Below are 115,343 nucleotides of genomic sequence, written 5' to 3' on the forward strand. Positions count from 1 at the left end.
TTTTTATCCATATACAGGAAAAATAAAAGAAGTTGTCTCCAAAAGTTCGTTTTTAACGACCTTTTGGGACAACCTCTCTTGTATTTATCCTTAATTAAATCCTCCACTGAACATTTTAAATCATTCTGAACCTAACGTAATTCCCATATATAATAAAGAAAGAGGTTGACGTAAAGCCGTCAGCCTCTTTCTTTATTATATATTACGCCTTATGACACTCTGGACAAACGCCATAAATTTCTAAGCGATGACTATTAATAACGAAACCTGTCGTTTTCGCAGCTTCCTCTTCAAGCTGTTCCAAACCTCCATAAGGAAAATCAACAATCTTACCACATTTTTCACAAATCACATGATAATGTTGACTTGTAACATAATCAAATCTACTTGAAGCGTCTCCATAAGTTAATTCCTTTACAAGTCCAACCTCTTTAAATACACGCAAGTTATTATAGACAGTTGCAACACTCATATTTGGAAACTTACCTTCTAATGCTTTATAAATTTCATCCGCTGTTGGGTGCGTCATAGATTCCACAAGGTACTCTAAAATAGCATGACGCTGTGGAGTAATGCGTACACCCGTATTTTTCAGCATTTCTAGCGCTTCTTTTAATTCTTCTTTGACCACCGTCATGCACCCCGATTCTATACGGATTATTATTTTATAATTCTTATAAAGAGTGTACTCCTTTTCTTATAAATCGTCAATATTTCTACTATAAGTATGTGGTTTATTTTTGTATATAGCCTTATTCTTATGTATCTTTCCCTATTTTTTATGCATTTACAATAGAAAAAAAGTGCGACATAATCGCACTTGGAATACTATCATCTGAGGAGGTATGCCCTACACTTCACTTTATGTAAGACAATAAAATATGTATAGACACTCGCCTTACTTCTATATATTTTATCTCCACAATGGATTTACTTTATATAAGAAAGAACATCTTCAATATGTCCCTTCACTTTCACTTTACGCCACTCTTTTACAAGCTCACCGTCTTTATTAATAAGGAATGTAGAGCGCTCAATTCCCATGTACTCTTTCCCAAAGTTCTTTTTCAACTTCCAAACATCGTACAATTCCGCCACCTTATGATCTTCATCTACTAAAAGTACAAATGGAAGTTCATGCTTCTCAATGAACTTCAGATGTCTGTTCGCTGAATCAGGGCTTACACCAAGAATAACTGTGTCCTTCTCTTGAAATAATCCATATGCATCTCGAAAATCACATGCTTCAGTTGTACACCCTGGAGTCATATCTTTCGGATAAAAATATAGAACTACATTTTTACCACGAAAATCAGCTAAGCGAACTTGTTCCCCGTTACTTCCCTCTAATGTAAATTCTGGAGCCATTTCTCCTACTGTGATCATTGTTATCACTCCTACTCTTTTCTTTTACTATAACAAATGCTTCCTTATTTTTCATTGTCTATTACAGACCTCATTACAAAAGCAAACGGTAATGTATATCCAATTAGCGCTTCTCCAATCGCAATCCATCGCCCAATTCCAATCGGAGATATGTCACCATATCCAACAGACAATAAAGTAACTGCGCTAAAATATAAACAAATTTCAACCAGTTGAAAAGAGTGAGCGTTTAAGCTTTCTCCATCCTCTTTCAAAACTGCAAAACCCATTTCCTCTAATACAACGTAACTTAATCCAAATGCAATCAATACTGTTGTATAAATCAAAAATAATGTAGCTAAATTATACAGCGAAAAAAAACGCGTTGAATCCGAATAGGAACTCCATAACAATTGGACACTCCTCAAAATAGCAATTGCTGCAATTAATAGAATAAATCCCCATAACATGTCCTCCACCTCATTTTATATGTATGAGACAGCCATTAGATTTATCCCTTAGAAACAAACAAGCTTTTATAATTAATTCCCTGCACCACGGTACCTTTTTACCCCTTGATTCCAAAGAGTAATTGCAATCGTAAAACAGATAACACCAACAAATGGTGTTGCAAATGCATAGCTATTCCACTCTGTCTTTCTTAAGAAGTATGCTGCTGGATACACTCCAACAAACGCAAATGGTAGGACAAACGTTAAAATGAAGCGAATCACACGGTTATAAATATTAACAGGATAGCGGCCATAATTCCCTATGTTATACATTAGCGGCATAATCGAACTTTTCGCGTCCGACCAAAAACCAAGACTTGCAAGCGTAACAAATATCCCTCCGTATACAAGTGCGCCCCCTCCTACCATCAATAAGAATAAGAAGATATCGTACCAGTAAAAAGATAATTGCAACTCCACTGCTGCGTAGCCCATTACAATCATTCCCGTAATCGCTCCAATTAAAGATTCAAGCTCCATTCTTTCTAAAATAATTTGAAATAAACTATGAATCGGTCTCGTTAATATGCGATCCATTTCTCCTTTAATAATGTAACGATCATTAAAGTCCCATATGTTAAAGAAAGCTGAGAAAATGGCAAACGGCACTAAAAAGAAACCATAAATAAAGATGACTTCTTCTCTACTCCAACCTTTTAATGCTTGCGTATGTCCAAACACAACAAGAATAAAGATTAAATTAACAGCCTGTAGTGATAAATCAGAAAGTAACCCAACGATAAAATCGCCCCGATACTCCAATTTTGTTTTTATATATTGACTTGCATATTGCAAAAATAGTTTTATATATATCATCTCATCATCCCCCTTGTACAATTAGACGTTTTCTCGCCGTTCTCCACATAAGTACAATCGGAATAATAAGTACAATGGCCCAAATTACTTGGAATAATAATGCCTCATACAATTTACTTCCTTGTATACCTTCTGAGAAAATCATACTCGGAATATAACTAATAGCCTGAAACGGTAAAAACATCATTGTCTTTTGGGCCCATAACGGATAAAAACTAATTGGTAATAATAGACCTGAAAACAAATCAATAACAACACGTTTTGCATACATAATTCCGCTATTATTAAATAAGAAGAATGTGAGCATTCCCGTCATTAAATTAATTTGTGTATTAATAATAAAACTAAATATTAAAGATAAGAAGAAATATAACCACGTTTGAAAGTTCGTTGTAATTTGCAATGAAAATAATAAGGTAACGATGACCATACCCGGAATTGAAAAGAAGGCAAAGCGAAATATTCCTTCACCAAGACCTTGCATCACTTTCATCCCTAAATAGTTATATGGACGTATCAGTTCTACCGCTACACGTCCCTCTTGAATCTCCATCGCAATTTCCCTGTCTATATTATTAAAATAAAAAGCACGTGCCATCCACGCAATTGCGATATACGTAGTCATTTGCGAAATAGATAAACTTTCAATATTCTCTTTTCCGCTATAAATTGCTTGCCACAAAAAATAATATGCGCCGATATTAATTGTATAAATTAAAATCCCGCTATAGTAGTTTGTACGATACGCAAGCATCATTAAAAAGCGAATTCGAATCATTTCAATGTACTTACCCATGTTTAATACCTTCCTCATAAATGTTACGAATAATTTCCTCTGTAGACACTTCGTTAATTTTTAAATCTTTAATTTGAAAGGCTTGTACCACTTTAGAAATAAGCATTGAAATAATAACTTCTTCATTCGGTATTTTGGCAATCCACGCGTTTTCCTCTTTCGCTTTCGACCAAACGACATGACTATCTGGCATAACCATTGATAAATCCTGATAAGAAACTGGTGCGACAAACTGAAAATGTATTTCTTTCTCTGCTCCCCACTGCGTACGAAGATTATGTAAAGAACCGTCATACATAATATTGCCTTCATCCAGCATGATAACGCGCTCACATAAAGCTTCAATATCAGTAATATCATGAGTTGTTAATAAAATCGTTGTTTTATAACGTTCATTCATTTCTTTTAAAAATTCACGTATTTTCAATTTCACAAGTACATCTAACCCAATTGTTGGTTCATCTAAAAATAATAACGGCGGATTATGAATTAATGCTGCCGCTAATTCACAACGCATTCTTTGACCTAAAGATAGCTTTCGAACTGGCTTATCTAATAAAGGACCAATATCTAACGTTTCGATCACGTGCTCCATATGTTCTTTATACTGAGCGTCTGATACACCGTACACTTTTTTTAATAAACGAAACGATTCTTGTACCGCAATATCCCACCAAAGCTGTGAGCGTTGTCCGAAAACAACACCAATCGTTCTTACAAATTCTTCCCTCTGCTTATGCGGGTTCATCCCGTTTACTAAAATGTCTCCTGATGTCGGAGTCAAAATCCCCGTAAGTATTTTAATTGTCGTTGATTTACCAGCACCATTCTCACCGATATATCCAACCATTTCACCTTGTTTCACAGTAAAAGATACATCATTTACTGCTGGTACTATTTTATAATTACGATTTAATAAATCGCGAAATGCACCCTTTAAACCTGGACGACTTGAATAGGCTGTAAATTCTTTACGTAACCCTTGTACCTCAATTACCGATTTCATAACCGGACCCCCTTCCTAAATGTCACAACGAATAGTTTACCCAACTGCCTTCTCTATCACAAACAATACGTCTTTTCGAAAAACATGTTAGAATAATACATAGATTTTTGTAAGGAGATGAATGGTAGTGAAATTCACAAAATCAGAAGCATTACATAAAGAAGCTTTAGAACATATCGTTGGCGGTGTTAATAGTCCTTCTCGTTCTTTTAAAGCAGTTGGTGGCGGCGCTCCTGTTGCTATGGAACGTGGAAAAGGTGCTTATTTCTGGGATGTAGACGGAAATAAATATATCGATTATTTAGCAGCATACGGTCCTATTATTACTGGACATGCTCACCCGCACATTACAAAAGCAATTACAACAGCTGCTGAAAATGGTGTACTTTACGGAACTCCAACAGCGCTAGAAGTAAAATTTGCAAAAATGTTAAAAGAAGCAATGCCTGCATTAGATAAAGTCCGCTTCGTAAACTCTGGTACTGAAGCTGTAATGACAACAATTCGTGTCGCTCGCGCTTACACAGGCCGCACAAAAATTATGAAATTCGCTGGTTGTTACCACGGTCATTCTGATTTAGTACTTGTAGCAGCTGGATCTGGCCCTTCTACACTAGGAACTCCTGACTCAGCGGGTGTACCACAAAGTATCGCTCAAGAAGTTATTACCGTTCCATTTAATAATGTAGAAACTTTAAAAGAAGCATTAGATAAATGGGGACATGAAGTAGCAGCTATTCTTGTAGAACCAATCGTTGGAAACTTCGGTATTGTAGAGCCAAAACCTGGCTTCCTTGAGAAAGTGAATGAACTTGTTCACGAAGCTGGTGCACTAGTAATTTACGATGAAGTTATTACTGCTTTCCGCTTCATGTACGGTGGTGCTCAAGACTTACTTGGCGTAACACCAGACTTAACAGCGCTTGGTAAAGTTATTGGCGGCGGACTTCCAATCGGTGCTTACGGTGGTAAGAAAGAAATTATGGAACAAGTTGCCCCTCTTGGACCTGCATATCAAGCTGGTACAATGGCAGGAAATCCTGCTTCTATGGCATCTGGTATTGCTTGTCTAGAAGTTCTTCAACAAGAAGGGCTTTATGAAAAATTAGATGAACTTGGTGCAATGCTTGAAAAAGGAATTTTAGAGCAGGCTGAAAAACATAATATCGATATTACATTAAACCGCCTAAAAGGTGCTTTAACTGTATACTTCACAACAAATACAATTGAAGATTACGATGCAGCACAAGATACAGATGGGGAAATGTTCGGCAAATTCTTCAAGCTAATGCTTCAAGAAGGCGTTAACTTAGCACCTTCTAAATACGAAGCATGGTTCTTAACAACAGAACATACAAAAGAAGATATTGAATATACAATCGAAGCTGTAGGCAGAGCATTTGCTGCTTTAGCAGACAATAAATAATCGCATCATGAAAAGGAAAAAAGAAAGCACCTCTTTCTTTTTTCCTTTTTTCTATTTCATAAATTCCTTATTAATAGTATAATTATTCATAATTATCTGTTTAATTTTTCTTTTATATCCTTACTATCTTTGTATACAAGGCTGCTCACACCTTAAATAGTAAGATTATTCAAACTTCAATAAGAGGGGGGATTGACGGATGCTCAATAAAACAAATACATGGACACCGTCTTTATTTCGAGATTACAAAAATGCAGAACATGATGCGTGTGGAATCGTTTCCGTTATGGAGAAACGAAAAATTCCTACAAAAGAAAATATTGACCTTTGCATACAATCGCTCGTCAAAATGAATCATAGAGCTGGTTTCATTAATGGCGAAGGCGATGGAATCGGCATTCACATTGATGTACCAAAAGCTCTTTGGAATGAAAAATTAAAAAGTAGCGGATATAATCCAACGATTGTGGATCATCCCCACTTTATCGTTGGACATTTTTTTCTAAACAAAAACGAGAATATAGTTGATTTAAAAAATCATATTCGTACACAACTAAACAACGAAAACTTTACAATTCTTTTCGAAAGTGACAATGTAATCAACTCCGATGCACTCGGTCCACTTGGTAAACAAGAAGAACCTTTATTTTGGCAAGTTGCTCTTATCGCAGAAAATGAAGTTGTAAATATTGAGCAAACATTATTTTCAGTAACGATAAAAATAGAGGAAAACGAAGCGATTCATGTTGCTTCCTTAAGTCGTGATCATGTTGTATATAAAGTTCTCGGTGCTGGTGATACGCTTGTGGCCTATTACAATGATTTACAACACCCGCTGATCGCTTCAACTATGACACTTGGACATAATCGCTATTCTACAAATACATTATCTAATTTTTTTCGTGTACAACCATTTAGCATTCTCGGACATAATGGTGAAATTAACACAATTGCCAAGTTACGCGATCAAGCTGACATGATTCATGTTCCACTTACTGCTGGGGGTAGCGACTCCCAAGATTTAAACCGCACCTTAGAAACTCTACTTGTTCAATACGACTACAGTTTATTTGAAGCAATGGATATACTATTCCCACCAATCATTAATGAAATTAAACTTTATGAACCGCATTTACAAGATTTATATACGTATATACGTGAAGCATGGGGCCATTTTGCACAAGGTCCAGCTGGCATTATTTCACGCTATAAAGATGAAGCTGTTTTCAGCGTCGATTCCCTCGGACTACGACCAGTTTGGAAAGTAGAGACAGAGAGTTCTTATATTTTCTCTTCTGAACCTGGGGTTGTATCTCCAACTGAATATGTAGCAGAACCGAAACCACTCGCTCCTGGAGAAAAAGTCGGACTAAAGTGGAATGAACAAGATGAGCTTGTTCTTTATGAATATGACAAATACCAAGCTCAAGTATATGACCGTTTTAAAAAACGAGTGGATACTAAAGATTATCATTTAAACTTATCTACCCCTGAAACGAAAGAAATCCAAGGATTATGTGATTCTATGCAAGTTGAAACGAAGCAATACGTTGCTTTCGGATGGGATCGTGAACATATTCAACTTCTTGAACAGATGGCAACAAAAGGCGTTGAGCCAATTCGCTCACTTGGGCATGACTCACCACTCGCTGCACTCGATACTGATAGACGAAATATCGCTGACTTCATTAAGGAGAGTGTAGCTGTTGTTACAAATCCAGCAATCGATCGCGATCGAGAAGTTGAACACTTCTCCACACGAACGATACTTGGCAAACGTCCAAGTTTATTGGCTGATGCTAAACAGCCATTTGTAGTTGAGATGCTTTCCCCAATCATTTTAGAAGGAAGTGTAGCACAATCTATTGTAGAAGAATTACACACAATTACGTACGAGCAACTTATACAACTATTCAATACTCATAGCTCTATCGCTACAATCTCTGCTACATTCAGTCAGGCAGAAACTTTACAATGTGCCTTAAGTCGAATTAGTTCTGAAGCGATAACAGCCGTGAACGATGGAGCTTCCCTATTATTAATAGACGATGCTGATGCTCACCTAAATGGACGATTATGGATTGATCCGCATTTAGTTACCGCGAAAGTACATCAAGTATTAAGCGAAAATAAATTACGCCGAAACTGCTCTCTCGTTATACGTTCTGGTGCCCTTCGCTCCTTACACGATATCGTCACACTGTATGGATTAGGAGCAGATAGTATCAATCCATATTTACTATTTGCAACCGTAAATGATGGAACAAAAACACCAATTACGAATTTATATCATGCACTTAATAAAGGACTGGAAAAAGTCATTTCAACAATTGGAATTCATGAATTGCGTGGTTACGGTCGCCTCTATTCTTCTATCGGGTTACATGAAGAAATCGCAAATATATTGCAAATTACAAATTTCTTAGGTTCAAATGATTTAGCTTTTTCTCTTGAATCACTTGCTGAAGATGCACAAATGCGAGCGAACGATTATAACAATCCTAAAGTTAGAATGCGAAAATCTTTTCATATATTCCCGCGAATTTGGAAAGCAATCGGCGATGTTGCAAAGGGAAACTCTTATGATGATTACCGTGAAAAATTAAGTGAATTAGAAGAAAATAACCCAATCGCAATTAGACATCTTGTTCAAACGAAAGAAACAAAACATGTCGTTCCGGCTGAAGAAGTGTCCATCAGTATTCGAAATCATGATTTACCATTTATTATTAGTTCTATGTCATTCGGTTCTCAAAATGAAATTGCCTTTCGTGCATATGCAGAAGCAGCCGATCAGCTAAATATGATTAGTTTGAACGGTGAAGGCGGCGAAATTAAAGATATGATTGGAAAATATCCACATACACGTGGACAACAAATCGCGTCCGGACGATTTGGCGTAAACGCCGAACTACTCAATTCATCAAACTTAATTGAAATAAAAATTGGGCAAGGTGCCAAGCCTGGTGAAGGTGGACATTTGCCAGGTTCAAAAGTAACAGCCAAAATCGCCGAAGCGCGTAATGCTACAATTGGCTCTGATTTAATTTCACCTTCTAACAACCATGATATTTATTCCATTGAAGATTTGGCTCAAATGATTACAGAAATTAAAACGGCTAATCAGCTTGCAAAAGTAGCTGTAAAAGTTCCTGTCGTCCCTAACATTGGAACAATTGCTGTCGGTATCGCAAAAGCTGGTGCTGATTTTATTAACATTAGCGGATTTGATGGTGGTACAGGTGCCGCACGTATTCACGCATTGCAACATGTAGGGCTTCCTGTAGAAATTGGTGTGAAAGCCGCTCACAATGCTTTATTAGAAGCAAATATGAGACATAAAGTAGAAATTTGGGCTGATGGTGGTATTCGAAGTGTGAATGATGCCTTGAAAATTATGCTCCTTGGAGCAAACCGCATTGGATTTGGTACATTATCCATGATTGCAATTGGCTGTACAACTTGCCGCGGATGTCATCTAGATACTTGCCACGTTGGAATCGCAACACAGATTGAATCTGAAGCTCAAGCGAAAGAACACGGATTACGCCGCTTCGTCCCGCGTGAATTAGAAAGCGCCGTGGCTGGATTATTGCATTTATTCACTACTTTTGGCGAAGAACTAAAACGATTAACAGGAAATCTCGGCTATACAAATTTACAAGAAATTGTCGGACGTTCCGATTTATTAGAACAAGTTCGAGGCAAAAATTTATTAAACTTATGTAATTTACTACAAACGATAGAACATCCATCTAGTACAAAAACAGAACACGTACTAGAAAAACAATTTGAAACAATTCATTCTCCTCATTCAAAAGAATTAGTAGGCGTTGGCGTAGAGCAACGCGTTATGGGTGGTCTAGAATCTTGTTATCGCGTTCGTAGTAAATTATATGAAGACACGAAGCTTGAACCACTTACATTAAAGTATACGAATGGCTCGATTCCTGGAAATGGATTAGGTGCTTACAATAGTGAGAACTTATTTATACACGTAAACGGCGGCGCACAAGATGGTATTGGTAAAACTTCCTTTGGTGGTGGTATTTATATAACGAAAGCAAAAGGAAAAGACGGTCTATATTATAACGGTTCTGTCGGAAAAGGTTTTGGATACGGTGCACAAAAAGGGGCGCTATACGTTCAAGGTAACGCTGATGCTCGCGCTGGCATTCGCCTCTCTGGAGCAGACATGATAATTGGCGGACGCATGATAAAGCCACTCCGCGAAAAAGAACAAGGGAATATAGGAGCATACTCTAATATTAAAGGTTTCGCTTTTGAATATATGACAAATGGGCGCGCGCTTGTTTTAGGAGATCCTGGTCCATGGATTTGCGCTGGTATGACTGGCGGTGTTGTTTATTTACGCCATGATTCAAGCTTAGGTTTAACAGAACAGGCCTTAAAAAGAAGAATCGCAAAAGGAGCAAATGTTACATTACAACCACTTAGTAAAAATGGTGTGCAAGATGTGACCGAGTTATTACTAGATTATATCCGTGTATTAAATGAACATGAGCAATACGAGGAAGTTGCTTTATTGACACCGTTATTCGATGATATGCAGCAACAGTTTTTTGAAATCATCCCGAAAAAAGAGCAGGCTGATCCATCTATCTCAACAGAGTGATATACCTAATTTTCATCTTCAAGAAAAAAATTGACGAAGTACACTTCTCATAGTAATCTATAGTAACAATTTGAAACCTGCTGAAATTCAGCAGGTTTTTTTACTAAAAATTGATGTTTAAAAAGAATTAGGAAAAAGTATAAAATGAATCTTAATTTCTTATTAACGTCACTAAAATATCACTTGCTAACATATTGTAATGAATGTATAGTATCATGTTGTACATTCATTATGACAAGAGAAAGGATCTTATTAAGGGTATGAAACTTGGTGCTCGCATTTTAAAAACGGGTATTGCCATCACATTAGCTTTATTTGCTTGTATTTTACTTAATTTACCGAGTCCAGTATTTGCGGGAATCTCAGCTATCTTCGCTGTTCAACCGTCTGTATACCGTTCGTATTTAACTGCACTTGAACAAATTCAAGCAAACGTCATTGGTGCGGTATTCGCTATCGCATTCGCTACTGCTTTTGGACATAATCCTTTTATTATTGGATTAACATGTATATTAGTAATTGCTCTTACATTGCAATTACGATTAGAAAACACAATATCAATTGCTTTAGTAACAGTTATCGCTATTATGGAGTATCAAGGTGAAGATTTCTTTAGTTTTGCCTTACTTCGATTTGCGACGATTATGGTTGGAATTATTGCGGCTTCACTTGTAAATTTAGTGTTTATGCCGCCAAAATACGAAACAAAGTTATATCATCGCATCGTTGATAATACAGAAGAAATTGTAAAATGGATTCGAATGAATAGCAGGCAAGCTTCTGATTTTACAACATTAAAAACTGATATTGATCGTATGAAAGAAAAAATGATCAAACTAAACCATTACTATTTGCTGTATAAAGAAGAAAGAAGCTATACGAAAAAAGTAAAGTTCGCAAAAATTCGTAAGCTTGTTTTATTCAGACAAATGTTAGCGACGACAAGTCGTGCTTTAAGTACGTTAAAATCATTACATCGTACTGAAAACGAACTGCGCTATATGCCAGAAGAATTCCAGGAATCTATTCAGAACGAACTTGATTCATTAACACATTATCATGAACAAGTTTTATTAAAATTTATTGGTAAAGCAAAAAAACAACAATCTGTTGAAATGCTTGATGAAGTTGAAACAGGTAAACAGGAATTAATTGATATCTTTATGGAATATCAAAACAAGGATGATGAAGAGGCATATAAAACATGGCTACATCTCTTCCCTCTTATTTCTGCTATTATTAACTATAGTGAAGAAGTAGAGCATTTAGATTTACTTGTGGATAGCTTCTACACATACCATAAACCAGAAGCAGAACTTAAAATCGATGATAAAAAAGAAGACGAATAAAAAACAGCTCCTTTTACGCTAAAGGAGCTGTTTCTGTTATATGTTGAAGTTGATATAAATTGTGGTAATATCCTCTTTTTTTCATTAATTCTTCATGAGATCCTGTTTCTTTAATTTCACCATCTTCAATGTAAATAATCGTATCCACATGCGTAATCGTCGCCAATCGATGTGCAATTATGATCGTCGTTCGATCAGCAGCTAACGTTTGAAGCGCCTCTTGAATATATCGTTCATTTTCTAAATCCAAAGCGGAAGTCGCTTCATCTAATATAAGTAACGATGGATTCTTTAAAAACACGCGTGCAATCGCTACACGTTGCCTTTGCCCACCAGATAACTTTACACCGCGTTCCCCGACGACAGTATCATAACCATCAGGTAACTCAATAATAAAATCATGAATTTGCGCAGCTTTGGCAGCTGCAATTACTTCTTCCTCTGTAGCTTTCGGATTCCCATATAAAATATTTGCCCCGATTGTATTGCTAAATAACAAATTATCTTGCAGTACAATTCCAATATGACTACGTAAATTTCTCATATCATACTTTCTAACATCTATCCCATCTACATAAACTGCGCCTGAAGAGACATCATAGAAACGCGGGATTAAACTAGCAAGAGATGACTTCCCTCCCCCACTCGCTCCTACAAGTGCTACCTTCTCTCCTGGCAATATAGTTAACGAAAGGTTATGTAATACCTCTTTTTCATCCGAGTTGTAACGAAAAGATACATTATCAAATATCACTTCACCATTTAATTTTTTCGTTTGTACCGCACCTTGTACATTCACAATATCGTATTTTTCGTCTAACAGTTCAAACACCCGATCCATCGATGCGAAAGACTGTGTTAATGTCGTAGAGGAATTAACAAGGCGGCGAAGTGGACTATACAAACTATCCATATATCCAACAAAGGCAACCATAGTTCCTAAGGTTAACTGCCCCTGAATCACTTCATACGCCGCAAAACCGATCACGAGTAACGGCCCTAAATCTGTTAACGTATTTACTGCCGAAAATGTTCTCGCCGTCCAACTCGTATGTGTTAACGCTTTCGTCAAAAATTCATTATTTCTTTTTTCAAATTGCTTCCCTTCATACTCTTCTAATGCAAAGCTACGTGTCACTTGCATCCCTTGAATACGTTCATGTAAATACCCTTGCATCGTTGCTAACGCTTGTGAACGCTCTTTCGTCAATTTTCGAAGACGCCCGAAAAAATATTTCACTGCCACTACATAAATAGGTAAAATTAATAGCGCAACAAATGTCAATTTTATATTCATAGAAAACATAACAATAATAGCGATAGCAATTGTTGCCGTGTCTAACCAAACATTCATCAAACCAGTAATTACAAAATCCTTCGTTTGTTCTACATCATGAATGACACGCGAAATAATCTCCCCTGTTTTTGTATTCGAATAATAACGTAAACTCAACTTTTGTAAATGACCAAAAATATGTTTTCGCAAATCATATAGTATTGTATTTGCGATACGCTGCGCAAAATATTGACGATAATATTCAATCGGTGGTCTTAACACTGCAAAAATAAAAAAAGCAATCCCAATCGCTGTTACTAGTTGGGACGTCTTATCTTGAAGTGACTCTCCGCCCTGAATGACATCATCAATAATATACTTTAATAACCACGGCATAATGAGCGGGATGCCGAATTTAACTAGACCAATCATAATCGTAATAGCAATAAGCCATCGATATGGTTTAACAAATTGCAAATATCTTTTTATACCTTGCACATAATCCCCCCTCTAATAGGACAAACCTGCGGGGAAATCCCCTGCAGGTTTGTTTTAATTTCTGTACATTAAATATCTCTCATACCACATATCTACAAAGTCTGGTGCGAATGGCCCTTTTCTTTGATGAATCCATTGTGTTAGTTGTGCTACATTTCGTTTTAAAATCGTATCAATTACAGGTGGATATTGCATAATTTGACTATGTTTTTCATATTCATCTTCATCTAAAAGTGTATATGTCATATCTGGATACACTTTAATATCTAAATCATAATCAATATACTTTAACGCTTCAGAATCATATGCAAAAGGTGAGCTTAAATTACAATAATAATATACGCCCTCTTCCCTTAACATTCCAATCACATTAAACCAGTAGTTTGCATGAAAATAACAAATTGCTGGTTCACGAGTAATCCATGTTCGGCCATCTGATTCTGTCACTACTGTACGATCATTTGCTCCGATCACAAGACTTTGTGTCCCTTTTAAAATCGTTGTCTCTTCCCACATTCTATGAATGGAGCCATTATGTTTATAACTATGTATTTGTACTTTTTCTCCTTCTTTGGGAAATCCCATATATGCTCCCTTCCTTCAACTGCAAATGCCCTTTGAACTGCATTCACTTTTTTTCTATTATAACTTTTTTGTCGAAATTTTAAAACTAAAGCGATAAGACTCTATATTTCACACTGAATACCATATCTATAGTCTTTCTTAGGGAACGGGGCCAAACGAGGAAAGGAGAATAAAGTGAAACTTTAATCAGCCCTCACCAATCGGACTTTTATGGTCAGCCTGCCCCCACCTAACGCCTTTGCTTTCGCTGAATTTTGAGATGGGGGTCTTACTGCCCATTAAAGTGGGATAAAAAAAGTCCTTCCTCATTTCCATGTAAAGAAGGACCTTTCACCTAAAGGTAACGATATATCTTATCCTAAATTTGAAATCATTTTTTCAGTTTCAAAAGATTGAATCACACTATTTGTTTGCTCTTCAAATTTCTCATGTAATAGCTTGAGCGCTAATTCTGTTCTATATATTTCTTGGCGGATAAAATGTAATTCCTTTTTATCGCACGTATCCTTTTCGCTCATTTCAATTTGCTGATACTTCTCTAGGTGAGCTTGTAACTTCAACAACTCATCCATCGTTTCCAATTGCTCTCCTACCAACTTATCAAAATCGTTCATTACTTACCCCCTTTTGGACTTATTTATCATTTATTATTCCTCATTACATATTTCTAATCTTTAACTTCCTTCTCCTTTGACTACATTTGTTGACTTATTAGAAGTTATGTCGTTCGTTTTATTTTCATTCCCATGACCAAAGCACAAAGAAAACACTTCTCTCGAATTAGAGAAGTGTTTTTCTTTCATTACTGATTTGAACTAGAAGGTTGTGATTGTTTTGCAGCTGATTGTGCATTTTGTTTTTTCACAGCATGCACGTCTGTTTCAGTTGCAAATTCAGTACCATAACTAGCGTTTGCACTTTGTGCACCAGAAGCTTGTGCTTTCTTTGCTTCTGATTGCGCGTTTGCTTGTTTTACTGCTTGCACATCTGTTTCAGTTGAAAACTCTGTACCATAACTAGCATTTGTACTTTGAATGCTAGCACCAGAAGTTGCCTTGTTATAACCTTGTTGTTTTTTACTCATCTTTCTCACCTCCACAACCAATAATGTAACCAATTCACTTAGAAGCTATCCGTGATTTTCTTTTTTTAATCTCCGTATATATCTCTTGTCACTCATTCAAACTATAGAAAATGGAGGTGGAAATATGTATATAGGACGCGATATGACTGAACTAACGATGGTTTCAAAAAATGAATGGAAAGAAGATGAATTAGCTTATTTTCATCATTCATTACAACAGATTCTGCCGTATTTAAATGCAGAAGGTCAAAGTATTTACAAAGAAATTGTAATAGAAATTGAATCAAGAGGCGGCTTACAAGAAGGTGATGCTAGTTGGACTCATGGGACAAAAATTTCTTACGATTAAAAAAGTGTTCCCAACCTGGGAACACTTTTTTTGTTTATTGCATTGTAATTTTCTCAACACAACTCTCATAAATCGTACGATGCGATTTAGAGAAAGGTAACTGCTCAAATGCTTCTTTCGATACAAATTTCAATGTATCTGTTTCAACAATATCACCAGTTACTTTTCCGTAAAATACGAATATATCCCAAGTACGATGTGTAAACGTATGTTGTACATTCATTGCGTATTCTTCAATAGAAATCGAAAGCTCAAATTTTTCTTTCATATAATCTATAAGCTGTTCCTTCTGATTACGAATCCCTTCGCCAAGTTCAATATTCGGAAACTCCCACATATTAGCTAATAAACCGGTACTTGGACGTTTATTAATGACGTAACGACCATCTTCCGTTTGAAGTACTCCCGCAACAATCGGTACCATCGTAGGGGCTTTCGCTTTACTTTTTACTGGTAATTCCTTTTGAACACCTTCAGCATATCCCCTGCAATGCTCACGTACAGGGCAAAGTAAGCATGCTGGATTTTTAGGAATACAAATCAGTGCTCCTAATTCCATCAAACCTTGATTAAAATAAGATGGATTTTCTGCCGAAATAATTTCACGCACAATCTCTTCAAACACTTTTCTCGTTTTTGGTTTTGCAATGTCATCCCATACTGATAAAATGCGAGACAATACACGCATTACATTTCCATCAACTGCCGGCTCTGGTATACCATAGGCGATACTTAAAATAGCACCTTTTGTATAGGGGCCGACTCCTTTTAATTTTTCAATTTTCTTTACATCACTTGGTACTATCCCGCCATATACTTCTTTTACTTCTTTTACGGCCGCATGTAAATTTCTTGCTCTAGAATAATACCCTAAACCTTCCCATGCTTTTAACACTTCTTCATCATCAGCATTTGCCAAAGCTTCTAGAGTAGGAAACTTCCCCATAAAATTCGCGTAATATGGTTTTACAGCTTCTACCCTAGTTTGCTGCAACATAATTTCCGAAACCCAAACACGGTATGGATCTTTATTTTTACGCCACGGTAAGTCGCGTTGCTCTTTTTCAAACCAACCAATTAAATCATTTTGAAACTGCTCTATGTTAAAATTATTTAATATTTCAAGTGTCAAACTTGATCCCCCTCGTTTTTTTGCATATAAGTACTATTATAAAGATTTTAGGAAAAAATTTAAGTAAGATGACATAGAAAATAGAAGGCAAAGGACTTGAGGTATCGAATAAAAAGAGTTACATTAATAAAAAACGGAGGTGGATTTCTATGGACACAGCCACTCACCTTGTTATGGGCGTTACTCTAGGCAGCTTGGCCACGTTAGATCCAGCCATAGCACAAAGTGATATTGGGCCACAAGCAGTTATGCTCGCTACAATTGCTGGTTCCAATATTCCTGATATCGATACAGTTTTAAAATTGCGTAATAACGCTAAATATATAAGAAATCATCGCGGGATTACTCATTCCATTCCTGCAGTGATTCTTTGGTCATTCCTTATAAGCGGCATCTCTTTCGCCTTCTTTTCAGACGCTCCATATTTGCATCTACTACTTTGGTCATTTATTGCCGTCTTTCTTCATGTCTTTGTAGATATTTTCAATGCCTACGGTACACAGGCATTACGACCCTTCACAAAAAAATGGGTAGCGCTAGGTATCATTAATACATTCGATACCGTCATTTTCTTCATCCATATACTCGCAATTGCTTGTATGCTCGTAGGTTCCCATAAAGGGTATACTGCCTTAGCAGCGTATATATTGATGATTGTTTACTATATCGGACGGATTATGATGCATAGAAATATAAGAAGCGTTGTACAAAAACGTTTCAAACATGTTGAGAAGATAATTATTTCTCCTTCTTATCGATTTTATCATTATCATTTAGCAATCGTTACAACCAATTATTACTACGTTGCTAGATGGCATCGTGGTAACATCATGGTATATGATAAGTTCAATCGGGTACCGTTCCCAGATAATGCTATTATGCGCGCAGCTAAACAAGATGAAAACATCTCAGCATTTTTATCTTTCTCCCCTGTATATCGCTGGGACATTTTCGATTATGATCATTATTATGAAGTTCGATTCATTGATTTGCGATATCGCAGTAAAGACTATTATCCATTCGTTGCAATCGTTCAACTCGATCATAATTTAAATATTATTAGTTCCTATACAGGATGGATTTTTAGTGAAGAAAAACTTCGAAAAAAACTGGAGTTACTTCCACATTAAAAAAAGCGACTTCAGTCGCTTTTTTTAATGTTTCAAATGATCTTCTTGATTGATTAAATGGCTATATTTCGGATTATTTGTACGCATTTCATGAAGGCGTACTCCATGATTATTAATCCATGATCGCACCACTTGTTCAGTCATTTCTTCTCCTTGATAACGACCTGATTTCGCATAAGTTGTTTGAAAATCTTCCCACAGTAATTCAACCCACGCACGAGCTTGCGCGTAAGAAAGTTTGTCATTTTTGTCTAATAGTTCTTTCGTTAATGCTTCATAAATATCATTCATGTTCTAATCTCCTTTACCTAATTATCCCTTCATTTCTAAAGGATAGTTTCTTCTATTTTGCACATTCTATAATTGATACTTCTTCAAGAGGTATCAACTGATGATGAGGAGGGCGTTCGCAATGGGTAAACAAGCCGAATTTTGGTCTGAGTCAAAAAACAACAGCAAAATCGACGGTCAACCGAAAGCGAAATCACGCTTCGCTTCGAAGCGACCTAACGGCACAATTAACACGCACCCACAAGAACGTATGCGTGCTGCAAATCAGCAGGAAGAATAGTAACAAAGTAACTTAACTTCCTACACGAGGTGATAAAGATGAGCTACCGTGATCGCTTAGATAGTCGTTCTGAATTATTTAACCATACGTGGACTCGTCCGAAACATGCAAAAGCGCAAGTTAACGGACAGACGCAACAAACCCAGTCTCTCATTATATTGGCGAATGAATGTAAAAAACGCCAATTTTAGAATCTCCTATCTCCTGTAACGCCTACCAAAGATGAAAACCAGAGAGATATTCGCTCTCTGGTTTTTATTTTTCTTGTAATAAAGAAATCGGGATTCCGATCTCTTCATTATCATTTTGCTTATGTCCCCAAGCAAATACCCCATTGAAATACGTAATTTCAAATAATATACCAGGTTCTTCTACTAATTCATATGTCTCACCGATATGGAATTTGTTTATGTCAGTCATATAAGCGCGAGCCATTGCTATCTTTCGCATTAATACATCGAACTCATTTACAATTCCAAGTTGCTCAGCTTTTATCGCTTGCTCTTTCAAAAGCCCAATTTCTTCCCTTAGCTCATATGGTGTCATTTCACTGTAGCGCTTTGGCATATTCATCTTATTCTCCTCATCCCTCTTCGCGTTTCATTTGCAAAAATACCTCTATTTCATCGATAGAGAATCCTTTGCGATATAACGCTTGTTTCATCTTATTTTCGAATGTCCATCCATCATGCTTCTTATATTTCTCATAATATTTATTCCCATGATAGTGTAACGCTTCTTGTTGCTTTTCGTCATCTTTTTCGTCTTTCAATTCTTCTAAACAAATTTGAATCACATCTCTAGAATATCCTTTCCGAACAAGCATTTCGTCTAACTTTAGCTTCATTTGTAAAAAGGAATGCTTTTGATAAGATTTCTTCTTCTTTTCTATAAGAATTAAAGCATTCTCAATTTGCTTTTCCTTCGGATATTCTTGTAAACTATGCGTAATAATTAAATCCTGAACACCTTTATTTAACAACTCTCTTTTAATAACAGTAGGACCTTTTCGATTCACATTGCTTTGCGTTCTCGTATATAAAATAGCATACTCTTTATCATTAATATATCGGTCATGTAATAATTTCGAAACGACTTCAGAGATGATGGCCTGTCCCACTTCTTTTTTTCGTAAAAAATCTTCTATTTCTAGTTTCGTTCTCATTTGATAGGATAAATAGGAGATTGCTTGTAAATATGCTTTTTGTACCTCTTCATTGTACAAAATATTTCCTAACGCTATTTCATCAATTTCTAAGCCCTTTTGTAATCCGTGTTTTATTAAGATTACTTCATTGACACTAAATCCGTACTCTTCACCTTGACCTTTATCAATATAAATATTAAATCGTTCTTTCGATCGTTTTTGGACTTCTATTTTTGTAATGACAGCCATACTCTCACCTCTCTATTATTTTAACATAGTCGAGGAACGTTTTTGCTTTTCAAGAATATATATAATGAGGAGGAAATAATTGTGAGAATCGCAATTTCTGGTGGTACCGGCTTTATCGGTACATACCTTTCTACTTTTTTCATTCAAAAAGGATATACGGTTTACATTCTGACTCGAAACAAAACGACTGAAACTTCCGATCCTAACCTTCAATACGTACAATGGACACCAGATTTACAAACCTTCCCTCTCTCTTCTATTGATGTAGTTATTAATCTAGCTGGAGAGTCTATTAATAGTAGATGGACAAAGAAACAAAAAAAAGCCATTGTAAACAGTAGAATTCAAACGACAAAAGGACTCATTAAACAATTGCAGACACTCACCATAAAACCGCACACATTTATTAACGCAAGCGCTATTGGATACTATGGAACGTCTGAAACCGAGTCTTTTACAGAACAGCATGAGCCTCCTGGAGATGACTTTTTAGCACATACAGTATATTCATGGGAACAAGAAGCATCCAAAGCACGCGCTCTCGGAATACGAACAATCTACGCAAGATTTGGAGTCGTATTAAGTGCAGATGGAGGAGCTCTTCCAAAAATGCTACTCCCCTATCAATTCTATATCGGCGGTACAATTGGCTCTGGAAATCAATGGTTATCATGGATTCATATAGACGATGTCGTTCGCCTGATTGATTTCATCATACACAAAAAAGAAATTGATGGACCGCTTAACATTACAGCTCCCCGCCCTATAAGAATGAAGGAATTCGGAGAAACCATTGCAGCTATAATGAAAAAACCTCATTGGTTACCTGTCCCTTCATTTATGCTTCGCATTTTACTTGGTGAGATGAGCATACTTGTACTAGAAGGGCAACATGTATTACCTAGTAAAGCAATTGAGCATGGGTATGAATATACATTTCCGGCAATAGACCATGCATTACAAAATATACTTTCGCATACAATGTAGTACTTCTAAAACACAGTTTTACAGAGGGCCCTTTCAAAACTTTTATTTTCTAGCATCCGGAGCATTATTACACAAATAATCTTTCAGTTACTTTCCCTTACATTCCATTAACATTATAAAGTAACAGAAATGAGGTACCTATGAAAATATTGCTCAAACAAGCCATTGTCTATCCTATTACATCCCAAAAATTTCAAGGGGATGTACTCGTTATAGGAGAAAAAATTGCTGAGGTCAAGCCTTCCATTCAACCTACTCAAGAGATGACAGTTATAGACGCACGTGCTCTTCATCTCTTACCTGGATTTATTGATGTCCATACCCATCTTGGTCTCTATGATGAAGGTACTGGTTGGGCTGGCAATGATGCAAATGAAACGTCTGAAGTTTCAACACCACATATCCGTTCTTTAGATGGAATCCACCCTTTGGATATTGCATTTCAAGATGCGGTACAAAATGGAATTACAACTGTTCACGTTATGCCAGGAAGTCAAAACATTATCGGTGGTACGACTTGTGTAATAAAAACAGCTGGAACTTGTATTGATCATATGATTATCCAAGAACCTGCTGGTTTAAAGATTGCCTTTGGAGAAAATCCTAAAAAGGTCCATAGTAATGGCACAAAAGAGTCCATTACGCGTATGGGAATTATGGGATTACTTCGGGAATCATTCTATGAAGCACAGCACTACGGGCATGAAGCTGATTTTCGAATGCTTCCTATCTTAAAAGCATTACGCCGTGAAATACCCGTACGTATCCACGCTCACAGAGCAGATGATATTAGTTCTGCTCTACGCTTTGCAACAGAGTTCAATCTTGATTTACGTATTGAACATTGTACAGAAGGACACTTTATTGTTGAAGAACTTTCAAAACACAATTTGAAGGTTTCAGTTGGCCCCACGCTTACACGCCGTTCTAAAATCGAACTAAAAAATAAAACATGGGATACTTACCATATATTATCAAAAAATGGAGTGGAAGTTTCCATCACAACAGATCACCCCTATACACCCATTCAATATTTAAATATTTGTGCTGCTGTCGCAGTAAGGGAAGGATTAGACGAAAAAACTGCACTAGAAGGAATCACTATATTTCCAGCGCGAAATTTACGTTTAGAGGATAGAATTGGAAGTATTGAGGCTGGAAAAGACGCTGATCTTGTGCTCTGGACCCATCATCCTTTCCATTATTTAGCCAAGCCTGTACTAACTATGATTGATGGAAAAATAATTTACAAAAAAAATAAAAAAAACTAGTTTATTTTTTTGACTAGATAAAGTATTATACGATTATAAACTGAATGAAACCATAATCAATTTGTGTCGTGATTATCATTTTCAAATTGATGAATGGGGAAGGCAAATGGTGCGCCACCAGCGTTAGAAACTGGTTCTAGTGGGTTCGATTCCCACCCCGAAATTTTTTAAAGATTGATATAAAAATTTCGAGGGTGGGGTGTTTTTTCGTCATGCTACCCTCGTGTGAGGAGGAGTTAGTATGTTGAAAAAACGCGACTTACACGACAGCCACGTTCTATACGAGTTAATGGTGGATCCAGCTGTCTTCCCTTTTGTGCGTCAAAAGGCTTATTCTTATGAGGAATATTTATTTTTAACGAAACAAACGATTGAAGCTGAAGAGCGTGGGGAATTAATTTCACGTACAATTTTAGATGAATGGGGTAACCCTATCGGAACAATTACTTTATTTGATGTGCAAGAAAAAGCCGGATTCCTTGGAACATGGCTTGGCAAACCTTATCACGGAAAAGGCTACAATAAATTGGCAAAAGATTCATTTTTTAGCGAACTTTTCTACGAGTTAGATATTGAAACGATTTTTATGCGTATTCGCAAAATAAATATTCGTTCTATTAAAGCTGCAGAAAAATTACAATATGTAAATCTAGCAAACGAAACAAGAAAAGCCGTTTATGATGAAATTAACGCAAATGAAGAAGTATATAACTTATATGAAATTCCAAAAGATCAATATACACTTGCTACAATGCGAGATACAACGTTCCAAGATTCTCATCACTTAAAAGAAGCATAATCTAAATTTTCAGAAATAATAATTAACCATTAACATTTTGACCTATACGTATATCACCCCATGTCTTTGGAAACGATAAATAGTGACTTTAGGACACGAGGTGATTTGTAATGGATAAAAAGAAACGTGACAAAACAAAAAACGCATTATCTAGTACACAAGAAGTTCTCTACCAACGAGAATTTCGTAAAGCAGATCGCGCAGCGGGTTATCGTTCGAAAAGTATTTAAAGTGAGAATGAATAATTAGAAGTTCTCCCCCCTAATTATTCATTCTCATTACATATTTTTTCTACGTGATAGAGTAAAAAAGGTTCCTTATAAATAAGGAACCTTTTTTATGTGGATAACGTTATCCACATAATTTATAGAATTGTGAATAAATTGAATAAATCTTTCAAAAGTTTATATATTGTAACGTACATCAAATGTTAGAATTGTGGATATTTTTCTAAAAATTGTGGATAATGTGGATATAGTTGTTAATATTCCGACTTTACTGTTTAATGAAAGCGCACTCTTCATGTGGATAAGTCTTTATCTTCGAAAATAATAAAGAACCCTCTTTAAACATACAAAAGAGGGTTTCATATTAAGTAAATGATTGTGCAAGAGCAGGTGATTTAATAGGTATATGATTCGGTTCTACATGGTTTTCTGCCAAAATTGTATCCACAATATGATCAGCTGGCTCTGGACGATAAATACTTTTCATCGCTTCTTTCATTTGAAGAAGCCTCATATCATCTTGTAATAACGCCTCTGTTTTTGCAAAAACCTCACTATCATCACGAATGACAACTGCAGCCCCTTTTCTTTCAAAGTACATCGCATTTTCATTTTCTTGTCCTGGAACAGGCTTATATAAAATGACAGGTACTTGCAATGCTGCCGCTTCACTTAACGTAATACCGCCTGGCTTTGTAATCATACAAGAAGTAACACGGAATAGTTCATCAATATTTTCTACATAACCAAATACTTTTAATGCATCAGGATTTTTTTCCTGTAATCCTACCAAATCCTGTTTTAACGCTTCATTTTTCCCACAAACGACAACTACTTGTAAATCAGGTACTGACATAAATGATTGGCATAGTTCTTTTACACTTCCTAATACTCCATGAGCACCTGCTACAATTAGTAAAATCTTTTTATTCTTACATAACTGATATTTATGATATATAATATCTGAATTGATCTTTAACTCAAAACTACTACGAATCGGAATTCCAGTTTCAACAATTTGCTCCGCAGGCACACCAATATCAACCATAACTTTTTTTACGTGATCAGTTGCTACAAAATAACGATCTACTTCCCGATGAATCCATATTTTGTGCACACAAAAATCCGTTAATACGTTATACACAGGAATTGAAATACCTGTTTGCTTTTTTAATTCTGGTACAGCTATAATCGGAAAAGTATTAATAACAATATCCGGTTTCTCCGCTTGTAAAAGTAATTTCAAACGTTTCCTTCCAAAATTTGCATACCAAGATGCTATTTTTTTATCATAAATTTTTTCTACGCCATAATAAAACAAGCGGTACAATTCTTTTCCTATTGTATAACTTTTTAAATATAAATATTTTGTAATATCGGTTATAACCGGATGTGATTCTCCGAACAAATCGCATACAATTACATCTTTAATTCCTTTTTGGCGAAATGTTTGCTCTAATGTTTTCGCTACTTGCACATGACCGTTACCGTAATGTGCAGTTAATATTAAAACCTTGGGGTTTTTTATCAAACAAATCCACTCCTAGCTTATTGTTTCTCCATATTGCATATACGACAATAGGAAAAACATTTTCCTTAAAAATTACATAAACAGACTCTAATATTTCTCTTTCAGCTATGTACCTGTCGTGGATATGCAAAGCATATAAGATTGACCCCTTAATCCTATCTGTGCTCATATCTTTACATTATACTTTCCTATAAGAGCTTTCGCAATAACTTACAAATGTTCTCTATTCCATGATACTCACTCTTTTACTTCTTAATTCTTTTTACTATTTTGATTTCCCTTTACAATTATGTAAATTTCTCTACTTATTCCTTACAAAAATATGGATATTCTATTTTTAGTATACTCTTTTCTCTATATATACTCTAGGTTTTATTGTAAAGAAAGCAAAAAGCCTAATCCAATATTTGGATTAGACTGCTTGTAAAATATGTCTTGCTTCTTCTACATTTTTTTCAGTAGGTGGTTCTACATTCGCAAGTGGATACTTATGTCCAAGTGCCTCCCATTTATATACACCAAGCTTATGATATGGTAACACTTCAACTTTTTGAACATTAGACAGACTTTGAATAAAGCTAGATAACTTTTGTAGATCCTCTTCATTATCAGTAACACCAGGAACTAATACGTGTCGTACCCAAATCGGTTTATTTTTATCCGATAAATAACGAGCAAATTGTAAAATATGTTCATTTGGTTTTCCTGTTAATTTACGATGTTTCTTTGAATCAATATGTTTTAAATCCAATAAAACTAAATCTGTGTACTCCATTAAAATATCTAGCTTATTTTGGAATTCTGGTTCTTCAGAATAACAACCACCCGAAGAGTCAATTGTTGTATGAATTCCAATTTCCTTACATTTCTTAAATAATTCAATTAAGAAATCTAGTTGTAATAATGGTTCCCCACCACTAACTGTTATACCGCCTCCGGAAGCTTCAATAAAAGGAAGGTAACATGTCACATCCTGCATTACTTCTTCGACTGTTATTTCTTTTCCTTTACCGATCTCCCACGTATCAGCATTATGACAATATTGACAACGTAATAAACACCCTTGTGTAAATATGACATAACGAATTCCTGGGCCATCAACAGTACCACAAGACTCTACAGAATGAATTCTTCCTTTTACCATGTTACTTCCTCCTTTATTGAAACAGCCTCCCTCTGCTATTTATAAAATGCAGAGGGACACTTTTTTCATTTACATGCTTTCATGCATTGTACGGTTAATTACATCGATTTGTTGTTCACGAGTTAATTTAATAAAGTTTACAGCGTAACCAGATACGCGAATTGTTAATTGTGGATATTTCTCAGGATGTTCCATTGCATCCATTAATGTTTCACGGTTAAATACGTTAATATTTAAGTGATGTCCTTCTTTTACTGCATAACCATCAAGCATTGATACTAAGTTACGTACTTGTACTTCATCCTCTTTACCAAGTGCTTTTGGAATAATAGAGAATGTATTAGAAATGCCATCTTGTGCATCTTCATATGGTAATTTAGCTACAGATAATAATGAAGCTAACGCACCTTTTGTATCACGTCCATGCATCGGGTTCGCACCTGGTGCAAATGGTTCTCCAGTACGGCGACCATCTGGAGTGTTACCAGTTTTCTTACCGTATACAACGTTAGATGTGATTGTTAAGATTGACATTGTATGAACGGAATTTCTATATGTTTTGTGTTTACGAAGTTTATTCATAAATGTTTTCACAAGATTTACAGCAATTTCATCTACACGGTCATCATTGTTACCGTATTTAGGGAAATCTCCTTCAATTTCAAAGTCAACTGCAATTCCGTTTTCATCGCGAATTGGTTTTACTTTTGCGTATTTAATTGCACTTAAAGAGTCTGCTACTACAGATAGACCCGCGATACCTGTTGCCATTGTACGAAGAACATTTGTATCGTGAAGTGCCATTTCAATACGTTCATAGCTATATTTATCGTGCATGTAGTGAATAACATTTAATGTGTTTAAATATAGACCCGCTAACCATTCCATTGTCATATCAAACTTATGCATAACTTCTTCATAATCTAATACTTCAGAAGTAATCGGTGCGTACTCAGGACCAACTTGTGCTTTAGATTTTTCATCTTTACCACCGTTAATCGCATATAGCAATGCTTTTGCTAAGTTTGCACGTGCACCGAAGAACTGCATTTGTTTACCAATTCTCATTGCAGATACACAACAAGCAATTCCGTAGTCATCGCCATAGTCAGCACGCATAATGTCATCATTTTCATATTGAATTGCTGATGTTTTAATAGACATTTTCGCACAGTAGTTTTTAAAGTTCTGTGGTAATTGTTTAGACCAAAGAACTGTTAAGTTTGGTTCTGGAGCTGGTCCTAAATTATCTAATGTATGCAAGAAACGGAATGAGTTCTTTGTTACTAATGGACGACCATCCAATGCCATACCACCGATAGACTCAGTTACCCAAGTTGGGTCACCAGAGAATAACTCATTATAATCAGGTGTTCTTGCAAATTTCACAAGACGTAATTTCATAATGAAGTGATCCACAATTTCTTGTACGTCTTCTTCTGTTAAAGTACCATTTGCTAAATCTCTTTCAATATAAATATCTAAGAATGTAGAAGTACGTCCAAGACTCATTGCAGCTCCGTTTTGCTCTTTAATTGCTGCAAGATATGCAAAGTATAACCATTGGAATGCTTCTTGAGCAGTTGTTGCTGGCTTAGAAATATCAAAGCCATGAGAAGCAGCCATTTGTTTTAACTCTTGAAGTGCACGTATTTGCTCAGATAACTCTTCGCGTAAACGCATTGTATCTTCACTCATTACACCACCAGTTAAATTTAAATCTGTTTTCTTCGCTTCAATTAAATGATCTACTCCATATAATGCTACGCGGCGGTAGTCACCGATAATACGTCCACGTCCGTATGCATCTGGAAGACCCGTAATAACACCTGATTTACGAGCAGCTCTCATTTCTGGTGTATAAGCATCAAATACACCTTGGTTATGAGTTTTTCTCCAATCTCTGAAAATACGACTAAGCTCTTTATCCATTTCGTATCCATAAGATTCACAAGCTTGTTCCGCCATACGAATACCACCATATGGTTGTAAAGAACGTTTAAATGGTTTATCAGTTTGGAAACCGACTACTTTTTCAGTCTCTTTATTTAAATATCCTGGTTCATGTGATGTAATAGAAGAAACAATTTTTGTATCCATATCAAGAACGCCACCGTTTTCACGTTCTTTCGTTGTTAAATCCATTACTTGATCCCAAAGTTGTTTCGTTGCTTCAGTTGCTCCCGCTAAGAAAGATTCGTCTCCCTCGTAAACGTTTACATTATTTAAAATGAAATCGCGAACATCAATCTCTGCTTTCCATTTTTCACCTTTAAAGTTTTCCCATGCGTTTTTAACATTTTCTAATACTTGAGTCATCCTAATCTCCTCCATTTTTGATTAGTACAGGACTAAGATTTTTTATATAACAGCTTACACACTTAGAATACTACTTTTTTACGAAAGTGAACGAAATAGTTGTGACATGTTTGTGAAATATTGAGCAAACTACTATATACATAGTGTTAACTTCATTTGAAAGTCTTTAAAATTAACCCTTTCCTTAATTGTATTTTTTTGGTATTCTTATATACGAGTCCTATTTTGTAATATAAAAACAATACCCATTGTAGAGCTGTAATACTCTTATCTCCTAATCTGTTATAGTTTTTTATAACAGAACAAAAAAGTGTACATATGTTGTACACTTTTTTGTTACTTATAAAATATCTCTTTTTCTATTTCCATCATGGAATCCACCACGACTGCCTGTTAATACAATTAATTGCTCTAACCCTTCTATATGATCACCTATAATTCGAAGTACAGCTGGTGGATGACCTATTTTAGCAAAATGTTCACTGGGACGAATACGGTTCATCTTATCGACCTCAACACGACTTACACATGCAACTTCAAATCCTGAAAGAATAGCTTTCACTTGGGCTACACACGGTGCCAGTAAAGATCTATATCCAATTTCTTTCAAACACTTACGACTAAACGCATTCGGTACAGCGATAAGAGAGCCTACGCCTAGATCTTTTCTATCACAAGCTAAATTTAATGCATATTTAAATGCAGTTACAAGATGAAGCGGTACTCTTAAATCTAAATAATGATTTAGATCATTTAATGCAACATCTGTTCCATCTGCAATAGCTTTCGCAAAAGGATATAACTCACTCGCTGGAATAACAAAATCGCCGTCTATAAATAACACAATTTCTCCTTTTGCAAAATACGTTCCAAGTGAGCGCCCCACATCATTTCCGAGTGCTTCTTTATATACGATTGTCGTTGCTCCCTTTTCTTTTGCAATCGTTGCTGTTTGATCAGACGAACCATTTACAACAACGATAATTTCAAAAGGTTCAATTTTGCGAAGTTCTTCTATAACGTTTCCAATTGTTTTCTCTTCATCTTGTACAGGAATAATGACCGATAATTGCTTTCCCTTATACAAATTAGATGTAACGCCCCATCCTTGATAAAAATCTTCAAAATCTAAAGTATGATAGACACTATCTCTTTTCCTATTTCCATCACAATACCCTCCGCGCTCATCGCTACCTACTATTCGCTCGGCTACAGCTTCTATATGGTCACCTATCATCCGTTTTTCAGAATGAGAAAGACCTGCGCCATACGCAGCATGCTCGGTCGGCCGAAATTTATTTGGCGTAATAACGTCAATTGCACAATGTCGACTAATTCTCCATTTGCTTTGAACTAGACGTAAATGAGCGAGAATAGGATTAACAAAACATTCATATCCAATACTTTGAACAACTTCTTTCGTCAACGCATGAGGTACAGCTAATAAAGAATCAATTTTTAACTCTTCACGCTCTAATATTGCATTTAATATTTGGCGCCATACTGTAATAGAATTAGGTTTTTGCCTTTTTAAAAATAATGCGTCCAAATTATTTAAAACTACATCTGCCTGATTGTATAAAATCGGATTAAGAAATAACTGTAATTTTGAAGTTTGAATAGCAAAATCGCCATCTATAAATAGTAGTACATCACCTATAGCTTCTTTGGCACCAGCTGCACGTCCAACATCATTTCCAAGCTTTTCTGTATACCGCAGTACTTTACATCCTAAATGCTCAGCAACTGTTTCTGTACCATCAGTACAACCATTTGCTACTACAATAATCTCTAATGGATTTAATCCTTTTACCGATTGAATAACGTCTGAAATCGTATCGATTTCATTACATGCAGGAATAATAACAGATAATGACTTAGCCATTGTCTTCTTCACGAAACCACTTAATTGTTTCCTTCAATCCGTCTTCCCACGTTACTTTCGCCTGAAATTGAACAAGCTCTTTTAATTTTGTTACGTCCGGTCTTCTATTTGGAATTTCCTCAAAGCCATGTGGGTATACCTCTTCGAAAGGAACTTGAACAATTTTCGAAGAAGATTTCGTTAGTTTTTTAATTACTTCTGCTACTTCTTTTATACTCTTTTCATTCTCAGAACCTATGTTAATAATTTCACCATTTACCTTTTCATCCATCGCTCGAATCGTTGCCTCTACCGCATCACTTACATACGTAAAACAACGTGTCTGCTCTCCATCTCCATATACGAGAATGTCTTCTCCTTGCAAAGCCGCACTAATAAATCGCGGGATTACCCCTGCATACGGACCATCTTTCGCTCTTGGACCATAAATATTAAAATAACGAACAATCGTTACCGGTAAACCTTCTAATGCGTATCCTAAACATAATGTTTCTTCTAATGTTTTACACACTGCATAACTCCAACGTATTTTAGAAGTTGCCCCGTATAATCGATCTCCCTCTTCAGAGAAGGGTGGCTTTGCCTTACCATATACTTCTGAAGTAGACGCAAAAACTACTTTCTTCTTTCCTTTTAGCGCTGCTTGTAAAATGTTTCTCGTTCCATCAAAATTCGTTTCAATAAGCTCTATACTCTTTTCCATTGTCGTTTTCACACCTAAAATTGCTGCTAAATGAAACACTACATCATGTTGATTTACTAATTCATAAATAGAATTTTTATCTAAAACACTTATTGGAATAACCCGAATTTCTTTCATTAACTCATCATGATATTTATTTCTCCCTTTATAGAAGTTATCAACGATAGTGACATCATAACCTCTTTTCACCAGCTCTTCAGCTAAATGCGATCCAATAAATCCTGCTCCACCTGTAATTAAACATTTCTTACTCATACACTCACCTTCTTTATAATTCCACGTGTATCTACGACTTGCTTTATCCCTTTAAAAACCTTCCAATCGATATTAGAGTGGTCTGTTAAAATTAAAATACAATTCGCTTGTTTAACGACTTGTTCATCCAAAGAAACAGATTGATACACCTTATCTCCAAACTTTGCAGAAGAAATATATGGATCGTGATATTCGATTTCATATCCTTCTTTTATTAACAATTCAATAATTGGTAAAGCAGGTGATTCTCTCAAATCATTTACATCTTTCTTATACGCAACTCCTACAATTAAAACTGATGCAGGTGATTGCACCATACCTTTTACTTTCCTGACTATTTTCTCTGGCATTTCTTCATTAATCACATGTGCAGCCTCAATTAATTGACTAATTTCCCCATTTCTTTTTATTCTCCATTGGAAATATAAAGGATCTACTGGAATACAATGTCCTCCTATTCCTGGTCCTGGCCAATATGGAGTAAATCCAAACGGTTTTGTAGATGCCGCTTCAAGCGCCTCATAAAAATCAATTCCTAAACTTTCACATAGTGTGTTTAACTCATTTACTAAGGAAATATTGACTAGGCGCTGAATATTTTCAAATAACTTACACATTTCCGCTACTTTCGGAGAACTAACTGGAACAACTACATCAAATGTAGTGCTATACAACTCCTGAACTTTTTGTTTACACTTTTCTGTTTGTCCACTAATAACTTTTGGAATCGTTTGAACAGAATAGTGACTATTAGCCGGATCAATTCTCTCAGGGGAATATCCGATATAGAAATCTTCTCCTACCTTTTTCCCTGTTTGAGAAATAATAGGAATGATAACTTCCTCGAGTGTACCTGGATATGTGGAGCTTTCAAAAATGAAGGTTTGTCCTTTTTGAAGGTTTTGTTGTATATAATGTGAGGCTGAAATGAGGGCACTTAAGTCTGGTTCTCTTTGTTCATTAATTGGAGTCGGGACAGTAACAATAACATAATCACTATTTTGAAAATCAGCAATACCTTGATCCGGTGTATTTACTATTAATTTTTTTTTCGTCAATAAACTTTGTAACTCTTTAGAAGAAACATCCGGAATATAACTTTCTCCTTTTATAATTGATTCTATTTTTCTAATATCTTTATCTAACCCAAGTACTGTATGCCCTCTCTCTGCAAAATGGACTGCTAAAGGAAGGCCAACATACCCTAAGCCAATAATAGCTACTTTACTACTATTCATTTGTATTCTCTTCTTCCCTTCTCAATTGTTGAATGATATCTCTATCTCTATCTCCATCCGTAAAGCCACCGCGTTCGTCCGTACACTGTAATAAATACGCAATCGCCTCAATTTGATCACCGAAAATACGATCAAATGCTGAAATACGCCCATTTACAAATTCGTGTTGCTCTGGACGTACTCGATTTGTTTTTATAACATCTACTAACTCTACTGCTGTAATAGAGAATCCTTCTAAAATAGCTTTTATCTGAGCTAATGGAGGAATCACAAGAGAATCATAACCAATTTTCTCTATTACTTTTTTATGCATAGCGTGTGGTACTGCTGTTAATGAGTTATTCCATAAATCTGGTCGCTTCGCTATCAAATTCACAAAATATTTTCCCATGCTAATTGGATCTGCTGGATGAAACATATCTAATAAACACTGTAAATCATTTAATGCCACATCACTTCCATCTTCAATAGCGCGCAAAAATAGAATTAAATTTGTTGCTGGAATAATAAAATCACTATCAACAAATAAACAAATATCTGCCGTAGCATACATGGCCCCTATCGCCCGTGCTACATTATGCCCAAGCGTTTCCTCCAACTCAACAACAATAACATTCTCTAGCTTTACTTGTTTAATGGTCTTTACGGCAGCTCCATTCGCAACAACTATAATTTCATCTACACCCGCTTTTTTCACTTCCTGTATAACAGACCTTATAGTTGTTTTCTCTTCTGATACTGGGATAATGGCACTATATTTCGCTTTTTTCTTTTGCAATAAAACTGGTTTATACTTTCCTACAAACTCCCTATCTTTATTGCCCTTAGAAAAACCACCGCGATTACCGTATGTTTCGATTACGTATTGTAAAGCTCGCAAATGATCACCCATAATACGACTAGTCGCTTTCGGATAAGGAGAGCCAGGTGATGTGCCCGTATGGACAGGACGAACTTTATTTGTGTAAATGACATCAACTGAAGCCATATCAGAAATATCTACTCCTCTAGACATCGCCATCGCTTGAAATAGTGCTGGGTCCGCTAAATTCCACCACCCTAGTTTTTCAATCACTTCACGACTGATTGCATGTGGTATCGCAATTAAAGACCCTACAACAAATTCTTTCTTGTTCAAATAACGATTTAACATATATTTTCCAACCGTCGTATAATGCGGTCGTACTTTTAAATAAACAGACCATGTTAAGTTATTCAAAACAATTTGATGTCCTTGTTGTATTCCTTTAATAAAAGGATATAATTCTTCACTTTTCATGACGATATCACCGTCTAAAAATAAGACAATTTCACCTTTTGCTTCTCTAGCGCCAATTGCCCGTCCCACATCATTACCAAGAGAATATCTATAATAAATCACACGACAATTATGCTGTAGCGCTATTTCTTTCGTACCATCTGTCGATCCATTATCTACTATGATAATTTCATATGGTTCCAACTTCCTTACTTCTACTAAAACTTTTGATAAAGTACTTGCTTCATTATGCACTGGAATCACAACTGACACTCTCATACTTGTATCACTCTTACCCTTCCAAGCGAACATAAGCAATAATAGGAATACGTACAGCTACATCTTCTGGTGGTCCATAAGAAGGAGAAGTACGAATAATTACTGCCCCATCCGTCACAGATAAAAGAACGCCCGCAATGATTTCTACAGCTGTCACAACTTGCACTAGTTCACCAACATGGTTACGTAATTCATCAGTAAATAACATATATAACTCTCCTTTCTTACGCTTCTTTAATTGATATAATACTTGTAAATGGTAATAAAACTTCTGTTCCTATTCCTTCTTGCAGTGTTAAGAAATCATCACCAACTGCTACAATTACACCCGTTAACTGTCCAACTGTCACAGTAATTTCAACATTTTTACCCAAATACTGCTCTGCAATTTCTTTAAAAGGTGATGTATTACATTCTTTTAAAATGTTACAAATAATAGATTGAAATTTACTTGATTCAATAAATTCTTCCGTAGCTTGCTTAGAGTTTCTTTGAATAAATCTCGCGAAGTTTTGTGAAAATAAAAGTCTTTCCACAGCAGGCAATAACTTATTATCTAAAAAATAATCTAATTGTCTATTAAACAATCTCGATAACTTTTTCCAATAATTACTGAACAGACACATACACTTCTCCTCCTATTATTTTTAAAGTATAAAAACATATCCATACATCTTAATGTATACAAAGCAGACTCTTTTTGTGATAGGTAAGACATACATTTTTCAACGAAACAATATGTTCTAATCACATAAAAAAAAGACTACCTAAAAAGATAGTCTCTTACACTTCAATATTTCGTAACATCGTATAAATGTCATTATTCACTTTACCAAAAGATTTAATGTTGTTTTGAATGTTAGATAATAAAACAACATACACACTACCATTTTTACTAAATCCATTTAAACAGTTCCAGCCTGGCATTACACCGTGATTCGAATAACTTCCCGGGTCTACGTACCATCCAAACCCGTAATCTTTTTTTCCGCCTGTAAACATTTGATTGTAGCTTTCTTTTGAAATTAGCTTTCCAGAGAAGAGTGCTTCATTAAATAAATATAAATCGTGTGCACTTGTATATATATCACCACAACCATATAGTTGTGACATACTTGGAATATTAGGTGTTGTCATATTGTTATTTACTATTTTATAACCTGTCGATGGAAATCTTGTTTGTTCTAGCTCTCTACCAAAACCAGAATGTTTCATACCAGCAGGTGCAAAAATATGTTGTTTAATATACTCTTCTAACGGTTGTCCGCTTACCTTCTCAGCAATATAGGCGAGTATCGAATAGTTAGAATCGGAATACTTCCATTTCTCTCCTGGACCCCCAACACGCTTTTGGTTTCCTATTCGTTTTATCAGTTCTTCATGCGAAATATCCTCTGTTCCCTGTTCATACTCTGGAATTCCTGATGTATGTGTTAGTAAATGTTTTAACTGAATCCCATTACCTTGAGGGAAATCTGGAATATACTTTGCAATCGTATCCTCTACGTTTAATTTATTTTGATCTTTTAATTGCATAATAGCAGTCGCTACAAATGCCTTTGAAATAGAACCAATATAAAAAGTTGTCTCTGAATTATTCGGTACTTGTTTCTCTTTATTCGCCATACCGTATCCTTTATTCAAAAGAACTTTTCCGTTCTTCACAATAACCGCTGTCCCGCTAAATCCTGTATTTTGTAAATATTGATCTAATTGAGCGTTTTCATTAACTTCTTGAGGTGGTCCCTCAGCAGGCTGTTCTGCAGCTTGTGCTTGCTTCACTTGTTCTTCCTGCTCTTTTTGTTTTTGTGCTTCTTGCTTCTTTTTTTCTTCTTTCTTTTTTAGCTCTTCTTGTTTCTTCATTTCTGCTGCTGCTTTTAAAGTTTCTTCTTTCTTATTATGCGCAACAATTTTTGTATACATGAAATATACAACTGAAAATAGTAAGACGATAATGATTGTTCTTTTTATGTATACAATCGGCCGACGTGCTTTCCCATTCGCATTATTTTTTTCCTGATCCATGATTGCTTTTTTCCCCTTACTCAACAATAATTTACTCCCTCTACTAAAGATTTTTTTTAGTAGATTATGGATACGCCATTCTATGTCATCCCTACTTTATCACGCACTGCACATATTACCAACCTATATGTATAAAAAAGAAAAAGAAAATTTACAAAAGTAAGATTGCTGTTAAATTGTTAACAAAAAAAGAGGATATCCTCTAAAAAAATTGATGTCATCAATCTTTTCGGATATCCTCTTATCTCATTATTTATACGTGTTTTTTCATATCATCGGCAACAGATTCAACATTTGTACCTACAATAACTTGGACACTCGTGTTACTTAATTTCATAACACCTTTTGCACCAGCACGTTTTAATGCTGCTTCGTTTACTTGACCAGCATCTTTCACTTGTAAGCGTAGACGTGTTGCACAGTTATCAATAACTGTTAAGTTTTCTTTTCCACCTAAAGCTGCTACGTAAGTTTCACCAATTGAACCTGCAACTGGAGCTTCTTCGCCTTCAGCTACTTCCTCTTCATCTTCACGACCAGGAGTTTTTAGGTCGAACTTCTTAATTAAGAAGTAGAATACTACAAAGTAAATTGCTGCGTAAATTAAACCAATTCCTGCTAGTAACAATGGTTTTGTTGCAATACCGAAGTTTAAGAAGTAATCGATTGCCCCAGCACTAAATGAGAAACCATCGTGAATGCCAAGTGTTGTTGTAATGAATAGAGACAGACCTGTTAATACAGCATGAATACCATATAATACTGGTGATAAGAACATGAATGAGAATTCAATTGGCTCTGTAATACCAGTTAAGAATGAAGTTAATGCTAGACCACCTAACATACCTGTAACCATTTTACGTTTTTCTGGTTTAGCAGCTGCAATCATTGCGAAACATGCTGCTGGTAAACCGAACATCATAATTGGGAAGAAACCAGTCATGAACATACCTGCTGATGGATCTTTTGCAAAGAAGCGTGCAATATCACCATGAACGATATCGCCAGCTGCATTTGTAAAGTCACCAAGTACGAACCAGAAGTATGTGTTCATTACGTGGTGTAAACCGATTGGAATTAATAAACGGTTTAATAATCCGAATAAACCAGCACCAATTGAACCTAAGTTCACGATACCGTGTGCTACTGCATCAATACCACTTTGAATCGTTGGCCAAATTTGACCGAATACTAATCCTAAAAGAAGCATCACGATTGAAGTAATGATTGGTACAAAACGTTTTCCTGCAAAGAATCCTAACCATTCTGGTAGCTTAATCTTATGGAATTTGTTGTATAGTAACCCAGCAACAACCCCTGCAATAATACCACCGAGTATGGCCATATTAATTTTCGGCGTTAACGCCGCTGCTTTTGAAACCTTTGTCATTGTATCTGCTAATTTAGTTGGATCTACTGAACCGACTAAATCTTGAACACTTTTTAATTTATCATTTAACTCTGCTGCTGAATACGTCTTACTTAGAGCATTCGTTGTATTTTGTAAAACAAGATATCCGATTGCTCCGGCAAGTCCAGCTGCTCCACTACCGTCAACAGACAAACCGATTGCAACACCAATTGCAAAAATAAGTGCTAAATTATCAAAAATTGCTGCACCGGCCTGTGCCATAACAGGAATGTTAAATACGTCTTCTTGTCCTAAACGAAGCAATAATCCTGCTGCTGGTAGTACGGCAATTGGAAGCATTAACGCTTTACCAATACGTTGTAAAAACTGCAACATTTTAATTCCCCCTATCAAATTTATGAAATCGTTATCATTATAAGTACGCCTTAGAAAACGCTTTCTATTTACATAACCATAATAACATATAGTTGTATAGATGTGTAGTTTTTATTTTTGAATTTTTTATGGATAAATCTCCTATTTCCAAACTGTTATATAAAAGGAAATTTCTCCTTTTTCACTACAAAATACGCGAAACGAAAGACCCACTATAGAACATGCAACTTTCGTTTTATCATTCCACTTTTTCATGTTATTATTTATTTCCGAGCATATCGGGAAAAGTAAACTTAGTTAATTCAAAATAGGAGCGTTGGTACTATGCAGTGCATTGAGACAAACAACTTACAACAGTTGTTAGAACAAGTAAAACCATATACGAAAAAAGGAAAGCTTGCTACTTATATCCCCGAACTAGGAAATGCCAATCCAGATGATTTAGGGATTGCCATTTTTCATAAAGAAACAGAATACATCCATGCTGGCAACTCACAAACACTATTCACTCTTCAAAGTATTTCAAAAGTAATTACACTTGCACTTGCCCTTTTAGATCGTGGTGAAGAATATGTATTTTCTAAAGTTGGAATGGAACCAACCGGTGATCCATTTAATTCTATTATTAAATTAGAAACGACAAGTCCTTCTAAACCACTTAATCCAATGATTAATGCAGGGGCACTAGCCATTACAAGCATGTTAGCAGGTAAAGATAATGAAGAAAAAATGGAGCGCATTCTTCATTTCGTACGTGAAATAACAGATAATCCTACTATTAATTATTCTTCTAAAGTTGCGAATTCAGAATTAGAGACAGCTTACTTAAATCGTTCACTTTGTTACTATATGAAACAAAACGGAATTATTGATTGTGATATCGAAGAACTGATGGATTTATACACTCGTCAATGTGCAGTTGAGGTAAACTGTATCGATTTAGCACGTATCGGTTTAATTTTTGCAATGGATGGATATGATCCATATAAGGAAAAACAAATTATCCCTAAGCATATTACAAAGATTTGTAAAACATTTATGGTTACATGCGGTATGTATAACGAGTCTGGTGAATTTGCGATTCGTGTTGGTATCCCCGCAAAAAGTGGTGTAGCTGGTGGCATTTTCGGCTGTGTAAAAGGCGAAATGGGAATTGGTATTTTCGGACCAGCTTTAGATGCAAACGGAAATAGTATCGCTGGTTTTAAAATTCTTGAACTTCTTTCTGCTCAAGAAGGTTGGAGCATTTTTTAATTCAGAACTATCCTGCTATACTAGCAGGATTTTTTCATTTCATAAAAATCTTAACTTTATCAGCTATCCATGACCGTACAGAAACCGTACTGAAAGTTTCTCTATATCATGCATATTTGCTCCCCCCTCCTGAATAATATAGTACAACCTAGCGCTATATGTGGAGGTGTGAAAGATGAAACTAATATTTCAAATGGGAAAACAGCCTGTTCTTGAAAAAACAATTCTTCTTTTTATATTGAGTATTGTAGAAAGCTTAAAGCTAAAAGTTGTTTCACTCGATGAAGCTCACCGATACATATTCAATTTAGAAGTACTTGAACTATTAATGGATCGGAACATCGATGATCAAGTACTTGAACTTATTCATTTCGGAATGGGACTTGAAGACATTCATCATGTGCTTCCTGAAGAACTTGAACATACGATTGAAGAATTAAAGTGGCTTTGTATCCAAGTATTAAGTGAGTACAGTATGCATGAAGAATCAGAACAATTAATTGAAGATATACGTTAAAAAAAGCACCTATGTAGGTGCTTTTAATGTTTTTTCAAACTATTTTTATACGCTTCAATATTTACTGGTAGCTCTTCCTCTTCCAAAGTATGTTCATTTACATCTTTATGAATGAACGCACCTTTAGGTGGTTGGTGATCATGCCCTTTTTTCTTATGATCAAATGCTTTCCCGCGTCCCATACAAATCCCCCTTTCTTAAAAGAAATCCGTATTAGTATGGAGAAAAGTACGTCGATATATGCAATCCCTTGCTGTATTTCCAAGGAAATACTCGAACCTTGTTTTCTACTCTCCTTACAACAACTGATCTATCCCGATAAGAATTAATAACACACCCGCAATAACCGTAGCCCATTTCCCTAAGTATTCTGCTAAATATCGTTTTCCTACATACGCAAAGCCACTTATGCAAATAAAACTAAACACCCCAGAAATAGTTGCTGTAAGCCAAAGGTTCAAGTTTGTTACTCCAGCATCAAATCCACCTGCAATATTATTAATAGACAACGCAACCCCTAAAACAATTGCTTCTGAAAAACTAATTGTTTTTGAACCATCAAAATCTGCTTTTTCTGGATCACGTAAAATTCCCATTAGTACATTACCATCTTTAGAGCCTACGGTATTTCTTTGCCCCAAGAAAGGCTGGCACAAAATAAACACACCGATTATCCCTAAAACGATTGCTCCAATCAAGTTTGCTGTAAACTCTGAAATAAATAACGCAATCCAGTTCCCAAAAAATCCAGCTAATAAAGTAAATAAAAAACCAAAAAATGCGATGATAAAATTGTTGAACCACGAAATTCTAATTTTACGAATGCCATATGCAATCCCAACACCTGCATTATCTAAATTAGAAGCAATCCCAATTAAAAAAATTGAAAATAGACCTGCCGTACTCATAAATAGCCACCCCTTTTTCTCACTTTTCAATGCATCTTATGAAAATGTTGAGCAACTGTGCCTGTCTGTTTCATATACATGTAATAAATACTCAACATTTTTTCAACAATAAAAAGGAGTGCCTTCGCTATGCCTAAAGAAAATCCAAATGAGCGGCTTAGTAGATTAATAAAAAAACTTTTAAAAGAACGTGCCTTATCTATGCGTCAACTCGGAATGCTTACAAATATTGATCCCGCAACAATCTCAAGAATTATGAATGGTAAACAACCGCCAAAACAAAAACACCTACAAAAATTCGCAGAATGTCTGCAAGTTCCACCCCAATTGTTATTTGATGAAATGTATCCGGATTCTCCTCACATTAATAAAGAAAAGACGGATATGTACACATCTCTTGATACAATTCAGCAAACGCTGCAATCCTCTAACTTATTCGATTTCGACTACACAACAACCCGCGTAAAACAAGAACTTGAAAACTATGAACGATATGCGCAAACAACAGAGGGTGAAAAACGTATTCATGAAAGTTTTGCAAGCAAGTTAGAACAAATTGATAGCGCTGGTCCTTTCATTGAACAATTAACGGATATGTATCAACAATTTTGCAATGAAACGATTTCAAAAGAAGAGCGTGCAGTTCTTGGCGGCGCATTACTGTATTTCATTTTATCGACAGATATTATTCCCGACTATCTCTTTCCAATTGGTTATTTAGATGATGCAATTGCTGTTGAATTAGCGAAAGAGAAATTAATTGAGCTAAAACGAAAGACATAGAAAAATAAAGAACTATTTCAGTTGTTTCTATCCAACTCTGAAATAGTTCACTAAAAAATCGTACAAGTATACATACCTGTACGATTTCAACATACTAATCTATTTTTTTCGTATGACACCATTCGTATATAAATGCTGTTATTACTTTTGTAAATTCAATTAACTGTTCTATTTCTACTTTCTCATTTATTGAATGAGCTTCCTCTAATGTACCTGGTCCGTAAATAACGGCCGGAATATGAAATTCACTAAACCAACCACCATCCGTTACCGTTGCAGACATATCTAAAATTGCATTTTTAGAAAGAATTGATTCGTGTACTGAGCTAAGCGTTTTTACAGCTGCATGTTCACTATCTATTTCTAAAGAAGGAAAAATTTCGCCACGATCCACAATCATTGATTCTCCGCCCCACTTAAATTGTGGTGGATTTTCACTTAGCCATGGATCAGCAGCTGCCACTTTCCCAATATACTCTTCAATTTCTTTTATTATTTGTTCATGTGTTTCATTCGGATAAAAGTGTACTGTTATCCATAACCGGCACTCATCCGCAATAAATGCTGCATGTCTTCCGCCTTCAATAACAGCTGGATTAATTGTTGTTGTTCCAGATGGATAGCCTTCATATGTTTTCATGACTGCCCAATGACGCTCTAATTCTTGTAAACTTTGCACAATTTTCATCATTTTTTCAATCGCGCTCGCTCCGAATAAACGACCCCCTGCATGGATCATTTGCCTACGTGTTGCATCATGAAACGTTTGGGGGCTTTTCACAGTAATCCATCCAGTAATTACGCCCCCCTGTCCTTGCATATGTAAATCACTCGTATCCACTACGACTGCAAAATCAGCTTCATATCCCCTTTTACAGCATTGAAGTGTTCCCGCCTCTCCAACTTCTTCCCCAATTACGGATTGAAAGATTAAATCTCCAGGTAATTCAATGCCAGCTTCTTGTAAAAGCTGAATAGCAAATAGTGCCCCAGCCAGTCCCCCTTTCATATCTGCTGCACCACGTCCAACTAACCAACCATCTTTTATAAATGGCTCAAACGGATTCGTTTCCCACGCCTCATCTGCTGATACTTCAGCTACATCCATATGTCCATTAATAATAAGACTTTTATGTGTGTCACTTTCTGTCCCTTTTTTCACCCCAACAACGTTCGGGTCATTCGGATATACATCCCATTTATCAACACTAAAATTTCGTTTTCTTAAAAACCGTGCAACAAATTCTTGCGCCTCATTTGTATTTCTCGCCGGCGGTGCTGGTGTTTCAAAACGAATTAATGTTTTTGTAAGCTCTAGTAACTCATTTTTTCGTAGATCAATCTGTTCTAATAGCTGTGCAACTTCTTCATTCATCGCTAATTCCCCTTTGCATACGTAGTATGTTTCCAGCTTTATTTTCACAAAAAAAGAGACTGTTTACAATTTTACAGTCTCCGAATTACTCAATATTATAAACTTTCTACTTCTGTTGTATTTGTCTTTTCAATATGCTCCAAGTTACTCCCCTTATTTCTTGTCGCACGGTAAAACAGTAAACAAACAATCATAAAGGGAATACCACAATACAATGCCATTCTTTGTTCTGGAATAAAGGCCATACCAACAATTACCGTTACATTTAATACTAACGCAAGCAGTGGTACGAACGGATACAGCGGTGTTTTAAATTTCAAGTCCTTCACATCCCCGCCCTGCTTAACATATGACCTTCTAGCTAATAAGTTAGATAGAGCAATAGATGCCCAAACTAATATCGCTCCGAACCCAGCAATAGAAAGTAGCCATAAATAAACTGTATCTTCCGCATAAATACCTGATAGTAATGAAAGGCAACCTACAATTGTACTTACAATCAATGCATAAATAGGAACACCATTTTTAGATAACTTACCGAAAATCGGACTAATCATTCCTTGATTAGACATAGACCATAGCATACGAGAAGTTGCATATAATCCTGAATTCGCAACGGATAGAACCGCTGTAATAATAACGAAATTGATAATATCGGCTGCATAAGGAATACCAATTTTATCAAATACAACTACGAATGGACTTTCTATCACTCCTGCTTGTTGCCATGGGAATAATCCTGCAAGAATGAAAATAGATAATACAAAGAACACAAGTATACGCCAAACTGTATTATTAATTGCCTTCGGGATCGTTTTCTCTGGATTTTCACTCTCTCCAGCTGCAATACCAACTAGCTCTGTTCCTTGGAAGGAAAAATTAACAGCAATCATCGTAATTAAAATAGCGGATAATCCATTTGGAAACAACCCACCATAATCAGTAAAGCTAGAAAACATTGGTGCTGGTTCATTTCCTTTCATATCTAGAAAACCAAACATTGCTGCCCCGCCCAAAATAATAAATGCAATGATTGTAATGACTTTAATACTTGCAAACCAAAATTCAACTTCTGCAAAACTTCTTGAAGATAACGCGTTAATAGCAAAAAGTAATGCCGCAAACACTACGCACCAAATCCAAGACGGTACATCAGGAAACCATCGTTTCATTAAAATACTAACTGCAATTAATTCAATACCTATTGTAGCCGACCAGTTTAGCCACGACATCCATCCGACTACATAACCCGCTGCAGGGGAAATATGCTTCGTCGCATACGTTTGATAAGATCCTGCGTCAGGCATCGCAACAGCTAATTCTCCGAGACAGAGCATCGTTAAATACATAACAAATCCTCCAACAAGATAAGCTACAATCGCTCCTCCAGGCCCAGCTTCATGAATTGTATACCCCGATCCTAAAAAAAGTCCGGTACCAATAACTCCTCCAAGTGCAATCATAAATATGTGTCTGCTTTTCAATTCCCTTTTTAATCCTTGGTTTTGATCCATCATAAAAATCCCCCCTTTTCCCTTTGGAAACCCATTTCATGTAAGCGTTTTTAAAATTTTTTATACGAAAAATAATTATTGAAAAGAGCAAAATACATAGTATTAATCACTACCTGTTATTAAAAGATCATCCCTCACTGTTATTAATAACTTTTTATCAGCGATAGCTTGTCCTTCTACTACTTCTAATGACTCGATATATCCACTGATTCCTACCTTAATTTCTACTTTCTGTTTATCTATTGTTTCAATTAACGCTAATTTCTCCCATTCGTATACGTAAGAACTTTCCGTAACAAATAACTTCTCAACTTTCCCGTAACAAGGACTATACACGCCTTCTATAACCGTCTTCACTTTATACACTCCTCCTTCTTATTAATTGGTACTGAAACGTTGCATATCCCTCCTTTAAAAATTTCAACTATTCTTTATGCAAAATGCGTACCAATCTTAAATTCCTATTTAAAATGAGGGTTCCTCACAAAAAAATCTTCATAACCGCAAATTTTTTCTACCGTGTAAGAAGTTTTAAAAGGAAAATCGCAAAAAAATTTTGCGATTTTATAAGAATTTTAATAAAATTATAAAAAGTCAGTCTTCATAGGGTGAAATGAGGAGAAGATAATCTATGCGTACAGAAGAAATTAATTTGAAACAGATCATTGAAATGAATATGCTATATGAAACTTTGCTCAATGAACTCGATATCGGGATTCATATTATTAATGAGGAAGGTAAAACGATTATCTATAACCGTAAAATGATGGAAATTGAATCAATGGAGCGCTCAGATGTGCTATATAAAAGTCCTTTAGAAGTATTCGCATTTGAAGAAAATAAAAATAGTACTCTTATAGAAGCATTAAAATTAGGAAAAACAAACAAAAATATAAAACAAACGTACTTTAACAATAAAGGGCAAGAAATTACGACGATTAACGATACTTTCCCTATAATAGAAAATGGAAAAATTAAAGGCGCTATTGAAATTTCAAAAGAGATGAATCACTTAAAGCAAACAATAAAAATGGACTCTTCCCGAAAACAAAACACTAAATTTACCTTTGATCACATAATTGGTGATTCTGAAGCCATTCAATCAACCATTGCGGAAGGAAAAAGGGTAATTCGTACATCCTCCTCCATACTTCTCGTAGGAGAAACAGGAACTGGAAAAGAACTATTTGCACAAAGTATCCATAATGAAAGTCAGCGTTCAGGCAAACCATTTATTTCACAAAACTGTGCCGCTATACCTGATACGTTAATGGAAAGTTTATTATTTGGTACGAACCGGGGGGCATTTACAGGAGCAATCGATAAAGCTGGTTTATTTGAAGAAGCAAACGGAGGAACTTTGTTATTAGATGAGATCAACTCATTAAGTCCAGCACTTCAAGCGAAGTTACTGCGAGCTATACAAGAAAAAACAATACGAAGAATCGGGGGCACACAAGAAAAAGAAATTGATGTTCGTATTATAGCAACTATTAATGAAGACCCCCTTGAAGCTATTACACATAATCGATTACGGGAAGACTTATATTACCGATTAAGCGTCGTTACTTTATGCCTCCCGCCTTTACGTGAACGAAAAGAAGATATTTCCGCTCTTGTTCAGCACTTTATCGAAAAGTACAACATTCAATTTGGACTCGCTGTAACGGATGTAGATATACATGTAAGAGAATTCTTGTATGCATATGATTGGCCTGGAAACGTCCGAGAATTGGAACATATCATTGAAGGTTCAATGAACTTGGTTGAAGATGAAAATATTATTACGGCGTTTCATCTTCCTACTCGCTTTCGTGAACAAATAAAAAAAGAATCCAATACGCAACCTTTCCTAACTAATAACGATACTGATAGACCTAAAACGTTAAAACACACAATAGAAGCAATGGAAAAGAACTACATCACTCAAATTCTGAAAGAGTATCACGGTAATATTTCACAAGCTGCAAAGTTTTTAGGATTAAGTAGGCAAAACTTACAATATCGAATTAAAAAACTGCATTTACACATATGAAATGAAACTTGAATGAGTCGATTACTAACTCTCACCTATTCGACTTTTATTGCTTATTCATATAGCAGAAATCTGCTTTAAAGTACAAATAAACATTTGGTAAAATATGCTATAATAAAAATATAACATACTAGAAAGGAACGATATATATGAGTAATGATAACAAATTAAAGTTATTACAATACTTAGCCTTCTTCCCTACCATTGTATGTATGATGTTACTAGTTGATATAAACGCCTATCCTTATGCAAAACTATTAGCAACAATTAGCGGCTCTTTTGCAGCTATTATGCTTGCTGTTTTTTGGAATTTGAAGATACGTATGAAGAAAGAGAAATCTTCTTAACGCCAAAACATAAAAAAATCGAGCCTACACAGCTCGATTTTTTTACTGACTATTAAAACTCAACATTCTCCAAATACAAACCACTTGCCTCAGCAAGGCAATTAATTTGATTGCGTTGTTTCGACTCTAAAATGTGTGGAATTGCTTCTGCATCTAATTGTCCTAATCCAACTTCAATTAATGCTCCAACAATTTTTCGTACCATGTTATGAAGGAATCCGTTACCACTTACTCTAATTTGTACAAATCCTGCTTCTTCCATCACTTCAAGTGTATATACTTCTCGAACCATAGACTTTTTCTTTGATTTCGCATTTGAAAAAGCAGTAAAGTCATGTGAACCAACTAAATGTTTCGCAGCTTCTTTCATGCTTTTCACATTTAATTTTTTATTCACATGCATGCTGTATTTACGCATAAATGGATTTGTATGCTCTTCATTCCAAATCTTATAAAGATATGTTTTTGCTTTAGAATTGTAACGAGCATGGAAGCGGTCTTGTACTTCTTCCACGTTCGTAATGCTAATATCATTTGGTAAATATTGATTCAAATATTTTTTCACTTTATGTTCCACTAACTTTTCATCACTTTGAAAGTTAGCAACTTGATTCAAAGCATGCACACCAGCGTCAGTTCTACTGCAACCGATAATTTCAATTTCTTTTCCGACCATTTCAGATATAACACTTTCGATTTTTCCTTGAATCGTATTATCGTTATTACCGAGACGTTGCCATCCTTTAAAACGTGCACCATCGTACTGAATCGTTAATTTATAATTATTCATTTTACTCTCCTTCATAGAAAATATTCCCTCATATCGTGAGGGAATATGAATAAACTCTACTTTCTAACAAGCTTCACTACATTTTCTACATGAGCTGTATGCGGGAACATATCAACTGGTTGCACATACTCCACTTCATAACTCTTCATTAATGCTTGTACATCACGAGCTAATGAAGAAGGATTACAAGATACATAAACAACTTGTTTCGGCTTCACCTTTAAAATTGTTTCCAATAATTTATCATCGCAACCTGTACGAGGTGGATCGACAACAATTACATCTGGACGCCATCCTTCTTTTACCCATTTCGGTAACCATTGTTCAGCTTTACCTGCTTCATATTTCGTATTTGTAAATCCGTGACGCTTCGCATTTTTTCTTGCATCTGCAATCGCTTCTGGAATTACATCCATACCACGTACTTCCGCCGCATCATTTGCAAGCCAAAGTCCGATTGTACCAACACCACAATACGCATCTACAATTTTCTCATTTCCTGTTAAAGCAGCCGCTTTTTTCGCTTCATTGTATAAAACAACCGTTTGTTCTGGATTCAACTGGAAGAATGCACGTGCTGATAGTTCAAATGATAAATCACCAAGTGTTTCTTGAATTACTTCTTTTCCAGCTAATTTAAATGTTTTATCACCGAAAATAACAGATGTTTTACGCCAGTTTACATTTTGCATAATCGATTTAACAGCTGGCATCTGTTTTTGTACTTCTGCAATAAATTGTTCTTTATTTGGCAACTCTTCTTTTGTTGTAATCAGTGTAACTTGTACTTCCCCTGTTTGAACTGCAGTACGTGTCACAATTGTACGTACTAAACCTTTTTGTTTTTTCTCATTGTAAATAGAAACATTTAATTTTTCTAAAATACGTCTTACAACTTTTGTCGCTTCATTCGTTGCTTTATGTTGAATCATACAATGAGCAATATCAATTAACTGATGTGAGTTTTGTTTATACAGCCCTGTAATAACCTTTTCGTCTTTACGCCCCACTTGTAATTGACTCTTATTACGATAATGCCATGGATTTTCCATGCCAAGCGTCGGACGAATTTTCTCTTCCATACTGTTTTTCATATACTTCTCAAATGCTTGTACAACGATATCACGCTTTTGATTTAATTGTTCTTTATAATCTAAATGTTGCAATTGGCAACCGCCGCACTCTTCGTATACCGGACATGGTGCTTTCACACGATGTGGTGAAGCTTTACGAACTTTTTTCACTTTCGCTTCAGCGAAGCCACGCTGAATTTTCGTCGTTTCAGCAACAACTTCTTCTCCTGGTAATGCCCCGGGAATGAAAACAACTTGTCTCTTAAAATAACCAACGCCTTCTCCGTTAATCCCAAGACGTTTAATTGTCACAGGAAACGTTTGACCAACTTCCAACTTACTCTCATGTTGCTTTTGTATCATTATTACACCTCTACTCTATACTTTTCCATAAATATAACGCTGCATAACTGCAGTATGGTTCACACTCTTGTTTCACGTTTTCTAAAAATGCATCATCAGGTTTCTCATCTAATTGAAATACACCTTGTACTGCACGCTGAATTCCAATGTCTGCTTTCGGAAACATATTTTTCCGTCCAAGCCCAAACATTAAAAAGTTTTGCACTGTCCATGCACCAATCCCCCTAATTGGTAACAATTGTGCTGTAACCTCTTCTTCCGCCTTGGTTTCTATACTCGCTAAATTTAATGTACCGCTGACAATACTTCGCCCTAATCCTACTATATATTCAGCCTTTCGCTGACTAAACTTCTGCTCTCTCAATTCCTCTATTGAAATATTTGCTACTACTTCTGGCGTTGGGAAAAAGAATACACCGTTCTTCTCTGTTCCATATCGTTTCACAAACTGTTCTGTTAACACAGTAGCAAATTTCAAATTTATTTGTTGATGAATGATACAGCGAAGAAGACAAGCAAAATAATCAAATTCTAAAATAATTGGAGTATAAGCATATGTTTCAAATAGTGGACGTAATGATGTGTTTAAAAAATGATTTTGTATATCTTGAAACGGTTCATTCCAATGAAAAATGGCCCTCATTCGTTTCATAACTTTCTCTGGATCTCCTGTCTGACTAGAAATCCAAAACTGTGGATTTTGAACAGTACCAATCCCTTGCAGGCGAACAACAATCTGTTCCTCGTCTATACAAATCGGGACATAAATAACTTTCTCATCTAATTGAATGACGTTAAGAGGATCAAAAGATAAACGTTTTAATACTTCTTCAAAATGATACGGATACTCTAACGTAACATGTTCGCTCCACATACGTTTCCCCATCCTTTTTACACATCATTATAGCATGAGAAAACCGCAAGCATACATGCTTACGGTTGATTGCTTTTTACTAAGTCATCTAGACTTTTAAAATGATACCCTTTCTCGCGCAAATCATCAATGATTTTTGCAAGTGCTTCTGCATTATCTTTTGATATTGCATGAAGTAATAAAATAGATCCTGGATGAATCATCGTCATAACATTATTATGCGCATATTGCCATCCTCTTTGCTGATCTACTTTCCAATCCAAAAATGCAAGTGACCAAAATACATTATAGTAGCCCATTTCTTTCGTAAGAGCTAACGTTCTTTCACTAAATACGCCGCGCGGGGGACGTACATATTTCACTTCTTTTTGCCCAGTTACTTTTTTAATTTCTTCCGTTACACTCGTTAATTCTTCACGAAGTTTCTCATCATTTACCGCTGTGAAATCAGGATGACTCCAAGAATGGTTTCCAATAATGTGTCCTTCATTCTTCATTCTTAACAATAAATCTTTTTGTGTTTTAATGTAATGCCCCGTTACAAAGAAAGTTGCTGGTACTTTTTTCTCTTTTAATACGTCTAAGATTTTCCCTGTGTATCCATTCTCATAACCATTATCAAATGTTAAATAAATATCTTTTTTCTTCGTATCCCCTAAATAAAACCCGCCATTTTTTTGTAGTAAATCTGTATATAACTTTCCTGCATCTGGTACTGTTTCATTTTTAGGACGCGGGATTCCCCAGTTATGTGGAGTATTTGTATAAGCTAATGCCGAAACTGGAACAAGTGCCATCATAATTGAAAAAATGAGACCGATATATAACCATTTATGTTTCATAAATAGTCTCCTTTCCATATATAATCGTACTCGTAGTTTCTGTTGCTACGCATTCTTTCATGCTGAACATGTTTTTCTATATATACCAAAAAAATGCATCTCGAATCGTTCGAGATGCATTTTTGTTTACTTAAATACTGGCTCTTTAAAGCTAGCTAATTTTTCAAGTGATGTTTTATCAACATCTGCATGTAAGCTATTACCGTGAGAATCCATTGTTACAACTGCTTTAAATCCATCGATACGTAAATGCCACATTGCCTCTGGAATACCAAATTGTAAGAAATCAACATCTTTCACTTCTTTAATACATTCAGCATAATATTGCGCTGCACCACCAATTGCGTTTAAATATACACCGCCGTGTTCTTCTAAAGCTGCTAATGTTTTCGCACCCATGCCGCCTTTTCCAATGACAGCTCTAATACCGAATTTCTTCATAATATCACCTTGGTACGGTTCTTCCCGAATACTTGTCGTTGGACCTGCCGCTTTAATTTGCCAATTGTCATTGTCATCTTTCACAACAACTGGACCACAGTGGTAAATAATTTGTCCATTTAAATCTACTGGACAATCGTTATCCATTAAATGCTTATGAATTGCGTCACGACCTGTATACATCATGCCATTAATTGTTACAACATCACCAACGCGAAGTTCACGAATTTGCTCTTCTGTAATTGGCGCTTGTAATACAATTTCACGCTGCTCCGTTTTTTCTTGTACTTCTTGCTCCAGTGTATCTTCACCTTCTTGATATAACCAATCCATAATTTCACCTGTTTCAGGATGGATTGTTACACCAAGGCGACGGTATGCCCAGCAATTATACGCCACAGATACGTAGAAACTAGCTGGCAGACGGTTATACACGCCAATTTTACAGCCAAGTAAAGTTGTTTCTCCGCCAAATCCCATCGTACCAATGCCAAGCTTATTCGCATTTTCTAATACATATTCTTCAAGTTGTTGTAATTCTGGGATTGGATTGACATCATCTAATGTACGGAATAATTGATTTTTTGCTAATTCGTAACCTGATGTGCGGTCTCCCCCGATACCAACACCAATTACACCTGCACTACATCCTTGACCTTGTGCTTGATATACCGCATGAAGAAGGCATTTACGAATCCCTTCTAAATCACGGCCAGCTCGTCCAAGTCCTTCTAGTTCACACGGTAAGCTATACTGAATATTTTTATTCTCACAGCCACCCCCCTTTAGGATTAAACGTGCATCAATATAATCTTTTTCCCATTGTTCAAACTTAATAACCGGTGTACCTGGTCCTAAATTATTTCCACTATTGTCTCCAAAAAGAGAATCAACAGAATTTGGACGAAGTTTACCATCTTTTGTCGCCCGCTCAAGCGCATTATAGATAGCTTCCTTCAACTTTAATTGATTCACACCAACTGGTGTATAAATTTTAAACGTTGGCATCCCTGTATCTTGGCAAATTGGTGAGATGTTATCATCAGCCATTTTAATATTATTTGTAATTGTGCCAAGTGCCATCGCAGAACGAGTCCCTGCATTTTCTCGCTCTTTCGCTTGTTGAATCGCACGACGAACATCTTTCGGTAAGTTCGTTGACGTTTCAACAATTAGTTGATACATGCTTTCTTGAAGCTTTTCCATTGTTACTTCCCCCTCAATTGTGAACGCTACCAAAACGTTATGAGCTGAAAATTCCACTATTATGCTCTGCAGCTTTTTATTTCTTTCACGCTATTCAAGCATACATGAAATTTTTCACAACTTGATTATACCTCTTTTTCTATCGTCCTTCTATTATCCGCACAGAAAAAGGCTACCAAATTGGAATTGGCAGCCTTTTTAATATATTATTCGTCTTTTTTAAATTGCTCACATTTTAATTCTAATTCATCTAGCATTGCAAGAAGACGATCTACATCTTCTAATTCTACTTCTTCAGGTTCAATTGTATCAATTACTTCAATGAACATATTTAAACGTTCTTTTAAATATACTAATTGTGTATCTTTATCTTGAATTGCTTTTCCCATGAAGGCACTCTCCTTTTAATTCGAGTTGCTTTTATTATACCGCAAAAATGATTACAATGGGTATGTAATTTCATCAATTTTGTCACGGTTATTCACTATAATGTAAGCCCTCTCTCTTTTTCCTCTAAAAAGTTTCGCTTTATAAAAAGCACATATTCTTCTATTATAGAGGATGGACAAATTGTTATTTCAATAGTCAAAGGAGTATTTCATATGACGATATCACAAAAAATGAAGCCGATTACTCCTTCTTACGATCCATGGGAAGCGTATATGGACCTTGAAGAGTACGGCAAACTACTATTAACAAATGTTGAGTTTACAACAACGACGTTATGCAATATGCGCTGTGAGCATTGCGCTGTTGGTTACACGTTACAGCCGAAAGACCCGAATCCGCTTCCGATGGATCTTTTATTAAAACGATTAGATGAGATTCCTCATTTACGTTCTTTAAGTATTACTGGCGGAGAACCTATGCTTTCAAAAAAATCCGTCGACAACTATGTAACACCACTCTTAAAATACGCCCACGAACGAGGTGTTCGCACTCAAATCAACTCAAACTTAACTATAGATTTAGCACGTTACGAACAAATTATTCCCTATTTAGACGTATTGCATATATCTCATAACTGGGGAACAATTGACGACTTCGTTGAAGGCGGATTTGCAATGATGGAGCGTAAACCTACGTATGAACAGCGTGCAAAATTATTTGAACGTATGATCACAAATAGTAAAGCTCTATCAGATGCAGGTGTACTCGTATCAGCCGAAACGATGTTGAATAAACGAACTCTACCACACATTGAGCATATTCATCGTCAAATCGTTGATGAAATGGGATGTAAACGTCATGAGGTTCACCCAATGTATCCAAGTGACTTCGCGAGTAATCTAGAGATTTTAACAAAAGCTGAAATTCGTGATGCAATTGAGCATTTACTAGAAATTCGCGATAAAAATGTATGGATGTTATTTGGAACTTTACCTTTCTATGCTTGTAGCGATGATGAGCGAGACATTGCCACATTTAAAAAATTACAAAAGAGCAAAAATGTAACTGTTCGTAACGATCCCGATGGCCGTTCTCGTTTAAATGTAAATATTTTTGATGGAAATATTATTGTAACGGACTTTGGTGATGTTCCACTTCTAGGTAACATTCAAACAAATACGTTACAAGAAGCGTATGAAAAATGGAGCGCTTCAAAAACAGCAAAATCATTAAGCTGTCACTGTCCAGCAGTAAAATGTCTTGGACCGAATGTTCTTGTAAAAAACAGCTACTATCCAACCGAAGATTTCTTATCAAAAACAGCAAATATTACATTATAAAAAAACGTCAGCTTATAAGCTGACGTTTTTTATCTTATTGCGAATGAGAAGAAGAAATGAATTTAAAATATAAATGATCATGAATTGGGATAGCGGCTCCAATTCCTTGAGAAGTAATATTTTTTACAACAAGCCTTTTTTGATTTCCTTTTAATACGAGATATACTTCTCCAAATGTTACTTTCCCTTTTTCATTTACTGCTGGTGTATAAGCATATAAATATCCAAGTTGACTCGGACTAATATTATACACACGCTCATGCCCTGTACCATAACCAATAGTCGTTTTAAATGAAAGTGGCAATTGTACTTTTTCAAGTGCTTTGAGAAGCATCATTTTTTTCACATCTGCAGCATCTTTCATATCTGCTGTTAAATCACCTTCAACCGTCTTTTGTGTTTCTTGCTTATAGCGTAGTGGATATAGGCGATCTCCTCCGCGATTATCGTACACATTGCGATTTACTTGTTTATATTCCCAATTAACCGATGTATCAATCGATTCATAATGTAAAGCCCATTGCCCTAAATAAATCTTTGCTCGGTACCCTACCGCAAGCGGCGCATTCGAAATTGTTGTTTCATTAAACATTCGAATTAAGTCCGGATTTTCAATTTTAATATTTGCTGTTTTTAATAATTCTTGAGCAAACTTACTCGGCTGTAAACGCGGTAAATCTTGCGCATCATTTGGAAACGTATTGTCTTTAGAAATATTTAAAACAGATGAAGGCATTTTTGTTTCTACTGTTGTCTTTGCAAAGCCACTGTTAGGAAATAATAAAATAAACGAGACCATAGTTGAAAGACATATGCTGTATACTCGTTTCACCTGTCTGGCTCCTTCCTACATAAAGGTATATATACTACTTCGTTTATTGTTTTCTCTGAGCACAATTGTTATGCCTATTTTTCATAATAAATAAAAACCAATTCCCATAATGACATACGCAGCTAATAAAGTACCGCCTTCAAACCAGTTCGTATCTCCATCATTTGAAATCGCAATCGTTAAGAAAACAGCTGTAATCATAGAAACAAGTTCTGGTATTGTAAATACTAAAGGCATCCTTTGCGTGAAAAACATAGAAAGCAGTACTAATACAGGAGCAACAAACATGGCAATTTGTAATGTAGAACCTATCGCAATCTCAACTGCAATATTTACTTTATTTTTATACGCCATAATAATTGCAGATGCATGTTCTGCTGCATTTCCAACAATCGCAACGATAATAACACCTATAAACAATTCTGACCAACCAAATGATTTTGCAACTGTCTCAAATGTATGCACGAGCGCCTCTGACACATAAGCTACCGCAATTGTTGCTATCGCTAAAATGAGTAATGCTTTCCCTTTCGACCACTCTGGTTCTTCCTCATGAGCGACTTCATCACTTTTATGCTGATATACACCACGGTGCGTAACTAACTTAAATAGCAATGCAGCAAGGTACATAATAATCATAATAATCGAGACACCAATACTTAATTGATACGTCTTTCCAGCGTCCATTTTCATTGAAAAAATCTCTGGAATAACAAATGCTACTACTACAGCAAAGATTAATAAAGCCGAATTATGCCTTGCATCATATACATTAAAACTTTGTCTTTTGTATTTAAGCCCTCCTACAAAAAAGGATAGCCCTCCTACTAATAATAAATTTCCAAGTACAGAACCTGTTAAAGAAGCTAACACAACTTCAATTAATCCTGCCTGTAGTGCAAAAATCGAAATGATTAGTTCAACAGCGTTACCGAAAGTAGCATTTAATAATCCACCTATTCTAGGACCAGATACAATTGCCAAACTTTCTGTCGCTCTCCCCATAAAACCCGCTAATGCGATAATCGTAATACAATACACAGCAAACATAATTGTTTGAGGCCAATGAAGTGTTTTCCCAAGTACAGACAATGGTACACCTATAAGCGCCACTATAAGAAATATTTTATTAAACATGCTTTTCATCCTTCCATCGTATGTATTTCTCCTCGATATTATTATTATTCTTCTCCTAACTTGTCCGATTTCATCACAATTACGTTTAAAAAATCGGATTGAAGAAAACAGTATGAAAGATATTTAAATTACCTTGTTGAAGCAGACAGAATTATAAATTATGAAAAGGGGTTAAAATTATGCACTTAAAAGAAAAAATCGCAACTATTATTCAAGGTCAACGTACCGGTGTATTATCTACAGTACGAAATGAGAAACCACATAGCGCCTTTATGATGTTTTTCCACGAAGATTTTGTACTGTATGTTGCAACAGATCGACAATCAAAAAAGATAACAGATATCGAAAACAATCCAAATGTACATGTACTACTTGGTCGTGAAGGAAAAAAATTAGATGAAGATTATATTGAAGTGGAAGGCTTAGCCTCCATCGAGGAAGACTCAACATTAAAAAACAAGTTTTGGAATAATAGCTTAAAACGTTGGTTACTCGGTCCTGAAGACCCTAATTATGTACTAATTAAAATCAATCCCGATACAATTTATTACATCGATGGTGCCGGTACGACGGAACCCGAGTTTTTACGACTATAAGATAAAACAAGCCCCCTTTAGGTGGGCTTGTTTTGTCGAAAAGTTCTTCTGAAAAAAACAATAAAATAGGTGGAACTTTCTAAAGATTCTGTTATATAATAGCAGTAACTTAAATAAACTGTATTAAAACAGATTGAGAGGAGAAATAAAATTGATGAAAAGAGAAGAACGTAAAAACATGATTGAGTTTATCGAAAAGAAAAAAGGGATTGAGCGTGACGAATTATTGTTTATGACAGACGATGAAGTAGAACATATTTATAATGTAACGTACTTTTTATATGAAGAAATTGCAGAGTAGTATAATAATCCCCACCTTATGAAAAATATAAGGTGGGGATTATTTCGTTATCTATCCAGCTCTTTGCGAGGCGGTAAAACCCCATTCACTTTATACATGAGAATGATTTTCATGTATAATAATGTAAGATTGGAGGAATTTTACTATGAGTTCATGGCTCTTATTCGCACTATTATCAGCAATTGCTGCTGCCCTTGTATCTATTTTCGGTAAGATTGGTTTAGATGGAATCGATGCCAATGTTGCTACGACGGTTCGTTCTATTATCATGGCATTATTTATGGTAGGCGTTATTATTATACAAGGTAAATTTCAAAATATTGGCGACGTACTACTAAATAAAAAAGCACTTCTCTTTATCACATTAAGCGGAATTGCAGGTGCTTCGTCATGGCTATTTTATTTTCTTGCCCTTAAAACAGGAAAAGTTTCACAAGTAGCTCCTGTCGATAAATTAAGCGTCGTATTTTCTATCATTCTCGCTATGATTATACTCGGCGAAAAATTAAACTTTATGACTGGTATTGGTGTTGTCTTTATTACAGCTGGTGTACTATTTATCGCTTTCAGCTAAAAAACCGCTACTCGCGGTTTTTCTTTTTCTTTATGTAAAACCATACGACACATGTAACAACTACTGAAATGGATAAAATCCATATTCCATAATGATGCAAACTATACTCAACGAAACGCCACTTCTCTCCTAACTTCCAGCCAAGTCCAATAAAAACACTTATCCAAATAAGTGCACCACCGTAAGCGTACAAACAAAAACGCCAAAGTGTTAAATTCGACATCCCAGCAAAATACGCTGTTAAATGACGTACTCCTGGGATAAAATAACCAACTATTAAAAGAAATGGGCCATATTTTTCAAATAAAATATGTGTTTTTTCAATGTGATGTTCTTTAATTCTAATTTTCGGTCCATATTTTTTTAAAACAGGGAGTCCAAGTTTTAAACCTAATATGTAGCTTAATGTAATGCCTAACATCGCACCAGCCATCCCACTTAAAAACGCAGCAGTTCCTGACATAACGCCTTTTGAAACGTTATAACCAACGAAGGTCAATAAAAACTCGTCTGGTATCGGTAATCCAACAATCCCGCCAGCTAAAGCTATAATAATTCCAAAATACCCATAATGTGCGATTAACTCGCCAATATGTTGTTCCATTCGGAAGACACATCCTATACACGATCGTTATTCCACATTGTGCCCTTTCTATCTTTCAGACAAACATGGTATACATATTCACTATACATTGTTTTTATAATGAACTCTACTTCTATCCATTCCTTTAGCAGGCAGAAATTGAACTATTAATCAGTGACATCAATCATGTGCTAGACTTAGACTCCCGCCTTCTTTTCTTATATCCATCTCCTCTTGAAGGACTAATCTTACTATCCACAAATACCATGATTAAAAAATAAAAATTCATATGCTTGTTTTTTTGTTACAATAAAGGAAAGTTACTTTTCGCAACGGTTTAACTCTCAGGAAAAATGATATACCTAGCAAAAACACAGTTTGGTCGATATAATGCAACTTCTACCTATTAAAAGAACATGCACCCTTTACATACAACATCATTTTTCTAAATTATACAGGGGGAACGAACATGACCATTGAAAATCAATTTATCCAAAAGGTTTACTATAAAACATTTTTAACAGAAGAAACTTCTACTCCAGTATCAGAAGTACTCGGTGAAGCATATATAAATGAATCTACAAATGAATTCTCCAACATTTCTAATATTCGCTTTGCTCAAGGTGAATTTTATTACCAAAATAAAGACTTTGAAGCAGCGATATTTAAATGGGAGAAAGTAAATAACGAGCTTGCACTTTGGGCAACCAAAAATATTGCAGATGCTTATTTTGAACTAGGATTCTTACCAAAAGCAGAAGAAATGTATCAATCTATCCAAACGGAAGATACAACTCTTACAATGGAAGTTTCCTTACAACTTCTTTCTCTTTATATCGAACAAGATCGTTTAGGTCTAGCATTTAAGACGATTAGTGAAGCTGTTGCATTTCAACCTGACTATCCAAATATTACTTCAATTGCTCGCTCGTTCTATGAAAAACAAGAAGATTGGAATAATGCCATCGAACTTGCCGTTCAAGAAGGAATTCGAACAAAATCATTACACTGGTTCGATACTTTAATTAATTATGTGAATCAAGGATTTACGAAACAAATCAAACCAGAATATTTCTATGAATCTTTAAAAGCTTTATATGCAATTGATCAAGTCCAATTTAAGGAACTTGTTATCGCTCTTTGGAACAGCTATCAAAATGAAAAGTCACATCTACCTTGGATTCAAACAATCAATCATTTATTCTTACATATTGAGACAGACAACAATGACGATTGGCATGAAATTGTTGAACGCTATCAAGATACGTACTTTGAATTAATTACTGGTGAACATTTCATGCATGAAATGCAAGGACTTGTACCTGACTTATTAACAAATTGGTTTAGTTTAACGAGAGCAAAAGACGCCCTATTCGTCTCTGCTGCAGTGTTAGCGTGGAATGAAGTTTCACCTACAACTTTAGAGTCATTACTCGTAAAAAGTGCGGGAGCCCTACTCTCTAATTCAACAGCTGAAACAAATGTGAATATGGAAACTGTTTCTCATTTATTCGAAACAATTGCTGTATGGGCTGAAAAAAATGATGTAGATTTAAGTCATCAATTTACGTTACTCGTTCATGAACTATGTGATTTAAATGTTACAAAATTACTAATTTCGGGAACTAGTGACCATGATAAATTATCATTCGTCAATTCAATATTAGGAGAGAACATCTTAACTGAAACTATAACAACTCCTATTCTATTTAAAGATGATAGCCAAACTGAAATAACAGAATTCACTGCGTTAGATGTGCACAATATACCGAACTTTGATGAATTCCATCAAATAATGGCTACACCTGAACAATCAGAACTTGAGAACAAATGTATAGAAATTAAATTACCAAGTAGATTTTTGAGAAAGAATAAATTTGCATTTCTTGTTACACCATCTGTTCGAGGACAAGTGGATAAAAACAGCTCATATTTTGAATACTTACAAGCCGCAGATAGCCTTATTTACGTATTAAATTCTGCTTCATCGTTACATGGTGAAGAACTTGATACATTACTTTATTTACGTGAACAAGTACCAAACTTACAAATTCATTTCGTATTACATACAAATAGTGCGGGTACGAATGAAAAACTAATGAGTAAGATGAAAGTCCATTTCCCAAATGCGCAGTTCTTCCCATACTCTCCTTCACAAGAGGGAAGCCAGCAACTTGGGGACGTGACAGAGTCTATTCTTTCTAATCTAGCAGAACGAGATATAGAACAAGAACGTATCGAAAAGCTAATATGGTTTACTCAAAAGACAATCGCATACCTTGTAAATGAACGTGTGGAATTAGAAAATACATTAGTCAAATCAGTACGCTGGAATAAACATATCTCAGTAAAACTAAACGGATTTATTAACAATCTTACTGCTCTTGAAAAAGATAAAATTCGTTCTATTACAGAATCTTATCTTTTAACGAAAGAAGAAATCACAAGAGATATCCATTCTCAAATTCCTGAATTATTACAGAGCTGCTCTGACCTTGTTCAAGAAGATAGTGATTTCAAATTAGTTCATGAAGAATTAAATACTGCGATGAACGAACGAATTCAAAAACATGTACAGCAAGTGCTTCTCCCTAAATTTACTGGGTTTATTCAAGAGTGGATTGAAACAGCGCATAATGAATTTATTCAAGCTCAATCTTATTTAGATGAAATGAGTGAAACGTTTAATAAATTATATAAAGAAGAACGTATGAAACTTCCTTGCGATTTCAAATTACTAGATGATTGGCATCGAGATGTTGTACGTATGACAAATAGAATTACAGTATCGAACATCAATATTTTATTACGCTTTACACCGACACAATTTTTCTTAAAGAGTGCAGGAAAACTATTTGGTAACATGCAAAAGAATCAATCTATGCTTGCAAACAAATATAAACAATACATTGAAACGGAAGACTATACGGAAATTGCTCAAACAATCTCAAAACAATTCTTCCTTCAATTTGAAGTATTTGAAGGCGCATTAGAACGAGATATCATGATGTTCTTTAAAGATCCACTTAGCATATTGAAACAAAATGTAGAAGCCGCTCAACTTGAAATACAGGAAGACGAGCAAACATTAGCAACGTTAAGAAGCAATCCAGAAACTTATCACGATCCGTTAGCATTCTTTAAACTGCAACTATTACAGCACAAATTCGTTTTAAGTACGCACAAAAACAATGAAGACGTCTATGAATTTAATGAGTCTCCTACGATTTAACATAAAAAACCAAGCAAACTGAAATTTGCTTGGTTTTTTACTTTAATTCATTATTTTCATATGTTCAAATGGATAATAAATTGCTGCTAATTCTCCTAATACATCAGCTTTATCAATGAGTCCTAAACCATTTCTACTATCTCTGCTTATTAAGCGATTATCTCCCATAACAAAAATCTTATTTTTAGGAACTGTAATCGGTCCAAAGTCCTCCGTTAAATTCATAAGTTTTTTTTCAGCTTGTTTTTTATTACTATACAAATACGATTCCTCTATCACTTCATAATTCACATATAATTGATCATTTCTCACCTCAATAACATCGCCAGGCAAACCAATAACCCTTTTCACATAAAAATTATCTGTCTTTACAACAATAATATCTTCTCTCCCATAACTTTCAAATTTCTTTGCCAACTTATTCACAATCACCTTATCCCCATCTTGTAACGTTGGCTTCATAGACGCCCCTTTTACAGTCGTAGGAAAAAATACGAAAATTTTCGCCAAAAGCACGAGCAAACAAGCAATTGCAATTGTTCCAAAGAATTCACGCAAACGTTTTTTCTTTTGCATCATTCCACCATCTCATCGTTTTTTTACTTTTATTATAAAGACTTCAACTGTATATTTTCCACAAGATTCCGAATTGCGAAATTACAATATTACAAAAATACAAATAATAATATTCAAGAATGTATTATTTTGATATACTATACCTTGCATTTATCATTATATTTTTAGTTACTTAGGAGGACTTTTTCTATGAAAGTTATGCTTAAAAATGAAAATACCGGTCAAATTAAACAAGCAAAAATTGGTTTTAGTTGGACTGTATTTTTCTTTGGTTTCTTCCCTGCTATATTCCGCGGAGACTGGAAATGGTTTTTAATTATTTTAGTCGCTAGTATGTTTACATTCGGATTCTCTAACTTAGTCTTCTGCTTTATTTACAACAAGCTTTACATCAATGATTTATTATCCCAAGGTTATAAAGCAGCAGATGAATACAGCCTTTCTGCTCTACAACAAAAAAACATTGTAGCATAGTAACAAAAAAGATACTCTTCAAATAGTCTATCCACTATTCGAAGAGTATCTTTTTATATTCCCACATATACAATACACATTTGAGCCGCTACATATGTAAACCAAATCCAAAGTGGTTCATACTTTAATTTGCGCCCTCCAATATCTGTCACGCCAATAATAAAATCAGAAATCACAAATAGTAAACCACCAAAAGCTGGTATCCACCATATTCCTGTATTCTCATAGTATAAGGCGAATGCAAAGCAAGCCATTCCTCCAACCCACAATCCGTAAATTAGCGCCCCTATCGTAAACAATTTATCTTGTTTCTCATTTCGAATAAAAAAGAACCATCCTATAATGAGAAAGAGTCCGTATACGAGTAAACCAATCCAAAAACCATTCCATGAAATGCCTGTTTGCAAAAATGCTTTTACATAAAAACAATGCGCAAGCGCGAAAGTAATCATCCCTCCAATTAGCCTGTGACCAATTGGAATTAAACCTGCCATAAATAAATCCCCTACAGTTGATAACGTCATACCTAGTGCAACCCACGTACTATAATCTACTGATGGATCTTGTAACCATATCCAAATTGCACTTGCTGTTAAAGAAAAACTAAGAATAAGACGCACCGCTAAAGGTAACGGCATATTATTTCTTTTCTTTTTTGTCTGTCCTATTGCATAAATTACACCAATTAAAAAAAGAATGATTTGTGCAATTAACACCATGTAAAGTAGATTCATAACACGTTCTCCCCAATAAATGCTTTTTGTATCTTTTTTCGTTATACCTAGTCTATTATCCTTTTTCTACATAAAAAAAGAAGAACAGTACTGTTCTTCCATTGTAATCGGTTTTCTGTTATTTATGCTACTTGTTTTTCTTGCTCCATTTTCTGCTTAGCTGGCGTACGATTCACCACGATAATTCCCACGGCTACACATGCTAAACCAAATAATACAAATGAATGAATTGCTTCTCCTAAAATCATGCTCGATAATAACACACCAAATACGGGTATAAAGAACATGTACATTGATACTTTTCCAACTTTGTTGTACTTCATAATTGTATTCCAAATACAAAAGCCTGCTGCGGATAAGAAAGATAAGTAGATAAGCATAAGTATTGCATGTACACTAAATGTAAATGGCATGACTCCAACTTGCAAACCCCCTATACATAATAGCCCGATAGAACCAAAAATCATTTGGTATGCTGTCATATAGCCAACATCTAATGTTTTACTACCTTCTTTCGCCAATATATTCCCATACGAGTACAACATTGCTGCACTCAGAAGTAATAAACTACCAATTCCGAAATGGAATGACAAACTACCATCACTCGGTACATTTACTAAAACGACACCACAAAATCCGATAGAGACTCCAATTATTTTTTTCATATTGAGCGCATCGTCTTTATATAAGAAGTGCGCAAGTAAAATTTGAAAGAATGATGATGTTCCTGAAATGATAGCTCCTTCAATGCCAGAACTATAACTCATTCCAATATAAAAACATATATATTGAAGAAATGTTTGAAATAAGCCAATTTGTACTAACTGCTTCCCCGTTCCTTTTTTGAAGCTCATATCTTTTCCTAACGCTTTAAAGAAGAATAAAAGCATAACCCCAGATAAGAAGAAACGATAACCAGCAAATAATATTTGCTCCCCAACTTCTTGTGGCTGAATTCCAAGTTCAGCATAACTTAATTTAATAAAAGGAAATGCGCTTCCCCATAAAAAAGTTGCTACTATTGCAGCAATAAATACGCCAATCGGATGGGTAAAAAATTTCTCTGTCTTCACTTGTTGTCTTCCTTTCCGATCTTTTTTACGAACAATATTCATATATACCAAAGGAAGTGTGAAAACACAAGTTTTCAGTTTATATGCAAACAAAAACATATCATCTAACGAAAACATATGCTATACTATAGAATAATTACAACATAATAACTGTTAAAAACAGATTCAACAGAAATGCTGCTATCCATTATGGATGGCAGCTTTCGTCGTTTTATAGGGGTTTCGATTTTGATTATTTTTCTCAATAAGAATTTGGAAGGAGCGAGTAGTAATGAACTCAGAAGTAAAAACACTACAAGTACAAAAGTCTATTTCTCATCCCTCTTTATGGGATACATTAAAGAAACATTATGAACTTATATTTGCAATCGCATCTGGTATTTTCATTTTAGCTGGTTGGTTATTCACAAAGAACGATGTAATGAATGTAGGCATTACTTGCTATATCCTTGCTTATATAGTTGGTGGATATGCAAAAGCAAAAGAAGGTATTGAAGATACAATTGAGGAGAAAGAGCTAAATGTCGAAATGCTTATGCTCTTTGCTGCTATCGGTGCTGCAATTATTGGCTACTGGGCAGAAGGTGCCATTTTAATCTTTATCTTCGCACTAAGCGGTGCGATGGAATCTTATACATTAAGTAAAAGTCAAAAAGAAATTTCAGCGCTTCTTGATTTACAACCGGAAGAAGCATTACGTATTTCAAATGGAACTGAAGAACGTGTTCCTGTTGGACGATTACAAATTAACGACATTATTTTAATTAAGCCAGGTGAGCGCGTTCCTGCTGACGGTACGATTCATAGCGGTGAAACAAATATCGATGAGGCAGCGATTACTGGTGAACCTATTCCAAATGAAAAAAAACATGGTGATGAAGTATTTGCTGGTACTGTAAATTTACGCGGTGCTATCGAAGTTAAAATTACGAAGCCGAGTGATCAAACATTATTCCAAAAGATTATTCGTCTCGTTCAAAGTGCACAAAGTGAAAAATCACCATCACAACTATTCATCGAAAAGTTTGAAGGAACATATGTAAAAGGTGTACTACTCGTTGTTGCGCTTATGATGTTCGTCCCTCATTTCGTACTAGATTGGAGCTGGAATGAAACGTTTTATCGCGCTATGATCTTACTTGTAGTCGCATCTCCTTGTGCACTCGTTGCTGCCATTACACCAGCAACATTATCTGCAATTTCTAACGGAGCAAGAAATGGAATTCTCTTTAAAGGTGGCATACATTTAGAACGTCTCGCTTCAGTAAAAGCAATTGCTTTTGATAAAACAGGAACATTAACAGAAGGAAAACCTACCGTAACAGATGTATATGTTCGAGAAAATATGACAGAAAAAGAAGTACTTTCTATTACAGCAGCAATTGAAAGTCACTCTACACATCCTTTAGCCGAATCTATTGTGAAGTATGCACAACATGCGTATGACATTACATTAAAAAAACCAGAAAACGTTGAAGATGTAACTGGTTTTGGGCTAAAAGGAACATTCGAAAACAAAGCTTATAAAATAGGTAAAGCTGATTTTATCGATGAAGAAACAAAGACATTTCATAATGGTATTTCTGCTTCCCTTGAAAAAGAAGGTAAAACTGTCGTTTATATTAGTGACGAGGATGGCATCCTTGGACTTATCGCTTTAAAAGATACACTTCGCCAAGAAACGATAGCTGCTATTCGCGAATTACAAAGTATCGGTGTCGAAGCAATTATGATTACTGGAGATAATGAAGAAACAGCAAAAGCTATTGCCTCTGAAAGTAACATAAAGGAGTATTACGCATCATGCTTACCAGAAACAAAAGTGGAAACGATTAAAAAGCTAAAAGAAAAATACGGGACAGTAGCAATGGTCGGAGATGGTATAAATGATGCCCCTGCACTCGCTACCGCTAGCATTGGTGTAGCGATGGGAGAAGGAACAGACGTAGCTTTAGAAACGGCAGACGTTGTACTTATGAAAAACGAGTTATCTCGACTTTCACAAGCAATCCGTTTATCAAAACGAATGAACCGTATTGTAAAGCAAAACGTAATCTTTTCACTAGCTGTAATTGCAATGCTCATTTGTTCAAACTTCTTACAATTTTTAGCTCTTCCATTCGGTGTTATCGGGCATGAGGGAAGTACGATTCTTGTTATTTTAAATGGCTTACGATTATTAAAAGGAAATAAATAAAAACGGGTCCCTTAGAGGACCCGTTTTTTCTAATGGTAGCTATTATGCCCGTTTGCACTACCACTCGTTTTATGCTTTGGATGCGAACTACTCTTTTGTTTATTGTTATTTTTATTGTTGTGATTCTTTTTATTATTACTCATGAAATATCCCCCCTGTTCCCTATTATTATGGAACAAGAGCTCACTTTTCATTACGGGAATTATTGTCACCCGTCCTATAATGATGGAGTAAACCATTAATTTCACCGCCAAGTAAAATTACCCATCCAGTTAAGTAAAACCATAACATTAAAATAATAATACCACCGAGACCACCATATGTATTGGCGTAATTCGCAAACTTATCTACATAATAAGCAAATGAGTACGATACCACAATCCATCCTACAGTAGCAAATGTTGCTCCTGAAATGACTTCTCTTCTTTTTAATTTTCGATCTGGTGCAAATGTATATAAAAAACTAAACAATGCAAATAACACGAAGAAACTCGCTACTAAACGCGTAATACTCCACACGTAAGAAAAACTATCCGATAAACCAATTGCTTTAAATACAGCTGCCCCAATGACTTGTCCAAACACTGGAACAATTAGTGCAAACACAATCATAAAAATAATCGCTAATGTAAATACAATTGATAACGCCCTCGTTTTAATAAAAGAACGTGTTTCTGTTACATCATACGCACGGTTAAAAGCATTCATCACCGCATTTACACCATTTGAAGCAAACCATAGCATTGATAATAAACCAAATGATAATAAACCACCATTTTGCTCATTTACAACTTTATCAACGTTTACTTCAATTAAAGACATTGCATCTTCGGGTACGTACGGTTCTAATAAGTTGAGCACACTTTCTGTTTGAAGGTCAATGAATCCAAGAAGCGTAATTAAGAAAACAAGCCCAGGAAAAATCGCAAGCAAGAAGAAATAAGCGAGCTGTGCTGCCAAGCCCGCTACATCATCGCGCATCGTTCGGTCATATAAATCTTTACCAAACGAATACGTACGATTTCTTCTCACCTTTTCTAAAATTTTTCTCATATATGGTTAAACGCTTTTCTTCTCTTCTTTATCTTGCTTCAACTCAATGTACGCTTCAGTTTTTTTTTCCTCTACATTGGAGTCTTTCATAAATAGTTCACGCGCTTCTTTCATACCGCCATCTTCAGCAACTACCGGCTCTTCTTCTGCTTTCAGTTCATCTACTTTTGGAGAAACAGCTTGAATTTCAATCGTTTCTGGCTTCTCTGCTGGCTCAACCTTTTTCTTACTAAAAATTTCTTTCGTTTCTTTTAACGTCTCTACAACAGACGGCGTCAATTTTTTAATTTCTGCTACTTTTGCTTTCACTACATTTAAATCAGCAAGTTCGCGTCCTTTATCTGTAACAGTTTGCACTTTTTCTTTGATCTTTGCATTTTCACCAATTTCAATCATCTTTGTTTTTGCTTTTTCTGCAGTATTTTTTACTTTTTCACGGTTTTCTTTCTTCAACATAGATACAGCTACACCTGCAGCTACACCAATCGCAATGTTTCGAGCAATATTATTTTTCTTTGCCATATTCCTTCACCCTTTCATTTCTTATGTTAGAAAGTATTTCTTTCTAAGCTTCCTCATATTCCTTGTTCTTTTCGAATGAAAGCTAATAGCTTTGCACACCCTTCTGTTACAAGGTCATATACTTCTTGGAAATTCCCTGTATAGTAAGGGTCGGGAACGTCTGTCCAGCCACCGTCTGGAACAAAATCGGACAGCCTACCAATATAGCCTCCAGTTTTACCTAAACTTTTTAAATCTGCTATATTCTTGTTGTCCATGGCAATAATATAATCAAACTTTGTTAAGTCTTCTTTTTCTACTTGCCTTGCTTTAATTCCTTCAAAAGTGACTGCATTTTCTTTTAAAATTTTTTGCGTTCCTTTATGTGGCGGATGGCCAACATGCCAATCTCCAGTTCCTGCAGAATCAATGACAATTTTCTCTTCGAGTCCCTCTTTTACGACAAGATCTCGAAAAATCGCTTCTGCCATCGGAGAACGGCAAATGTTCCCAAGACAAACAAACAATACTTGAACCATATTTTTGTTTCTTCCTTTCTTGGTGCATTTCTTTATATATACTTATAGTATAAACAACCAATTATTAAATATAAAGGAAATCCCTACTAATTTAATAGGATTGAAAAGATTCATTAACGAAAATGATAAAAAATGTTAAGATAGCCTTATGTTATTTTAAAGGGGGACACTTCGGTGGATTTATCCGTAAAGTCAGAAGAAAACGTTGAATATATGGTCGAAGCTATTAAAGAAAAATTACGTATGGTTAATGCTGGAGCGATGAGAGCTGCTAGTTTTAATGAAGAAATGTACGAAGACTTACGTGACATTTATGAGCATGTTATGAAACGTGAAACATTCAGCATTAGTGAAATGCAAGCTATTACAGAAGAATTAGGTACATTAATTAAAAAGTAAAGGAGCCTCGTTTATGAGGCTCTTTTTTATTTCCAACAAATTCATGACAACTCTTCTCTTTCCCTCAAGCAACTGTAAAATATTGTACAATAGAAGTAGAACCTCACCTTAGATTTTTTCTCCATACATACTACTCACAAATAATAGCAACACTACCATTGCTAACTGTTTTTACTGGAGGTGCTTACTTATGAGCAATTGGTACAGTAAGACGAAAGACCAAACATTAATCGACTTAGAAACAAACGAACAACACGGTTTAACAGAAGAAATTGTAAATGGACGTTTAAAGCAATATGGTTTTAATGAATTAGCTACAAAACAAAAACGCACTTTATTGCAGCGTATTTTCGCCCAAATTAATGACGTCCTCGTATATGTCCTTATTATTGCTGCTCTTATTTCTGCCTTTGTAGGTGAATGGGCTGATGCAAGTATTATTGCACTCGTTGTAGTTTTAAATGCTGTTATCGGTGTCGTCCAAGAATCGAAAGCAGAACAAGCTTTAGAGGCATTGAAAAAGATGGCGACACCTAAAGCTATCGTCAAGCGAGATGGTGAACTAAAAGAAATTCCATCTGAGCACGTCGTTCCAGGTGATATCGTTATGCTCGACGCCGGACGATATATCCCATGCGATTTACGCCTGATCGAAACCGCAAATTTAAAAGTTGAAGAATCTGCTCTAACTGGTGAATCTGTCCCTGTTGATAAAGAGGCAATCTACCACCCTTCCATGCAAAGTGATGAACAAGTACCACTCGGTGATCAAAAAAACATGGCCTTCATGTCTACCCTTGTAACATATGGAAGAGGCGTCGGTGTTGCTGTTGAAACTGGAATGAACTCACAAATCGGTAAGATTGCTACCCTGTTGCATGAAGCAGACGATGATATGACACCACTTCAAAAAAGCTTAGCACAAGTCGGAAAGTATTTAGGCTTTGTTGCTGTAGTGATTTGTATCGTTATGTTTCTCATCGGCTTTTTACAAGGACGAGATACACTAGAAATGTTTATGACTGCTATTAGTTTAGCCGTTGCAGCTATTCCAGAAGGTTTGCCAGCTATCGTTTCCATCGTTCTTGCAATTGGTGTGCAGCGTATGATTAAACAAAATGTTATCATTCGGAAACTACCAGCTGTTGAAGCTCTCGGTTCTGTCACAATTATTTGTTCAGATAAAACAGGTACGTTAACACAAAATAAAATGACCGTTACTCACTTTTATAGTGATAACACATACGATCAATTAGAAAATTTAAATGTAAATAATGATGTGCAACGTCTATTGTTAGAAAATATGGTGCTATGTAACGATGCGTCTTACAACAATGAATCACAAACGGGAGACCCGACTGAAATTGCTCTTCTCGTTGCCGGCAGCACCTTTAATATGCAAAAAGATCATTTAAAAAAAATACATGAACGTGTAAATGAGCTGCCTTTCGATTCAGATCGTAAAATGATGTCAACCGTGCATACATATGATGAAAGCTACTATAGCATGACGAAAGGTGCTATCGACAAACTCTTACCTCGATGTACCCACATATTTAAAAACGGTAAAATCGAGGTTCTAACAGATGCTGATAAAGATCAAATATTAGAAGCCGCTAGGTCAATGTCTCAAGAAGCTTTAAGAGTACTTTCATTCGCATTTAAACAATACAATTCAAACGATGTGGATATAGATCATCTCGAAGAAAACCTCATCTTTATTGGTCTTGTCGGTATGATCGATCCACCGCGAACTGAAGTAAAAGATTCAATTACAGAATGTAAAAAAGCCGGTATTCGCACAGTTATGATTACTGGTGACCATAAAGATACCGCCTTTGCAATTGCTAAAGAACTTGGCATTGCTGAAGAAATATCTGAAATTATGATTGGAACTGAATTAGATAACATTTCAGATACAGAACTAGCAAGCAAAATTGATCACTTACATGTATTCGCTAGAGTCTCTCCAGAACATAAAGTAAAGATCGTAAAAGCATTACGTGCAAAAGGCAATATCGTTTCTATGACTGGTGATGGCGTCAATGACGCTCCATCTTTAAAACAAGCAGATGTTGGCGTAGCGATGGGCATTACAGGAACAGACGTTGCAAAAGGGGCAGCGGATGTCGTATTAACAGATGATAATTTCTCATCTATCGTGAAAGCTGTTGAGGAAGGTAGAAACATTTATCGTAACATAAAAAAATCAATTCTCTTCCTACTCTCTTGTAACTTCGGAGAAATTATCACTTTATTTTTAGCCATTTTACTCGGCTGGGCAACACCACTACGACCTATTCACATTTTGTGGGTAAATTTAATTACAGATACGCTGCCCGCATTATCACTTGGGGTTGATCCTGAAGATCCTGATGTGATGAAGGAAAAACCGCGACATGCGAAAGAAAGCTTATTTAGTGGTAGCGTTCCTTTCCTTATTTTCAATGGGGTTGTCATTGGACTTTTAACGCTAATAGCCTTTATTGCCGGAGCAAAGTTCTATACTGGAGATACAAATTTATTCCCTCTTTTCCCAGAGCGAATTGATGAGGACGCTCTATTACACGCTCAAACGATGGCATTTGTCGTTCTTAGTTTTTCTCAGCTCGTTCATTCATTTAACTTACGTTCAAGAACGAAATCGATTTTTTCAATTGGGATTTTTACAAATAAATATTTAGTCTTCTCCCTTCTTATCGGTGTTCTTATGCAAGTTTGTATCATCTCCATCCCGCCCCTTGCAAATATATTTGGTGTGCATGCATTAACGCTGCGAGATTGGGGATTTGTTCTCTTATTAAGTATCATTCCGCTTGTTGTGAATGAAATCATTAAATTAGCGAAGAAAAACTAAAAGGCAATGAGGACTATTCCTCATTGCCTTTTCATTTATCCCACTATTCACCGGGCAGTAAACATCCGATCGGTGAAGGCTAATAATCAGCGGGAATGAACAAAACCCCACTGATTAAAGTTTCACTTTATCCTTGTAATTCTTTTTTAATGTTCTCAGTTAATGTAGCCATACGTTTGCGACTTTCTTCACGCTCACGTTTGTTTTGCTCTTCAATTTGTTGTGTTTCTTGCATGCCTCTTGAAATAATGTTCCAAGTTTCCTCAAGCGTTTCCATCTTAATACTAGAAGAACCTGATAACCTCGCTACTTCCACACTTTGCGTCGCGATATTTTGTGCATTTTTCTTCAGTAATTCATTTGTACGGCGATCAAGTTCAGCCATAGAATCTGCAACAAGCTTTTGACGCTTCGCATTTACTGCTTGAATGATACCATTTTTAAAGATAGGAATCGTCGTAATAAATGCTGTATTGATTTTACCAATTAATTTATTATTACCACGTTGAATCATACGAATTTGTGGTGCTGTCAGTAACGCGACCATACGTGCTTTTTCTAAATCATCGATACGTTGTTCTAAAATTTCAACAGAGTTTTTAAGCGACTCTAATTCAATACCTGCTAATTGATCATTATTACGTACACGCTCTTCATACATCGGAACTAACTCTGTATTTAAACGCTCTAATAACATTTCTCCTGCTACTACGTATTTTTCTAAGTCTAAATAATATTTTAAGTTTTGCTCATATAAACCATCTAACGTACCAATTGATTTTTTCATTTCATCTTGATACTTCGTAATTTCCACATACACCTTATCAATTTCACGGCCCATCGTTTGATACTTGCTAAAGATTTGTTCAATCATTTTATCCGCTTTTTTGAACATACGTGAGAAGAAACCACTTTTCTCTTCCGCAAAGTCTTTGCTATCGAATCGGTCCATAATTTTACCAAGTTGTTTTAATAATTCACCCGAATCTTCTATTTTTGATAATGACATTGTATGTAAAATTTGATCAGCGAAACGTGAAATTTCCATAGAAGGTTCTTTTCCAAGTTCGATTAATTCTAATTGATCTTTAATATCTACCGCATTATAAATACGTTGTACATCTGCATCTTGTCTAAGCTGCAAGCGAACATCTTGTGCTGTTTGCTCATTTAATTCTGTTTTCGAATCTAGTATGACTGGGTTATTCATATGGTATTCTCCCTTTCCTTATAAAAATGGACGAAATAGTCCTTTTATTGTTTGTGATAAATTTTTATAGGCTGATGAACCATGAAACTCAAGATCGAAATTAACTTCTTCAAGCCAATGTGAATCAAATGCCTCCGCTTCAATATACGGTTCAATGTCGTTTCTTCCTGTTGGATTGAAGTGGAATACATCTACTCCTATTTGATTTAAAAATAGTAATAAAACAGCATCAGAACGAGTCAATTCTCCACTCTTCTCATTATTAAATATAACAATTTTTGGTACATCTTGTGAATAATCAAATTTCTCAAGCTGCTCTAAAATATTTGGTGGTATTTGAGAAAGTTGTGCAAAAACATATAGCGCTACATCTTGTTTCGTCTCTTTTGCAATTGGTTTACACATTTCACTTTCACACGTATGGATGATTGCCTCTGCAATACCATGTTGTAATCCTTCTGGCAATCGTTTATGCGGCCACCAATGACTGTTCATAATTAAATCTGGATGCAATTTTCCCCCGCGGTCTAATGCATCTCGATAATGGTATTGGAAATTTGCTTTCTGTTCTTTCGTAAACGGAAATGCATTAATTAATAAACTATTATCAAATGATGTAACAGCCTTTAATCGTTGAAAATATTCTTTATCATTTTTTGAAACACCTGATATTTTCGCAAATAAAGAAGGAATATAAATGTGTTTATTTTCAACAAAGAATGTCGGGCGTACGAACGCCTTTTCCTTCGTAATTAAAAAGAGTTCATCGTATGTTGTTTTTAATGTACGAGCTACAGGCGTATAGGAACGAAATTGCCACGGCTTGTACAGCAGTGAATTATCGTGGTGAAGTACTTGCTCAATTTCTTTTGAAGCTTGATACGCTACTGTTGCTACACGCTCACGGCGACGATCTGGAAATGGTTCAAGAGAAATTCGGCCTGGATGAGACACAATAAAAGTTCTTCCTTCTTCATCAACATTCTCAAATCCATCTTTTCCTTCTGGATGATAATAAAGTACATCGCAGCCGAGCATAATAAGAAAATATAAGAAATATATACGGCTTTCCTGTGCATCACCGTACCAAACGATACGCGGCATTTGTTTCTTATAGTTAATCGTAGAGAACCACTTCGCTACGTAATTTTCGCTTAATTTAATCATATCGATTAAGAAACGACGGAAGCCTTCTGTCTTTAAAGATTGATTATGTTGTTTCTCATATAATTTCAATACAGAAATAAATGTCGTATGTATATAATGTTGTAAATCAGGATTGTCTACTTTTGGCAAAAGTTGTTTCCCAGATAAGTGCGCCACTAGCCTATTTACTGTTAGACCATTTGGTGCTTCTTGATGTAATCCGAACACTTCTTGAATATGACGAAGTTTTTCCGAATCGATCACTTTGTTTAAATTTTGTTCATGTAAAACTTCGATCCCTTTCGCTTCACTATAATCAAACAGCTCATTAAAATATTCATCTACATCATTAGGAACGCCAAGGATTCGACATGCTATATAACTAAATTTCATCTCATTCTCTGTCAGCTCATATTGTGGACGTTTTTCTAAAAGTGTTTCAAATTGCTTTAAATCTGATTCATCTTTTAATGCATATGGTTGAAGTGTAAAACGTGAAAACACAACAGTTCACCTCCAAAAACATTTACGTTTTTTCTAAGTCTTTCTTCTATTATAAACTATTTTTGGTTATAAAAAATGGGCGCTCGTAAAACGAGCAAACCCATTTCAATTATTTATTGTCTTCTTTAGTAGCTGCAACTTCTTCTTTAGCTTGTCCAGAATTCTTCATGTAGTGAAGTATAAATGTTGCTCCAAATGCTACAACTAAAATAATGAAGAACACTGTATGGCTTATTTCAATATGAATAACAGACAGTAACATTTTTGCTGCGATAATTAAGATTAAAATATATGCTGTCGTTTCAAGTTCTGGAATACGCTCTAACAACTTTAAGAATACACCAGCGATACCACGCATCATTAAAATACCAAGCATTCCACCTAATAATAGAATCCAAACTTCATTTGATACACCAAATGCAGCAAGTACGCTATCTACAGAGAATGCGATATCCATTAATTCAACCATCGCAACTGTTCCCCAGAAGACACCAAACATTCTGAAGAGAATACTGTTTTGGTTCATACCATGAGCTTCCTCTTCTTCTGCATTACCTTTTCGTTTATCAATAAAGTATTTAACTGAAAGCCATGCTAAGTAAAGTGCACCTAACACTTTTACCCATGCTAATTTAATTAAGAACATTCCAATTCCAATTGCAATAAATCGGAATACATAAGCTCCAATAAGTCCATAGAATAATGCTTTTTTACGTTTTTCTTCCGGAAGGTGTTTTACCATTACTGCTAACACAAGTGCGTTATCAGCAGATAATAACCCTTCAAGTACAACAAGTGTACCTATTAATCCCCAAGATACTGGATCCTGCAACACTTTAATCCACATGTCCAAGTCGAAAAACTGAGCATACGTATCAAGGATTCCTTGCAAAATACTCATCTTACCTATATCCCCTATTCTTTGCTAGATTTATAGAAAGGTCAAAAAAAGGAAACGAATATCGTTTCCCTTCTATGCATCCAAGCCATACGCTCTTACAAGAGCACCTAAACCACCTTGGAATCCACTTCCTACTGCATTAAACTTCCACTGTCCATTATGACGGTATAATTCACAAAAGACAACTGCTGTTTCAATGGAGAAATCTTCGCCTAAATCAAAACGAAGAACTTCTTCATTCGTTTCTTCATTCGCTAAACGAACGAACGCATTTCCTACTTGTCCAAAGTTTTGACTACGGCCTTCTGCATCATAAATTGTAACTGTAATAGCAATTTTGTGCACATCTGCTGGAACTTTCTTTAAGTCCACAACAAGTTGCTCATCGTCGCCTTCACCTTCACCTGTACGGTTATCACCTGTATGTAGAACGGATCCGCAAGGAGACTGTAAATTGTTATAGAAAATAAAATCAGTTTCCTTCGTACATTTTCCGTTCGCATCTAATAGGAATGCTGATGCATCTAAATCGAAATCTGATCCACCGTCGTAAGATTTAATATCCCAGCCAAGACCAATTACCGCTTTTGTTAAACCAGGACTTGTCTTACCTAAATCAATCTTTTGTCCTTTTTGTAACTGAATAGCCATTTATATTCACCTCTATATTTTAATCTTAAAGAATGTATCCATCCGCAAATATATATTTACGGATGGATATATAACTCTATTACTCTACGTCTAAACCAAAGTTATTACATAGAGACGCTAATCCACCTTGGAATCCACTTCCGATTGCATTGAACTTCCATTCACCTGCATGACGGTATAATTCACCTACTACAACCGCTGTTTCAATAGAGAAATCTTCTCCTAAATCGTAACGAATTAACTCTGCATTCTTTTCTTCATCTAAAATACGTACGAAAGAGTTAGAAACTTGTCCAAAGTTTTGGCTGCGTCCTTCTCCATCGTAAATTGTGATTGTGAAGCAAATACGTTCGATATGTGCAGGTACATTTTTCAAATCTACTTTGATAGATTCATCATCGCCTTCACCTTCGCCAGTTCGGTTATCTCCTAGATGCTCTACAGCACCATTTGCGCCTTTTGGATTATTATAGAAAACGAAATCCTCTGCACCTGAAACTTTACCGTTCGCACCTACTAAGAAAATACTAACATCTAAATCAAAATCAGCTTGTCCATCATAACGATTTGTATCCCAACCAAGTCCTACAAGAACTTTTGAAAGACCTGGATTCGTTTTTGTTAAGTCTACCTTTTGTCCTTTTTTCAATGAAATTGATGCCATACACAATTCCTCCTCGGTTTATTTTATTGATAACGTGATACAATCTCACTTAAGTTTTTATCTTGTGTGCCTTCTCCAACAGCTGAAAACTTCCATTCACTTCCGTGGCGATACATTTCACCTGCAATTAGAGTCGTTTTGCCAGCATAATTATCAGATAAATTATAGCGTGCGAATTCTTCACCAGTTTGCGGGTTTTGAATACGAATATATGCATTACGAATCATCCCGAAATCTTGACGACGATTTACACAGTCATAAATATTTACAACGAATACTAAACGATTAATACGGCTTGGAACTTTATGTAATTCTACGAAAATTGTTTCGTCATCACCAGCGCCTTCACCTGTTAAATTATCTCCTGAATGAATAATACTACCACAAGTAGAAAGCTTGTTTCCGAAGTAAACTAAATCGTTTTTATTTAAAAAACGATCCCCTTCTAACATAACAACAGATGCATCACAATCTACATTTGGTTTACTTCCAAATAATGAAGACAGAAATCCACCTGATTGCCCAATTGGATCCCAGCCTAAGCCAACCTGTAGTTTTGCTACTTTTGGTTGTCCTTTCGTTAAATCGATCTTTTGACCTTTTTCTAAAATAATAGGCATGCAGTTTCTCCCTTTCTACAAAGCATTTTCCAAATCGGAAAATATTGTATTCTTCCCTTATATTGTAGCATTATTTACCTAGTGATAAAAAGGATAAATTCTCAGTTATATGAAAACATTCATATAATTTACTTATGATGATGTAAGAAGTGGTAAATAGCACCAATCATTCCTGCACAATTACCGTTTTGTGCAAGTTCAATCTCACAATTATTATAAATCTCTTTATTTAAGTATTTACTGACCTCTTCTTTTACTTCTTTTAAGAACTGATTTCCTCTATCAGTAATTCCGCCACCTATAACAATCATTTCTGGATTGAAAATATAAGCAAGGTTACTAATTCCAACCGCTAAATGTTTAAAGAACACCTCAACTGCTTGCGTAACTTCCCTATCTCCTTTATCATACAGTTCGAAAATCGTTTTCCCATTCCAATCACCTTCTCCTTTATATTTTCGGACAAGATGAATTAACCCTGAAATAGAAGCGACCTCTTCAAACGCTTTTCCTTCTATTAACATATTTCCCCATTCACCAGCACTAAACGAATGCCCTCTATATAACTCTCCATCTATAAAAATTGCTCCTCCAATACCAGTTCCAAGGGTGAGCATAATAAAGTTGCCTTTCTCTCTTCCACTACCATTCCACTTTTCTCCGAACGCTGCACAATTCACATCATTGTCAATGGATACAGGAACCTTTAATACATCTTGCAATCTATTCATAATAGGAATCGTACTATAACCCGGAATATGATCCGCACCTCCCGTCACAATCCCTTTATTAACGTTAACAATTCCCGCCGTACTAATACCAATTCCCAAAATCGTATGTTCACCCATTAATATTTTTGATAAAAGAATGAGTTTTTGAATAATTTGTTCCCCGCCCAAATGAATTTCTGTTGGAACCGTTTTATGCTTTAGTACTGTTCCTGTTTCTGAAACAATTCCATATTTAATTTGTGTACCACCAATATCAAATGCAATATATTCTTTCATCTGCTGTCACTTCCTCTACTGTAATGGATGTAAAATCCCCACCACTCTACTATTATAAAGAATTTACACTAACTCTTTTCTCTCTTTAGAAATACACCACCTTTTTCTATATATAGTTTTTTTTGCATAAAACTCTTTTTCCTATGAAATATTACAAAGGGATGTATTTTAGATGGAATATTAATTTTTCAGGAGGAAATCAATGACAAAAATTTTTATTTTAGCATCAACTCTTTCTTTAACTTTTTTTAGTGGTTTAAACATTGGTAATGCAGCAACAGAAAACTTCTCTCCAGTAACAAATGCGGTTGTACAAAATAACGATCATTTCGCAGAAGGTAACTCCAAAGATAATAATAAACCACCAGGAAACGGTGGTTCTCAGGACGATAGTGGTTCTGGTGGCAATGATTCTGATGGCAGTGGCTCTGGCGGCAATGATTCCGGTGGTAACGGTTCTGGCGGCAATGATTCCGGTGGTAACGGTTCTGGTGGCAATGGCTCTGGCGGCAACGGTTCTGGCGGCAATCGTGGTAAAGGCGATAGCAGTTCTCAAGGGGAAAATGACTCTCATGGAGGTAACCGTGTTAAAGGCGATAGCAGTTCTCAAGGAGGAAATGGCTCTCAAGGGGGAAATGGTTCCAAAGGTGGTAACGTAAAAGATAACGCGAAAAAACAAGGCGATAAGTTACCGAATACTGCAACACATTATCCTGCATCTATTTTAATGGGACTTTCAACATTCCTAATTGGTATGTTACTATTCATTCGCCGTAAAAACGCAAAATAAAAACATAGCCTTCCATCTTAAAAATACATGAAACAAATTGTAAAACTAAAAAGGACTTTGGATTGCATTTTATTATGCAGCCCAAAGTCCTTTTCATCCTCCCTATCCAAAAGAGCATTAATACGCTTTTCCCCAATACACCATTTGTTTCGCTTCTTTACCACAACAAATACATTCATCAGCTAAATGCTCTTGCTCAAAAGGCATACAGCGAGAAGATACTCCGACTTCTTCTTTTAATTTCTCTTCACAAGCTAGTTCCCCGCACCACATCGCCTTAATAAATCCTTGCTTTTCATCAGCTACTTTTTTCATCTCTTCAAACTTCGTCACACTATACGTATTTTCATCACGAAATACTTTTGCTTTATTAAATAAAGAGTTATGAATTTCCTCAAGTAGTGCTGGAATGCGTTCTTCTAATTGATCCATTGCTATAAATTCTTTTTCTTTCGTATCTCTTCTTACAAGTACAACTTGATTCTTTTCAATATCTTTAGGGCCAACTTCTAATCGAATTGGAATACCCTTCATTTCATACTCATTAAATTTCCAACCTGGCGTTTTATTACTAGCATCTATTTTCACTCTTGCAACCTTTTGAATATGTCCTTGTAACTCTGTTGCTTTCGCTAAAACTCCTTCTTTATGCTGAGCAATCGGTACAATAACAACTTGCACTGGTGCGACTTTAGGAGGCATTACAAGCCCATTATTATCACTATGAACCATAATAAGCCCACCTATCATTCTTGTTGATACACCCCAAGATGTTTGGTGTACATATTGCCACTTACCGTTACGATCTAAAAATTTAATATCAAATGCTTCAGAGAAATTCGTTCCAAAGTTATGGGATGTTCCCGTTTGAAGTGCTTTCCCATCATGCATTAAGCTTTCAATTGTATAAGTTGCCTTTGCGCCCGCAAATTTTTCTTTTTCTGTTTTTTGTCCTTTAATTACTGGTATCGCTAAATAGTCTTCACAGAAAGAAGCATATAGATTTAAAATATTTAACGTTTCAGCTTGAGATTCTTCTGCTGTTTCATGAATTGTATGTCCCTCTTGCCATAAGAATTCCGTTGTGCGAAGAAATGGCCTCGTTGTCTTTTCCCAACGAACTACTGAACACCACTGATTATATAACTTTGGCAAATCATTATAGGATTGCACAATTTTTGAAAAGTGCTCACAGAATAAAGTTTCAGATGTAGGGCGTATACAAAGTCTTTCTGCTAATTTTTCATCCCCCCCATGTGTCACCCATGCTACTTCAGGAGCAAATCCTTCTACATGATCCTTCTCTTTTTGTAATAAGCTCTCTGGGATAAACATTGGCATATACACATTTTCATGACCAGTTGCTTTTAACTTCTCATCCATAACTTTCTGCATATTTTCCCATAAGGCATAGCCGTACGGACGTAGAATCATACATCCTTTTACACTTGAATAATCAACAAGTTCTGCTTTTTTTACAATATCTGTGTACCACTGTGCAAAGTCCTCTTCCATCTTCGTAATCGCTTGTACTTGTTCTTTTGCCATAGTCAGTTTTCCTCCTTCTAGAAAATACAAAAAAGCCCGCGTCCCTAAATAGGGACCGAGCTTTGCCGGCGTTACCACCCTGATTCATGCACAAAAATTGCGCATGCTCTCTTTTTGATAACGGGAAATTCCCGCTGCATATGCAGAACGCAAAGGTAGGTTCCATATCGCCTTTTTAAGAATCTTTCAGCCTGACGGATTCTCTCTCTGCTAAAAAGGTTGAACATGTACTAGTCCTTTTTCATCGTTATAACAAAATAAATTTGTTGAATATCATAATATAAATTTCACCTCGAAACAAGAGTGAATTTTCTTATTTTTATATTCTTTTCATTTTTTACAGTTTTATACGTAGCTTTTTCGCGAGATTTTTAAAAGTTGATGTGCAATCATACCAATAAGTGTGCCCAGTAGGACGAAGAAACCAATAAATCCATATCCCATTCCTTCCCATCCACCAATAACCATCATTGTAACGGGAAAGGACGCTAAGCAAAGAAGTATTAAACTAAGTGAAAATATAATATCAAACTGCTTGTCTGGAAACCGTTTTTTTAGCAAATACGAAATAGCAAATACAAGAATAATCGTAATTCCGCCAATGATGTAAAAGATACCAAATCCATCTAGCAGATCCACAGTATTCCCTCCTTTCATTCCCTTATACTTAATTATATGTTTAACTTTTCTGAAAATAAATAATAAATTTTATATAAAAACATATTTTTATTACTAGGTATTAATAGTAATATATAGTAATAGGTTTTATATAATTAGGAGGATTACTTTATGGATAAAGCATTAACGAATCGTGTCATCATTTTATCATTCGACTGTTTATCAGCTTTAGATTTTCCTATTCTACAAAAATTACCTCACTTCCAATCTCTAATAAAAAAGGGAGCAATTGTGGAAAAGGTAGAGCCCATCTATCCTTCTGTAACCTATCCAAGTCACTCAACAATCGTAACTGGTAATTACCCTAATAAACATGGTGTTGTTAGCAATACGTTACTTCAACCTGGACGTGAATCACCCGATTGGCATTGGTACCGAAAATCAATACAAGGAACAACGTTATATGATGAAGCACATAAAGCAAATTTAACGACTGCTGCCCTTCTATGGCCTGTTACCGGCAGAGCAAATATTGATTACAATTTACCAGAAATCTTTCCAAATAGACCGTGGCAAAATCAAGTTTTAGTTTCATTATTTAGCGGTAGCCCGCTATATCAATTAGATTTAAATCGTCGTTTCGGCCATATACGAAATGGACTGTCACAACCTGAACTCGATGATTTCGTACTTGCTTCTACTGTGCATACAATCCAGACGAAAAAGCCTAATGTCATGTTTGTACATTTCACCGATTTAGATACCCAAAGACACTATCACGGCTTTGAATCCAAAGAAACAATAGCCGCAATTCATAGACATGATGAGCGACTAGGGAAAATTATTCAAGCTTTAAAAGACAGTGAACTATACGAAGAGAGCACTATTATCGCTCTTGGTGATCATAGCGCTTTAAGTGAAAACAAAGCCATTCAATTAAATGTATTATTTCATCAAAAAGGGCTTATCTCTATAAATTCAAAAGGAAAATTAGTAGACTGGAATGCTTATTGCCAAAGTTGCGATGGGTCCGCCTATGTATATGTGAAAGACAAAAACGATACCGATACAATTCGAGAAGTACAACTACTCCTTGAAGAACTGCTTCAAAATAAACAAAACGGCATTGAATTTATACTTCATGATGAGGATGCGAAGGAATGCGGTGCAGATGGCAATTGTTTATTTATGTTAGAAGCACGAGAAGGGTATTATTTCACTGAAAACTATACAGGAGATTTTATAAAAGAAATTACTGAAAAAGATGTTACGCCTAGTAAAAAATATACATTTGGTACGCATGGATACTCTCCAACAAAACCTAACTATGAAACAATTTTTATAGCTGCCGGGAAAGGAATAAAAAGCGGCATTACCATACCGTATATGAGACTTATTGATGAAGGCCCAACTATCGCTAGACTACTCGGTTTACACTTAGGTGAAACAGACGGATCAATTGTAGAGGATTTACTCCAATTGTAAAGAACTGTGTATATATGTAAAAGTTATGTAAAATTCATCATTGTTTCTCTTTTTATAATTTTTATTTTTGTACACTGTTAGTAGAACAAATTTGAGGGGGAACATTATATGAAAAAAATGTCCAGACAAGAAAAAAGCTGGATATTATACGATTGGGCGAACTCCGTATATTCGCTCGTCATTACAACCGCATTATTCCCAATTTACTTTAAAGCAGCTGCAAAAGAAGCCGGGTTATCTGGTGCAACTTCAACAGCATATTGGGGATATGCAAACTCGTTCGCAACACTTTTAATTTCTATACTTGCTCCTATTCTCGGCACAGTTGCTGATTATAAAGGATTTAAAAAACGATTTTTCACATTCTTCTTTGGACTCGGTATCGTGTTTACAAGTATGCTAGCAGTCGTCCCAACATCTCAGTGGTACTTATTACTAGGATGCTATATGCTCGCATTAGTCGGTTTTGCTGGAGCAAATATTTTTTATGATGCATTTTTAGTAGATGTCACTTCTGAAGATAGAATGGATCGAATTTCTACGAGAGGTTTCGCCTTAGGCTATATTGGGAGTACTATTCCATTTATCGGTTGTATCGCTCTTATCATTCTTGCTCAAAAAGGAATTATCCCTTTATCAGTTGGCATTGCTAGTCAAATTTCATTTGCGATCACAGCTCTTTGGTGGGGATTATTTACAATTCCAATGCTAAAAAACGTAGAACAAACGCACTATATTGAACGTCACCCAAGACCAATTACAATGAGCTTCAAACGCCTTGCTGATACTTTTAAAAATATTAAAGAATATAAAACGGTCTTTATGTTCTTAATTGCTTACTTTTTCTATATTGATGGGGTCGATACAATTATTACTATGTCCACCGCTTACGGAACAGATCTCGGTATTAGTGCAACAAATCTATTAATCATATTATTTGTCACACAAATTGTAGCTTGTCCATTCGCTTTATTGTATGGAAAACTATCAGAAACATTTACCGGTAAAAAAATGCTATATGTCGGTATTATTATTTATATCATTATCTGCACATATGCTTATTTCTTAAAAACGACACTCGATTTCTGGATTTTAGCAATGCTAGTTGCTACTTCTCAGGGCGGGATTCAAGCACTTAGTCGTTCCTATTTTGCAAAACTAGTACCTAAAGAATCGGCAAATGAATTCTTCGGATTTTATAACATATTTGGCAAGTTTGCCGCGATTATGGGTCCAATATTAGTCGGTGTTACAACGCAATTAACCGGAAAAACAAACGCTGGTGTCCTTAGCATTATTGTACTATTCCTTATCGGGGGATTCTTACTAACTAGAGTTCCAGAAAATCATACATCCGTTACACCACCTAATCAAAAGACTAAAACACTATAAGAAAAAGATCCTCTTCACATAAGGAGGGCACTGAAAAACTCCACTTCATAAGAAAAAGGATCCCATCACCTACTATATACAGATGACGGGATCCTTTTTAATTTCAACATATTGATGAAATATGTGTTATTTTTTCAAAGCAACCACTTTTTCAGTGGCCTCCACATAAGAAGAGGATCTTTTCTATACTTTTATTAATAACGTCCCACAATGAAAGACGCTACATCTTATACAAAAATAGTTTATCAACAGTTGTTCCTAATACTTCCGCTAAACGAAAAGCTAATGCTAAGCTTGGATCATATTTATTATTCTCAATTGCATTTATCGTTTGTCTTGAAACTTTACATTTATCAGCTAATGCACCTTGTGAAATATTATTTTCAGTGCGTAATTCATAAATTTGATTTTTCACATCTTTTCTCCTAACATGTAAAATCGTTTTTACAACATTAGTATATAATCGGTACATTTCATTGTCAAAAGACTACCACAAAAAAGGGAGCAGTTTTGCTCCCTTACAATAGTTATTTCGAGGCTAACGAACTTGTTAGTTCCTCTTTATTCGCGACATCTTCTTTATTTATTTGCATGCGTAGAACTGGTCCTATAGCAAATAAAATAAGTGCCATCGCTATACAAAATACAGTAACTAGTGAGGTCATCTCCTTCAATCCTCCAGCTAGTGAAGTTCCGATTAACATTGCCCCCATAAACAGCGGTAAAATTGTTCCATTTACTCTCCCGACCATATTTTCTGGTACAAGTTGAATCATAAGCGTACCGACAACGATATTAACACAAGCTAAACAAATACCTGTTCCAAATCTCATGAAACTAGTAATCCAAAATGATGTAGATATCCCTTCTACTAAAAATGACATCGCTAATATGCTCATACCGAATATAAACATCTTTTTCGGATTCACTTTTGAAGCGAAAACTGCAGCAACAATACCACCGATTAACATACCTATCCCATCAGCTGCGGCTAAATATTGAACTGCTTCCTTTTCCATTCCAAGCCGTTCTATTACAAGAAACACTTCTAATGGATTCGTTAGTCCAACAGCTAAGCCTATAATGGTGAAAGTAATCGTAATCATACGTAAATTTTTTGTATGAAGAACGTATTTCCACCCTTCTTTTATATCATTTTTTAATGAATCCCTCGCCACTTGCTCTTTTTCAACCCATTTTGGTAAGAACGAAAGGGCGATAGCAGATAACAAAAATAAAATGACTAAACTATATAGTGACGTAAATAAACCAAGTTGTGTATACACAAGCGATCCTACCACTGGTCCAAAAATCAGAAATAATGACTGTAATGTTTGGTTAAATGCAATCGCATTTGCTATCTGTTCTTCTTTCACGTAGCGCTTAAATATACGCGAAGATGATGGCTGAGAGAACTGACCTACAATTGCGGAAATGAGTGTTGCAAAAAATATAGCCTGCCAATAATCCAGCTTTAACAACAAGACAATACCTATAATAGATAGTACACTTAACACATCTCCAGCGACCATTGTTCTTTTCGGATTCCAGCGATCAGCTAGCGCACCACCGATAAACGAGAAAATAAAAATAGGTGCATATTCCATAACCGATAACAATGAAACGGAAACTGGATCATTATTCGTTCGCTCCATTATGAAATATAGAAGGGCCATATTTCTGATCCAAATTGCAAATTGTTGTAAAATATCAGACGCCATAACGAGCATAAATGCTCGGTTTTTAAATAAAGCGTTCATTTTCATTCCCCTTTCATAAACCGACCGTTCGGTCTAATTTATTTTATAGAAAAGCAACTGACTTATTATTCAGCTGCCATTCCTTTTAACAATACATCTATTGCCTTTTTATAAATACGTTGTAGCTCTTTATAATCTAACTCATAATAAAGTACTCCAAGCCCTGATAATAATCCATTCACAATATACATAAGATCGCGCGTATTATCTTCACGAAACTCTCCAGACTGTATGCCTGCTTCAATTAGTTTCTCAAACATAACATACGATTCTCTAGTTAAAGCTAATAGTTCATCCAAAATCTCTTTACTTACAACTTGGCTCATAGAGAATTCCTCTATTGCATTTGAAATTGGTTGCTGTATGTCCTCGACATGATATTCCGCGAGACCATATAGTTTTTCAGTATTCGTACTATACAACTTCTCTTTTTCATTCCATTTTTCAAGCCAATCATACGTATGCTGCTTTACTACAAATAAAAATAATTCTTCTTTACTTTTAAAGTGATAATAAATGCTTCCTTTACTTCGCTTTGTAATTTCACAAATCTCTTCCATAGATGTAGCTGCATAGCCCTTCTGTGAAAACAAACTTTCTGCTTTATATGCAATTTCTTTCTTTATCTCTTCTGCACTTCTTCTCATATTCACACCTCTTTAAACCGACCGTTCAGTCTAATAATAACAAATCAAAAACCTCTATCGCAAGAGGCTATATTCCTTATTTAAGAAAACGTACTTTCAAACCATGTTCGAATCATATGTATGATTCCAATTTTAAATCCTAATTTAACAAGAAATACGCCTCCCGCAGCTAATAAAAATAACATTACTTTCCCCTTGTTTTTCACTTTCGGTTCCCTTTTCATTTCTATTCCCCTTAGTACGTTAAAAATATTAATCAAACGTTTGTTTAACTGTTTTTATGCATATGTAAGCCAACTAATCAAACGTTTGTTTTAAAAAGAAATACGCCTATATAAGGCGCATTTTCATCAATCACCGCCACCTCCGCCACCATCGCAGCTGCCTCCGCTTTCTCCACCAGAAGACCCTCCACAATCATGTGAAACTCCATGCGAGCTATCATTATCAGATCCCGCAAAGAAAAATAATGGTGATGAGTTGTTAGATGAGTTATGAATGTTATTTTGTTTTGTAAGATTTACCTTCTTTTTGTTTGATCGAACTGCTGTTAAGATTGTTACAACTACAACAAATAATAGTATGAAAATAATAAATTCCATATAAAAACCTCCCTTAATCTTCGAATAATTGAATAGTTCTCTCTAGATTTTCAAGTGAAATAAAGCGCGATTCACGAAGGATCTCTTTTCCATTATAAAATAATAAAACTGTTGGCCCTGTAAATACTGCATATCGCCCTGCAATTTCTTGCATGTCTTGTAGTAATATTTCTACTTTCTCTACGTAATCATAATTCTCTAATAGACCATTTACTTTTCTTAGCATAACATCACAGACACCACAATTTTCCGTTTTAATAAAGAGCAGTACTAATTGTTGTTCTTCAACATATGTTGCTAATTCTTCTATCGTTTCAAATGTATTCATCTTATCCGATACGATAAACTTAACTAAATCTATACAATTCAATCAAATTTATACAAGTTAGTGCTTCATCGCGTTCTCGCAACCCCGAAGGGACGAGGGGTATAACACTCCACACGAGGCAGTATCGTTACCTCCTATTATCAAGCATTTATTTTACCCATCTTGATAAATTTATCGCAGCATTTACATCCCTATCATGATGGCTATTGCATGAAGCACAACACCACTCACGTATTTTTAAACTCCACTGTCCTTCTGGTTGAACTGAATGGTCGTATTGAACTCTACAACATGAGCAAATCTTGCTTGAAGCGAACCATTTATCAGCTTTTACATACGCAATGCCATACTTCTCGCACTTGTATGATAAACATTGAAAGAAGAAGTTTAATTTTTGAAATGAAAATGCTTTCGATAGTTTTTTGTTTTTTAACAGGTTTGAGATAGATAAGTCTTCCACAACAATTCTCATTGGTTTGGTTTTCACCAATTTAGCTGTTGCTTGATGGATATGGTTATTTCGGATATTCATAATTTTCCTAGATAACCGCAGGTGCTCGATTTTTGCTTTTTCATATCCGACAGATTGAATTTTCACACCTTTTTTAAATCTCCTAGACATATCTCTTTGCGCTGACTTTTTCCTTTTCAAAAGTTTTTTAACCTTGGCGTCTTTGTTTATATTTCGTTCTTTCGTACCATTAGAAGCTACAAACAGCTCTTTTAAACCAACATCCACACCGATTGACTCATTGGTTAGTTCTTGTGATTCAAAGTCTTCTTGGAACCCCACACTAATCCACCAGTGACGACCATCAAATGTAACTCTTGGATTGGATGGTTTTTTATTTCTTGGTAGTTGTTGGCTTGTTTTCACTTCTCCAATAGACTGAATATGAACTACTTTCTTTCCTATAATCAGCCTTTCATAATTGGCATAAAATCCTTGGATTACATCTTTTTTAGATTTATAAGAAGTGTGATAACCATTTTTGTACTTTTTGAACGAATGCTTCCTTGCCTTATCAAAATCTTTTGAAGCCTGTTTGGGAACTTGTGCGTTGATGTCTTTTAACCACTCATAATTCTTTCGCTTCTTGATCTTTGTAAATCGTTTCTGTAAAGCTAACTGTGAAACAGATTTTCCAAATAGCTTATAGTATCTATCACTCATTCTTTTACAATAGTTATAAGCGAATCTTGCAGCACCAGCATGGTTTCTAAGCACTTTTTCTTGTTCAGGCGTTGGAATCAGTCTGACTTTCTTCGCCAATATCATCAGAATGTAACTCCTTTAATGAAAGATTTGTTCTTCTGAATCGTAGCGTGTTCCACCAGCATTCTCCTAAGACTACTCGAATACAAACCTGTTAATTCTGATACTTAACTAACTCGTAAAAATTTCATTAATATTCTCACTTCATTGAATCCACCATAACACATACGTTCGATAGATTCATTAAAGTTTGATAGATTTAATTAAATGTATCTCGTTCAACTAAGGGCGCAATTCCTTAGCCAGTTCTCTTATGAACTTCTCCTGTTTTCACATGAGCGCAGACTATATGTTTATCTCTTTAGAGATAGAGGATTTTTCCACCACCATAGGCTTGTGATGTACTCTCGTCAGTTATACGAGATAGTCGTTGAACGTTCATCTTATCACTTTTGACTTAGATGATTCGAGGCGGAAGACCCATTGTTCTAGTGTTTAGGGTTTAACCTTGCACGATCTGATTGATTTTTTCTGCTTTCGCGACATTCACGCTCGCCATTTCTAGCCACGTTGTAGTTCAATCAGCTTTAGGGATTGCCCGCAGTTAACCCTCACTACTAGCCAATCACTTGACTAGCAGGGCTGACTGATATATTTAATTAACTTTCGTTATAATTGGTTAAATAAATCGTAACAGTTAGTTACCCTCTTAGCGTAATTTACTAAATACTTTACCTTGATACATACGAAAAGCTGAACTATCTTTAATCTTTCTCTTTTCCATTACCTGCTGAAAACGAAGCATTTTTGCTGTTAACTCTTCTTGTAATTCTTTTCTCTCTGCTTCATCATAACAGCACGCAATTAAGTCTTCTATTTTTAATATATCTTTTTGTAGTTCCATTTCTGGTGGAATCATGCCCGCATTTTTTAAAATTTTATAACTTATTCTCAGTTCTGGAGGTACCGTTGAAAGGTCTTCTAATTGTAGTGGTTTTCCTTTTCCCGGAATATGATCAAGGTCTCCATTCCGTATTGCTTGTCGAATTTTTTCTTCAGCAATGTTCAAAAAGACATCCACATTACTCCCTCCCTTACATATTTTTACTATTATTTTACATGAAATTTCATTATCTTGCTACGCTATTACAAATTGACCTCATACAATTTTTTCTCAAATTTAACTCCAAGAAGCCCTTTCCTCTCTAATCGATATTTTATTTTCATGTGCAATCTGTATTAGAGCCATTTCATATTGAGAAAGTCTTTTCGAATTCAATAAAGCGTTTACACCAAATCTTACATTTGCTACGATTTAATCAGCTTCAGCTCCTTGTATAGACTTCGTGATGTCTGATCATTTTCATCTAGATTCATTTTGATTTATTGGCGCATGCCTTTAAATATATCTTTTATTTTGAAAGGAGAAATGGCTATGAAATCAAAAAAATTCACACTGCTATTACTATCCCTACTACTCTTCTTACCTCTTTTTCTCACAAACTTTATTACTCCCAATGTCGCATTAGCAGATTCACAAAAGCAAAGTCAAAAAATTGTTGGGTATTTTCCTTCATGGGGCATTTACGGACGTAATTATCAAGTTGCAGATATTGATGCATCAAAGCTAACTCATTTAAACTATGCTTTCGCTGATATTTGCTGGAATGGAAAACATGGAAATCCTTCTACTCACCCTGATAATCCAAATAAACAAACGTGGAACTGTAAAGAATCTGGTGTACCACTGCAAAATAAAGAGGTCCCTAATGGTACTCTCGTACTCGGTGAGCCATGGGCTGATGTCACAAAATCTTATCCTGGCTCAGGTACAACTTGGGAAGATTGTGATAAATACGCACGCTGCGGAAATTTCGGCGAACTGAAACGATTAAAAGCTAAGTATCCTCACCTAAAAACAATTATTTCCGTTGGTGGCTGGACTTGGTCTAACCGCTTTTCTGACATGGCCGCTGATGAAAAAACAAGAAAAGTATTCGCTGATTCTACAGTCGATTTCCTACGCGAATATGGATTTGACGGCGTTGATTTAGATTGGGAATATCCAGGCGTAGAAACGATTCCTGGTGGTAGTTATCGCCCTGAAGATAAGCAAAACTTCACCCTACTCCTTCAAGATGTTCGAAATGCATTAACGAAAGCTGGTGCAGAAGATGGTAAACAATATTTACTAACAATTGCATCAGGTGCAAGCCAACGTTATGCTGATCATACAGAGCTAAAGAAAATCTCTCAAATACTGGATTGGATTAATATTATGACATATGATTTCCACGGTGGATGGGAAGCTACTTCTAATCATAATGCAGCTCTATACAAAGATCCAAATGACCCAGCAGCGGATACGAATTTTTACGTAGATGGTGCGATAGACATTTATACAAATGAAGGGGTTCCAGCAGATAAACTCGTATTAGGTGTACCATTTTACGGACGCGGGTGGAAAAGTTGTGGAAAAGAAAATAACGGACAATACCAACCTTGTAAACCAGGTAGTGATGGAAAGCTCGCTTCTAAAGGAACTTGGGATGATTATTCTACCGGTGACACAGGTGTGTACGATTATGGTGATTTAGCAGCTAATTATGTTAATAAAAATGGTTTTGTTCGCTATTGGAACGATGTAGCAAAAGTACCTTATTTATATAATGCGACTACGGGCACGTTTATTAGCTATGATGACAACGAATCTATGAAATATAAAACAGACTATATAAAGACAAAAGGTTTAAGTGGTGCAATGTTTTGGGAGCTTAGTGGTGACTGTCGCACAAGTCCAAAATATAGTTGTAGTGGACCAAAATTACTTGATACGTTAGTAAAAGAATTACTAGGTGGACCTATTACTCAAAAAGATATTGAGCCACCAACAAACGTAAAAAATATTGCTGTAACAAATAAAAATTCAAACTCAGTTCAATTAAACTGGACGGCACCTACTGATAACGTAGGAGTTACGGAATATGAAATTACTGCTGGAGAAGAGAAGTGGAGTACAACAACAAATAGCATTGCAATTAAAAACTTAAAACCCAATACAGAATACACATTTTCAATACTAGCAAAAGATGCTGCTGGGAATAAATCACAGCCTACTTCTATTATTGTAAAAACAGATGATGCTAACACAACACCTCCTGGTGGAAATAGCAATGCTACCTTTTCAGTCACTTCAAATTGGGGAAGTGGTTACAACTTCTCGATTGTAATTAAAAATAGTGGAACGACCTCTATTAAAAACTGGAAATTAGAATTTGATTATAACGGCAATTTAACACAAGTTTGGGATTCTAAAATTAGTAGTAAAATAAATAATCATTACGTAATTACGAATGCAGGATGGAATGGTGAAATTCCTCCTGGTGGATCGATTACAATCGGAGGAGCAGGAACAGGCACTCCTGCTGAACTTGTAAATCCATCCATTAGCGAAAACTAAACGTAACTTCCAATAATTATTTCACTAAAGTTTGAATTTAGGTTTGATTCCTCTCTCCTAAATTCAAACTTTTAATTTTATGAAAAATCACAAATCAACATTATAATAACCTATTATAACTATATTTAGTTTACAATATGAAGTTCGTGTGAAGTTCACCTGAATTTTACATGAATTTCCTTTAAGCTCTATTGTCTTCCTATACTAATCACATTATCCTTTACATATAGGAATTATTTTCATTCCATTTCAAACTATCTATATATACATAAAGAAGGATAGTCGCCTATTAGGGAAAGGCATCTAGTATTATTATAAATATAAACATAACAAAAGAAAAAGCACGCTTATAAGCGCACCATAAGAGTGCTTCTTCATACAATTCTCATGTAAGAGTTCTCGAAAATCATGTTAATCACAAAGAAAAGGCATTAGCTTATACAAGCTAATGCCTTTTCTTTATTCATATTGTTCAGCGTTCCATTCTTCTATATTCCACACTTTTGTTATCCACGCTTCATAAAAAGAAGGCTCATGTGATACAAGTAAAACGGTTCCTTTATATCGTTGTAGCGCTTCCTGCAACGCCTTCTTTGTTTCTAGATCCAAATGATTAGTTGGTTCATCTAAAATTAAAACATTACTTTTCTTTACGATAAGTTCACATAAACGTACTTTCGTTTGTTCTCCTCCGCTTAATAAACGAATAGGTTTTAATACATGTTCTTCTTGCAATCCACACTTTGCTAATGCTTGGCGCACTTCTTTCTTTGTCATATCTGGTCGTTCTGCCCAAACTTTCTCTAAGGGTGTTGTTTCTGAAGCAAACTCTTCCTGGGCAAAATAAGCAGCATTTACTCGTTCTCCAACAGAAATTGAACCGCTTAGCGGCTTAATTTGACCTAATAATGTTTTTAACATCGTCGTTTTTCCAATTCCATTATGACCAATAATCGCTATCTTTTCTCCTTTTTTCACTTGTAAATTCAACTCTGGACATAAAGGATCACTATAACCTATCCTTAGTTTCTCAGCTTGCAATATACGACTCACCGGCTCCTCATAAACATTGAAATCAAAACGGGATCGAGTTACAGAATGAATCTTTTCAATCCTTTGCATTTTCTCTAATACTTTCTCTCGACTTTTAGCCTGTTTCGCTTTTCGAATTTTATTTTTTTGAATAAATATTTCTAACTGAGAGATTTCTTTTTGTTGTTTCGCATACGCCGATTGTAATTGTTTCTTTTGCAATTGGTAACTTTGCACAAACTTTTCATAGTTTCCTACGTATCGCTGCACTTTTCCTCCTTCTAGATGAAAAATAACATTTGTAATACTGTTCAAAAATAGTTCATCATGCGAAATGATTACATAAGCTTTTTCATACAGTCTCAAATACGATTGCAGCCATTCTATATGAGCTGTATCTAAATAGTTTGTTGGCTCATCTAACAATAAAACATCAGCTTTTTCTAAAAGGAGCTTCCCAAGTAATAACTTTGTTCGCTGCCCTCCACTTAACTTTGAAACATCCTTTTTAAGCCCTATTTCAAATAATCCTAAACCGATTGCTACTTCTTCAACTTCTGTATGAATGTGATAGAAATTAGAGCTTTCCAATATAGTTTGTAATTCTCCATACTTTACTAACAGTTTTTCTACTTCTCCTGCTCCATTCATTTCTTCAGCAATTTTTAACATTTCGTATTCAATCGCATACAAATCAGCAAATGCACTTTGCAAGTATCCCTCAATTGTCATCCCTTCTTGTAAATCCATATGCTGCTGCAAGAAACCTACCTTCACATGCGGAAACCATTCAATGTTCCCATCATCATGTATAAGTTCTCCTGTTAAAATCCTTAGCAATGTTGATTTTCCAATTCCATTTTGCCCTACTACCCCAACATGCTCGCCCTTCAATATTCGAAAACATGCATTATATAAAATGGTTTTCTCACCATACGAATGACTTAAATTTTCTACCGTTAATATACTCATTATTTTCTCTCCTTTACTTATGATTCATAAGCTAAATAGAGAGAGCAACAGTATAAAGCCTTATTTAATTGTGCATATAAAAAATGGGTAAGGTGAATACACCTTACCCATTACATATTATCGTAAGAAAGGATTAAGGTTCTTTACCTGCTGTCTTCAATTTAGCTTAATCGATAAAAATGGGCAGACTTCTCCCATATCAAGCTAAAACCATTTGAAGAACAGTTGATAAAGTCATTTTATCCTTTCACTCCTTTAACATTTGTTATATTAAGAGTATAAACTACTCTTTTATATTCTATTCTCTATTGTTCTTTTTGTTCCTTCTCCGTTTTATCGTTCTCTGCATAAATTTCTTTATACATCTTTTCTAATGCATATGGACTTGTAAAGATAATTGTTAACGATTTCCACATATAAATTCTTCTTTGTAATTCTATCCCATACTCTTTACTCACTATATTTTTCACTTCTGGGATATGATCTTCAGTTTGAAATTGTTGCACAGACTTCAATTCATTCGTTTTAAAATCTGTTAAAAATCCTATTACACTTCGCCCATGTTCCTGTGACCTTTCTTCTAAATCAAACTGAATCGAATGAACGAAACCTAAAACGTGAAAGATTTGAGCATGCAACCCGACAGCAGCACGCTTTTCCATTAAGTTGTAGCACTCTCGTTTTAACTCTTCTACCATTTCTAAAGAATTTCTATTAACTTTCCTTTTGCCAACAAACATAATTTTTACAATATGAGCGACTGCTCCCATACTTTTTAATACACTCTCTAGAATTTCTACCGCATCTTCCACATAACCATTTGTAATTATAGAATGAATAAATTCATCTAATAATGCTTGAAACTTTTTAACTAAATGTAAATCACATAATTCTGGTACACCTTTTCTCAATTGATCCCGGCCTTGAACCCACTTTAAAACTTCTATCATTTCTTCTTCTTTTAATTCATGATGTTCCATACCATACTTCATTAATAAAATATAATTTTTTAATAAGGACTTTCCTTCTTCAAGATTATCAGCTGTTAACGAATCAACTATTTGCTCTATAGATTTCATCTTTCTCCCCCTAAAAAAAAGCCTCTTAACAGTAATTATACCAAAAACTGTTAAAAGACTTTTTCTATTTTTTCATATAAGGAGCTAATACTCTCAAAATTTCTTCCTTATCCTTCTTTAACTCAAGTGATGTTAACATATCCATCGTTCTCGGTCTAGGTAATTTCACTTGTACCTCGCCAACTATTGATGCTGGTCTTTGAGATAAAATAAATACGCGATCCGAAAGCAAGATTGCCTCATCTAAGTCGTGTGTAACCATAACGATTGTTTGCTTCTCTTGGTGCCAAGAGTTTAAAAGCCAGCTATGTACTTCCATTTTTGTAAAAGCATCTAACTTACCAAAAGGCTCATCAAGTAGCATAATTGGCTTTTCACATAAATATGTGCGCAGAAAACTAATTCTTTGACGCATCCCTCCAGACAATTCATCTGGATAATGGTCTGCATATTCATCTAGTTCAAACTGCTTTAATGCTTCCATTCCTTCTGTCAGCCTTTGTTTTTTCGGCTTCCCTTCAATTTCTAACGGAAGAACGATATTTTGTAAAGCTGATCGCCACGGTAGTAATAAATCCTGTTGCGGCATATAACTTACAACATCTTGCTCTTGCATTTGCTTATCGTTATACGTTACACTTCCACTTGTTGGATTTTCAATATTTGCGATCATATTTAATAGTGTGCTTTTCCCACAACCACTCGGTCCTACAAAGGAAACGAACTCTCCCTCTCGTATAGAAGCACTAATATTTGCTAATACATTCTTGCCATCGAAAGATTTCACAATATCTTTTATTTGTAATCCACTCATTTTTCACTTGGAAGGAACTCATTTGTAAAGGCATCTTTCACATCGATTTTCTTCTTAATAACTTTGTTATCATATAAGAAATTCATGTAATTCGTCCAAACTTCTTCCTTCTGTACTCCCCACGCTTTTGCATCATCTTGATACTTCTTACTTAGCCATTTTTGACTTTCTTGTACTAAATCTTTATTTACATCTGGAACAGCTTTAATTAAAATATCGGCAGCTTCTTTCGGTTCTTTAATTGCAAAATTATAACCCTCTGCCGTTGCACTCATAAACTTTTTCACAAAGTCTTTATCTTGCTTCGTATGTTTTTCACTCGTAATCATAACAGGACTATAGAAATCAAGTGCTGGATCTAAGTCTTTCACCATAATCGTATTTAACTCTTTTCCTTGGCGCTTCGCTTCAATTCCATCCCATCCGTAATAAATCCATTCAAAGTCTGCATCACGACCAATTGATTTAAAGAAATCTGTTTGTCCTAAAATGATTTTTTCAACTTTATTAAAATCGGCTTGGTGCTTATCCATAATTGTCTTTAATGTCGCTTCTTCCGCTGGTCCTCCCCAGCCACCGTAACGTTTCCCTTCAAAATCTTTCGGTGACGTCATATTATCTTTCTTAAGCGATGCAAAAGCTGAAGTGTTATGCTGAATAATCGCACCTACAGATACAACAGGAATACCTTCCACACGAGCCAACGTTACATTTTCTTGTGCGCTTATTGCGAAGTCAGCTTTTCCTGAAGCTATCATTTGCTCCGCCGTCACATTATCACCAGGCTGAATAATTTCTACATCTAATCCTTGTTTTTCATAATAATCTTTCGCTTGTGCTACATATAAGCCAGTATGATTCGTATTCGGAAACCAATCTAATACGACTTTTACTTTTTGATCTTTACTTGCACTTTCTTCTTTCTTCGCCGGATTACATCCAGCTACACCTACTGCTAATAAGGCAGCCAACATAACTTTTAAACCTTTTTTCATTTTCTGCCGTCCTTTCTATATATCCATGGTGCTGTTATTCTTGCCATAAACTCCACGATAAAATACAGACATAATGTCACCATTACAATAATTGCTGCAACACCAAATACTCGGGCTGTTAAAAAGGATTTCGTAGCCCTTGTAAGCATAACTCCTAATCCTTCACTGGCACCGAGCCATTCTCCAATAATCGCTCCCATTACGCTATATGTAACTGCAATTTTTAAACCGGAGAAAAAGTATGGAAGCACTGCTGGAAACTTTACTTTCTGGTAAACTTGCCATTTCGTTGCCTTCATCGTTTGCAACAACTTCAACATATTTTTATCTACCGTTTGAAAACCTTCTAAAATGCTAAGCGCAATCGGGAAGAAACAAACGAGTATGACTACCATTACTTTCGGTAGCATTCCATATCCAAACCAAATAATAAATAACGGTGCAAGTACAACGATTGGAATCGTTTGCGAAATAACAAGCAACGGATTTATTAAAATACGAAATAAAGGGATAACGTCCATAAGAATTGCAATGCTTGTCCCAATTAAAATCGCAAAGAACAGTCCAATTATAACCTCTTGCAGCGTCTGCATCGTATTCGGTAATAGTAAATCTTTCATTCCAATTAATTCTTGAACAATGGCAGAAGGCTTCGGTAAAATCCACGGTTCAATTTTAAATAATGAAACAGATCCTTCCCATATCGCAATGAGAAGGATAAGCCAAATTGCTGTAATTATTTTAGATTGCTTCTGGTTTTGCATATTCATCACGGTACTTCCAAACTTTTTCATCTATCGTTACACCAGTGCTTGGACGATAATGGATTTTAATAGAAGTAATCACTTCTTCTGCTCCAGCGTCCACACAAGCTTGTTGTGCACGTTTAATGATATCAAGAAGTACATCTAATTCTCCTTCCAGCGTCGTTTCCATTGCCCCTACTTCATAACGAACTCCCGATTGTTGTACAACCTCAATCGCTTTATCAACAACAGAATACACATCTTTGTTCTTTGCTTGTGGTACTACTGAAAACGAAATTGTAACTTGTTGTGACATAATAAAATCCCCCTTATGAAATTAAATTTTAAAACAAGAAAAGGCTTTCCTACTGCGTAGGAAAGCCTTGTATGCAAGTTATTATAGAATAACATATGCTACATCACTTTAAGTAACTCCCTACGCTGGCATTATCCAGATCAGGTTGAGGGTCGATGTTTGCTCACATCCTCTCAGCCAATTGGCTCCCCGGTCCTTAATTCGTTTTCATTGTAGCATGATTTATTTTATTGAACAAACAAAAGCATGTATAATCATTTCATTTAACTTTTGAATTCCCCAATTAACTCTTGTAACTCCTGTGAGAGCCAGCTTAAAGAACTGGCTAATTCAGCAATATCCTGTACAGACATTTCCTGTTCTTTCATGATTTCTTCAACATTACTACTACTATTCGCATACTTATTTGCAATAAGTGATAGTTCATTTACAACACGAACAATATTTTGGCTATTTTGCAATATATTATTTGAATTGCTAGAAACAACTCCAACTTGATTGGTAACAGTTTGTGCTGATTTCGAAATTTTTTCAAAGAAAGCACCACTACTTTCAACAAGTTTCATTCCAGACTCTACTTCTTTTGAGGTTTTTTGCATTGAAACAACAGCTTCTTCCGTTCCTGCTTGTGTTTCCCCTATTAATTTTGCTATATCTTTTGCTGATGCTTCCGTCTGCTCTGCTAATTTACGCACTTCATCAGCAACAACGGCAAATTCCTCTCCAGTTTCCTCAGCACGTGAAGCTTCAATAGTAGCATGTAAAGCTAGCGAATTCGCTTGATTTGAAATACTTGTAATTACAGTTACAATATCACTAATTTCTTTTGATCTTACTTCCAAAGAATAAATGATAGAAGATAAATCTTGTACTGCATTTTGTATTATGTTCATTTGATTCATCGTCTGTTCAATAATACCATTTCCTTTTTCTGAATGATGCTTCGTACCTTCAGACTCTTTCGTCATTTGTTTTGCAATATTAGTTATCTCTTCCATCCTATCTTCCATTTCATATACAATATCTAAATACTTTGGTACTGACGTTTCTTGCAATTGAACGCCAGCCCTTAACTCAACTATAGAACTTACGATTCCTTGGACTGCCATGCTATTTTCTTTCGTACTCACTGACAATTCTTGTGAAGATGAGGAAACCTGTTCTGCTGTCTGCTTCACTTTATCTATAATTCCTTTAAACTTCTCGATGTTATTATTAAAATACGCATTAATAATACCAATATCATCTGGTCTTTCCTCTAATTTAATACTTAAATCACCTTCACCAACTCTGCGTAATCCTTCACGTAAATCCCGCAATGGAGCAAGTGCGTTACGTACGATTAAGAATTGAATAACAGTTGCAATTAAAACAGAAATACAAATAAACATTAAACCTTGTATAATGAATTTTTCCTTTGTAATAGGAACAATAGAAGCATCTACATCGGCTGCAACAATTGCCACAATATTTCCGTCTCCATCTTTAATTGGCTCTAATATCGTTACCCATGATCCTAATAGATCTTCATATACTACTGTCATGTTTGCTTTTTTCGTGCTCATTACCTTATCGTATGCTTTCATCCAAAGATCTGGTTGTTTATAATATTCTCCCGGCCTTACTTCAACAACATTTGCTAACTCTGTAGACAAGTCGACGATTAGTAACTCACCTTTTTCATTTTCTTTTGCTCCAACAATATAGATTTGTCCAACGCTATTCAATTCTTCCGTTGCTTCATCTAATTTCTCTGTTAACTTCTCTCTCTTTTCTCTTTGTGCCACTGGATCCTTTGTAACATCTCTCACTATTTCTTCGTCTAATTTATGTAATACCGTATCTCCTGTTTCAAAAGAATGCCTTTCAAATATAGACATCATGCTATTTTGAAACATGTTAAAACTTAACGCTCCCATAGTACCAACAAGCGTCAAAATAACTAACACAGTTAACAATACATTCTTTTGAAGAAATGATAGCTTGTGCCAATATTTTTTCATCAACATCACCTTTCTTAATTAACTTAATATAAAGGAAAACTATTAAAATAAAAACCTTATCAACAACTGATAAGGTTTCTCATTTGTTTGCAAATAAAAAAAGACCAATGAAAAAGCATTGGTCAAGACCAACCCTATCCGTCCGGTAACTGGCTAGCGTAGCCTTTCGGCCTTAGCTCCTGTAGTTTTGCGTCCTAATGTTTCCACCAGTTTGCCTTTCTCGCTGAACGAGTTGAACGATATGGGAGTTCTATGAGAATTACATTATTCTCTATCAAAGATTACAACATAAAAATTAAAATGTCTACCTATTTAGAGATGCAAATGCAAAGTTTTAATGTATTATTTTTTCGAAATAATTTAACAAAGTACGTGAATGTTACATTTCTTGTGTTATATAATAAAAAATGTATATAACACAAGGATTGTTTTGAGTATTTATTTTAATTTTCATTTAAATTAAATTATTCGAATATATCTTAACTAATGAATTTCGGAGGTAGTTTATCATGTTTTGGCTACAATTTCTTACGTTACTACTCTGCATCTTTATTGGCGCACGCCTAGGCGGAGTTGGTCTAGGGGTAATGGGTGGCGTTGGTATGGCAATACTTGTTTTCGTCTTCCACTTACAACCTACAGCTCCTCCTATTGATGTAATGCTTATGATTTTAGCAGTAATTACAGCTGCTGGTGCACTCCAAGCCGCTGGAGGAATGGAATACCTTGTTCATCTGGCTGAGAAAGCATTACGAAAAAATCCAAAACGCATTACATTCTTTGCTCCAATTGTTACTTATTTATTCACACTTTGTGCGGGAACTGGTCACGTTGCTTATTCTGTACTTCCTGTTATCGCAGAAGTCTCTCGCGAATCCGGAATTAGACCAGAACGACCAATGTCAATTGCCGTAATTGCTTCCCAACAAGCAATTACAGCTAGTCCTATATCAGCTGCAACAGTTGCACTTTTAGCAATGTTAGCTGACTATAAAATCACTTTATTAGATATTTTAAAAGTAAGTATCCCTTCTACTTTCATCGCTTGTATGGTAGCTGCATTTGTTGCTAGCAAAATGGGGAAAGAATTAAATGAAGACCCTGAATACTTAAAACGATTAAAAGAAGGAATGATTCCTAAGATTGAAGAGAAAAAAGAATTTGTTGGTGTAAAAGGCGCTAAATTATCAGTTATCCTTTTCCTAGTAGGAACTTTTCTTGTCGTACTTCTCGGTTCATTTGAAGTACTTCGTCCAGGATGGATAGTTGATGGGAAGTTAGCCCGTCTTTCCATGCCAAACACAATTGAAATGGTTATGTTAACGATTGCAGCTCTTATTATTATTTTCTGTAAACCAAATGTAGAAAGCATCGTGTCTGGTAACGTCTTTAAAGCGGGGGCAACAGCAGTTGTTGCTATTTTCGGTATCGCTTGGATGGGAGATACTTTCTTTAACGGAAACTTAAATATGATTCAAGGATCAATTCAGCATCTAGTAACAAGTGCGCCATGGCTATTTGCCATCGCATTATTCATTCTATCTATTTTACTATATAGCCAAGCCGCAACAGTACGTGCTTTAATGCCTCTTGGATTATCACTCGGTATTCCACCAGCACTACTGATCGCGATGTTCCCTGCAGTAAATGGATATTTCTTCATTCCAAACTACGGAACAATCGTTGCTGCCATTAACTTTGATCGTACTGGTACAACTGGCATTGGTAAATATGTTTTAAATCATAGCTTTATGATTCCAGGCCTAATCGCAACATTCACTTCTATCGGAATTGGAATGCTCTTAATTTCAATTATGTTTTAAAGAAAAAGCACAAACCCAAAGTTTTAAAGGGTTTGTGCTTTTTTAATCAAACGTTTGTTTAAATATTTTTAACTGTCCATTCTTCCATTATGTTCTTTAATATTTGTGTAAAATCCGCTGGGAAAAGATGCCCCAAACCTTCTCTCACAATTAATTTACAGTCCACATTATATTCCTCAAACATAGACATTAATTGAAGTGTGTTTTCATAAAATGGATCTTTGTCTCCCGTAACAATATATCCTTCTACATTCGTTATATCATTTGATACAACTATACTTTCAATTTCCTTAACATCTCGAATAGCAGGTATAACTGCAATAAATTTTTGAGTCGCTGACATATTCTTTAACGCTAACTCTATCGCTATATTTCCCCCTTGAGAAGCTCCCGCGATGATTATGTCCTCCAAGTTATATTTATTTACAAAATCATTAAAAGTTTTCATAACGTCTTTTATAGCTATTTCATGATTATCCCAGCTATACGACTTCATTCCATGTATTTGTGAGGACCGGGGAAAACCTAATATATACTCATTTAGTATTTCTTCTTCACACCAATATGGTGCAAAATCATTTATATTTGATCCTCTCCAATGCAAAGAAAATAACCCTATCTTCGCCTCTTTATTTCCATAAGTAAATAATTTCGGTTCGGCTGTTAGCTGCTGTTTCTTAAAGATTTCTTCACACTTTTTCACTATCATTTTAAAAGCTGCATTCTCTCGTAATCCCTTTAAATCTTCATCCCCCATAAGTGTATGTGGATTCCACCAAATCCCCTTTTCTAAAGCTTCGTTTAAACTAACAATCGCTTCCTCATACTTACCTTCTGCCGAAAGTGCACACACTTCCCAGAAACTAGTTTTTTCTATTCTTTCAGGAAACTCCCTTTTTGCTTTATCTATGCATCTATAAATCGCTTCGAATTCTCTTTTTTCGAATAAACGAAACAACTCATTTTGCAACTCTATAAACTGTTTCCTTTTCAAACAATCCTCCCCCTTTTTCTAACTATCGATATCAAAACATAAAAAGCTATGTAGCGTTTTAATACTACATAGCCTTCTTCTACAAACTGTTACTCACTTCCTCTACTAGCCTCTTCGTACTTTCATACGCAGATTCAGCTAAACTAATCGCTGAAATAACTGAAACACCGTCCGCACCTGCTTCTATAACCGAAGCGGTATTTTCAATTGAAATGCCTCCAATTCCGACAATCGGTATTGTAATTCCTTGTTCTCTAAAATGAGCTAACCCTTTCGTTCCTTGCACTGCTTTCGTATCTTTTTTCGTACTCGTTGGAAAGATAGGTCCTACACCTAAATAGTCAGCCCCATTTTCAATTGCCCAGCGTGCTTCTTCAATTGTATGTGTAGATACACCAACAATCTTATCACCCATTTTTTCACGAACAGAGGTAATTCCTTCATCATCTTGCCCAACATGCACGCCATCTGCATCTAACTTGAGAGCTAGTTCCACATCATCATTTACAATGAACGGTACACCGTACTCCTTACAAATTGCTTGTAGTTCTTTTGCAAAACAAATGCGTTTCTCTTCCGTTAAAGCGCCTTCCCCCTTTTCACGAAATTGAAAAATTGTTATACCACCTTCAAGTGCATCTTTCAATATTTGTAGTGGATCCTTCGTACAATTGTTACTTCCCATAATAAAATATACTGATAATAACTTAGACATTTCTGCCTTTGAAATACGTGACATTTATTTTCCCTCCTTACTATATAACCTCAATTTTCCCATACTTCTCTATATCACCTGAAGTCGTATTCGCTAATTGATTCAAAAATTCAATTTGAAAACTACCAGGTCCTTTTTCCACCGTCTTGGCAGCTGCCAGTTCCGCAGCTACCCCATAAAACGTTAATGCCGCTACCGCTGCCTTTACATAATCCTTTTCTACCGCTACAAATGCTCCTATTACAGAAGTTAGTAAACAACCTGTTCCCGTAACTTTCGTTAAAATAGGATGACCGTTTCGAATGAGAACAGTTCGCTCTCCATCTGTAACAACATCTTCTTTTCCAGTAATCACCGCAACTGTATTCAATTCATCCGCTGCCTGTTTTGCAATACTTACGACATTACCATTTCCAGCACCAGCGTCTACCCCTTTAATTTCCCATCTCTCATTAATAACGTTCGCTATTTCAGCTGCATTTCCGCGAATAATCGCTAATTCAATTTCAGCCGGAATATGTCTCGCAACTTCTGTTCGATACGATGTTGCTCCTGCACCAACTGGATCAAACAGTACTGGTACATTGTTCACATTTGCTGATTTACCGGCAAGTAACATCGCTTCTACTTCTTCCGGACGAAGTGTTCCCATATTTAATACTAACGCTCCAGCAATGCTAGCCATTTCTGCCACTTCTTCTTTTGCATACGCCATTACAGGCGATGCCCCTAACGCTAACAAACCGTTAGCTGTAAAATTTGTTACAACAACATTTGTAATATTATGAACGAGCGGACTAGATTCTCTCACCAAATCCACTACTTTACTAATTTCTTTCCTATTCATCCTTCTCATCTCCTAACTATAGTTATGGGAGATACACAAAAAGGCACTTTGCGCGTACGCAAAGTGCCTGAACATGTGCTTTTACACTCTCCCTACGCTGGCATTATCCAACAGGTTCAAATGGTCAATGACAGACTAGCCATACTCTCAGTTTGTATCCACAAACTCCCATGTGTTTAGTATTCTTCTACTTCAAAGTCTACTCTTATTCTAGTAAAATAACAAGTTCTTTACTTTTCTATTTAATATAGAAGCAACTAATAAAACAATACGCATAATAACTATCTATTTCTCACAGTCTCATCATGGTGCATATTATGTTCTGTCACGATCATTCAATTTCAAACAGATGTTATCCCATTAAAAACCGTTCAAATATGGAGCGAAACTGAATCTCAAGAAGATGTATGCTATAGTTAACGTATGGAAATTTGAAAGGATGTTTTAAATATGTCAAAAAGCGTTGTAATCGCTGAAAAGCCTTCCGTTGCACGAGATATTGCACGTGTACTGAAGTGCGATAAAAAAGGAAATGGCTACCTTGAAGGTAGTAAATATATTGTAACTTGGGCTTTAGGTCATCTTGTTACATTAGCAGATCCAGAAAGCTATGATGTGAAATATAAAAAGTGGAATTTAGAAGATTTACCGATGCTACCTGAGCGTTTGAAATTAACAGTTATTAAACAAACTGGGAAACAATTTAATGCTGTAAAAAGTCAGCTTCTTAGAAAAGATGTAAATGAAATTATTGTAGCGACAGACGCTGGACGTGAAGGAGAATTAGTTGCTCGCTGGATTATTGATAAAGTTCGAGTTAATAAACCAATCAAACGTCTATGGATTTCATCTGTTACTGATAAAGCAATTAAAGATGGTTTCGCAAATTTAAAACCAGGTAAAGCATATGACAATTTATACGCTTCAGCTGTCGCACGTTCAGAAGCTGACTGGTATATCGGTCTTAACGCGACTCGAGCTTTAACGACTCGCTTTAATGCCCAACTGAATTGCGGCCGTGTGCAAACACCTACTGTCGCAATGATCGCTAATCGTGAAGATGAAATAAAGAATTTCAAAGCTCAAACTTACTACGGCATCGAGGCTCAAACGACAAATCAGTTAAAACTAACTTGGCAAGATGCAAACGGCAATAGCCGCAGCTTCAATAAAGAAAAAATTGATGGTATTGTAAAAGGTTTAGATAAGCATAATGCTACTGTTGTGGAAATTGATAAAAAACAGAAGAAATCATTCTCTCCTGGTCTTTACGATTTAACTGAATTACAACGTGATGCCAATAAAAAGTTCGGTTACTCTGCGAAAGAAACATTGAACATTATGCAGAAATTGTATGAGCAACATAAAGTCCTAACATACCCTCGTACAGATTCACGCTATATTTCATCTGATATCGTTGGAACACTTCCAGAACGTCTAAAAGCATGTGGTGTTGGAGAGTACCGTTCCTTAGCACATAAAGTATTACAAAAGCCTATCAAGGCTAATAAATCATTTGTTGATGATAGTAAAGTAAGTGATCATCACGCAATTATTCCGACAGAAGGATACGTTAACTTCTCCGCCTTCACAGATAAAGAACGTAAAATTTATGATTTAGTTGTAAAACGTTTCTTAGCTGTTTTATTCCCAGCATTCGAATACGAACAACTAACGTTACGCACAAAAGTCGGCAATGAAACGTTCATTGCACGCGGAAAAACAATTTTACATGCAGGTTGGAAGGAAGTATATGAAAATCGCTTTGAAGATGATGATGTAACTGATGACGTAAAAGAGCAACTTTTACCTCGCATTGAAAAAGGCGATACATTGACTGTAAAGTTAATTATGCAAACATCAGGTCAAACGAAAGCACCGGCACGTTTTAACGAAGCGACTTTACTTTCAGCAATGGAAAACCCTACAAAATATATGGATACGCAAAATAAACAACTTGCTGATACGTTAAAATCAACTGGTGGATTAGGTACTGTAGCAACGCGTGCTGATATTATCGACAAGCTATTCAATTCATTCTTAATTGAAAAACGTGGTAAAGATATTCACATTACTTCAAAAGGCCGTCAGTTACTTGATTTAGTACCAGAAGAGTTAAAATCACCTACACTAACTGGTGAGTGGGAACAAAAGCTAGAGGCAATTGCAAAGGGTAAACTGAAAAAAGAAGTATTCATTTCCGAAATGAAGAACTATACGAAAGAAATTGTTTCTGAAATTAAATCGAGTGATAAAAAATATAAACATGACAATATTTCAACGAAGTCTTGTCCAGATTGCGGTAAACCAATGCTAGAGGTAAACGGCAAAAAAGGAAAAATGCTCGTTTGCCAAGACCGTGAATGTGGTCATCGTAAAAATGTATCTCGTACAACAAACGCTCGTTGCCCTCAGTGTAAGAAGAAGTTAGAATTACGTGGTGAAGGTGCAGGACAAATCTTTGCATGTAAATGTGGCTATCGCGAAAAATTATCCACATTCCAAGAAAGACGTAAAAAAGAATCTGGAAACAAAGCTGATAAGCGTGACGTTCAAAAATATATGAAACAACAGAAAAAAGAAGAAGAACCATTAAATAACCCATTTGCAGAAGCATTAAAGAAATTAAAATTTGATTAAACAAAAAGGTTCCTACCTCTATCGGTAGGAACCTTTTATGTTAGTGAATGATTTTACTTCCTTTTGCGTTCTCAACGAATTTTTCGCTTGATTTGTTAATTGGTGTTTTCAGTAATAACGCAGCAACAATCATAACTACTACGAAAGCACTTAATACAAGTAAATCTCGCGTTACAATATCCCACAGCATTCCGCCTACTGTTTCACGAATTGCACTAATTGCATATGTGAACGGTAAGAACGGATAAATTGCTTGGAAGAATTTCGGTGTCATTTGAATTGGGAATGTTCCGCCCGACCCTGCTACTTGTAGTACAAGTAAAATGATCGCCATCGATTTCCCTACGTTTCCGAAAATAGAAACGAGTGAGTATACGATACAAACGAAGACTCCACCAATAAATAAACTAAATAATACAAACCAGAACTTATCGACTACGTACGTACCGAGTAAGAATATATCTCCCATTGATACGATAAACGCTTGTGAAAGACCTATCGTTAAGAATGTTAATAAACGTCCGAAGTAAATTTCATGGCTCTTATAATTCGCGCCCTCTTCATGTACTTCTACTGTTAATAATGAAACCATTAATAATGCGCCTACCCATAATGCAAGCACTGTATAGAATGGTGACATTGCTGAACCATAGTTCGGCATTGCAAATAATTTATTCTCTTTTAAATTTACTGGATTCGCAAAATAATCACTTTGCTTCTCAACATCGTTTTTCAATAAGCGTATGATATCTTTTAAATCCTCTTCAGATTCAAAATCACGAATTTTATCTGCCAATTCTTTAATCTTTTTCTCAGTAGCTGGCATTTCAGCTTTAATGTCTGCTAATTTCTTTTTACCATCTACTAAGCCTTTTGATGAATCTTCTAGTATTTTTTTAACATCTGGAAGCTTTTTGTCTGCTTCTTTTAAAATTTGAGATGTGTTTTTAGACATCTCTTTCGTACGAGCAATAGCCGCATTGAAATTTGGAGTGATTTCTGAATCATATTTAGCTAAAATGTCACCAATTTGACCCGAAACACTCTTAGATACTTCATTAATACTCTCAATAACATCTGCTGCTGGTTTTTGCCCTTTATTAATAGAGTCAATTCCTTTATCAGTTAAATTGATTCCTTTTTGAAGACCATCTTTTACTTTATTTAATTTAGAAATAGTGTTATTCGTGTTCTTATCACTATTTACATCTGCTAAAACTTTATTTGTATTTTCCAGAACTGGAATCATATCATTAACTAAATTCCATGCTGCTTTGAACTGTCCATTTAAATCATTTAAGGCTACTTTTGTAGAGTCTAATCCATTAACACCTGCGTTGCTTAAGTCTTCTCTTGCTTTTCCAAGTTCTGTTTTTACTCTGCTGTAATCACTTACAGCCTTATCGTACTTTTCTCTACCACTGTCTAATGCCTCATTTGTTTGATTTACTAACTCATTCGCTTTTTTTATATCTTGATTTAAATTACCTCTAAGTTGTTGCGCATCTTCTTTTACACCTTCAGCCTTATCTTTCAATTGCTCGGCTGTACTTACTGCTTTTTCAAAATCAGTTACGAATGTTGCATTATAATCTGCTTCTGCTTGATTTACCAAGTTATTTATTGCATCTAACTTTTTATTAGTAGCATCTCTTACATCTTTTTTCACTTCTTGCCCTGTACCAATAATATTAGCAATATCTTTAACGCCACCATTTGCATTTTCGATAGCTGATTTAAGGTTTGTTAATCTTTCTATTCTCTTTTGGAAGAATTCTTTTCCAAAATCAGTTGATGCCGACTCTTTAAATTTAGTAAAGACATCAATTACATATGAAACACTATCCGCACGTCCTTGCAGCGTCTCAGAAACATTATTAAGATCTTGTTTCGCTTTTTCTGGATCAAAATTACCATTTTGTAACCCGTTTACAACACCTTGTGCATAAGTTGTTCCAACACGTATTGAGCTGAAAACATTATTTACAGTTTGATCAATATTTTTAGCAATATTCTTATACCCATCACCATTCACTTGCGGTAACGCTGGAATTTCTGGTATTTGCGGTATTTGTGGAAGAGTTATATTAGGTAACACTGGGAATTTAGCTGGATCTGGAAGTGTCAGATTAAAATCAAATGAAGGATTTTTTAAGTAATCCGTAATTTTCGCTGCAGCATCCAAGCCCTGCTTCGTTACAATTAAATTATTCTTAATAGTTCCCGGAGCACGATTCAATGTTTCATCATTTCTCGCAAAGAACGCATCTAAACTCTTAAGTGTATCCTGCCCATCATTAATAACACTTTCCACAACCGGCAATTCTTTCTGCGCTACTTTCACAACATCCTCTGCTCGAGTCGCATCATCTAACGCCTTATCCATCAGTGTATTCATTTCTGGGAACTGCGCTTCTAACTTAAATACAAGATCTTTTACTTTCTCAATACTTGGTAAGTTTGTTTCTAAATCGATTCCAAGGTCATTGAAGATTTTAAAAATCTCACCGTTCGCTGTTTTAACAAAGTTTTTACTAATTTCTTCTGTAATACCTGATGCACCTTTTGCTGTAATTTTCGGTGCAATCGCGTTTACCTTTTCATTTACATAGTAATCAAGTTCTGGTTTCTGTGGATTTTCATCCAGAACAGTTGCAATCTTTTCAGAGAAGTCTTTTGGGATTGTAATGCTTGCATAGTAATCCCCACGTTCAACTCCGTAAATTGCTTGTTTTTCATCTACAAATTTCCAGCCAAGATTTTTGTTTTTCTTAAGGGAATCTACAATCTCGTCCCCGATATTAATATCTTTCCCTCTTAAATTAGAGCCTGCATCTTGGTTAGAAACTGCAATGGGAACCTCTTTTGTATTTCCATACGGATCCCAAGAAGCTTTAATGTTAAACCATGCATATAACGATGGTAAAATCATTAACCCTACAACAATAACAATTGCAGCCCAATGTTTGGCTACATTCCGTAAATCTGTCTTATAAATACGCCAAATTTGTTTCATAGAAGTTATCACCTAATTATATATTTTTCCTTCTTTAGAAAATGATACATACATTTTGCAATTATATCACTTTCTACATCGTGGATTAACCAAAAACGAACTATTTTTTCCCATTAACTTTGACTTACTACATTATATAACGAAGTAAGTCAAAGTATGAATACAAAATGACCAAATCGGTTTTACATTCAATAATAACAAATATATAGGAAATGTCATAAAAAATACAAGTATTTTCTCTTGGAAATACTTGTATTCCTCAAAAAAATCCTCACAGCTCTTCATCATCTGTGAGGATTTCTTCTATTATATATCTACTTGTACTTCTACACCGAAATGATCTGAAATTACATTTCGGTTTGTACCATTAAAAATAACTTTTGAAGAACGAACTTTTTCACTTCGGTTACACAATATTAGATCGATTCGTAAATTATGTTTATTTTCATCCCAACCAGCAATCTCACCTTGGACAGTTGTTCCCTCATCCTTCTCTATTGCTAATTCATATGTGTCGTACAAACCTTCTTGCATCATATATTCATAACCCTCTCCTTGCAAACGAGCGTTATTATTAAAATCACCCATTAAGAAGGAAAGTTCATTGCTATCTACACGCTCCATCAAACGATTCACTTGATCTTTAAATGATTCTTCTTCATCAGTCCACCAACCGAGGTGGCAAGAGTAAAACGTGATGTTCTTACCATTGTAAGCAATTGTTGCACTTACAATTTTGCGTGTTTTCCAATACGTTGTATCCTTATTTTCTGAAATAAAGAACGTATCTTCTTTTACAACATTATACTTCGTTATAATCGCTAATCCTTCTTCATACACATCATAACCAATATGAGAGAAATCCCAAGTAATATTGTAATCTTTTACATGTAACGCTTTTAACTCTTCTAATAGTAAAAGTCCAAAATTATCTTCTTTCTTGTTACCGCATACATTTTTAGCTCCTATCGACTGACTTACTTCTTGCAATGCGATAACATCGTACTCTTCTTCTTGAATGACTTTAGCAAGATATTTTATCTTTTCTATTTGATTTTCTTCTTGCCAAGAGTGACAGTTTAAAGTTAGCAATTTCATATTATTACGCACCTAACATATCTTGAATGTCTGACTTTAATACGTCAGCTTTCGGGCCATATACCGCTTGTACACCTTTATCTTTTACGATAAGTCCTAAAGCACCATTTTGTTTCCATTGCGCTTCTGGTGCAACAACATCTAAATCTTTTACTGTTACACGTAAACGAGTCATACAAGCATCTACGTCAGCAATATTTTCTTTTCCACCTAATAAATCAATAACTTTTGTTGCTAATGAACCATCTTGTACATTTCCTGTTCCCTCTGATGACTCATCTTCATTATCAATGTAGTTACCTGCACGTCCTGGTGTTGGTAAGTTGAACTTTTTAATTAAGAAATTGAATAATGTAAAGTTCAGACCGAAGAATACTAATGAAACGATAACGAAATTGATTAAATCTCTTGTTAGTCCTGCATTAACCATCATCGGTGTACGAGTAATTAATTCAATAAATCCAAATGCGTGAACACGTAAGTTAATTAAATCTGCTAATGCGAATGCAAGTCCTGTTGTAATTGCATATACAACATATAATACTGGAGCAATAAACATGAACATGAATTCAATTGGTTCTGTTACACCTGTTAAGAATACTGCTAATGCTGCTGATAAGAACATTGGTTTATATTTTGCACGTTTTTCTTTATCAACATTACGGAACATTGCGAAAGCAATACCCATTAACGCTGCTGATGAACCGATAACTTGTCCAGCTTTGAATCGGGCTGGTACAACATTATTTAATAAATCGTTATATGCTTTTGTATCTCCATTTGCTAATAAGTTATTTAAATCTGTAATCCATGCAAGCCATAAAGGATCTTGTCCTGCTACAACTTGTCCAATTTTCGAACCAGTTAACATCGTATATGTTCCACCTAGCTCAGTATAGTTCATCGGAATTGTTAACATATGGTGTAAACCGAATGGTAATAGTAAACGTTCTAACGTTCCATATACAAATGGTGCAACAATTGGTGCACTATCTTTTGAAGCTGCAATCCAGCGACCAAATTCATTTAATCCACTTTGGATGAATGGCCATAAAAGTGATAATACAATTGCAGTTACTGTAGACCAAACAATTACAACGAATGGTACGAATCGTTTTCCGTTAAAGAATGCTAATGCTTGTGGCAGTTTGTTATAGTTATAATATTTGTTATATAAAGTAGCTCCTAAGAAACCTGTGATAATCCCTACGAAAACCCCCATGTTTAATGCTGGTGCACCAAGTACAGAAGTAAAGTAATCTTTTACAATTAAGTCCCCTGCTAATACTGAAGAAACTTTCGCTTTTGAATCCGCTAACATTTCAGCGTTTACGCCAAATATAGCTCCTGTAATTCTGTTTGTTAAGACGAATGCTAATAGCGCTGCAAATGCACCACCTGCGCGATCTTTCGCCCAAGATCCCCCAATTGCTACTGCGAATAAGATGTGTAGATTAGTAATAATTGCCCAACCGATGTCTTCCATTACACGAGCGATTGTATGAACTGCGTTAATATCCCCAGCAGACATTCCAATTAACTTACCGATAGAAATCATTAAACCAGCTGCTGGCATTACAGCTACAACAACTAATAACGCTTTCCCGAACTTTTGCCAAAAATCAAAAGACGTAATTTTCATCTGTTCTTCCTCCCCTTTATTTATAACAACATAATGATTTAAATTATAATTTCTGTTCCCTTTATGAAAACGATTCCTCATTTTAATTTGTTTTTATCCTTTACGCAACCGTTTTCATAAATCTATTTTAATAAAAGCGTTTTCACTTTGCAATAGAAATTTATTTTTTTTCATAAAAAAAGATGCTCTAGGAGCATCCTTTTTTATTATGAAATGCGATAAACCCTTGTTTCATAAGGCTTTAACGTGATTGTAGTTACTGGTTCATGTTCCGCAACTTCGTAGTTATTTAAAAGCAAACGTTTGCGTTCCAGTGCGAATGAACCCTCATTATATACAGCTTCCTCTTTTGAGATATTACTAATTACAACGATTTTTTCATCGCTTAATGTACGAGTATATGCATAAATTTGCGGATCATCTTCTAAAAGTAAATCGTACGTACCGTAATTCAGTACATCGTGCTCTTTTTTCAAGGCAATCATTTTCTTATAGAAATTGAAAATAGAGTTTTCTTCATTTTTCTGCTTTTCAACATTAATCTCTTTGTAGTTTTGATTTATACTAAACCAAGGTGCACCTGTTGTGAAGCCAGCATTCATCTCATCGTTCCACTGCATAGGTGTACGTGAATTATCGCGGCAAGAAGCCCATATAATTTCCATCATATCTTGATGTGATACGCCCTCTGCAATTTTCTCACGATATAAATTTTTAGTTGCAACATCATCGTAATCTTCAACTTTTGGTAATTGGACATTTGTCATCCCAATTTCTTGCCCTTGATAAATAAACGGTGTACCATGCATAAAGAAGTACATTGCGCCTAGAGCCGTTGCACTTTCACGCCAATATTGTTTATCATCCCCCCAAGTTGAAACGATACGTGGTTTATCGTGATTCTCAATATATAAAGCATTCCACCCTTTATTTTCTAACCCTTTTTGCCATTTCGTTAATACCTTTTTCAGTCCTACAACATCAAGGTCTTTCTTCTTTTCAGCATCCCATAAGCTTAAATGTTCGAATTGGAATACCATATTGAACTTACCTTGCTCTTCTCCAACCCAAAGCTCAGCATCTTCAATCTTAACGCCATTCGCTTCACCAACAGTCATAATATCGTACTTAGAAAATGTATTTTCTTTTAACTCTTCTAATAACGGTTGAATACCATCCACATTCATATGTTTATCAAAAGATGGTACATACTTTAGTTCTTTTGGATTTGGCATATCTTTAAAGCCGTCTTCTTTTTTTATATGACTGATCGCATCCACACGGAAACCATCAATTCCTTTATCAAGCCACCAATTAACTGTGTCGTATAACACTTCGCGAACTTCTTTATTCTCCCAGTTTAAATCTGGTTGTTTACGCGAGAATAAGTGTAAATAATATTGTCCTGTTACTTCATCATATTCCCATGCCGAACCATTAAAAATACTTTCCCAGTTGTTTGGTTCCGCACCATCTTTACCATCATGCCAAATATACCAATCACGCTTCGGATTGTCTTTAGATGAACGAGACTCAATAAACCATGGATGTTCATCACTTGTATGATTAATAACTAAATCAATAATAAGCTTCATATCACGTTTATGAACTTCATCTAGTAAAGCATCAAAGTCTTCCATCGTACCAAACTCATCCATAATATCTTGATAATCACTAATGTCATAACCATTATCATCATTAGGTGACTTATACATTGGACAAATCCAAATTACATCTATTCCTAAATCTTTTAAATAATCCAGTTTCGCAATAATACCTTGTAAATCTCCAATACCATCGCCATTTGAATCCATAAAGCTACGTGGATAAATTTGATAAGCAACCGCTTCTTTCCACCATGTCTTATTCATAGTCATTCTCTCCTTTTGCATCTCATCATAATTTTATGCAAACGTTTTCGTAACACTATCATAACAAAATATGAATAGTTTGCAACTGTTTTCATTGAACTCTATGTAGTTTCTTTATTCTTATGCTTTATTTATTTCTCACAAAGGCAAATCTCATTCCTCAATGGCTCTTGTCCACGCACGTTACACACACTAATTTATTTAATACTTAGGTAGGTTAAATAAATACGAAAAAGGAAGAACAAAATGCTGTTCTTCCTTTTTACATTGAAAATCGTTCAATTGTTTGTTTCAAGTTCTCTGCTTGTTGCTCTAAATCCTTTAATAATTGATCAATTACTACCATATTTTTAGATTGTTGCAACGTCACACGCGCCACTTCTTGTGAACCAGCTGATGTTTCCTCAGCAATTGCTGCTACAGCCTTCGTCTGTGCACCTGTTTGATGAATGTGACTCACTTGTTCATTCATATAGCTACTAATTTGCTTCGTTGCATCCGCTACTTCCATAACACTTGATGACATTTCTTTTAAAATTAATTCGGTAGCTTCCCCACGTTTCGCCTCTTCTTTAGCTATTTTCACTTGTTCTGTCATTTTCGTTGCAACTTGTTGCACTTCCTCTTGCATATTTCGTAATAACTGCGATATATTTCTTGCAGAATGGTCACTTTCATCTGCAAGTTTACGTACTTCTTCAGCTACAACGGCAAAGCCCCGTCCATGCTCTCCAGCACGAGCAGCCTCAATAGAAGCATTAAGTGCTAATAAATTCGTTTGGCTAGCAATCTCACTCACAACAGATACAATATGTTCTACTTGTTTCATTCTTTCCTCTAACTTCTGTACATTTTGCATTGAATCTTCATTTTCTTTCGCCAATGT

General features: G+C 35.5%; 109 protein-coding genes, 1 pseudogene, 3 riboswitches and 1 other annotated feature (1 of these 114 running past the window's edge). Of the genes and pseudogenes, 31 read left to right on the forward strand and 79 right to left on the reverse strand.

Going from position 1 to position 115,343, the window contains the following annotated elements; genetic code table 11:
- Window positions 1-202 precede the first annotated feature (202 nt).
- From perR to FH036_RS16180, 6 genes are all read right to left on the reverse strand, one after another.
- Window positions 203-631: a peroxide-responsive transcriptional repressor PerR gene (gene perR, locus FH036_RS16155; protein WP_000237834.1), complete on the reverse strand. Its 429-nt coding sequence runs from the start codon at window positions 629-631 to the stop codon at window positions 203-205.
- A gap of 299 nt (window positions 632-930) precedes the next feature.
- On the reverse strand, window positions 931-1,386 hold the full coding sequence (bcp, locus tag FH036_RS16160) for a thioredoxin-dependent thiol peroxidase (protein WP_000633720.1): 456 nt from the start codon (window positions 1,384-1,386) through the stop codon (window positions 931-933).
- A 44-nt stretch (window positions 1,387-1,430) separates the two neighbouring features.
- The gene (locus FH036_RS16165) at window positions 1,431-1,835 is read right to left on the reverse strand and encodes a potassium channel family protein (RefSeq protein ID WP_000964350.1); all 405 of its coding nucleotides are present in this window, start codon (window positions 1,833-1,835) and stop codon (window positions 1,431-1,433) included.
- A gap of 72 nt (window positions 1,836-1,907) precedes the next feature.
- Entirely contained in the window at window positions 1,908-2,693 is a 786-nt protein-coding gene (locus FH036_RS16170) for an ABC transporter permease (RefSeq protein WP_000639353.1), read from the reverse strand.
- Between the two features lie 4 nt (window positions 2,694-2,697).
- Window positions 2,698-3,489 (reverse strand): ABC transporter permease, encoded by a 792-nt coding sequence (locus tag FH036_RS16175; protein WP_000521525.1) that lies wholly within the window; start codon window positions 3,487-3,489, stop codon window positions 2,698-2,700.
- Window positions 3,482-4,495 carry an ABC transporter ATP-binding protein gene (locus tag FH036_RS16180; protein WP_139895989.1) on the reverse strand — a complete coding sequence of 338 codons (1,014 nt, stop codon included), beginning with the start codon at window positions 4,493-4,495 and terminating at the stop codon, window positions 3,482-3,484. Before FH036_RS16180 ends, FH036_RS16175 begins: the two co-directional genes overlap by 8 nt.
- 121 nt (window positions 4,496-4,616) lie before the next feature.
- Here FH036_RS16180 and hemL point away from each other — a divergent pair, with 121 nt between their 5' ends.
- The 3 genes from hemL (at window position 4,617) to FH036_RS16195 (ending at window position 11,906) form a co-directional block, all read left to right on the forward strand.
- Window positions 4,617-5,921: a glutamate-1-semialdehyde-2,1-aminomutase gene (hemL, locus tag FH036_RS16185; RefSeq protein ID WP_000260536.1), complete on the forward strand. Its 1,305-nt coding sequence runs from the start codon at window positions 4,617-4,619 to the stop codon at window positions 5,919-5,921.
- Between the two features lie 199 nt (window positions 5,922-6,120).
- Window positions 6,121-10,557, forward strand: coding sequence for a glutamate synthase-related protein (locus FH036_RS16190; RefSeq protein ID WP_139895990.1), 4,437 nt, complete (start codon window positions 6,121-6,123; stop codon window positions 10,555-10,557).
- Between the two features lie 260 nt (window positions 10,558-10,817).
- The gene (locus tag FH036_RS16195) at window positions 10,818-11,906 is read left to right on the forward strand and encodes an aromatic acid exporter family protein (protein WP_000765784.1); all 1,089 of its coding nucleotides are present in this window, start codon (window positions 10,818-10,820) and stop codon (window positions 11,904-11,906) included.
- A 13-nt stretch (window positions 11,907-11,919) separates the two neighbouring features.
- On the opposite strand, the gene FH036_RS16200 is transcribed toward FH036_RS16195, so the two are convergent.
- The 4 genes from FH036_RS16200 to FH036_RS16215 all read right to left on the reverse strand — a co-directional run bounded on the left by FH036_RS16200 (window position 11,920) and on the right by FH036_RS16215 (window position 15,349).
- A complete protein-coding gene (locus FH036_RS16200) occupies window positions 11,920-13,680 on the reverse strand; it encodes an ABC transporter ATP-binding protein (RefSeq protein WP_139895991.1) in 1,761 nt (586 codons plus the stop codon).
- A 54-nt stretch (window positions 13,681-13,734) separates the two neighbouring features.
- The gene (gene ntdP, locus FH036_RS16205; RefSeq protein ID WP_000506628.1) at window positions 13,735-14,265 is read right to left on the reverse strand and encodes a nucleoside tri-diphosphate phosphatase; all 531 of its coding nucleotides are present in this window, start codon (window positions 14,263-14,265) and stop codon (window positions 13,735-13,737) included.
- 353 nt (window positions 14,266-14,618) lie between these two features.
- A complete protein-coding gene (locus FH036_RS16210; RefSeq protein WP_000997582.1) occupies window positions 14,619-14,879 on the reverse strand; it encodes a YgaB family protein in 261 nt (86 codons plus the stop codon).
- A gap of 188 nt (window positions 14,880-15,067) precedes the next feature.
- Complete coding sequence (locus tag FH036_RS16215) at window positions 15,068-15,349, reverse strand: gamma-type small acid-soluble spore protein (protein ID WP_139895992.1); 282 nt, start codon at window positions 15,347-15,349, stop codon at window positions 15,068-15,070.
- Between the two features lie 124 nt (window positions 15,350-15,473).
- Between FH036_RS16215 and FH036_RS16220 the strand changes: the two genes are divergently transcribed.
- The gene (locus FH036_RS16220) at window positions 15,474-15,698 is read left to right on the forward strand and encodes a hypothetical protein (protein ID WP_000275444.1); all 225 of its coding nucleotides are present in this window, start codon (window positions 15,474-15,476) and stop codon (window positions 15,696-15,698) included.
- 34 nt (window positions 15,699-15,732) lie between these two features.
- Here FH036_RS16220 and mutY read toward each other — a convergent pair whose 3' ends face one another.
- A complete protein-coding gene (mutY, locus tag FH036_RS16225) occupies window positions 15,733-16,830 on the reverse strand; it encodes an A/G-specific adenine glycosylase (RefSeq protein WP_000171401.1) in 1,098 nt (365 codons plus the stop codon).
- A 149-nt stretch (window positions 16,831-16,979) separates the two neighbouring features.
- On the opposite strand from mutY, the gene FH036_RS16230 reads away from it, so the two are divergent.
- Window positions 16,980-17,960 carry a metal-dependent hydrolase gene (locus tag FH036_RS16230; RefSeq protein ID WP_000379128.1) on the forward strand — a complete coding sequence of 327 codons (981 nt, stop codon included), beginning with the start codon at window positions 16,980-16,982 and terminating at the stop codon, window positions 17,958-17,960.
- 24 nt (window positions 17,961-17,984) lie between these two features.
- Here the strand turns inward: FH036_RS16230 and FH036_RS16235 are convergent, their stop codons facing one another.
- Window positions 17,985-18,251, reverse strand: coding sequence for a YfhJ family protein (locus FH036_RS16235; protein WP_000998158.1), 267 nt, complete (start codon window positions 18,249-18,251; stop codon window positions 17,985-17,987).
- Window positions 18,252-18,372: 121 nt separating this feature from the next.
- On the opposite strand from FH036_RS16235, the gene FH036_RS16240 reads away from it, so the two are divergent.
- Together FH036_RS16240 and FH036_RS16245 are read left to right on the forward strand one after the other, a co-directional pair.
- Window positions 18,373-18,531, forward strand: coding sequence for a small, acid-soluble spore protein K (locus FH036_RS16240; protein ID WP_000517891.1), 159 nt, complete (start codon window positions 18,373-18,375; stop codon window positions 18,529-18,531).
- Window positions 18,532-18,569: 38 nt separating this feature from the next.
- Complete coding sequence (locus FH036_RS16245) at window positions 18,570-18,722, forward strand: YpzG family protein (RefSeq protein ID WP_000122093.1); 153 nt, start codon at window positions 18,570-18,572, stop codon at window positions 18,720-18,722.
- 64 nt (window positions 18,723-18,786) lie between these two features.
- On the opposite strand, the gene FH036_RS16250 is transcribed toward FH036_RS16245, so the two are convergent.
- Together FH036_RS16250 and recX are read right to left on the reverse strand one after the other, a co-directional pair.
- Window positions 18,787-19,104 carry a YfhH family protein gene (locus tag FH036_RS16250; RefSeq protein ID WP_001057032.1) on the reverse strand — a complete coding sequence of 106 codons (318 nt, stop codon included), beginning with the start codon at window positions 19,102-19,104 and terminating at the stop codon, window positions 18,787-18,789.
- A 10-nt stretch (window positions 19,105-19,114) separates the two neighbouring features.
- Window positions 19,115-19,927, reverse strand: a complete 813-nt coding sequence (recX, locus tag FH036_RS16255; RefSeq protein WP_000268519.1) for a recombination regulator RecX — start codon at window positions 19,925-19,927, stop codon at window positions 19,115-19,117.
- An 81-nt stretch (window positions 19,928-20,008) separates the two neighbouring features.
- On the opposite strand from recX, the gene FH036_RS16260 reads away from it, so the two are divergent.
- From FH036_RS16260 to FH036_RS16275, 4 genes are all read left to right on the forward strand, one after another.
- Complete coding sequence (locus FH036_RS16260; protein WP_001216947.1) at window positions 20,009-20,914, forward strand: TIGR01777 family oxidoreductase; 906 nt, start codon at window positions 20,009-20,011, stop codon at window positions 20,912-20,914.
- A gap of 140 nt (window positions 20,915-21,054) precedes the next feature.
- Window positions 21,055-22,185 carry an amidohydrolase gene (locus FH036_RS16265; RefSeq protein ID WP_000698305.1) on the forward strand — a complete coding sequence of 377 codons (1,131 nt, stop codon included), beginning with the start codon at window positions 21,055-21,057 and terminating at the stop codon, window positions 22,183-22,185.
- Window positions 22,186-22,426: 241 nt separating this feature from the next.
- Window positions 22,427-22,984, forward strand: a complete 558-nt coding sequence (locus FH036_RS16270) for a GNAT family N-acetyltransferase (RefSeq protein WP_000914738.1) — start codon at window positions 22,427-22,429, stop codon at window positions 22,982-22,984.
- Between the two features lie 110 nt (window positions 22,985-23,094).
- Window positions 23,095-23,214: a YfhE family protein gene (locus tag FH036_RS16275; protein WP_000358485.1), complete on the forward strand. Its 120-nt coding sequence runs from the start codon at window positions 23,095-23,097 to the stop codon at window positions 23,212-23,214.
- A gap of 361 nt (window positions 23,215-23,575) precedes the next feature.
- On the opposite strand, the gene FH036_RS16280 is transcribed toward FH036_RS16275, so the two are convergent.
- The 12 genes from FH036_RS16280 to FH036_RS27570 all read right to left on the reverse strand — a co-directional run bounded on the left by FH036_RS16280 (window position 23,576) and on the right by FH036_RS27570 (window position 37,850).
- Window positions 23,576-24,742 carry a diglucosyl diacylglycerol synthase gene (locus FH036_RS16280; protein WP_139895993.1) on the reverse strand — a complete coding sequence of 389 codons (1,167 nt, stop codon included), beginning with the start codon at window positions 24,740-24,742 and terminating at the stop codon, window positions 23,576-23,578.
- 412 nt (window positions 24,743-25,154) lie between these two features.
- Window positions 25,155-25,886: a pyruvate formate-lyase-activating protein gene (gene pflA, locus FH036_RS16285; RefSeq protein ID WP_000238474.1), complete on the reverse strand. Its 732-nt coding sequence runs from the start codon at window positions 25,884-25,886 to the stop codon at window positions 25,155-25,157.
- A 69-nt stretch (window positions 25,887-25,955) separates the two neighbouring features.
- Window positions 25,956-28,205: a formate C-acetyltransferase gene (gene pflB / locus FH036_RS16290; RefSeq protein ID WP_000195490.1), complete on the reverse strand. Its 2,250-nt coding sequence runs from the start codon at window positions 28,203-28,205 to the stop codon at window positions 25,956-25,958.
- 340 nt (window positions 28,206-28,545) lie between these two features.
- Window positions 28,546-30,090: a glycosyltransferase family 2 protein gene (locus tag FH036_RS16300; protein ID WP_044790844.1), complete on the reverse strand. Its 1,545-nt coding sequence runs from the start codon at window positions 30,088-30,090 to the stop codon at window positions 28,546-28,548.
- Window positions 30,083-31,048, reverse strand: coding sequence for an NAD-dependent epimerase/dehydratase family protein (locus FH036_RS16305; protein ID WP_139895994.1), 966 nt, complete (start codon window positions 31,046-31,048; stop codon window positions 30,083-30,085). The genes FH036_RS16300 and FH036_RS16305 overlap by 8 nt, the downstream gene beginning before the upstream one ends.
- The gene (locus tag FH036_RS16310; protein ID WP_044790794.1) at window positions 31,045-32,286 is read right to left on the reverse strand and encodes a nucleotide sugar dehydrogenase; all 1,242 of its coding nucleotides are present in this window, start codon (window positions 32,284-32,286) and stop codon (window positions 31,045-31,047) included. Before FH036_RS16310 ends, FH036_RS16305 begins: the two co-directional genes overlap by 4 nt.
- Entirely contained in the window at window positions 32,279-33,823 is a 1,545-nt protein-coding gene (locus FH036_RS16315) for a glycosyltransferase family 2 protein (RefSeq protein ID WP_139896026.1), read from the reverse strand. Before FH036_RS16315 ends, FH036_RS16310 begins: the two co-directional genes overlap by 8 nt.
- Window positions 33,824-33,836: 13 nt before the next feature.
- Window positions 33,837-34,031, reverse strand: coding sequence for an LSm family protein (locus FH036_RS16320; RefSeq protein WP_000899467.1), 195 nt, complete (start codon window positions 34,029-34,031; stop codon window positions 33,837-33,839).
- A 16-nt stretch (window positions 34,032-34,047) separates the two neighbouring features.
- Window positions 34,048-34,449 carry an LSm family protein gene (locus FH036_RS16325; RefSeq protein ID WP_044790795.1) on the reverse strand — a complete coding sequence of 134 codons (402 nt, stop codon included), beginning with the start codon at window positions 34,447-34,449 and terminating at the stop codon, window positions 34,048-34,050.
- A gap of 157 nt (window positions 34,450-34,606) precedes the next feature.
- Window positions 34,607-35,848, reverse strand: coding sequence for a serine hydrolase domain-containing protein (locus tag FH036_RS16330; RefSeq protein ID WP_044790796.1), 1,242 nt, complete (start codon window positions 35,846-35,848; stop codon window positions 34,607-34,609).
- A 253-nt stretch (window positions 35,849-36,101) separates the two neighbouring features.
- Window positions 36,102-37,595, reverse strand: coding sequence for an N-acetylglucosamine-specific PTS transporter subunit IIBC (gene nagE / locus FH036_RS16335; RefSeq protein WP_000938880.1), 1,494 nt, complete (start codon window positions 37,593-37,595; stop codon window positions 36,102-36,104).
- A 141-nt stretch (window positions 37,596-37,736) separates the two neighbouring features.
- Window positions 37,737-37,850, reverse strand: coding sequence for a hypothetical protein (locus tag FH036_RS27570; protein ID WP_002020305.1), 114 nt, complete (start codon window positions 37,848-37,850; stop codon window positions 37,737-37,739).
- A gap of 69 nt (window positions 37,851-37,919) precedes the next feature.
- On the opposite strand from FH036_RS27570, the gene glsA reads away from it, so the two are divergent.
- Together glsA and FH036_RS16350 are read left to right on the forward strand one after the other, a co-directional pair.
- Window positions 37,920-38,849 (forward strand): glutaminase A, encoded by a 930-nt coding sequence (gene glsA / locus FH036_RS16345; RefSeq protein ID WP_001149852.1) that lies wholly within the window; start codon window positions 37,920-37,922, stop codon window positions 38,847-38,849.
- Between the two features lie 175 nt (window positions 38,850-39,024).
- Complete coding sequence (locus FH036_RS16350; RefSeq protein WP_000766603.1) at window positions 39,025-39,366, forward strand: DUF3969 family protein; 342 nt, start codon at window positions 39,025-39,027, stop codon at window positions 39,364-39,366.
- A gap of 23 nt (window positions 39,367-39,389) precedes the next feature.
- Here the strand turns inward: FH036_RS16350 and FH036_RS27160 are convergent, their stop codons facing one another.
- Window positions 39,390-39,548, reverse strand: coding sequence for a hypothetical protein (locus FH036_RS27160; protein ID WP_000532409.1), 159 nt, complete (start codon window positions 39,546-39,548; stop codon window positions 39,390-39,392).
- Between the two features lie 114 nt (window positions 39,549-39,662).
- Complete coding sequence (locus FH036_RS16355; protein ID WP_139895995.1) at window positions 39,663-40,274, reverse strand: manganese efflux pump; 612 nt, start codon at window positions 40,272-40,274, stop codon at window positions 39,663-39,665.
- 129 nt (window positions 40,275-40,403) lie between these two features.
- Here FH036_RS16355 and FH036_RS16360 point away from each other — a divergent pair, with 129 nt between their 5' ends.
- On the forward strand, window positions 40,404-41,057 hold the full coding sequence (locus FH036_RS16360; RefSeq protein ID WP_001123720.1) for a helix-turn-helix domain-containing protein: 654 nt from the start codon (window positions 40,404-40,406) through the stop codon (window positions 41,055-41,057).
- A gap of 94 nt (window positions 41,058-41,151) precedes the next feature.
- Here FH036_RS16360 and FH036_RS16365 read toward each other — a convergent pair whose 3' ends face one another.
- The 3 genes from FH036_RS16365 to FH036_RS16375 form a co-directional block, all read right to left on the reverse strand.
- On the reverse strand, window positions 41,152-42,432 hold the full coding sequence (locus FH036_RS16365) for an acetylornithine deacetylase (protein ID WP_139895996.1): 1,281 nt from the start codon (window positions 42,430-42,432) through the stop codon (window positions 41,152-41,154).
- 95 nt (window positions 42,433-42,527) lie between these two features.
- Entirely contained in the window at window positions 42,528-43,949 is a 1,422-nt protein-coding gene (locus tag FH036_RS16370) for an amino acid permease (RefSeq protein ID WP_139895997.1), read from the reverse strand.
- Between the two features lie 99 nt (window positions 43,950-44,048).
- Window positions 44,049-44,303, reverse strand: a complete 255-nt coding sequence (locus FH036_RS16375) for a biotin/lipoyl attachment domain-containing protein (RefSeq protein WP_000859492.1) — start codon at window positions 44,301-44,303, stop codon at window positions 44,049-44,051.
- 274 nt (window positions 44,304-44,577) lie between these two features.
- On the opposite strand from FH036_RS16375, the gene FH036_RS16380 reads away from it, so the two are divergent.
- Window positions 44,578-45,981, forward strand: coding sequence for a sigma-54 interaction domain-containing protein (locus FH036_RS16380; RefSeq protein ID WP_070805157.1), 1,404 nt, complete (start codon window positions 44,578-44,580; stop codon window positions 45,979-45,981).
- A 149-nt stretch (window positions 45,982-46,130) separates the two neighbouring features.
- Window positions 46,131-46,328 carry a hypothetical protein gene (locus tag FH036_RS16385; protein ID WP_044790800.1) on the forward strand — a complete coding sequence of 66 codons (198 nt, stop codon included), beginning with the start codon at window positions 46,131-46,133 and terminating at the stop codon, window positions 46,326-46,328.
- Window positions 46,329-46,380: 52 nt separating this feature from the next.
- Here FH036_RS16385 and truA read toward each other — a convergent pair whose 3' ends face one another.
- From truA to FH036_RS16415, 6 genes are all read right to left on the reverse strand, one after another.
- Window positions 46,381-47,118 carry a tRNA pseudouridine(38-40) synthase TruA gene (truA, locus tag FH036_RS16390; protein ID WP_001067308.1) on the reverse strand — a complete coding sequence of 246 codons (738 nt, stop codon included), beginning with the start codon at window positions 47,116-47,118 and terminating at the stop codon, window positions 46,381-46,383.
- A 56-nt stretch (window positions 47,119-47,174) separates the two neighbouring features.
- Window positions 47,175-48,554 carry a 23S rRNA (uracil(1939)-C(5))-methyltransferase RlmD gene (gene rlmD, locus FH036_RS16395; RefSeq protein ID WP_000615206.1) on the reverse strand — a complete coding sequence of 460 codons (1,380 nt, stop codon included), beginning with the start codon at window positions 48,552-48,554 and terminating at the stop codon, window positions 47,175-47,177.
- 10 nt (window positions 48,555-48,564) lie between these two features.
- Window positions 48,565-49,428: a DNA-3-methyladenine glycosylase family protein gene (locus FH036_RS16400; protein ID WP_138322515.1), complete on the reverse strand. Its 864-nt coding sequence runs from the start codon at window positions 49,426-49,428 to the stop codon at window positions 48,565-48,567.
- A gap of 59 nt (window positions 49,429-49,487) precedes the next feature.
- Window positions 49,488-50,270, reverse strand: a complete 783-nt coding sequence (gene pdaA, locus FH036_RS16405) for a delta-lactam-biosynthetic de-N-acetylase (RefSeq protein ID WP_000681212.1) — start codon at window positions 50,268-50,270, stop codon at window positions 49,488-49,490.
- A gap of 126 nt (window positions 50,271-50,396) precedes the next feature.
- Window positions 50,397-51,917, reverse strand: a complete 1,521-nt coding sequence (fumA, locus tag FH036_RS16410; RefSeq protein ID WP_000413516.1) for a class I fumarate hydratase — start codon at window positions 51,915-51,917, stop codon at window positions 50,397-50,399.
- Window positions 51,918-52,123: 206 nt separating this feature from the next.
- Window positions 52,124-52,306, reverse strand: a complete 183-nt coding sequence (locus FH036_RS16415; RefSeq protein WP_000513558.1) for an SE1561 family protein — start codon at window positions 52,304-52,306, stop codon at window positions 52,124-52,126.
- A 213-nt stretch (window positions 52,307-52,519) separates the two neighbouring features.
- On the opposite strand from FH036_RS16415, the gene yfkAB reads away from it, so the two are divergent.
- Window positions 52,520-53,647, forward strand: coding sequence for a radical SAM/CxCxxxxC motif protein YfkAB (gene yfkAB, locus FH036_RS16420; RefSeq protein ID WP_139895998.1), 1,128 nt, complete (start codon window positions 52,520-52,522; stop codon window positions 53,645-53,647).
- 34 nt (window positions 53,648-53,681) lie between these two features.
- Here yfkAB and FH036_RS16425 read toward each other — a convergent pair whose 3' ends face one another.
- Window positions 53,682-54,479: a YfkD famly protein gene (locus FH036_RS16425; RefSeq protein ID WP_001992424.1), complete on the reverse strand. Its 798-nt coding sequence runs from the start codon at window positions 54,477-54,479 to the stop codon at window positions 53,682-53,684.
- A gap of 81 nt (window positions 54,480-54,560) precedes the next feature.
- On the reverse strand, window positions 54,561-55,616 hold the full coding sequence (cax, locus tag FH036_RS16430; RefSeq protein ID WP_000482144.1) for a calcium/proton exchanger: 1,056 nt from the start codon (window positions 55,614-55,616) through the stop codon (window positions 54,561-54,563).
- 179 nt (window positions 55,617-55,795) lie between these two features.
- Between cax and FH036_RS16435 the strand changes: the two genes are divergently transcribed.
- The 3 genes from FH036_RS16435 (at window position 55,796) to FH036_RS16445 (ending at window position 57,087) form a co-directional block, all read left to right on the forward strand.
- On the forward strand, window positions 55,796-56,212 hold the full coding sequence (locus FH036_RS16435; RefSeq protein ID WP_000550219.1) for a pyridoxamine 5'-phosphate oxidase family protein: 417 nt from the start codon (window positions 55,796-55,798) through the stop codon (window positions 56,210-56,212).
- Between the two features lie 154 nt (window positions 56,213-56,366).
- A complete protein-coding gene (locus tag FH036_RS16440; RefSeq protein WP_000817786.1) occupies window positions 56,367-56,513 on the forward strand; it encodes a BH0509 family protein in 147 nt (48 codons plus the stop codon).
- A 145-nt stretch (window positions 56,514-56,658) separates the two neighbouring features.
- Window positions 56,659-57,087, forward strand: a complete 429-nt coding sequence (locus FH036_RS16445; RefSeq protein WP_000100304.1) for an EamA family transporter — start codon at window positions 56,659-56,661, stop codon at window positions 57,085-57,087.
- Between the two features lie 7 nt (window positions 57,088-57,094).
- Here the strand turns inward: FH036_RS16445 and FH036_RS16450 are convergent, their stop codons facing one another.
- Window positions 57,095-57,691, reverse strand: coding sequence for a DedA family protein (locus FH036_RS16450; RefSeq protein WP_000434856.1), 597 nt, complete (start codon window positions 57,689-57,691; stop codon window positions 57,095-57,097).
- A 448-nt stretch (window positions 57,692-58,139) separates the two neighbouring features.
- Here FH036_RS16450 and FH036_RS16455 point away from each other — a divergent pair, with 448 nt between their 5' ends.
- On the forward strand, window positions 58,140-60,902 hold the full coding sequence (locus FH036_RS16455; protein WP_000151439.1) for a tetratricopeptide repeat protein: 2,763 nt from the start codon (window positions 58,140-58,142) through the stop codon (window positions 60,900-60,902).
- 42 nt (window positions 60,903-60,944) lie between these two features.
- Here FH036_RS16455 and lepB read toward each other — a convergent pair whose 3' ends face one another.
- Window positions 60,945-61,481 (reverse strand): signal peptidase I, encoded by a 537-nt coding sequence (gene lepB, locus FH036_RS16460; RefSeq protein ID WP_070805155.1) that lies wholly within the window; start codon window positions 61,479-61,481, stop codon window positions 60,945-60,947.
- A 186-nt stretch (window positions 61,482-61,667) separates the two neighbouring features.
- Here lepB and FH036_RS16465 point away from each other — a divergent pair, with 186 nt between their 5' ends.
- Window positions 61,668-61,952: a hypothetical protein gene (locus FH036_RS16465; protein ID WP_000867043.1), complete on the forward strand. Its 285-nt coding sequence runs from the start codon at window positions 61,668-61,670 to the stop codon at window positions 61,950-61,952.
- A gap of 53 nt (window positions 61,953-62,005) precedes the next feature.
- Here the strand turns inward: FH036_RS16465 and FH036_RS16470 are convergent, their stop codons facing one another.
- Both FH036_RS16470 and FH036_RS16475 read right to left on the reverse strand, forming a co-directional pair.
- Complete coding sequence (locus tag FH036_RS16470) at window positions 62,006-62,686, reverse strand: lysoplasmalogenase (protein WP_001051052.1); 681 nt, start codon at window positions 62,684-62,686, stop codon at window positions 62,006-62,008.
- A gap of 122 nt (window positions 62,687-62,808) precedes the next feature.
- The gene (locus FH036_RS16475; RefSeq protein WP_070807270.1) at window positions 62,809-63,759 is read right to left on the reverse strand and encodes a DMT family transporter; all 951 of its coding nucleotides are present in this window, start codon (window positions 63,757-63,759) and stop codon (window positions 62,809-62,811) included.
- Window positions 63,760-64,030: 271 nt separating this feature from the next.
- Here FH036_RS16475 and FH036_RS16480 point away from each other — a divergent pair, with 271 nt between their 5' ends.
- The gene (locus tag FH036_RS16480; RefSeq protein WP_139895999.1) at window positions 64,031-65,956 is read left to right on the forward strand and encodes a heavy metal translocating P-type ATPase; all 1,926 of its coding nucleotides are present in this window, start codon (window positions 64,031-64,033) and stop codon (window positions 65,954-65,956) included.
- 183 nt (window positions 65,957-66,139) lie between these two features.
- On the opposite strand, the gene FH036_RS16485 is transcribed toward FH036_RS16480, so the two are convergent.
- From FH036_RS16485 to FH036_RS16495, 3 genes are read right to left on the reverse strand one after another with little or no spacing between them, the layout of a single operon-like run.
- Complete coding sequence (locus FH036_RS16485) at window positions 66,140-67,009, reverse strand: YihY/virulence factor BrkB family protein (RefSeq protein ID WP_001226530.1); 870 nt, start codon at window positions 67,007-67,009, stop codon at window positions 66,140-66,142.
- Between the two features lie 6 nt (window positions 67,010-67,015).
- The gene (locus tag FH036_RS16490) at window positions 67,016-67,531 is read right to left on the reverse strand and encodes a DUF4075 domain-containing protein (protein WP_001085393.1); all 516 of its coding nucleotides are present in this window, start codon (window positions 67,529-67,531) and stop codon (window positions 67,016-67,018) included.
- Window positions 67,532-67,584: 53 nt separating this feature from the next.
- Window positions 67,585-68,049, reverse strand: coding sequence for a low molecular weight protein-tyrosine-phosphatase (locus tag FH036_RS16495; protein WP_000250909.1), 465 nt, complete (start codon window positions 68,047-68,049; stop codon window positions 67,585-67,587).
- Between the two features lie 174 nt (window positions 68,050-68,223).
- On the opposite strand from FH036_RS16495, the gene FH036_RS16500 reads away from it, so the two are divergent.
- Window positions 68,224-68,448: a DUF1128 domain-containing protein gene (locus tag FH036_RS16500; RefSeq protein ID WP_000366197.1), complete on the forward strand. Its 225-nt coding sequence runs from the start codon at window positions 68,224-68,226 to the stop codon at window positions 68,446-68,448.
- Between the two features lie 190 nt (window positions 68,449-68,638).
- A complete protein-coding gene (locus FH036_RS16505; RefSeq protein WP_138322516.1) occupies window positions 68,639-71,305 on the forward strand; it encodes a cation-translocating P-type ATPase in 2,667 nt (888 codons plus the stop codon).
- Between the two features lie 127 nt (window positions 71,306-71,432).
- Here the strand turns inward: FH036_RS16505 and FH036_RS16510 are convergent, their stop codons facing one another.
- From FH036_RS16510 to FH036_RS16540, 7 genes are all read right to left on the reverse strand, one after another.
- Window positions 71,433-72,515: a toxic anion resistance protein gene (locus FH036_RS16510; RefSeq protein WP_001064400.1), complete on the reverse strand. Its 1,083-nt coding sequence runs from the start codon at window positions 72,513-72,515 to the stop codon at window positions 71,433-71,435.
- Window positions 72,516-72,533: 18 nt separating this feature from the next.
- Window positions 72,534-74,165 (reverse strand): YceG family protein, encoded by a 1,632-nt coding sequence (locus FH036_RS16515; RefSeq protein ID WP_044790807.1) that lies wholly within the window; start codon window positions 74,163-74,165, stop codon window positions 72,534-72,536.
- Between the two features lie 109 nt (window positions 74,166-74,274).
- Entirely contained in the window at window positions 74,275-75,066 is a 792-nt protein-coding gene (locus FH036_RS16520) for a TerC family protein (RefSeq protein ID WP_000025694.1), read from the reverse strand.
- Between the two features lie 72 nt (window positions 75,067-75,138).
- Window positions 75,139-75,717 (reverse strand): TerD family protein, encoded by a 579-nt coding sequence (locus tag FH036_RS16525; protein WP_001007533.1) that lies wholly within the window; start codon window positions 75,715-75,717, stop codon window positions 75,139-75,141.
- A gap of 79 nt (window positions 75,718-75,796) precedes the next feature.
- On the reverse strand, window positions 75,797-76,381 hold the full coding sequence (locus FH036_RS16530) for a TerD family protein (protein ID WP_000146723.1): 585 nt from the start codon (window positions 76,379-76,381) through the stop codon (window positions 75,797-75,799).
- A gap of 23 nt (window positions 76,382-76,404) precedes the next feature.
- Window positions 76,405-77,001 (reverse strand): TerD family protein, encoded by a 597-nt coding sequence (locus FH036_RS16535; protein ID WP_001121583.1) that lies wholly within the window; start codon window positions 76,999-77,001, stop codon window positions 76,405-76,407.
- Window positions 77,002-77,129: 128 nt separating this feature from the next.
- A complete protein-coding gene (locus tag FH036_RS16540; protein WP_139896000.1) occupies window positions 77,130-78,008 on the reverse strand; it encodes an ROK family protein in 879 nt (292 codons plus the stop codon).
- A 202-nt stretch (window positions 78,009-78,210) separates the two neighbouring features.
- Here FH036_RS16540 and FH036_RS16545 point away from each other — a divergent pair, with 202 nt between their 5' ends.
- A complete protein-coding gene (locus FH036_RS16545; protein ID WP_139896001.1) occupies window positions 78,211-78,798 on the forward strand; it encodes an LPXTG cell wall anchor domain-containing protein in 588 nt (195 codons plus the stop codon).
- 117 nt (window positions 78,799-78,915) lie between these two features.
- On the opposite strand, the gene proS is transcribed toward FH036_RS16545, so the two are convergent.
- Entirely contained in the window at window positions 78,916-80,346 is a 1,431-nt protein-coding gene (gene proS / locus FH036_RS16550) for a proline--tRNA ligase (protein ID WP_001040951.1), read from the reverse strand.
- Window positions 80,347-80,393: 47 nt separating this feature from the next.
- Window positions 80,394-80,600, reverse strand: a binding site (T-box leader).
- Between the two features lie 91 nt (window positions 80,601-80,691).
- On the reverse strand, window positions 80,692-80,985 hold the full coding sequence (locus FH036_RS16555; RefSeq protein ID WP_000364816.1) for a YesK-like family protein: 294 nt from the start codon (window positions 80,983-80,985) through the stop codon (window positions 80,692-80,694).
- A gap of 150 nt (window positions 80,986-81,135) precedes the next feature.
- On the opposite strand from FH036_RS16555, the gene FH036_RS16560 reads away from it, so the two are divergent.
- Both FH036_RS16560 and FH036_RS16565 read left to right on the forward strand, forming a co-directional pair.
- Window positions 81,136-82,449, forward strand: coding sequence for an alkaline phosphatase family protein (locus FH036_RS16560; protein WP_139896002.1), 1,314 nt, complete (start codon window positions 81,136-81,138; stop codon window positions 82,447-82,449).
- A gap of 108 nt (window positions 82,450-82,557) precedes the next feature.
- Window positions 82,558-83,841: an MFS transporter gene (locus FH036_RS16565; RefSeq protein WP_139896003.1), complete on the forward strand. Its 1,284-nt coding sequence runs from the start codon at window positions 82,558-82,560 to the stop codon at window positions 83,839-83,841.
- 220 nt (window positions 83,842-84,061) lie between these two features.
- On the opposite strand, the gene FH036_RS16570 is transcribed toward FH036_RS16565, so the two are convergent.
- The 9 genes and pseudogenes from FH036_RS16570 to FH036_RS16605 form a co-directional block, all read right to left on the reverse strand.
- Entirely contained in the window at window positions 84,062-84,313 is a 252-nt protein-coding gene (locus FH036_RS16570; RefSeq protein WP_002078892.1) for a helix-turn-helix transcriptional regulator, read from the reverse strand.
- A 55-nt stretch (window positions 84,314-84,368) separates the two neighbouring features.
- Window positions 84,369-85,601, reverse strand: a complete 1,233-nt coding sequence (locus FH036_RS16575; protein ID WP_139896004.1) for an MFS transporter — start codon at window positions 85,599-85,601, stop codon at window positions 84,369-84,371.
- Between the two features lie 65 nt (window positions 85,602-85,666).
- Window positions 85,667-86,248, reverse strand: a complete 582-nt coding sequence (locus tag FH036_RS16580; RefSeq protein WP_139896005.1) for a TetR/AcrR family transcriptional regulator — start codon at window positions 86,246-86,248, stop codon at window positions 85,667-85,669.
- Window positions 86,249-86,328: 80 nt separating this feature from the next.
- A complete protein-coding gene (locus FH036_RS16585; protein WP_000817976.1) occupies window positions 86,329-86,472 on the reverse strand; it encodes a hypothetical protein in 144 nt (47 codons plus the stop codon).
- Between the two features lie 126 nt (window positions 86,473-86,598).
- Complete coding sequence (locus FH036_RS16590; RefSeq protein WP_139896006.1) at window positions 86,599-86,850, reverse strand: hypothetical protein; 252 nt, start codon at window positions 86,848-86,850, stop codon at window positions 86,599-86,601.
- A gap of 13 nt (window positions 86,851-86,863) precedes the next feature.
- On the reverse strand, window positions 86,864-87,178 hold the full coding sequence (locus tag FH036_RS16595) for a thioredoxin family protein (RefSeq protein ID WP_001091219.1): 315 nt from the start codon (window positions 87,176-87,178) through the stop codon (window positions 86,864-86,866).
- A gap of 148 nt (window positions 87,179-87,326) precedes the next feature.
- Entirely contained in the window at window positions 87,327-88,457 is a 1,131-nt protein-coding gene (locus FH036_RS16600; protein WP_139896007.1) for an RNA-guided endonuclease InsQ/TnpB family protein, read from the reverse strand.
- Window positions 88,458-88,475: 18 nt separating this feature from the next.
- A pseudogene (locus FH036_RS27735) lies at window positions 88,476-88,585 on the reverse strand (IS607 family transposase); the annotation flags it as partial.
- 518 nt (window positions 88,586-89,103) lie between these two features.
- On the reverse strand, window positions 89,104-89,475 hold the full coding sequence (locus FH036_RS16605; protein ID WP_139896008.1) for a DnaJ family domain-containing protein: 372 nt from the start codon (window positions 89,473-89,475) through the stop codon (window positions 89,104-89,106).
- A 354-nt stretch (window positions 89,476-89,829) separates the two neighbouring features.
- Between FH036_RS16605 and FH036_RS16610 the strand changes: the two genes are divergently transcribed.
- Window positions 89,830-91,854: a glycosyl hydrolase family 18 protein gene (locus FH036_RS16610; RefSeq protein ID WP_139896009.1), complete on the forward strand. Its 2,025-nt coding sequence runs from the start codon at window positions 89,830-89,832 to the stop codon at window positions 91,852-91,854.
- 459 nt (window positions 91,855-92,313) lie between these two features.
- On the opposite strand, the gene FH036_RS16615 is transcribed toward FH036_RS16610, so the two are convergent.
- The 7 genes from FH036_RS16615 to FH036_RS16645 all read right to left on the reverse strand — a co-directional run bounded on the left by FH036_RS16615 (window position 92,314) and on the right by FH036_RS16645 (window position 99,811).
- On the reverse strand, window positions 92,314-93,858 hold the full coding sequence (locus FH036_RS16615) for an ABC-F family ATP-binding cassette domain-containing protein (RefSeq protein ID WP_139896010.1): 1,545 nt from the start codon (window positions 93,856-93,858) through the stop codon (window positions 92,314-92,316).
- A gap of 305 nt (window positions 93,859-94,163) precedes the next feature.
- Window positions 94,164-94,937 (reverse strand): hypothetical protein, encoded by a 774-nt coding sequence (locus FH036_RS16620; RefSeq protein ID WP_000835397.1) that lies wholly within the window; start codon window positions 94,935-94,937, stop codon window positions 94,164-94,166.
- 64 nt (window positions 94,938-95,001) lie between these two features.
- The gene (locus FH036_RS16625) at window positions 95,002-95,751 is read right to left on the reverse strand and encodes an ABC transporter ATP-binding protein (protein ID WP_000016058.1); all 750 of its coding nucleotides are present in this window, start codon (window positions 95,749-95,751) and stop codon (window positions 95,002-95,004) included.
- Window positions 95,748-96,746, reverse strand: coding sequence for an ABC transporter substrate-binding protein (locus FH036_RS16630; RefSeq protein ID WP_000715548.1), 999 nt, complete (start codon window positions 96,744-96,746; stop codon window positions 95,748-95,750). Before FH036_RS16630 ends, FH036_RS16625 begins: the two co-directional genes overlap by 4 nt.
- Window positions 96,743-97,516, reverse strand: coding sequence for an ABC transporter permease (locus FH036_RS16635; protein ID WP_001057149.1), 774 nt, complete (start codon window positions 97,514-97,516; stop codon window positions 96,743-96,745). The genes FH036_RS16630 and FH036_RS16635 overlap by 4 nt, the downstream gene beginning before the upstream one ends.
- On the reverse strand, window positions 97,488-97,808 hold the full coding sequence (locus FH036_RS16640; protein WP_000082897.1) for an MTH1187 family thiamine-binding protein: 321 nt from the start codon (window positions 97,806-97,808) through the stop codon (window positions 97,488-97,490). The genes FH036_RS16635 and FH036_RS16640 overlap by 29 nt, the downstream gene beginning before the upstream one ends.
- Window positions 97,809-97,908: 100 nt before the next feature.
- Window positions 97,909-98,010: riboswitch (TPP riboswitch) on the reverse strand.
- Between the two features lie 61 nt (window positions 98,011-98,071).
- Window positions 98,072-99,811 carry a methyl-accepting chemotaxis protein gene (locus FH036_RS16645; RefSeq protein WP_044790814.1) on the reverse strand — a complete coding sequence of 580 codons (1,740 nt, stop codon included), beginning with the start codon at window positions 99,809-99,811 and terminating at the stop codon, window positions 98,072-98,074.
- Window positions 99,812-99,952: 141 nt separating this feature from the next.
- Window positions 99,953-100,037, reverse strand: a riboswitch (cyclic di-GMP riboswitch).
- A 283-nt stretch (window positions 100,038-100,320) separates the two neighbouring features.
- Between FH036_RS16645 and FH036_RS16650 the strand changes: the two genes are divergently transcribed.
- Entirely contained in the window at window positions 100,321-101,634 is a 1,314-nt protein-coding gene (locus FH036_RS16650; protein WP_000498726.1) for an anaerobic C4-dicarboxylate transporter family protein, read from the forward strand.
- 58 nt (window positions 101,635-101,692) lie between these two features.
- On the opposite strand, the gene FH036_RS16655 is transcribed toward FH036_RS16650, so the two are convergent.
- The 3 genes from FH036_RS16655 to thiM all read right to left on the reverse strand — a co-directional run bounded on the left by FH036_RS16655 (window position 101,693) and on the right by thiM (window position 104,190).
- Window positions 101,693-102,628 carry an alpha/beta hydrolase gene (locus FH036_RS16655; protein WP_044790815.1) on the reverse strand — a complete coding sequence of 312 codons (936 nt, stop codon included), beginning with the start codon at window positions 102,626-102,628 and terminating at the stop codon, window positions 101,693-101,695.
- 79 nt (window positions 102,629-102,707) lie between these two features.
- A complete protein-coding gene (gene thiE, locus FH036_RS16660; RefSeq protein ID WP_044790816.1) occupies window positions 102,708-103,367 on the reverse strand; it encodes a thiamine phosphate synthase in 660 nt (219 codons plus the stop codon).
- Window positions 103,368-103,383: 16 nt separating this feature from the next.
- Window positions 103,384-104,190, reverse strand: coding sequence for a hydroxyethylthiazole kinase (thiM, locus tag FH036_RS16665; protein ID WP_070805145.1), 807 nt, complete (start codon window positions 104,188-104,190; stop codon window positions 103,384-103,386).
- Between the two features lie 72 nt (window positions 104,191-104,262).
- Window positions 104,263-104,372, reverse strand: a riboswitch (TPP riboswitch).
- Between the two features lie 268 nt (window positions 104,373-104,640).
- Here thiM and topB point away from each other — a divergent pair.
- Window positions 104,641-106,830: a DNA topoisomerase III gene (gene topB, locus FH036_RS16675; RefSeq protein ID WP_138322524.1), complete on the forward strand. Its 2,190-nt coding sequence runs from the start codon at window positions 104,641-104,643 to the stop codon at window positions 106,828-106,830.
- A gap of 40 nt (window positions 106,831-106,870) precedes the next feature.
- Here topB and FH036_RS16680 read toward each other — a convergent pair whose 3' ends face one another.
- The 5 genes from FH036_RS16680 to FH036_RS16700 all read right to left on the reverse strand — a co-directional run.
- On the reverse strand, window positions 106,871-109,846 hold the full coding sequence (locus FH036_RS16680) for a YhgE/Pip domain-containing protein (protein WP_138322525.1): 2,976 nt from the start codon (window positions 109,844-109,846) through the stop codon (window positions 106,871-106,873).
- Between the two features lie 306 nt (window positions 109,847-110,152).
- Window positions 110,153-110,944 carry an endonuclease/exonuclease/phosphatase family protein gene (locus tag FH036_RS16685; RefSeq protein ID WP_139896011.1) on the reverse strand — a complete coding sequence of 264 codons (792 nt, stop codon included), beginning with the start codon at window positions 110,942-110,944 and terminating at the stop codon, window positions 110,153-110,155.
- 4 nt (window positions 110,945-110,948) lie between these two features.
- The gene (locus FH036_RS16690; protein ID WP_000705534.1) at window positions 110,949-112,586 is read right to left on the reverse strand and encodes a PTS transporter subunit IIBC; all 1,638 of its coding nucleotides are present in this window, start codon (window positions 112,584-112,586) and stop codon (window positions 110,949-110,951) included.
- A gap of 206 nt (window positions 112,587-112,792) precedes the next feature.
- Complete coding sequence (locus FH036_RS16695) at window positions 112,793-114,457, reverse strand: glycoside hydrolase family 13 protein (RefSeq protein ID WP_139896012.1); 1,665 nt, start codon at window positions 114,455-114,457, stop codon at window positions 112,793-112,795.
- A 262-nt stretch (window positions 114,458-114,719) separates the two neighbouring features.
- Window positions 114,720-115,343, reverse strand: the 3' end of a protein-coding gene (locus FH036_RS16700; protein ID WP_138322527.1) for a methyl-accepting chemotaxis protein. Its footprint extends 669 nt past the window's final position; the window shows 624 of its 1,293 coding nt (coding positions 670-1,293); its start codon lies off the right edge, out of view; the stop codon is at window positions 114,720-114,722.

This window comes from Bacillus sp. CD3-5, assembly GCF_006349665.1.
Lineage (GTDB): Bacteria > Bacillota > Bacilli > Bacillales > Bacillaceae_G > Bacillus_A > Bacillus_A paranthracis.

What these genes read in the sequence shown, in the direction of transcription:
- bcp (WP_000633720.1), bottom strand. Translation starts at nt 1,386, where the DNA reads ATGATCACAGTAGGAGAAATGGCTCCAGAATTTACATTAGAGGGAAGT.
- FH036_RS16165 (WP_000964350.1), bottom strand. Translation starts at nt 1,835, where the DNA reads ATGTTATGGGGATTTATTCTATTAATTGCAGCAATTGCTATTTTGAGG.
- FH036_RS16170 (WP_000639353.1), bottom strand. Translation starts at nt 2,693, where the DNA reads ATGATATATATAAAACTATTTTTGCAATATGCAAGTCAATATATAAAA.
- FH036_RS16175 (WP_000521525.1), bottom strand. Translation starts at nt 3,489, where the DNA reads ATGGGTAAGTACATTGAAATGATTCGAATTCGCTTTTTAATGATGCTT.
- FH036_RS16180 (WP_139895989.1), bottom strand. Translation starts at nt 4,495, where the DNA reads ATGAAATCGGTAATTGAGGTACAAGGGTTACGTAAAGAATTTACAGCC.
- hemL (WP_000260536.1), top strand. Translation starts at nt 4,617, where the DNA reads ATGGTAGTGAAATTCACAAAATCAGAAGCATTACATAAAGAAGCTTTA.
- FH036_RS16190 (WP_139895990.1), top strand. Translation starts at nt 6,121, where the DNA reads ATGCTCAATAAAACAAATACATGGACACCGTCTTTATTTCGAGATTAC.
- FH036_RS16195 (WP_000765784.1), top strand. Translation starts at nt 10,818, where the DNA reads ATGAAACTTGGTGCTCGCATTTTAAAAACGGGTATTGCCATCACATTA.
- ntdP (WP_000506628.1), bottom strand. Translation starts at nt 14,265, where the DNA reads ATGGGATTTCCCAAAGAAGGAGAAAAAGTACAAATACATAGTTATAAA.
- FH036_RS16210 (WP_000997582.1), bottom strand. Translation starts at nt 14,879, where the DNA reads ATGAACGATTTTGATAAGTTGGTAGGAGAGCAATTGGAAACGATGGAT.
- FH036_RS16215 (WP_139895992.1), bottom strand. Translation starts at nt 15,349, where the DNA reads ATGAGTAAAAAACAACAAGGTTATAACAAGGCAACTTCTGGTGCTAGC.
- FH036_RS16220 (WP_000275444.1), top strand. Translation starts at nt 15,474, where the DNA reads ATGTATATAGGACGCGATATGACTGAACTAACGATGGTTTCAAAAAAT.
- FH036_RS16230 (WP_000379128.1), top strand. Translation starts at nt 16,980, where the DNA reads ATGGACACAGCCACTCACCTTGTTATGGGCGTTACTCTAGGCAGCTTG.
- FH036_RS16235 (WP_000998158.1), bottom strand. Translation starts at nt 18,251, where the DNA reads ATGAATGATATTTATGAAGCATTAACGAAAGAACTATTAGACAAAAAT.
- FH036_RS16240 (WP_000517891.1), top strand. Translation starts at nt 18,373, where the DNA reads ATGGGTAAACAAGCCGAATTTTGGTCTGAGTCAAAAAACAACAGCAAA.
- FH036_RS16245 (WP_000122093.1), top strand. Translation starts at nt 18,570, where the DNA reads ATGAGCTACCGTGATCGCTTAGATAGTCGTTCTGAATTATTTAACCAT.
- FH036_RS16250 (WP_001057032.1), bottom strand. Translation starts at nt 19,104, where the DNA reads ATGAATATGCCAAAGCGCTACAGTGAAATGACACCATATGAGCTAAGG.
- recX (WP_000268519.1), bottom strand. Translation starts at nt 19,927, where the DNA reads ATGGCTGTCATTACAAAAATAGAAGTCCAAAAACGATCGAAAGAACGA.
- FH036_RS16265 (WP_000698305.1), top strand. Translation starts at nt 21,055, where the DNA reads ATGAAAATATTGCTCAAACAAGCCATTGTCTATCCTATTACATCCCAA.
- FH036_RS16270 (WP_000914738.1), top strand. Translation starts at nt 22,427, where the DNA reads ATGTTGAAAAAACGCGACTTACACGACAGCCACGTTCTATACGAGTTA.
- FH036_RS16275 (WP_000358485.1), top strand. Translation starts at nt 23,095, where the DNA reads ATGGATAAAAAGAAACGTGACAAAACAAAAAACGCATTATCTAGTACA.
- pflA (WP_000238474.1), bottom strand. Translation starts at nt 25,886, where the DNA reads ATGGTAAAAGGAAGAATTCATTCTGTAGAGTCTTGTGGTACTGTTGAT.
- pflB (WP_000195490.1), bottom strand. Translation starts at nt 28,205, where the DNA reads ATGACTCAAGTATTAGAAAATGTTAAAAACGCATGGGAAAACTTTAAA.
- FH036_RS16300 (WP_044790844.1), bottom strand. Translation starts at nt 30,090, where the DNA reads ATGGCTAAGTCATTATCTGTTATTATTCCTGCATGTAATGAAATCGAT.
- FH036_RS16305 (WP_139895994.1), bottom strand. Translation starts at nt 31,048, where the DNA reads ATGAGTAAGAAATGTTTAATTACAGGTGGAGCAGGATTTATTGGATCG.
- FH036_RS16310 (WP_044790794.1), bottom strand. Translation starts at nt 32,286, where the DNA reads ATGAATAGTAGTAAAGTAGCTATTATTGGCTTAGGGTATGTTGGCCTT.
- FH036_RS16315 (WP_139896026.1), bottom strand. Translation starts at nt 33,823, where the DNA reads ATGAGAGTGTCAGTTGTGATTCCAGTGCATAATGAAGCAAGTACTTTA.
- FH036_RS16320 (WP_000899467.1), bottom strand. Translation starts at nt 34,031, where the DNA reads ATGTTATTTACTGATGAATTACGTAACCATGTTGGTGAACTAGTGCAA.
- FH036_RS16325 (WP_044790795.1), bottom strand. Translation starts at nt 34,449, where the DNA reads ATGTGTCTGTTCAGTAATTATTGGAAAAAGTTATCGAGATTGTTTAAT.
- FH036_RS16330 (WP_044790796.1), bottom strand. Translation starts at nt 35,848, where the DNA reads ATGGATCAGGAAAAAAATAATGCGAATGGGAAAGCACGTCGGCCGATT.
- nagE (WP_000938880.1), bottom strand. Translation starts at nt 37,595, where the DNA reads ATGTTGCAGTTTTTACAACGTATTGGTAAAGCGTTAATGCTTCCAATT.
- FH036_RS27570 (WP_002020305.1), bottom strand. Translation starts at nt 37,850, where the DNA reads ATGAAAAAGTGGAATGATAAAACGAAAGTTGCATGTTCTATAGTGGGT.
- glsA (WP_001149852.1), top strand. Translation starts at nt 37,920, where the DNA reads ATGCAGTGCATTGAGACAAACAACTTACAACAGTTGTTAGAACAAGTA.
- FH036_RS16350 (WP_000766603.1), top strand. Translation starts at nt 39,025, where the DNA reads ATGAAACTAATATTTCAAATGGGAAAACAGCCTGTTCTTGAAAAAACA.
- FH036_RS27160 (WP_000532409.1), bottom strand. Translation starts at nt 39,548, where the DNA reads ATGGGACGCGGGAAAGCATTTGATCATAAGAAAAAAGGGCATGATCAC.
- FH036_RS16355 (WP_139895995.1), bottom strand. Translation starts at nt 40,274, where the DNA reads ATGAGTACGGCAGGTCTATTTTCAATTTTTTTAATTGGGATTGCTTCT.
- FH036_RS16360 (WP_001123720.1), top strand. Translation starts at nt 40,404, where the DNA reads ATGCCTAAAGAAAATCCAAATGAGCGGCTTAGTAGATTAATAAAAAAA.
- FH036_RS16365 (WP_139895996.1), bottom strand. Translation starts at nt 42,432, where the DNA reads ATGAATGAAGAAGTTGCACAGCTATTAGAACAGATTGATCTACGAAAA.
- FH036_RS16370 (WP_139895997.1), bottom strand. Translation starts at nt 43,949, where the DNA reads ATGATGGATCAAAACCAAGGATTAAAAAGGGAATTGAAAAGCAGACAC.
- FH036_RS16380 (WP_070805157.1), top strand. Translation starts at nt 44,578, where the DNA reads ATGCGTACAGAAGAAATTAATTTGAAACAGATCATTGAAATGAATATG.
- FH036_RS16385 (WP_044790800.1), top strand. Translation starts at nt 46,131, where the DNA reads ATGAGTAATGATAACAAATTAAAGTTATTACAATACTTAGCCTTCTTC.
- truA (WP_001067308.1), bottom strand. Translation starts at nt 47,118, where the DNA reads ATGAATAATTATAAATTAACGATTCAGTACGATGGTGCACGTTTTAAA.
- rlmD (WP_000615206.1), bottom strand. Translation starts at nt 48,554, where the DNA reads ATGATACAAAAGCAACATGAGAGTAAGTTGGAAGTTGGTCAAACGTTT.
- FH036_RS16400 (WP_138322515.1), bottom strand. Translation starts at nt 49,428, where the DNA reads ATGTGGAGCGAACATGTTACGTTAGAGTATCCGTATCATTTTGAAGAA.
- pdaA (WP_000681212.1), bottom strand. Translation starts at nt 50,270, where the DNA reads ATGAAACATAAATGGTTATATATCGGTCTCATTTTTTCAATTATGATG.
- fumA (WP_000413516.1), bottom strand. Translation starts at nt 51,917, where the DNA reads ATGGAAAAGCTTCAAGAAAGCATGTATCAACTAATTGTTGAAACGTCA.
- FH036_RS16415 (WP_000513558.1), bottom strand. Translation starts at nt 52,306, where the DNA reads ATGGGAAAAGCAATTCAAGATAAAGATACACAATTAGTATATTTAAAA.
- yfkAB (WP_139895998.1), top strand. Translation starts at nt 52,520, where the DNA reads ATGACGATATCACAAAAAATGAAGCCGATTACTCCTTCTTACGATCCA.
- cax (WP_000482144.1), bottom strand. Translation starts at nt 55,616, where the DNA reads ATGTTTAATAAAATATTTCTTATAGTGGCGCTTATAGGTGTACCATTG.
- FH036_RS16435 (WP_000550219.1), top strand. Translation starts at nt 55,796, where the DNA reads ATGCACTTAAAAGAAAAAATCGCAACTATTATTCAAGGTCAACGTACC.
- FH036_RS16440 (WP_000817786.1), top strand. Translation starts at nt 56,367, where the DNA reads ATGAAAAGAGAAGAACGTAAAAACATGATTGAGTTTATCGAAAAGAAA.
- FH036_RS16445 (WP_000100304.1), top strand. Translation starts at nt 56,659, where the DNA reads ATGAGTTCATGGCTCTTATTCGCACTATTATCAGCAATTGCTGCTGCC.
- FH036_RS16450 (WP_000434856.1), bottom strand. Translation starts at nt 57,691, where the DNA reads ATGGAACAACATATTGGCGAGTTAATCGCACATTATGGGTATTTTGGA.
- FH036_RS16455 (WP_000151439.1), top strand. Translation starts at nt 58,140, where the DNA reads ATGACCATTGAAAATCAATTTATCCAAAAGGTTTACTATAAAACATTT.
- lepB (WP_070805155.1), bottom strand. Translation starts at nt 61,481, where the DNA reads ATGATGCAAAAGAAAAAACGTTTGCGTGAATTCTTTGGAACAATTGCA.
- FH036_RS16465 (WP_000867043.1), top strand. Translation starts at nt 61,668, where the DNA reads ATGAAAGTTATGCTTAAAAATGAAAATACCGGTCAAATTAAACAAGCA.
- FH036_RS16470 (WP_001051052.1), bottom strand. Translation starts at nt 62,686, where the DNA reads ATGAATCTACTTTACATGGTGTTAATTGCACAAATCATTCTTTTTTTA.
- FH036_RS16480 (WP_139895999.1), top strand. Translation starts at nt 64,031, where the DNA reads ATGAACTCAGAAGTAAAAACACTACAAGTACAAAAGTCTATTTCTCAT.
- FH036_RS16485 (WP_001226530.1), bottom strand. Translation starts at nt 67,009, where the DNA reads ATGAGAAAAATTTTAGAAAAGGTGAGAAGAAATCGTACGTATTCGTTT.
- FH036_RS16490 (WP_001085393.1), bottom strand. Translation starts at nt 67,531, where the DNA reads ATGGCAAAGAAAAATAATATTGCTCGAAACATTGCGATTGGTGTAGCT.
- FH036_RS16495 (WP_000250909.1), bottom strand. Translation starts at nt 68,049, where the DNA reads ATGGTTCAAGTATTGTTTGTTTGTCTTGGGAACATTTGCCGTTCTCCG.
- FH036_RS16505 (WP_138322516.1), top strand. Translation starts at nt 68,639, where the DNA reads ATGAGCAATTGGTACAGTAAGACGAAAGACCAAACATTAATCGACTTA.
- FH036_RS16510 (WP_001064400.1), bottom strand. Translation starts at nt 72,515, where the DNA reads ATGAATAACCCAGTCATACTAGATTCGAAAACAGAATTAAATGAGCAA.
- FH036_RS16520 (WP_000025694.1), bottom strand. Translation starts at nt 75,066, where the DNA reads ATGAGTATTTTGCAAGGAATCCTTGATACGTATGCTCAGTTTTTCGAC.
- FH036_RS16525 (WP_001007533.1), bottom strand. Translation starts at nt 75,717, where the DNA reads ATGGCTATTCAGTTACAAAAAGGACAAAAGATTGATTTAGGTAAGACA.
- FH036_RS16530 (WP_000146723.1), bottom strand. Translation starts at nt 76,381, where the DNA reads ATGGCATCAATTTCATTGAAAAAAGGACAAAAGGTAGACTTAACAAAA.
- FH036_RS16535 (WP_001121583.1), bottom strand. Translation starts at nt 77,001, where the DNA reads ATGCCTATTATTTTAGAAAAAGGTCAAAAGATCGATTTAACGAAAGGA.
- FH036_RS16540 (WP_139896000.1), bottom strand. Translation starts at nt 78,008, where the DNA reads ATGAAAGAATATATTGCATTTGATATTGGTGGTACACAAATTAAATAT.
- FH036_RS16545 (WP_139896001.1), top strand. Translation starts at nt 78,211, where the DNA reads ATGACAAAAATTTTTATTTTAGCATCAACTCTTTCTTTAACTTTTTTT.
- proS (WP_001040951.1), bottom strand. Translation starts at nt 80,346, where the DNA reads ATGGCAAAAGAACAAGTACAAGCGATTACGAAGATGGAAGAGGACTTT.
- FH036_RS16560 (WP_139896002.1), top strand. Translation starts at nt 81,136, where the DNA reads ATGGATAAAGCATTAACGAATCGTGTCATCATTTTATCATTCGACTGT.
- FH036_RS16565 (WP_139896003.1), top strand. Translation starts at nt 82,558, where the DNA reads ATGAAAAAAATGTCCAGACAAGAAAAAAGCTGGATATTATACGATTGG.
- FH036_RS16570 (WP_002078892.1), bottom strand. Translation starts at nt 84,313, where the DNA reads ATGTACCGATTATATACTAATGTTGTAAAAACGATTTTACATGTTAGG.
- FH036_RS16575 (WP_139896004.1), bottom strand. Translation starts at nt 85,601, where the DNA reads ATGAACGCTTTATTTAAAAACCGAGCATTTATGCTCGTTATGGCGTCT.
- FH036_RS16580 (WP_139896005.1), bottom strand. Translation starts at nt 86,248, where the DNA reads ATGAGAAGAAGTGCAGAAGAGATAAAGAAAGAAATTGCATATAAAGCA.
- FH036_RS16585 (WP_000817976.1), bottom strand. Translation starts at nt 86,472, where the DNA reads ATGAAAAGGGAACCGAAAGTGAAAAACAAGGGGAAAGTAATGTTATTT.
- FH036_RS16590 (WP_139896006.1), bottom strand. Translation starts at nt 86,850, where the DNA reads ATGGAATTTATTATTTTCATACTATTATTTGTTGTAGTTGTAACAATC.
- FH036_RS16595 (WP_001091219.1), bottom strand. Translation starts at nt 87,178, where the DNA reads ATGAATACATTTGAAACGATAGAAGAATTAGCAACATATGTTGAAGAA.
- FH036_RS16600 (WP_139896007.1), bottom strand. Translation starts at nt 88,457, where the DNA reads ATGATATTGGCGAAGAAAGTCAGACTGATTCCAACGCCTGAACAAGAA.
- FH036_RS16610 (WP_139896009.1), top strand. Translation starts at nt 89,830, where the DNA reads ATGAAATCAAAAAAATTCACACTGCTATTACTATCCCTACTACTCTTC.
- FH036_RS16615 (WP_139896010.1), bottom strand. Translation starts at nt 93,858, where the DNA reads ATGAGTATATTAACGGTAGAAAATTTAAGTCATTCGTATGGTGAGAAA.
- FH036_RS16620 (WP_000835397.1), bottom strand. Translation starts at nt 94,937, where the DNA reads ATGAAATCTATAGAGCAAATAGTTGATTCGTTAACAGCTGATAATCTT.
- FH036_RS16625 (WP_000016058.1), bottom strand. Translation starts at nt 95,751, where the DNA reads ATGAGTGGATTACAAATAAAAGATATTGTGAAATCTTTCGATGGCAAG.
- FH036_RS16630 (WP_000715548.1), bottom strand. Translation starts at nt 96,746, where the DNA reads ATGAAAAAAGGTTTAAAAGTTATGTTGGCTGCCTTATTAGCAGTAGGT.
- FH036_RS16635 (WP_001057149.1), bottom strand. Translation starts at nt 97,516, where the DNA reads ATGAATATGCAAAACCAGAAGCAATCTAAAATAATTACAGCAATTTGG.
- FH036_RS16640 (WP_000082897.1), bottom strand. Translation starts at nt 97,808, where the DNA reads ATGTCACAACAAGTTACAATTTCGTTTTCAGTAGTACCACAAGCAAAG.
- FH036_RS16645 (WP_044790814.1), bottom strand. Translation starts at nt 99,811, where the DNA reads ATGAAAAAATATTGGCACAAGCTATCATTTCTTCAAAAGAATGTATTG.
- FH036_RS16650 (WP_000498726.1), top strand. Translation starts at nt 100,321, where the DNA reads ATGTTTTGGCTACAATTTCTTACGTTACTACTCTGCATCTTTATTGGC.
- thiE (WP_044790816.1), bottom strand. Translation starts at nt 103,367, where the DNA reads ATGTCACGTATTTCAAAGGCAGAAATGTCTAAGTTATTATCAGTATAT.
- thiM (WP_070805145.1), bottom strand. Translation starts at nt 104,190, where the DNA reads ATGAATAGGAAAGAAATTAGTAAAGTAGTGGATTTGGTGAGAGAATCT.
- topB (WP_138322524.1), top strand. Translation starts at nt 104,641, where the DNA reads ATGTCAAAAAGCGTTGTAATCGCTGAAAAGCCTTCCGTTGCACGAGAT.
- FH036_RS16680 (WP_138322525.1), bottom strand. Translation starts at nt 109,846, where the DNA reads ATGAAACAAATTTGGCGTATTTATAAGACAGATTTACGGAATGTAGCC.
- FH036_RS16685 (WP_139896011.1), bottom strand. Translation starts at nt 110,944, where the DNA reads ATGAAATTGCTAACTTTAAACTGTCACTCTTGGCAAGAAGAAAATCAA.
- FH036_RS16690 (WP_000705534.1), bottom strand. Translation starts at nt 112,586, where the DNA reads ATGAAAATTACGTCTTTTGATTTTTGGCAAAAGTTCGGGAAAGCGTTA.
- FH036_RS16695 (WP_139896012.1), bottom strand. Translation starts at nt 114,457, where the DNA reads ATGAATAAGACATGGTGGAAAGAAGCGGTTGCTTATCAAATTTATCCA.